The 114588-nt window shown below is 58.5% G+C and carries 109 protein-coding genes, 1 tRNA gene and 2 pseudogenes (2 of these 112 cut by a window edge); 62 read left to right on the top strand and 50 right to left on the bottom strand.

Translation table 11 applies throughout. The annotated features are described in order from the left end of the window. From potA to msub_RS22415, 10 genes and pseudogenes are all read left to right on the top strand, one after another. A protein-coding gene (gene potA, locus msub_RS17985) for a spermidine/putrescine ABC transporter ATP-binding protein PotA (RefSeq protein WP_048497517.1) crosses the window boundary here: on the top strand, positions 1 to 145 show its 3' portion. The gene continues 980 nt to the left of window position 1, outside the view; only the last 145 of its 1125 coding nucleotides appear in the window; its start codon lies off the left edge, out of view; its stop codon occupies positions 143 to 145. Continuing rightward, the gene (gene potB / locus msub_RS17990) at positions 138 to 995 is read left to right on the top strand and encodes a spermidine/putrescine ABC transporter permease PotB (RefSeq protein ID WP_048497518.1); all 858 of its coding nucleotides are present in this window, start codon (positions 138 to 140) and stop codon (positions 993 to 995) included. Before potA ends, potB begins: the two co-directional genes overlap by 8 nt. Then, positions 995 to 1765: a spermidine/putrescine ABC transporter permease PotC gene (gene potC, locus msub_RS17995; RefSeq protein ID WP_048497519.1), complete on the top strand. Its 771-nt coding sequence runs from the start codon at positions 995 to 997 to the stop codon at positions 1763 to 1765. The genes potB and potC overlap by 1 nt, the downstream gene beginning before the upstream one ends. Further along, positions 1762 to 2802: an extracellular solute-binding protein gene (locus msub_RS18000; protein ID WP_048497520.1), complete on the top strand. Its 1041-nt coding sequence runs from the start codon at positions 1762 to 1764 to the stop codon at positions 2800 to 2802. Before potC ends, msub_RS18000 begins: the two co-directional genes overlap by 4 nt. A gap of 152 nt (positions 2803 to 2954) precedes the next feature. Continuing rightward, positions 2955 to 4040, top strand: coding sequence for an extracellular solute-binding protein (locus msub_RS18005; protein WP_048497521.1), 1086 nt, complete (start codon positions 2955 to 2957; stop codon positions 4038 to 4040). Between the two features lie 5 nt (positions 4041 to 4045). Continuing rightward, the gene (locus tag msub_RS18010) at positions 4046 to 5140 is read left to right on the top strand and encodes an ABC transporter ATP-binding protein (RefSeq protein WP_048497522.1); all 1095 of its coding nucleotides are present in this window, start codon (positions 4046 to 4048) and stop codon (positions 5138 to 5140) included. After that, positions 5137 to 5997 carry an ABC transporter permease gene (locus tag msub_RS18015; protein ID WP_048497523.1) on the top strand — a complete coding sequence of 287 codons (861 nt, stop codon included), beginning with the start codon at positions 5137 to 5139 and terminating at the stop codon, positions 5995 to 5997. The genes msub_RS18010 and msub_RS18015 overlap by 4 nt, the downstream gene beginning before the upstream one ends. 4 nt (positions 5998 to 6001) lie before the next feature. Next, positions 6002 to 6853, top strand: coding sequence for an ABC transporter permease (locus tag msub_RS18020; RefSeq protein ID WP_048497524.1), 852 nt, complete (start codon positions 6002 to 6004; stop codon positions 6851 to 6853). A gap of 63 nt (positions 6854 to 6916) precedes the next feature. Beyond that, a pseudogene (locus tag msub_RS22410) lies at positions 6917 to 7228 on the top strand (antibiotic biosynthesis monooxygenase family protein); the annotation flags it as partial. Between the two features lie 33 nt (positions 7229 to 7261). Beyond that, positions 7262 to 7597: pseudogene (locus msub_RS22415) on the top strand (thiol-disulfide oxidoreductase DCC family protein); the annotation flags it as partial. A gap of 34 nt (positions 7598 to 7631) precedes the next feature. Here the strand turns inward: msub_RS22415 and msub_RS18035 are convergent. The 6 genes from msub_RS18035 to msub_RS18060 all read right to left on the bottom strand — a co-directional run bounded on the left by msub_RS18035 (position 7632) and on the right by msub_RS18060 (position 12848). After that, the gene (locus msub_RS18035) at positions 7632 to 8072 is read right to left on the bottom strand and encodes a universal stress protein (protein WP_048497525.1); all 441 of its coding nucleotides are present in this window, start codon (positions 8070 to 8072) and stop codon (positions 7632 to 7634) included. 38 nt (positions 8073 to 8110) lie between these two features. Then, complete coding sequence (locus msub_RS18040; RefSeq protein WP_048497526.1) at positions 8111 to 9394, bottom strand: TRAP transporter large permease; 1284 nt, start codon at positions 9392 to 9394, stop codon at positions 8111 to 8113. 34 nt (positions 9395 to 9428) lie between these two features. Then, on the bottom strand, positions 9429 to 10022 hold the full coding sequence (locus tag msub_RS18045; protein ID WP_048497527.1) for a TRAP transporter small permease: 594 nt from the start codon (positions 10020 to 10022) through the stop codon (positions 9429 to 9431). Positions 10023 to 10129: 107 nt separating this feature from the next. After that, positions 10130 to 11161, bottom strand: a complete 1032-nt coding sequence (locus msub_RS18050; protein ID WP_048497528.1) for a TRAP transporter substrate-binding protein — start codon at positions 11159 to 11161, stop codon at positions 10130 to 10132. 140 nt (positions 11162 to 11301) lie between these two features. Then, positions 11302 to 11838 carry an alpha/beta fold hydrolase gene (locus tag msub_RS18055; protein WP_048497529.1) on the bottom strand — a complete coding sequence of 179 codons (537 nt, stop codon included), beginning with the start codon at positions 11836 to 11838 and terminating at the stop codon, positions 11302 to 11304. Between the two features lie 20 nt (positions 11839 to 11858). After that, a complete protein-coding gene (locus msub_RS18060) occupies positions 11859 to 12848 on the bottom strand; it encodes an LLM class flavin-dependent oxidoreductase (RefSeq protein WP_048497530.1) in 990 nt (329 codons plus the stop codon). Between the two features lie 201 nt (positions 12849 to 13049). On the opposite strand from msub_RS18060, the gene msub_RS18065 reads away from it, so the two are divergent. The 4 genes from msub_RS18065 (at position 13050) to msub_RS18080 (ending at position 16969) form a co-directional block, all read left to right on the top strand. Beyond that, a complete protein-coding gene (locus msub_RS18065) occupies positions 13050 to 14453 on the top strand; it encodes an ethanolamine ammonia-lyase subunit EutB (RefSeq protein WP_048497531.1) in 1404 nt (467 codons plus the stop codon). Continuing rightward, positions 14446 to 15267, top strand: a complete 822-nt coding sequence (gene eutC / locus msub_RS18070) for an ethanolamine ammonia-lyase subunit EutC (protein ID WP_048497532.1) — start codon at positions 14446 to 14448, stop codon at positions 15265 to 15267. The genes msub_RS18065 and eutC overlap by 8 nt, the downstream gene beginning before the upstream one ends. 39 nt (positions 15268 to 15306) lie before the next feature. Then, entirely contained in the window at positions 15307 to 16062 is a 756-nt protein-coding gene (locus msub_RS18075) for a putative 4-mercaptohistidine N1-methyltransferase (protein WP_048497533.1), read from the top strand. A 166-nt stretch (positions 16063 to 16228) separates the two neighbouring features. Then, on the top strand, positions 16229 to 16969 hold the full coding sequence (locus msub_RS18080; RefSeq protein ID WP_048497534.1) for a ParA family protein: 741 nt from the start codon (positions 16229 to 16231) through the stop codon (positions 16967 to 16969). Between the two features lie 13 nt (positions 16970 to 16982). On the opposite strand, the gene nfsA is transcribed toward msub_RS18080, so the two are convergent. Continuing rightward, positions 16983 to 17720: an oxygen-insensitive NADPH nitroreductase gene (gene nfsA, locus msub_RS18085; RefSeq protein WP_048497535.1), complete on the bottom strand. Its 738-nt coding sequence runs from the start codon at positions 17718 to 17720 to the stop codon at positions 16983 to 16985. 144 nt (positions 17721 to 17864) lie between these two features. Here nfsA and msub_RS18090 point away from each other — a divergent pair, with 144 nt between their 5' ends. The 3 genes from msub_RS18090 (at position 17865) to msub_RS18100 (ending at position 19894) form a co-directional block, all read left to right on the top strand. Further along, a complete protein-coding gene (locus msub_RS18090; RefSeq protein WP_048497536.1) occupies positions 17865 to 19052 on the top strand; it encodes a GGDEF domain-containing protein in 1188 nt (395 codons plus the stop codon). A gap of 115 nt (positions 19053 to 19167) precedes the next feature. Continuing rightward, entirely contained in the window at positions 19168 to 19542 is a 375-nt protein-coding gene (locus msub_RS18095; RefSeq protein WP_227506847.1) for a hypothetical protein, read from the top strand. Between the two features lie 64 nt (positions 19543 to 19606). Beyond that, positions 19607 to 19894 (top strand): hypothetical protein, encoded by a 288-nt coding sequence (locus msub_RS18100; protein WP_048498017.1) that lies wholly within the window; start codon positions 19607 to 19609, stop codon positions 19892 to 19894. 27 nt (positions 19895 to 19921) lie between these two features. On the opposite strand, the gene msub_RS18105 is transcribed toward msub_RS18100, so the two are convergent. The 9 genes from msub_RS18105 to msub_RS18145 form a co-directional block, all read right to left on the bottom strand. Further along, entirely contained in the window at positions 19922 to 20173 is a 252-nt protein-coding gene (locus msub_RS18105; protein WP_048497537.1) for a sulfurtransferase TusA family protein, read from the bottom strand. Next, entirely contained in the window at positions 20166 to 20291 is a 126-nt protein-coding gene (locus tag msub_RS22420) for a hypothetical protein (RefSeq protein WP_048497538.1), read from the bottom strand. The genes msub_RS18105 and msub_RS22420 overlap by 8 nt, the downstream gene beginning before the upstream one ends. Next, positions 20288 to 21460, bottom strand: coding sequence for a formate dehydrogenase subunit gamma (locus msub_RS18115; RefSeq protein WP_048497539.1), 1173 nt, complete (start codon positions 21458 to 21460; stop codon positions 20288 to 20290). Before msub_RS18115 ends, msub_RS22420 begins: the two co-directional genes overlap by 4 nt. Before the next feature lie 87 nt (positions 21461 to 21547). Continuing rightward, positions 21548 to 22156: a formate dehydrogenase FDH3 subunit beta gene (gene fdh3B, locus msub_RS18120; RefSeq protein WP_048497540.1), complete on the bottom strand. Its 609-nt coding sequence runs from the start codon at positions 22154 to 22156 to the stop codon at positions 21548 to 21550. Positions 22157 to 22171: 15 nt separating this feature from the next. Next, positions 22172 to 25057 (bottom strand): molybdopterin-dependent oxidoreductase, encoded by a 2886-nt coding sequence (locus msub_RS18125; RefSeq protein ID WP_048497541.1) that lies wholly within the window; start codon positions 25055 to 25057, stop codon positions 22172 to 22174. An 88-nt stretch (positions 25058 to 25145) separates the two neighbouring features. Beyond that, the gene (locus msub_RS18130; RefSeq protein WP_048497542.1) at positions 25146 to 25337 is read right to left on the bottom strand and encodes a twin-arginine translocation signal domain-containing protein; all 192 of its coding nucleotides are present in this window, start codon (positions 25335 to 25337) and stop codon (positions 25146 to 25148) included. Positions 25338 to 25378: 41 nt separating this feature from the next. Further along, positions 25379 to 25990, bottom strand: a complete 612-nt coding sequence (locus msub_RS18135) for a TorD/DmsD family molecular chaperone (protein WP_048497543.1) — start codon at positions 25988 to 25990, stop codon at positions 25379 to 25381. 109 nt (positions 25991 to 26099) lie between these two features. Next, positions 26100 to 26747: a DUF3306 domain-containing protein gene (locus msub_RS18140; protein ID WP_048497544.1), complete on the bottom strand. Its 648-nt coding sequence runs from the start codon at positions 26745 to 26747 to the stop codon at positions 26100 to 26102. After that, positions 26747 to 27325 (bottom strand): DUF3305 domain-containing protein, encoded by a 579-nt coding sequence (locus msub_RS18145; protein WP_048497545.1) that lies wholly within the window; start codon positions 27323 to 27325, stop codon positions 26747 to 26749. The genes msub_RS18140 and msub_RS18145 overlap by 1 nt, the downstream gene beginning before the upstream one ends. A gap of 140 nt (positions 27326 to 27465) precedes the next feature. Between msub_RS18145 and msub_RS18150 the strand changes: the two genes are divergently transcribed. Genes msub_RS18150 through msub_RS18165 form a run of 4 tightly spaced genes read left to right on the top strand, consistent with a single transcriptional unit; the run spans position 27466 to position 31484 of the window. Further along, positions 27466 to 29445: a 4Fe-4S binding protein gene (locus msub_RS18150; protein ID WP_048498018.1), complete on the top strand. Its 1980-nt coding sequence runs from the start codon at positions 27466 to 27468 to the stop codon at positions 29443 to 29445. A 16-nt stretch (positions 29446 to 29461) separates the two neighbouring features. Continuing rightward, positions 29462 to 30310 (top strand): Mrp/NBP35 family ATP-binding protein, encoded by an 849-nt coding sequence (locus msub_RS18155; RefSeq protein WP_082146584.1) that lies wholly within the window; start codon positions 29462 to 29464, stop codon positions 30308 to 30310. Next, complete coding sequence (locus msub_RS18160) at positions 30307 to 31011, top strand: biotin/lipoate--protein ligase family protein (protein ID WP_048497546.1); 705 nt, start codon at positions 30307 to 30309, stop codon at positions 31009 to 31011. The genes msub_RS18155 and msub_RS18160 overlap by 4 nt, the downstream gene beginning before the upstream one ends. Then, positions 31008 to 31484, top strand: coding sequence for a DUF6505 family protein (locus msub_RS18165; protein ID WP_048497547.1), 477 nt, complete (start codon positions 31008 to 31010; stop codon positions 31482 to 31484). Before msub_RS18160 ends, msub_RS18165 begins: the two co-directional genes overlap by 4 nt. Here msub_RS18165 and msub_RS18170 read toward each other — a convergent pair whose 3' ends face one another. From msub_RS18170 to msub_RS18200, 7 genes are read right to left on the bottom strand one after another with little or no spacing between them, the layout of a single operon-like run. Then, on the bottom strand, positions 31485 to 32732 hold the full coding sequence (locus tag msub_RS18170) for a molybdopterin-binding protein (RefSeq protein WP_048497548.1): 1248 nt from the start codon (positions 32730 to 32732) through the stop codon (positions 31485 to 31487). It abuts the gene before it with no gap. Then, positions 32729 to 33235, bottom strand: a complete 507-nt coding sequence (gene mobB / locus msub_RS18175) for a molybdopterin-guanine dinucleotide biosynthesis protein B (RefSeq protein WP_048497549.1) — start codon at positions 33233 to 33235, stop codon at positions 32729 to 32731. The genes msub_RS18170 and mobB overlap by 4 nt, the downstream gene beginning before the upstream one ends. Continuing rightward, the gene (gene mobA, locus msub_RS18180; RefSeq protein WP_048497550.1) at positions 33232 to 33819 is read right to left on the bottom strand and encodes a molybdenum cofactor guanylyltransferase MobA; all 588 of its coding nucleotides are present in this window, start codon (positions 33817 to 33819) and stop codon (positions 33232 to 33234) included. Before mobA ends, mobB begins: the two co-directional genes overlap by 4 nt. Further along, the gene (locus msub_RS18185; protein ID WP_227506848.1) at positions 33812 to 34696 is read right to left on the bottom strand and encodes a formate dehydrogenase accessory sulfurtransferase FdhD; all 885 of its coding nucleotides are present in this window, start codon (positions 34694 to 34696) and stop codon (positions 33812 to 33814) included. The genes mobA and msub_RS18185 overlap by 8 nt, the downstream gene beginning before the upstream one ends. A 50-nt stretch (positions 34697 to 34746) precedes the next feature. Beyond that, positions 34747 to 35553, bottom strand: coding sequence for a substrate-binding domain-containing protein (locus msub_RS18190; RefSeq protein WP_048497551.1), 807 nt, complete (start codon positions 35551 to 35553; stop codon positions 34747 to 34749). 32 nt (positions 35554 to 35585) lie between these two features. Then, positions 35586 to 36329, bottom strand: a complete 744-nt coding sequence (locus msub_RS18195; protein ID WP_082146585.1) for an ATP-binding cassette domain-containing protein — start codon at positions 36327 to 36329, stop codon at positions 35586 to 35588. Then, complete coding sequence (locus tag msub_RS18200; protein WP_048497552.1) at positions 36326 to 37024, bottom strand: ABC transporter permease; 699 nt, start codon at positions 37022 to 37024, stop codon at positions 36326 to 36328. The genes msub_RS18195 and msub_RS18200 overlap by 4 nt, the downstream gene beginning before the upstream one ends. Positions 37025 to 37141: 117 nt before the next feature. Between msub_RS18200 and msub_RS18205 the strand changes: the two genes are divergently transcribed. From msub_RS18205 to hppD, 3 genes are all read left to right on the top strand, one after another. After that, entirely contained in the window at positions 37142 to 38026 is an 885-nt protein-coding gene (locus msub_RS18205) for a helix-turn-helix transcriptional regulator (RefSeq protein ID WP_048497553.1), read from the top strand. 34 nt (positions 38027 to 38060) lie between these two features. Continuing rightward, entirely contained in the window at positions 38061 to 39185 is a 1125-nt protein-coding gene (locus msub_RS18210) for a putative sulfate/molybdate transporter (protein ID WP_048497554.1), read from the top strand. A 357-nt stretch (positions 39186 to 39542) separates the two neighbouring features. Then, positions 39543 to 40616, top strand: a complete 1074-nt coding sequence (hppD, locus tag msub_RS18215) for a 4-hydroxyphenylpyruvate dioxygenase (protein WP_048497555.1) — start codon at positions 39543 to 39545, stop codon at positions 40614 to 40616. A gap of 82 nt (positions 40617 to 40698) precedes the next feature. Here the strand turns inward: hppD and maiA are convergent, their stop codons facing one another. From maiA to msub_RS18235, 4 genes are all read right to left on the bottom strand, one after another. Further along, a complete protein-coding gene (maiA, locus tag msub_RS18220; RefSeq protein WP_048497556.1) occupies positions 40699 to 41340 on the bottom strand; it encodes a maleylacetoacetate isomerase in 642 nt (213 codons plus the stop codon). Beyond that, on the bottom strand, positions 41337 to 42362 hold the full coding sequence (locus msub_RS18225; RefSeq protein WP_048497557.1) for a fumarylacetoacetate hydrolase family protein: 1026 nt from the start codon (positions 42360 to 42362) through the stop codon (positions 41337 to 41339). The genes maiA and msub_RS18225 overlap by 4 nt, the downstream gene beginning before the upstream one ends. Positions 42363 to 42383: 21 nt before the next feature. After that, positions 42384 to 43688: a homogentisate 1,2-dioxygenase gene (hmgA, locus tag msub_RS18230; protein WP_048497558.1), complete on the bottom strand. Its 1305-nt coding sequence runs from the start codon at positions 43686 to 43688 to the stop codon at positions 42384 to 42386. A 175-nt stretch (positions 43689 to 43863) separates the two neighbouring features. Continuing rightward, a complete protein-coding gene (locus msub_RS18235; RefSeq protein WP_048497559.1) occupies positions 43864 to 44538 on the bottom strand; it encodes an IclR family transcriptional regulator in 675 nt (224 codons plus the stop codon). A 99-nt stretch (positions 44539 to 44637) separates the two neighbouring features. Between msub_RS18235 and msub_RS18240 the strand changes: the two genes are divergently transcribed. The 4 genes from msub_RS18240 to msub_RS18255 are packed head-to-tail and all read left to right on the top strand — an operon-like array spanning position 44638 to position 49883. Further along, complete coding sequence (locus tag msub_RS18240; protein WP_197083903.1) at positions 44638 to 46977, top strand: cytochrome P450/oxidoreductase; 2340 nt, start codon at positions 44638 to 44640, stop codon at positions 46975 to 46977. A 42-nt stretch (positions 46978 to 47019) separates the two neighbouring features. Then, a complete protein-coding gene (locus msub_RS18245; protein WP_048497560.1) occupies positions 47020 to 48039 on the top strand; it encodes a TRAP transporter substrate-binding protein in 1020 nt (339 codons plus the stop codon). Positions 48040 to 48097: 58 nt separating this feature from the next. Then, entirely contained in the window at positions 48098 to 48568 is a 471-nt protein-coding gene (locus msub_RS18250; RefSeq protein ID WP_197083904.1) for a TRAP transporter small permease, read from the top strand. 13 nt (positions 48569 to 48581) lie between these two features. After that, on the top strand, positions 48582 to 49883 hold the full coding sequence (locus msub_RS18255) for a TRAP transporter large permease (protein WP_048497562.1): 1302 nt from the start codon (positions 48582 to 48584) through the stop codon (positions 49881 to 49883). Between the two features lie 133 nt (positions 49884 to 50016). Here msub_RS18255 and msub_RS18260 read toward each other — a convergent pair whose 3' ends face one another. The 9 genes from msub_RS18260 to istA all read right to left on the bottom strand — a co-directional run bounded on the left by msub_RS18260 (position 50017) and on the right by istA (position 61788). Further along, a complete protein-coding gene (locus msub_RS18260) occupies positions 50017 to 50808 on the bottom strand; it encodes a sulfite exporter TauE/SafE family protein (RefSeq protein ID WP_048497563.1) in 792 nt (263 codons plus the stop codon). Positions 50809 to 50862: 54 nt separating this feature from the next. Further along, positions 50863 to 52434, bottom strand: coding sequence for a gamma-glutamyltransferase family protein (locus msub_RS18265; RefSeq protein ID WP_048497564.1), 1572 nt, complete (start codon positions 52432 to 52434; stop codon positions 50863 to 50865). Beyond that, entirely contained in the window at positions 52431 to 53141 is a 711-nt protein-coding gene (locus tag msub_RS18270) for a GntR family transcriptional regulator (protein ID WP_048497565.1), read from the bottom strand. Before msub_RS18270 ends, msub_RS18265 begins: the two co-directional genes overlap by 4 nt. After that, complete coding sequence (locus tag msub_RS18275; RefSeq protein WP_048497566.1) at positions 53138 to 54826, bottom strand: dipeptide ABC transporter ATP-binding protein; 1689 nt, start codon at positions 54824 to 54826, stop codon at positions 53138 to 53140. Before msub_RS18275 ends, msub_RS18270 begins: the two co-directional genes overlap by 4 nt. Positions 54827 to 54836: 10 nt before the next feature. Next, entirely contained in the window at positions 54837 to 55730 is an 894-nt protein-coding gene (locus msub_RS18280) for an ABC transporter permease (protein WP_048497567.1), read from the bottom strand. A 1-nt stretch (position 55731) separates the two neighbouring features. Continuing rightward, complete coding sequence (locus msub_RS18285) at positions 55732 to 56754, bottom strand: ABC transporter permease (RefSeq protein ID WP_048497568.1); 1023 nt, start codon at positions 56752 to 56754, stop codon at positions 55732 to 55734. A gap of 21 nt (positions 56755 to 56775) precedes the next feature. Next, positions 56776 to 58389 carry an ABC transporter substrate-binding protein gene (locus msub_RS18290; protein ID WP_048497569.1) on the bottom strand — a complete coding sequence of 538 codons (1614 nt, stop codon included), beginning with the start codon at positions 58387 to 58389 and terminating at the stop codon, positions 56776 to 56778. 1090 nt (positions 58390 to 59479) lie between these two features. After that, the gene (gene istB / locus msub_RS18295; protein ID WP_048494334.1) at positions 59480 to 60235 is read right to left on the bottom strand and encodes an IS21-like element ISSpu5 family helper ATPase IstB; all 756 of its coding nucleotides are present in this window, start codon (positions 60233 to 60235) and stop codon (positions 59480 to 59482) included. Positions 60236 to 60246: 11 nt separating this feature from the next. After that, positions 60247 to 61788 carry an IS21 family transposase gene (istA, locus tag msub_RS18300; protein WP_036204651.1) on the bottom strand — a complete coding sequence of 514 codons (1542 nt, stop codon included), beginning with the start codon at positions 61786 to 61788 and terminating at the stop codon, positions 60247 to 60249. Between the two features lie 98 nt (positions 61789 to 61886). On the opposite strand from istA, the gene msub_RS21680 reads away from it, so the two are divergent. Together msub_RS21680 and msub_RS21350 are read left to right on the top strand one after the other, a co-directional pair. Continuing rightward, positions 61887 to 62504, top strand: coding sequence for a hypothetical protein (locus msub_RS21680; protein WP_156182835.1), 618 nt, complete (start codon positions 61887 to 61889; stop codon positions 62502 to 62504). A gap of 637 nt (positions 62505 to 63141) precedes the next feature. Then, positions 63142 to 63543, top strand: coding sequence for a reverse transcriptase domain-containing protein (locus msub_RS21350; RefSeq protein WP_227506849.1), 402 nt, complete (start codon positions 63142 to 63144; stop codon positions 63541 to 63543). A gap of 331 nt (positions 63544 to 63874) precedes the next feature. On the opposite strand, the gene msub_RS18315 is transcribed toward msub_RS21350, so the two are convergent. Next, positions 63875 to 65263: an aminotransferase-like domain-containing protein gene (locus msub_RS18315; protein WP_048497572.1), complete on the bottom strand. Its 1389-nt coding sequence runs from the start codon at positions 65261 to 65263 to the stop codon at positions 63875 to 63877. A gap of 270 nt (positions 65264 to 65533) precedes the next feature. Between msub_RS18315 and dctP the strand changes: the two genes are divergently transcribed. From dctP to msub_RS18335, 4 genes are all read left to right on the top strand, one after another. Beyond that, positions 65534 to 66592, top strand: a complete 1059-nt coding sequence (gene dctP, locus msub_RS18320; RefSeq protein WP_197083905.1) for a TRAP transporter substrate-binding protein DctP — start codon at positions 65534 to 65536, stop codon at positions 66590 to 66592. Between the two features lie 71 nt (positions 66593 to 66663). Beyond that, a complete protein-coding gene (locus tag msub_RS18325) occupies positions 66664 to 67176 on the top strand; it encodes a TRAP transporter small permease subunit (RefSeq protein ID WP_048497574.1) in 513 nt (170 codons plus the stop codon). Continuing rightward, complete coding sequence (locus tag msub_RS18330; RefSeq protein WP_048497575.1) at positions 67173 to 68495, top strand: TRAP transporter large permease; 1323 nt, start codon at positions 67173 to 67175, stop codon at positions 68493 to 68495. The genes msub_RS18325 and msub_RS18330 overlap by 4 nt, the downstream gene beginning before the upstream one ends. A gap of 19 nt (positions 68496 to 68514) precedes the next feature. Continuing rightward, on the top strand, positions 68515 to 69783 hold the full coding sequence (locus tag msub_RS18335; RefSeq protein WP_048497576.1) for a hydroxymethylglutaryl-CoA reductase, degradative: 1269 nt from the start codon (positions 68515 to 68517) through the stop codon (positions 69781 to 69783). A gap of 438 nt (positions 69784 to 70221) precedes the next feature. Here msub_RS18335 and msub_RS18340 read toward each other — a convergent pair whose 3' ends face one another. From msub_RS18340 to msub_RS18350, 3 genes are read right to left on the bottom strand one after another with little or no spacing between them, the layout of a single operon-like run. Then, entirely contained in the window at positions 70222 to 70560 is a 339-nt protein-coding gene (locus msub_RS18340; protein WP_048497577.1) for a hypothetical protein, read from the bottom strand. Next, complete coding sequence (locus msub_RS18345; protein ID WP_048497578.1) at positions 70560 to 71219, bottom strand: hypothetical protein; 660 nt, start codon at positions 71217 to 71219, stop codon at positions 70560 to 70562. The genes msub_RS18340 and msub_RS18345 overlap by 1 nt, the downstream gene beginning before the upstream one ends. Continuing rightward, on the bottom strand, positions 71219 to 74374 hold the full coding sequence (locus msub_RS18350; protein WP_048497579.1) for a type I restriction endonuclease subunit R: 3156 nt from the start codon (positions 74372 to 74374) through the stop codon (positions 71219 to 71221). The genes msub_RS18345 and msub_RS18350 overlap by 1 nt, the downstream gene beginning before the upstream one ends. Positions 74375 to 74593: 219 nt before the next feature. Here msub_RS18350 and msub_RS18355 point away from each other — a divergent pair, with 219 nt between their 5' ends. Together msub_RS18355 and msub_RS18360 are read left to right on the top strand one after the other, a co-directional pair. Continuing rightward, positions 74594 to 75046, top strand: a complete 453-nt coding sequence (locus tag msub_RS18355; RefSeq protein ID WP_048497580.1) for a helix-turn-helix domain-containing protein — start codon at positions 74594 to 74596, stop codon at positions 75044 to 75046. 6 nt (positions 75047 to 75052) lie between these two features. Next, the gene (locus msub_RS18360) at positions 75053 to 75619 is read left to right on the top strand and encodes a PIN domain-containing protein (RefSeq protein ID WP_048497581.1); all 567 of its coding nucleotides are present in this window, start codon (positions 75053 to 75055) and stop codon (positions 75617 to 75619) included. A 455-nt stretch (positions 75620 to 76074) separates the two neighbouring features. Here msub_RS18360 and msub_RS22600 read toward each other — a convergent pair whose 3' ends face one another. From msub_RS22600 to msub_RS18370, 3 genes are read right to left on the bottom strand one after another with little or no spacing between them, the layout of a single operon-like run. Then, positions 76075 to 76224 carry a hypothetical protein gene (locus msub_RS22600; RefSeq protein WP_227506850.1) on the bottom strand — a complete coding sequence of 50 codons (150 nt, stop codon included), beginning with the start codon at positions 76222 to 76224 and terminating at the stop codon, positions 76075 to 76077. Continuing rightward, positions 76217 to 77656 (bottom strand): restriction endonuclease subunit S, encoded by a 1440-nt coding sequence (locus msub_RS18365; protein WP_048497582.1) that lies wholly within the window; start codon positions 77654 to 77656, stop codon positions 76217 to 76219. The genes msub_RS22600 and msub_RS18365 overlap by 8 nt, the downstream gene beginning before the upstream one ends. Beyond that, on the bottom strand, positions 77646 to 79358 hold the full coding sequence (locus msub_RS18370; protein WP_048497583.1) for a class I SAM-dependent DNA methyltransferase: 1713 nt from the start codon (positions 79356 to 79358) through the stop codon (positions 77646 to 77648). The genes msub_RS18365 and msub_RS18370 overlap by 11 nt, the downstream gene beginning before the upstream one ends. 394 nt (positions 79359 to 79752) lie before the next feature. Between msub_RS18370 and msub_RS22280 the strand changes: the two genes are divergently transcribed. The 5 genes from msub_RS22280 to msub_RS21365 all read left to right on the top strand — a co-directional run bounded on the left by msub_RS22280 (position 79753) and on the right by msub_RS21365 (position 87956). Further along, positions 79753 to 80346, top strand: coding sequence for a TOTE conflict system archaeo-eukaryotic primase domain-containing protein (locus msub_RS22280; protein ID WP_227506851.1), 594 nt, complete (start codon positions 79753 to 79755; stop codon positions 80344 to 80346). Then, a complete protein-coding gene (locus msub_RS18375) occupies positions 80292 to 81350 on the top strand; it encodes a DEAD/DEAH box helicase (protein ID WP_227506852.1) in 1059 nt (352 codons plus the stop codon). The genes msub_RS22280 and msub_RS18375 overlap by 55 nt, the downstream gene beginning before the upstream one ends. Positions 81351 to 81530: 180 nt before the next feature. Next, positions 81531 to 83033, top strand: a complete 1503-nt coding sequence (locus msub_RS18380; protein ID WP_048497584.1) for a Fic family protein — start codon at positions 81531 to 81533, stop codon at positions 83031 to 83033. Between the two features lie 1331 nt (positions 83034 to 84364). Next, positions 84365 to 87238, top strand: a complete 2874-nt coding sequence (locus msub_RS18385; protein ID WP_048497585.1) for an HsdM family class I SAM-dependent methyltransferase — start codon at positions 84365 to 84367, stop codon at positions 87236 to 87238. A 1-nt stretch (position 87239) separates the two neighbouring features. Beyond that, positions 87240 to 87956 (top strand): hypothetical protein, encoded by a 717-nt coding sequence (locus tag msub_RS21365; protein WP_082146587.1) that lies wholly within the window; start codon positions 87240 to 87242, stop codon positions 87954 to 87956. A gap of 397 nt (positions 87957 to 88353) precedes the next feature. Here the strand turns inward: msub_RS21365 and msub_RS18390 are convergent. Both msub_RS18390 and msub_RS18395 read right to left on the bottom strand, forming a co-directional pair. Then, positions 88354 to 88430, bottom strand: a tRNA-Arg gene (locus msub_RS18390). A 90-nt stretch (positions 88431 to 88520) separates the two neighbouring features. Continuing rightward, entirely contained in the window at positions 88521 to 89066 is a 546-nt protein-coding gene (locus tag msub_RS18395; protein WP_048497586.1) for a YaeQ family protein, read from the bottom strand. A 75-nt stretch (positions 89067 to 89141) separates the two neighbouring features. Here msub_RS18395 and msub_RS18400 point away from each other — a divergent pair, with 75 nt between their 5' ends. The 14 genes from msub_RS18400 to msub_RS18470 all read left to right on the top strand — a co-directional run bounded on the left by msub_RS18400 (position 89142) and on the right by msub_RS18470 (position 101756). Then, positions 89142 to 89516: a CidA/LrgA family protein gene (locus tag msub_RS18400; RefSeq protein WP_048497587.1), complete on the top strand. Its 375-nt coding sequence runs from the start codon at positions 89142 to 89144 to the stop codon at positions 89514 to 89516. After that, on the top strand, positions 89509 to 90231 hold the full coding sequence (locus msub_RS18405) for an LrgB family protein (protein WP_048497588.1): 723 nt from the start codon (positions 89509 to 89511) through the stop codon (positions 90229 to 90231). Before msub_RS18400 ends, msub_RS18405 begins: the two co-directional genes overlap by 8 nt. 157 nt (positions 90232 to 90388) lie before the next feature. Continuing rightward, the gene (locus tag msub_RS18410) at positions 90389 to 90769 is read left to right on the top strand and encodes an ABC transporter substrate-binding protein (RefSeq protein WP_048497589.1); all 381 of its coding nucleotides are present in this window, start codon (positions 90389 to 90391) and stop codon (positions 90767 to 90769) included. 44 nt (positions 90770 to 90813) lie between these two features. After that, a protein-coding gene (locus tag msub_RS18420) for an IS3 family transposase (RefSeq protein ID WP_227506621.1) occupies positions 90814 to 91901 on the top strand; the annotation gives its coding sequence in 2 pieces (ribosomal slippage) (positions 90814 to 91066 and positions 91066 to 91901; 1089 coding nt in all). Between the two features lie 25 nt (positions 91902 to 91926). Then, on the top strand, positions 91927 to 93153 hold the full coding sequence (locus msub_RS18425) for an ABC transporter substrate-binding protein (protein ID WP_227506853.1): 1227 nt from the start codon (positions 91927 to 91929) through the stop codon (positions 93151 to 93153). 76 nt (positions 93154 to 93229) lie between these two features. After that, a complete protein-coding gene (locus msub_RS18430; protein WP_048497590.1) occupies positions 93230 to 94279 on the top strand; it encodes an ABC transporter permease in 1050 nt (349 codons plus the stop codon). Continuing rightward, a complete protein-coding gene (locus msub_RS18435) occupies positions 94276 to 95214 on the top strand; it encodes an ABC transporter permease (RefSeq protein ID WP_048497591.1) in 939 nt (312 codons plus the stop codon). Before msub_RS18430 ends, msub_RS18435 begins: the two co-directional genes overlap by 4 nt. Positions 95215 to 95218: 4 nt before the next feature. Further along, positions 95219 to 96217 carry an ABC transporter ATP-binding protein gene (locus tag msub_RS18440; protein WP_048497592.1) on the top strand — a complete coding sequence of 333 codons (999 nt, stop codon included), beginning with the start codon at positions 95219 to 95221 and terminating at the stop codon, positions 96215 to 96217. After that, positions 96214 to 97224, top strand: coding sequence for an ABC transporter ATP-binding protein (locus msub_RS18445; protein WP_048497593.1), 1011 nt, complete (start codon positions 96214 to 96216; stop codon positions 97222 to 97224). The genes msub_RS18440 and msub_RS18445 overlap by 4 nt, the downstream gene beginning before the upstream one ends. 74 nt (positions 97225 to 97298) lie before the next feature. Next, on the top strand, positions 97299 to 98204 hold the full coding sequence (locus tag msub_RS18450; RefSeq protein ID WP_048497594.1) for a LysR family transcriptional regulator: 906 nt from the start codon (positions 97299 to 97301) through the stop codon (positions 98202 to 98204). A gap of 1 nt (position 98205) precedes the next feature. Next, on the top strand, positions 98206 to 99492 hold the full coding sequence (gene pepQ, locus msub_RS18455) for a Xaa-Pro dipeptidase (protein WP_048497595.1): 1287 nt from the start codon (positions 98206 to 98208) through the stop codon (positions 99490 to 99492). A gap of 122 nt (positions 99493 to 99614) precedes the next feature. Further along, positions 99615 to 99821: a bacterioferritin-associated ferredoxin gene (locus msub_RS18460; protein WP_048497596.1), complete on the top strand. Its 207-nt coding sequence runs from the start codon at positions 99615 to 99617 to the stop codon at positions 99819 to 99821. Positions 99822 to 99911: 90 nt separating this feature from the next. Then, a complete protein-coding gene (bfr, locus tag msub_RS18465; RefSeq protein WP_048497597.1) occupies positions 99912 to 100388 on the top strand; it encodes a bacterioferritin in 477 nt (158 codons plus the stop codon). Positions 100389 to 100397: 9 nt separating this feature from the next. Then, complete coding sequence (locus msub_RS18470; RefSeq protein WP_048497598.1) at positions 100398 to 101756, top strand: phosphohexomutase domain-containing protein; 1359 nt, start codon at positions 100398 to 100400, stop codon at positions 101754 to 101756. A 155-nt stretch (positions 101757 to 101911) separates the two neighbouring features. On the opposite strand, the gene msub_RS18475 is transcribed toward msub_RS18470, so the two are convergent. Both msub_RS18475 and msub_RS18480 read right to left on the bottom strand, forming a co-directional pair. Further along, positions 101912 to 103033 (bottom strand): phospholipase A, encoded by a 1122-nt coding sequence (locus tag msub_RS18475; protein ID WP_048497599.1) that lies wholly within the window; start codon positions 103031 to 103033, stop codon positions 101912 to 101914. Between the two features lie 14 nt (positions 103034 to 103047). Beyond that, positions 103048 to 103383: a hypothetical protein gene (locus msub_RS18480; protein WP_048497600.1), complete on the bottom strand. Its 336-nt coding sequence runs from the start codon at positions 103381 to 103383 to the stop codon at positions 103048 to 103050. A gap of 202 nt (positions 103384 to 103585) precedes the next feature. On the opposite strand from msub_RS18480, the gene msub_RS18485 reads away from it, so the two are divergent. Then, the gene (locus tag msub_RS18485; RefSeq protein WP_048497601.1) at positions 103586 to 103999 is read left to right on the top strand and encodes a c-type cytochrome; all 414 of its coding nucleotides are present in this window, start codon (positions 103586 to 103588) and stop codon (positions 103997 to 103999) included. A 64-nt stretch (positions 104000 to 104063) separates the two neighbouring features. Here msub_RS18485 and rep read toward each other — a convergent pair whose 3' ends face one another. Continuing rightward, positions 104064 to 106082: a DNA helicase Rep gene (rep, locus tag msub_RS18490; protein ID WP_048497602.1), complete on the bottom strand. Its 2019-nt coding sequence runs from the start codon at positions 106080 to 106082 to the stop codon at positions 104064 to 104066. Positions 106083 to 106224: 142 nt separating this feature from the next. Here rep and msub_RS18495 point away from each other — a divergent pair, with 142 nt between their 5' ends. From msub_RS18495 to rmf, 4 genes are all read left to right on the top strand, one after another. Continuing rightward, positions 106225 to 107961: a putative bifunctional diguanylate cyclase/phosphodiesterase gene (locus msub_RS18495; protein ID WP_048497603.1), complete on the top strand. Its 1737-nt coding sequence runs from the start codon at positions 106225 to 106227 to the stop codon at positions 107959 to 107961. 51 nt (positions 107962 to 108012) lie between these two features. Then, positions 108013 to 110355 carry a Tex family protein gene (locus msub_RS18500; protein ID WP_048497604.1) on the top strand — a complete coding sequence of 781 codons (2343 nt, stop codon included), beginning with the start codon at positions 108013 to 108015 and terminating at the stop codon, positions 110353 to 110355. Positions 110356 to 110421: 66 nt separating this feature from the next. Continuing rightward, on the top strand, positions 110422 to 111975 hold the full coding sequence (gshA, locus tag msub_RS18505; RefSeq protein WP_048497605.1) for a glutamate--cysteine ligase: 1554 nt from the start codon (positions 110422 to 110424) through the stop codon (positions 111973 to 111975). A 121-nt stretch (positions 111976 to 112096) separates the two neighbouring features. Continuing rightward, on the top strand, positions 112097 to 112312 hold the full coding sequence (gene rmf / locus msub_RS18510; protein ID WP_048497606.1) for a ribosome modulation factor: 216 nt from the start codon (positions 112097 to 112099) through the stop codon (positions 112310 to 112312). Positions 112313 to 112332: 20 nt separating this feature from the next. Here the strand turns inward: rmf and msub_RS18515 are convergent, their stop codons facing one another. Further along, positions 112333 to 112782, bottom strand: coding sequence for a flagellar basal body-associated FliL family protein (locus msub_RS18515; RefSeq protein ID WP_048497607.1), 450 nt, complete (start codon positions 112780 to 112782; stop codon positions 112333 to 112335). A gap of 122 nt (positions 112783 to 112904) precedes the next feature. On the opposite strand from msub_RS18515, the gene msub_RS18520 reads away from it, so the two are divergent. Both msub_RS18520 and msub_RS18525 read left to right on the top strand, forming a co-directional pair. Next, positions 112905 to 113411: a disulfide bond formation protein B gene (locus msub_RS18520; protein WP_048497608.1), complete on the top strand. Its 507-nt coding sequence runs from the start codon at positions 112905 to 112907 to the stop codon at positions 113409 to 113411. 102 nt (positions 113412 to 113513) lie between these two features. Then, positions 113514 to 113993, top strand: a complete 480-nt coding sequence (locus msub_RS18525) for an Rsd/AlgQ family anti-sigma factor (RefSeq protein WP_048498024.1) — start codon at positions 113514 to 113516, stop codon at positions 113991 to 113993. Between the two features lie 100 nt (positions 113994 to 114093). Here msub_RS18525 and msub_RS18530 read toward each other — a convergent pair whose 3' ends face one another. Beyond that, positions 114094 to 114588, bottom strand: the 3' portion of a protein-coding gene (locus msub_RS18530; protein WP_048497609.1) for an FKBP-type peptidyl-prolyl cis-trans isomerase. 222 nt of this gene lie beyond the right edge of the window; only the last 495 of its 717 coding nucleotides appear in the window; the start codon falls outside the window, past its right edge; its stop codon occupies positions 114094 to 114096.

The following is a 114588-nucleotide window of genomic DNA, read 5'->3' on the forward strand; positions in this document are numbered from 1 at the left end:
TGAGTTCTTTGATGAGGATGATCCGGCGTTCGATTACCGGCTGGGCGAGCCGGTGAAAGTCAGCTGGGTCGACGGCTGGGAGTGGCTGCTCCCTGAAGAAGCAGGCCCGGCGCGGGCGGAAGAGGAACTGTCGGCCGATGCATAGTGGCATGCAGCAGCCGTTCAAGACGGCGGTTCTGGTGCTCGTCTGGGGCTGGTTGCTCTTCCTGGTTCTGGTGCCGAACCTGTTGGTGGTGGGTGCCAGCGTATTGACCCGGGATCCGGCCACCTTCCTGTCGCTGCCCCTGACTCTGGACGCCTATCGGCAGTTGCTCGACCCGCTGTACCTCGAGGTGTTCCTGCACTCGCTCTATGTGGCGGGGATGACCACGCTGGTGTGCCTGCTGATTGGCTATCCGTTTGCCTGGGCGCTGTCAAAAGTGGGCAAGCAGCGGCAACTGGTGCTGATTTTCCTGCTGATCGTGCCGTTCTGGACCAATTCCCTGGTGCGCACCTACGCGCTCAAGCTGATTCTGGCCACCAACGGGCTACTCAACAGCGCCCTGATCTCGCTCGGAGTGATTGAGGAACCGCTGCAATTACTTTACACCGAGGGTGCGGTGATCGTCGGGCTGGTGTACCTGTTGCTGCCGTTCATGATCCTGCCGCTGTATTCGGTGTTCGAGGATCTCCGGCAGGAGTTGCTGCTGGCCTCCCATGACCTGGGCGCCGGCCGGCTGTCTACCTTTGTCCACGTGATAGTCCCGCTCACACTGCCCGGTGTACTGGCCGGCGTGATGCTGGTGCTGCTGCCGGCCATGGGCCTGTTTTTCGTGCCGGATATCCTCGGCGGTTCCCGCAACCTGCTGGTGGGGAACGTTATCAAGAACCAGTTCCTTGATGCCCGCAACTGGCCCTTCGGCGCCGCCGCCAGCATCGTACTGACGGTAACCATGGCCTTCCTGATGTTTGCCCACCGGCTCAGTAAACGCCGACTGGGCGAGGAGGGAGCCTGATGACCCGCTGGTTGTCCCGGGCCTACCTGACACTGATCTACCTTCTGCTCTACGTGCCCGTCGGGGTGTTGGTGGTGTTTTCGTTCAATGAATCGCGCACCGGTTACAACTGGGGCGGGCTGGGCCTGCGTTGGTATGAGGCACTGTTCGACAGCCGGGCGATGGTCGGGGCCATGTGGAACTCCCTCTGGTTGGCACTCTCGGCGGCGACGGTGTCCACGGTAATCGGTGCGCTGACGGCCCTGGCCCTGCACCGGTATCGTTTCCGGGGCAAGAAGCTGCTCAACGGCATGCTGTTCGTGGTGATGATGTCGCCGGAGATTGTGCTGGCGATCTCCCTGCTGGCGCTGTTTTTGCTGGTGGGATTGCAACTGGGTTACGTGTCCCTGCTGCTGGCCCATGTGACCTTCTGCCTGCCCTTTGTGGTGATTACCGTGATGGCCCGGCTCAGCGGTTTTGATGAGAGCCTGCCGGAGGCGGCCCGGGATCTCGGCGCCTCCGACTTCACCATGACCCGCACCGTGCTGATTCCGGTGATCATGCCGGCGTTGCTGGCGGGCTGGCTGCTGGGGTTTACACTGTCTCTGGACGATGTGGTGGTGAGTACCTTCGTGAGCGGCCCGAGTTATGAAATTCTGCCCCTGCGTATCTATTCCATGGTACGGGTGGGTCTGAAACCCGAGGTGAATGCCCTGGGCACACTGTTGCTGGTGTTTTCACTGGTTATGCTGATGTTATCCCAATGGATCCTGATGAGGAGCAAACGATGAAGAAACTGGCACTGGCCGGCTTGCTGGCAGTGGTATTAACAGGTTGCAGTTCCGAGGAGCCGCAGGTTCTCAACCTCTACAACTGGTCGGAATACATGCCCCAGGAAGTTCTCGACCGCTTTACCGAGGAAACCGGCATTCCGGTGGTATACACCACCTACGACAGCAATGAAGCCATGTACGCCAAGCTGAAACTGTTGGACGACAGTGCCGCATACGATTTGGCGGTGCCCTCGACCTACTACGTCAGCAAGATGCGCCAGGAAGGCCTGCTGATGCCCATCGACCGCAGCAAGATCGAGGGCTTTGATAACCTGGATCCGGAGCTCACCAATCTGCCGATTGATCCCGACAACCAGTACAGTGTTCCCTACCTCTGGGGCACCACCGGCCTGGCGGTGGATACCGCGGATGTGTCGGGCGAGCCGGTAAACGCCTGGGCAGATCTCTGGGATGAGCGCTTCAAGGGCCGGGTAATGCTCACCAACGACATGCGCGAAGTCTTCCACGTGGGGCTGCGGGTGCTGGGCTATTCCGGCAACAGCACCAACCCCGAAGAAATCAAGGCCGCTTACGAGAAGCTGTCGGAGCTGATGCCGTCGGTGCGCACCTTCAACTCCGATGCGCCCCGCATGCCCTACCTGGAAGGCGAAACCGATGTCGGCATGATCTGGAACGGCGAGGCCGTAATGGGGCAGGAAGTCATGCCGAGCCTGGAATACGTCTATCCGAAGGAAGGCATTATCGCGTGGCTGGACAGCTTTGTGATTCCCAAGAACGCCAAGAACCCGGAGGCAGCGCACAAGTTCATCAGCTTTGTGCTGCAGCCCGAAATATCCGCGCTGATCAGCGAGGAAATCGGCTACGCCACGCCAAACCTCGCAGCGCGGGAGCTGTTGCCGGAGGACGTTGCCAATAACCGGGCCAGCTATCCGAACGCGACCGACATGATCAATGCCGAGTTCCAGACCGATATTGGCGATGAGGCCCTTCAGGTGTACGCCAAATACTGGGAGATGCTCAAGTCCGGCCAGTGAGCGGCACTGGGCGCCATTTGATAACGCTGAAACGGAGGCCCTGGCCTCCGTTTTCTGTTCCGGGTTTCACAAAACTGCAATACATGGTCTATAACTTTCTGGTAACAAATGGTTAGCAAACTCCTGAACTTACCACGACATAAGGAAACGTTATGGCCAGGTCCCCCTCCTCGACACGGAAGCACGCAGTGCTGTTGTCTGCGGCTCTCGCCACCAGTGTTTTTGCCAGCGCCGCCGCGGCGGAAGAATTGCGCCTGATCACTTGGGGTGGCTATGCCCCGGATGACGTGGTTGCCCAGTTCGAGAAAGAAACCGGCATCGATGTCCAGGTGACGCTCTCCAACAACGAAGACATGATTTCCAAGCTGCGGGCCACCGGCGGCGCCGGTTTTGATCTGGCGCAGCCAAGCCAGGACCGGATTGTCGGCGTCCAGCGCCAGTTCAATATCTACAAGCCGATTGATTTCAGCCGGGTGAATACCGACCAGTTGCAGCCTGCCATGGTCAAGGCAACACAGGAATCCACCGAGCTGGATGGCCAGTATTATGGTGTGCCCTCGGTGTGGGGCACCAGCGGGCTGATCGTGCACAACTCGGTGGCCGATGTGGTACAGGATTACACCGATCTGTGTGACCCGGCGGTGGCCGGAGAAGTCAGCTACCGGCTCAAGCGCCCGACCCTGATCGGTTTTGCCTTTGCCATGGGGATGGACCCGTTTGCCGCCTACGACGACAGGGACAAGTACCAGTCCATCCTGGCGAAGGTGCAAGAGAAGCTGATTGACTGCAAGGACAATGTCAAAACCTACTGGACCGGCGGCGATCAGTTGCTGGCGCTGCTGCGCACCGGTGAAGTGAAAGCCGCCATGGCCTGGGATGCCGGTGGCTGGAAACTCAATGCCGAGAACCCGGAAATCCGGTTTGTAGCGCCCGAATCCGGCGCCCTGGGCTGGATTGATACCTTCGCCATTCCCCGGCGCAGTGAAAACGAAGAGGCCGCCTACAAGTGGATCAACTTCGTGATGCAGCCGGAAATCGCCGCCAGGATCACCAACGAGTCCGGCAATTTCACCGCCTCCAAAGGCGCCGACGAGTACGTGAAGCCGGCACTGCGGGATGCCTATCGTGAAAGCTTCGATGAGGCGGCGATCAATAACATCAAGTGGTACCCGCCGGTTCCGCCGGGCCTGGAAACCCTGGAAGGTCAGGTACTGGACACGGTTCAGGCCGCGAACTGATCCCTATGGCAGTCGATTCCGACCTGTTCTGTGAGGGGCTGGTCCGCCGTTTTGGCAGCAATGCCGCAGTGGATCATATCTCCCTGGACGTGCCTGCGGGCACGTTTTTCTCCATTCTGGGCCCCTCCGGCTGCGGCAAGACCACCCTGTTGCGCTTGCTGGCCGGCTTCGACAAACCCGATGAGGGCGACATCCACATCCGGGGCCAGCGCATGAACGATGTGCCGCCCAACCGCCGCCCGGTGAACATGGTGTTCCAGCATCTAGCCCTGTTCCCCACCATGTCGGTGGGTGACAACATCGGTTACGGCCTGAAGCGCCGGAAAGTGCCGGTGGCCGAGCGACGCAAGCGCATTGCCCGGGTGCTGGAACAGGTGGGGCTGCCGGGGCTTGAATACCGTAACCCGCAGGAACTCTCCGGGGGGCAGCGCCAGCGGGTGGCCCTTGCCCGCTGCCTGGTGCTTGAGCCAACGCTCCTGCTGCTGGATGAACCCCTCGGTGCCCTGGACCTGAAACTGCGGGAGCAGATGAAAATCGAGCTCAAGCACCTCCAGAAACAGTTCGGCACCACCTTTGTGTACATTACCCACGATCAGTCCGAGGCCATGGTGATGTCGGATCAGGTTGCAGTGATGCGCGCTGGCCGGTTCGATCAGGTGGCCCCGCCGGAGGAGCTCTACCGGGAGCCAGCAACACCGTTCGTGGCCGGGTTTGTGGGCGATAACAACCGTCTGGCCGGCGAGGTGATGGCGGTCCGGGATACGCTGGCGGACATCCGGCTGGGTGACGGCTCCCTGGTTCAGGGCAGGGTGGCCTCTGGCAACCTGGAAAGCGGCCAGCGGGCGGATCTGTTCATTCGGCCCGAATCGCTGGTGCTCACCGGTGATGCTCTGAGCCCCGGGTTTTCGGCCATACAGGCCAAAGTACTGACCACCCTGTTTGATGGTGCCAACAGCCGCGTGGAAGCCGAGAATGGTGGTCAACCGGTCTTTGCCCGGCTGCCTCAGGATGGCTCGGCACCCAGGTTGGCCGCCAATGCGTCCATCCGGCTGGCCTGGGACCCTGCGCTGGCCAGGGTCTTCGGAGCGGATAAACCGTGAGGTCCTCTGCCAGCCGCCTGTCACTCTGGTTGTTACTGACGCCGTTTGTGCTGTGGATTGTCCTGCTCGTGTTATTGCCGCACCTGCAAATGCTGCGGGTGTCCTTCCAGGTGCGTGAAAGCTGGGACACCCTTACCTGGGGCCTGCAGCAATACCAGAACTTCTTTACCGAATCCTATTACTGGCGGACCTTTGTGCGCACCGGGGTCATGTCGCTGTTTACCACCTTCCTGACCCTGATTATTGCCTTCCCCATTGCCTGGTACATTGCCCGGCTTGCCCGTGGGCGGTCCAAGGGCCTTCTTTTTATGGCCTGCCTGATTCCCTTCTGGGCCAGTGAGCTGGTCCGTACCTACGGCTGGATGATTCTGCTGCGCGAGAGCGGCCTGTTCAGTTCCTGGCTACAGGCTCTGGGCTGGGTCGATGGCCCCGTGGAGATGCTGTACAACGATGTTGCGGTGATCATCGGCCTGGTCTACAACGGCCTGCTGTTCATGGTGGTGCCCCTGGTGACCACCCTGGATGGCATGGACGAAAACCTGGTGGAAGCGGGCTACGACCTGGGCGGTGGCCACGGCACCGTGCTGCGGGAGATTGTGGTGCCCTGGGCCATGCCGGGCATTGTCTCCGGCTGCATCGTGGTGTTCATGCTGACCCTGGGGAGCTACCTCACGCCGGTGCTGATGGGGGGCAAGGACAGCGCCTGGTTCACCCAGCAGATTTTCACTCAGTTCATTACCCGGTTTAACTGGGAGCAGGGCGCGGCCCTGGGCGTTTTGCTGCTGGTGCTGTCGTCGGTGATGGTCTGGCTGGGCCTGAAAGTGACCGGCCAGTCCCTGCGCAAGGTGATGGGGTGAGAGCATGATCCGTTCGGTACCCCGTTCAAAGCTGTTTGACGGCCTTTACCTCGCTTACCTGATTGCGTTTTTTATCTACCTGGCCCTGCCGCTGACGGTGACTGCTGTCTTTGCGTTCAATGATGCGCCCTTCCCGTCACTGCCCTGGAAGGGGTTTACCCTGGACTGGTATTTTGCCGATGGTACCGGGGGCCGCACGGGTCTGTTCCATGACGATGGATTGCTCAGGGCGCTCTGGGTCAGTGCCCAGATTGCCTTCTGGGTCACCCTGGTGAGCTTGGCACTGGGGTGTGTGAATGCGGTGCTGTTCGAGCGGCTGAACTTCCGGGGCAAGGAATTCCTGTATCTGCTGATGCTGCTGCCGCTGGTCATTCCCGGCGTCATTCTCGGGGTGTCCATCCTGGTGTTCTACAGTGGCATGGCCAACGATGTGTCGGCCGCCTGGGGCATCGAGCTGGACATATTCCGGCCTGGCATGACACTGGTGGTGATGGGGCAGGTAACCTTCATCACCACCCTGAGTACCCTGGTGATTGCCGCGCGATTGCGCAAGTTTGATCCGCAGCTGGAAGAAGCCGCCCTGAACCTGGGCGCCACCCCGCTGGTGGCGTGGTTTACCGTAACCCTGCCCTGGCTGCTGCCCTCTATCTTCGGGGCCGCTGCCATGGCCTTTCTGATGTCCTTTGAAAACTTCAACACCACCGTTATGCTGACCGGAAGCGATACGCCGTTGACGGTGGCATTGTTCAACCGTCTTCGGGAAGGCTCGACACCTGTGCTTAATGCGGTTGCCCTGTTGTTGATGGTCGGCTCGGCATTCCTGGCTTTGCTTGCTATGGGCCGTTCGTCCCGTTGAGGCCTCCGTTGCTTATAGGCAGGCAGGGTGACTGAACCGGACAGGCAACAACCGGGAGGTGCCATGAAATTTCTATTTGAAGTGCATATCCAGGACGGCCACACCGCCGAGGAATACGCCGACGCCTGGGTCCGGGCCAGCAAGATCATCCAGCAGGCTCCGGGCGCCCGGGGCACGGAGCTGCACCGGAAAATCGGCGATCCCGACACCCTGATTGCAATTGCGTCCTGGGAGAGCAAAGCACAGCGGGATGCCATGGAGACGCAGCACAACCCCGACGTCGCCGCCATCATTCGCAGCGCAGCACCCTTTGTCGAGATCCGGCCCATCGGTGAGTTCGACGACCCGGAATGGGTCGTGATGCCGCCCGCAAAAGAATCCGCCAGCAATATCCGCGTTTTCTATGATGGCGCCTGCCCCGGTTGCCAGCGTGACCGGCGCCAGTATGAACGCCTGGCAGGTCGTGGTTCGGATCAGGTGGAATGGGTCGATATTACCGGGAAGGATGAGGAACTGAAGGCCAAAGGGATCGACCCGAAAGCGGCGCTCCAGGAATTGCATGTGGAGGATCAGGACGGTGTTATCCACAGTGAGCTGGACGCCTATGCCCTGTTGATGTCCCGGGCGCCATTACTCAAACCGTTGGCCTGGCTGATTACCCTGCCGCTGATTCGACCACTGTTGAGCCGGCTCTATCACCGAATGGTCACAAAGCGCCTTGAGCGCACCGGCCGGATGCCCTGATCCGGCCGTCGTCCTGCGGAGGCCTCTGCAGGGGTTACACCACCAGGACCGGGCACTCGGCGTGGGAGGCCACCCGGTGGGAGACACTGCCCAGGAACATGCCGTCCTTGTCACTATGGGTGCCCTTGGTGCCCAGAACAATCAGGTCCACCCCTTTGTCCTCGGCAAATTGGACAATCACCCTGGATGGCTTGCCCGCTTTAACGAAGCCCCGGACGTGCGTGGCGCCCCGCTCCTTTGCCAGCTCCTTGGCGTGATTGACCACGCCTTTGGCGTATTCCGAAAGCACTTTATCGGGAATATCCATGCCTTCCGGGCGGCCGATCGACAGCGACGCCTCAAACAGGCTGTGATGTTTGTAAACGCAGAGCAGATAGATTTCCGCGTCGGTCAGTTTCTGCAGCTCTATGGCCTTGGTCAGGGCATCGAACGAGGTCATCGAGCCATCAACTGCCACCAGAATCCGTTTGAACATGTCGCTCTCCTATGGGTTCACCCTTCAGGGTGGTCAAATCACCTGAAGGCCAGGTCGCGCAGGAACAGGGCAATCTGCGGGAATGCCATGATCAGGCCGGCTGCGGTCAGCAGCATGACGATAAACGGTGGCGTACCGCGAACGACTTCCCAGTAGGGGCGCTTGAAGATCGCGATGGCCGTGAATATATCGCAGCCAAAGGGTGGTGTTGCCGAGCCGATGGCCACCTGGAGCGTGATCAGTACACCGACCAGCACCGGATCCAGGCCGGTGGCTTCAATCGCCGGGGCGAAGATGGGTGTCAGCACCAGAATAACCACAATCGGGTCAACAAACATGCAGGCAATAAAGAACGCCACACTGATGGCGATCATCACGCCAACCGGACCCATCTCACTGATCCCGATCGAGTCAAGAAGGCTCTGGGGAATCTGGGCGAAGGAAATGATCCAGGAGAAGCTGGTACCCACCGCCACCAGAATGAATACCACAGCGGTGATCAGGCCAGTGGATTTGGAGATCCGGTAGATATCCGGGAACTTGAGCGATTTGAAGACCACGAACTCAAGCAGGAAGGCGTAGAGCACGCAGACGGCAGCGGCTTCTGTCGGGCTGAAAATGCCGCCATAGATGCCGCCGACGATAATGACCGGGAAAAACAGCGGCCATAAGGCTTCACGCACTGCTACAGCCCTTTGTCCCCAGGTGGATTTATCCTCCGTGGGTAGCTTGTTCAGGTGGGCATAGATCAGGCAGTAAATTGAAAACATGAGCAGGATCAGCAGCCCCGGGCCAATACCTGCAATAAAGAGCTCGGCAATGGATGTCTCTGAGATGACCCCGTAAATAATGAAGCCGATACTGGGCGGTATCAGGAAGGCAATGTCGCTGGAATTGATAATCAACGCAAGGGTGAACGAGTCGGAATAACCCGCCTTGAGCAGTTTTGGCCGCAGGGGTGAACCCACAGCCACAACGGTGGCCTGGGTAGACCCGGACACCGCACCGAACAGGGTACAGGAAGCGGCTGTACTGATGGCCAGGCCGCCCTTCACATGGCCGATAAATGCCATGACCATATTGATCAGCCGGTCCGCGGATTGGCCACGGGTCATGATGTCTGCCGCCAGGATAAACATCGGAACGGCAATCAGCGATGCCGGCCGGATGCCTGCCATCATCTGCTGAATGAAGGTTCCCATCTGCCCGAAGCCATCGAACATCATTACGAAGCCGACAATGGCACCGGCAATCAAAGGCACCATCATCGGGAAGCCCAGCAACAGCAGCCCGATCATGATCACCATCATTATTGTTGCCATGATTTCCTTCCTTTAGTAATGCAGCTTCAGAGGGTCAGACCTCGGACTCAGTATCCGCATAGCCATCGGTTACACCGGTGGACAGATAGACGTCCTTGCTGGTGAGGTTCTTGATGGCCGTCAGCAAATATTGGATACCGGTGATGGCAAAACCGACCGGTGCCCAGATGTAAATCCACCAGATTTCTATTCCCAGCGCGGGCAGTATTCTGCCCCGGCTGTAGAGCGTCTCGATCCAGAAATAGGAGTGGTAGCAGAGGAAAAACATCAGCACCGAAGTGACAAGTGCAATGAAGATCATCAGCACCCTTCGTCCTTTGACCGGAATGGTGTCGTAGACAGCCGACATCCGGATGTGCCGGCCGTGGCGGGCTGCGTAGCCTATGCCGGCAAAGGTAATAAGGATAATCAGTATCCGGTTGATCTCACCGGAGAAAAACAGGCCTTCGCCGAGCACATACCGCGCAATAACGTTGATGCAGGTATTGATCGCCATGAGCATCACGCCTGCGGCCAGCAGGAAGGCTTCCAGCTTACTGATGAAGACGTCGATGGTGCCCAGGACCCCGGGCAAGCCGGACTCAAAGGTGCCGGTATCGTCGTCTAGATCCGGGGAATTGTCAGACATGGGAAGGCTCCACAGCGTTCCGCTCCCGACCGGTGGAACGGTGCCTGGCGGGGCGGGGTAAATGCAATTCCCCCGCCGGCAGAAAGCCGGCGGGGGTCGTTCTTACATTACTTGTCTTTCTGCACTTCCTTGAGGTCTTCCTGGAACTGGTTGAGCAGTTTTTCACCTGTCTCGCCAGTCATGGAAAGGAATTTCTCTTTTACCTGCGGAGCACGCGCCTGGAATGCATCAATCTGCTCCTCGGTCAGGCGGGTAACCGTGCACTCTTTGCAGTCTGCCATGATCTTGTCTAGCGCTTCCTGTGCCAGACCGTCAATGTGCTTGATGATTTTATTGAAGGCGTAGTCACCCGCTTCCATGATCATCTTCTGCTCTTCTTCTGGCAGCCCCTGATAGAAATCCAGGTTAGCCATGAGCGCGGTGGTGAACCAGCCGTGCTTGGTGAAGGTCAGGTTAGGAGACACTTCATAAAGGCCGCCGGACTGAATCCAGAAGATCGGGTTTTCCTGGCCCTGGATCATGTTGGTCTGCAGCGCACCGTAGACCTCGCCCCACGGAAGCGGTGTCGGCGTAGCGCCGAATGCTTCATAAGTCGCGGACAGGAGCGGGTTGGTCATCACCCGGATTTTCTTGTCATTGAAATCCGCTGGGCTGGTGATCGGCTCATTCGCTGTTACCACCATTTCACCTTCCGGATACATCTGGATCAGCTTGAGACCGTGATCCGCGTAGATCTTGGGGAACATCTGGTTGATGGCTTCACTTTCACGGAAGAATTCAACCACTGTATCCATGTCGGTGGGTAGCAGATACGGAATGAAAAAGATCTGTGCCGACGGAATCAGTGAGCCAGTGAAACCCGGTGACTGGTTTACAAACTGCAGGATGCCCGACAGGGTCTGCCCCATGATGTCGTCAGACTCGCCCAGTTCGCCGAAACGGTAAACCTGTACTGTGTGCTCGGAGTTCTCCTCCACGTATTCCTTGAAGTCATAGGCGAAAACGTCCTGGACATCGCCTTCATATTCTTCGTGGGCGTAACGCCAGGTATCGGCATTAACAGAGTTGGCTGCGGTCATGGCCGCGAACGCGAACGCTGAAATTCCAGCCAGTTTCTTGAACTTGCTCATGCTGCTCATCGGGTTTTCTCCGTTCGTTTTTTTACTGAAATTTATTGTTACATTATTAAAGACTGGCAAAACAACGTCGTTTTCGCAAGAAATTGGGGAAAACAATAGTCGCGACCACCGTGGTTTTGCCGATTCGCAAGTTCATGAAATCACGGTTTATTCATATCTGAAAGGCAGCTTTTGAGAAATTCGCGGAACTCACTGACGACCCGGTCGATGCTGTTTTCCAACCGGTGGCCATCGGGCAGAAGCAGAACAGGTAGCTGCTGTTTCCGGGCCAGATCAAGCACCGGCATAACCGGTACCACGTCGTCATTCCAGCCATGAATGATCTGGTTGAAGCGGGCCCGGATTACCGGGCTGGACTGGGGGTATTTGGCCATCGCCAGCGCCGGCGCCAGCAAGAAACAGCCCAGCACCGGTGACTCCGCGCTGGTCTGGGCGCACACCCAGCCACCCATGCTGGAACCGGCCAGAATGGTGTTCTCAGGGGTGGCGCCGCAGCGGTCGATCGCCTCACGCATCTGGTCCAGCCGGGTAGCCGGGTCCATCGTGCCGCGGTGGTCAATGGCGTGGGCCTGAACGCCGGGAAAGCGTTCGGCTTCGGCTTTCATGGCCTGGATCTTGGTGCTGCCCGGGCCGCTTTCCAGGCCATGGGAGAGAAAGACGTGGGTGGTGGTTGTCATCGGCTCAGTTGCTCCGGTTTTTATTGTCGGGTTTCGGCGAGGATATCCAGGGCGTGCCGACGTTTTTCAGGGTCGTAAATGTCGACGGTAAACATCAGCTCGTCCACCTCAACCGTCGACAGGAGTTGTTCCAGCTGTTGGCCGATGGTCTCGGCATCGCCCAGCAATTGCAGCGCCAGGAAATCCTTCACGCTCGCCTTCTCCCCGGCATTCCACAGGCCGTCCATGGAGGCCACCGGCGGTTTCATCCACAGGGGCTGGCCCCGGAACAGCGACAGAATGCGCTGGTAGCTGGTGGTTGCGAGGTGTCTGGCTTCCTCCAGCGAATCGGCGGGCACCGCCGGAACAGCGAGCATGGCATAGGGCTGATCCAGTTGAGCTGAGGGCTGAAAATTGTCGCGGTAGACCTTCAGCGCCTCCCGGTAGAGCCGGGGCGCGAAGTGCCCGGCAAACGCGTAGGGCAGGCCGCGCATGGCCGCGAGTTGGGCGCTGTAAAGGCTGGAACCCAGGAGCCATATGGGTAGGTTGGTGCCAGCCCCCGGAATGGCCTTGACCGGCTGGCGCGGTTGAAGAGGGCCCAGCAACGATTGCAGGCTGGCCACATCTTCCGGAAACTGCTCGGCGCCCAGGCCATCGCGCCTGAGGGCGCGTGCGGTAACCGGATCGGTACCCGGCGCACGACCAAGCCCCAGGTCAATGCGCCCCGGATACAGGCTTTCCAGGGTGCCGAACTGCTCGGCGATGACCAACGGCGGGTGGTTCGGCAGCATGACACCGCCGGAACCGACGCGGATGACGTCGGTTTTCCCCGCGATGTGCCCGATCAGGACCGAGGTGGCCGAGCTGCTGATGCCTTCCATGTTGTGGTGCTCGGCCAGCCAGAACCGTTTGAATCCGAGCTTCTCCGCCCGTTGGGCGTAGGCCACACTGTTGGCCAGTGTGGTGCCCACCGAGTCGCCTTCGCGCACGGAGGCCAGTTCCAGCAGTGAGTAATCAGGAAAGTGACGCATGGGTCTCCCGGGAAGAAAGTGGAATTTACAGCTCTGCAAACATGGCGCCCGGGGGCGCCTGTTTCAAGGTTAGCCGACCTTTGACTTGCAGATCGACCACAACCGCCGGATTCAGCGGCTTGAAGTCGTCATTGCGATTTTGCTTGAGGGCGTTTGTTCAGGCTCTAATATAGCAGTAGAGGGTTTTGCAGGGAGAGGGCAATGTATCGGTACAGTCTGGGTGACCGGCGCTGGCAGTTCGCAACGCTGGCAGAGCTGATGGCCAAAGCCACGCCGGCGCGCTCCGGTGACCGGCTGGCTGGTATCGCTGCGCACACCGCCGAGGAGCGGGTGGTGGCTCAGATGACGCTGGCGGACTTGCCCCTGAAAACCTTTCTGAACGAGGCGCTGGTGCCCTACGAGCAGGATGAAGTTACCCGGCTGATTCTGGATGATCACGACCCCGGGGCCTTTGAGCCTGTCTCCCACCTTACCGTGGGGGATTTCCGGAACTGGCTGTTGAGCGATCTGGCCACGCCCGAGATGCTGGTTCGGATCCGGCCCGGGATTACCCCGGAGATGGCGGCCGCCGTCTGCAAGATCATGCGCAATCAGGACCTGATTCTGGTGGCCGCCAAATGCCGGGTGACGACGGCATTTCGCAGCACCCTCGGTTTGCCCGGGCGACTGGCAACCCGGTTGCAGCCCAATCACCCCACTGACGATATCACCGGCATCGCCGCCAGTATTCTGGACGGCCTGCTGTACGGCAGTGGCGATGCGGTTATCGGGATCAATCCCGCCACCGACAACGTGGCGCAGAGTGTCCGGCTGCTGCAGCTGATGGATGAGGTTATCCGCAAGTACGAGATTCCGACCCAGTCCTGTGTGCTGACCCACGTGACCAATACACTGGAAGCCATCGAACAGAATGCGCCCGTGGACCTGGTGTTCCAGTCGATTGGCGGTACCGAGGCCACTAACCGCAGCTTCGGGTTTGATCTGGCAACCCTGGCCGAAGCCCGGGACGCGGCGCTGTCGCTCAAACGCGGCACCCTGGGCAACAATGTGATGTACTTCGAGACCGGCCAGGGAAGTGCGCTGTCGGCCGATGCCCATCACGGTGTTGATCAGCAGACCTGTGAAGCCCGGGCCTATGCCGTGGCAAGAAAGTTCGACCCGCTGCTGGTGAACACGGTGGTGGGTTTTATCGGGCCGGAATACCTGTTTGATGGCAGGGAAATCACCCGCGCCGGGCTGGAGGATCATTTTTGCGGCAAGCTGCTCGGGCTGCCCATGGGCTGTGATATCTGTTACACCAACCACGCCGAGGCCGACCAGGACGATATGGATAACCTGCTGACACTGCTGGGCGTGGCCGGTTGCAACTTCATCATGGGCATTCCCGGCTCTGACGACATCATGCTGAACTACCAGTCCACCTCGTTTCACGATGCCCTCTACCTGCGCCGGGTTCTGGACAAACGGCCTGCGCCGGAGTTCGAGCAGTGGCTGACAAAGATGCAGATATTCCGGGACACCGAAGGCAAGGTGCCGGCCGACGGCTTGCCGGCAGCCTTCCGGGCAAGCCTTGCCCAACTGCCAGGGGAGGCGGCCGATGAGTAAGCGCACTCCGGTTGTCACCGAGAACCCCTGGCGCCGGCTGGCGGCCTGCACCGATGCCCGGATTGGTCTGGGCCGGGCGGGTATCAGTCTGCCGACCCGGGAGCTGCTGGCATTCCAGCTGGCTCATGCCCGGGCCAGGGATGCTGTACATCTGCCGCTGGATACCGACCGGCTTATGGCTGAGCTTGCGGAACTGAACAGTCCGCTTCTGCAGCATGCGCCGGTGCATCTGGAAAGCCAGGCCGGGGACCGGATGACCTATCTCCAGCGGCCGGATCTGGGGCGCCGGCTCAGTCAGCAGGCCTGTGACCGCCTCGACGGGCTTGGGCATACCGGCGACTCACCGACTGATCTGGCCCTGGTGGTTGCCGACGGCTTGTCCTCCCATGGGGTTCAACTGCATGCCGTGCCCCTGCTGCGGGTGTTTCTGGATGCTCTGGCGGCCGGTGGCGAGAGCTGGGAACTGGCGCCCATCGTGGTTGTCTCCCGGGGCAGGGTGGCGATTGGTGATGATGTCGGCCAGCGGCTCAATGCCCGCTGCGTGGTGGTGCTGATTGGCGAGCGCCCGGGGCTGAGTTCACCGGACAGTCTCGGGGTGTATCTGACCTGGGGGCCAAAGCCCGGGCTGACCGATGTCAGCCGGAACTGTATCTCCAACATTCGACCGGCTGGCCTTTCGGCCACGGAAGCCAGTCAGCGGATGATCTACCTGCTGCGGGAGGCGCGTCGCCTGCAGGTATCCGGCGTGCCGCTGAAGGACCGGTCGCAGGAATCCGTGATCGAGCAGGGAATAGAGAACTTTCTGTTACGCTAGAGCGTAATGAGCTGATAACCCGCCGAAGGAGAGCCCAAAGTGCAGCAAAGCGCGTTTTATGAAGACGACACTACCCTGGCGCAGTACCTGGAGTTCCATTTCGGCGAGCGGTGGCATGGTGAGGCGAACTTTCCCAAGGCCCTGGCAGACGCCGCCATGGACGCCATGGACGGTCGGCCCTTGAATCGCGCCCTGGATCTGGGCTGTGCCTGCGGCCGCTCCAGCTTCGAACTTGCCCGCAAGTTCCGGCAGGTGGAGGGAATCGATTTCTCCAATGCCTTCGTGGCCAAGTGCCAGGAAATGGCCCGGGAGAAAAAGGTGCGCTATGCCCGCCCGGAAGAAGGTGACCTGGTGAGCTACCAGGAGCGAACGCTGGCCTCTCTGGGGCTGGCGGAGTTCGCGGATCGGGTGGCGTTCCACCAGGGCGATGCCTGCGACCTGAAGCCGGAATTCACCAGTTACGATCTTGTGCTGGCCGGCAACCTTATTGACCGGCTCTACCAGCCTTCGCTGTTTCTGACCACCGTGCACGAGCGGATCAACGAGCTGGGGCTGTTGGTGATTGCCTCGCCCTACACCTGGCTGGAAGAGTACACTCCGAAGGACCAGTGGGTTGGCGGATTCAAAAAAAGCGGTGAGGACTTTTCCACCTTCGACGGGCTGAACGAGATGCTTGCGCCGCATTTCCGGCTGCTCTTTGAGCCCTGGAGCCTGCCGTTTGTTATCCGCGAGACCCGGAACAAGTTCCAGCACAGCTTCTCCGAGCTGACGGTCTGGGAGAAGGTGAGTCAGTGATCAGAACGAGTTTTTGTGGTGGCCTCCGAGGCTGTCATCAAACTGTCACCCGGTAAGCGTATTCTGAGAACTCATCAGGACGACATGCATTGTGTTGTGCATCGTGTGAATGCTTTAGCCGGGGACTTCCCCGGTTTTTTTATGCCCGAAAAAAGGATGTCGCAAGATGAGGACCATTGCGTTTTACAGTCTCAAGGGGGGTGTCGGCAAAACCGCGGCGGCGGTCAATATTGCCTATCTTGCCAGCCAGGCCGGCTACTCCACCCTGCTTTGGGATCTGGACCCGCAGGGGGCATCCAGCTGGTATCTGGCGGGTGCCGGCGAGGTCAAGGGCCACAAGCTTTCCCACTTGCTCAAGGGCAAGACCCCCATCGCCGAGTTCATCCACGAAAGCGGCTACGCCAATCTGGATTTCATTCCCTCCCATACCAGTTTCCGGAATCTTGACGTAAAGCTGGACCAGGAGGACGAAGGCAACCTGATCAAGCAATGGCTGGCGCCGCTCTCGGAGGAAACCAGCCTGGTGATTCTCGATTGCCCGCCTTCATTGTCCAGATTGTCCGAACAGGTTATCAAAGCGGCGGACCAGGTGTTTGTGCCGGTGATCCCCACCTGGTTATCCCTGAACAGCTGGAAACAGTTGCAGGCGTTTGCCAGGGACAAAAAGCTGAAGCCCTCCAAGCTGCACCCGTTCTATTCCATGGCAGACCGCCGCAAGGGCCTGCATCGGGAGCTGATCAATAACCAGGATGAGATCCTGCCCAAGGGTCTGAAAACCATCATTCCCAACGCCAGTGTGGTGGAGAAGATGGGCGAGGAAGGCATCCCGGTGGAGATACTGGCGCCCGGCTCGGTGGCGGCAGACGCCTATCGCCGGTTGTGGAAGGAGATCCGGCGCCTGCTGTGAGCTTTCGCCGTTGTTATTTCATCTCGAAACCGCGCTTGTTGAGGAACTCGCGCATGTGCGGCCGCAGTTTGGTGGTGAACAGCGGCGCCAGCTCTTTTGACCAACTGGATTCCTTGTTGCCACCCGTGCGCTCCAGATAGTACCGGTGCATGGTGTCGTCAAACGCCGCTACCTGTTCTTCATCCTGCCGATCGTCGTAAAAATCCTCCTTGAGGATGCTTTTCAGTGGCAGCCGGGGTTTTACCTCCGGACTCTGATCGGGGTATCCCAGGCTCATGCCAAATACCGGGTAGACATGGGGTGGCAGCTTCAGAATCTCCGCCACCTCCGCAGGGTTGTTGCGGATGCCTCCCACGTAACACAGCCCAAGCCCTTCGGATTCCGCCGCAATGGCCACGTTCTGGGCCATCAGTGCGGCATCGACACTGGCGACAACCAGCTGCTCGGTCATGCCTCGCACCACTTCGGCGCCGGCTCGCTCGGCGGCTTCGGTGGAGCGCTTCACGTCGGCGCAGAACACCAGAAAATCGGACGCTTCGGCGACATGGGCCTGGCCGCCAGCCAGTTCCGCAATTTTCCGACGGTTCTCCGGATTGACCACGTGAATCACCGAGTAGGCCTGCACATGGTTAGACGTGGCCGCGCACTGCCCGGCACTGATCAGCTCTTCCAGCAGCTCCCGGGGAATTTTCCGGTCGGTGAATTTGCGGATGGAACGGTGGGATTTCAGAAGTTCGATAGTTGGATTCATTTGGTCTCACTGTGATTTGGTGGCTGTGGTGTCTTAATTCGTGACAATTATCATACCAAACGCTACATAGCCGACGCGCGGATTGCAGGGTTATGTTGATATGCTCAAATCAAATTTCTTGCCGGCCGGATCGCCCTGACACACATGGACCTGAACATGCACCTGCCAACGTTGCTGGTCACTTCGGTCATGATTAACCTCCTGATCGCGGGCATGCTTTGGGCGATTTACCATCTGCGGCATCGGGAGCGCTGTTTCAAACTCTGGGCCCTGGCCTGTCTCACATTCGTGCTGGGTACGGGGTTTGCTGTCGCCCGGGAGCTGTTAGCGGCCCCTGTGCTCACAATCTTTGTTGCGCACCTTATTCTGGGCATCTCGCCCCTGCTGCTCCTTGCCGGCATTCATGCGCTAATGAACCTTCCCCTGGCCGGTAATCGCCGTTCGGCACAGTTGTTATACACCGCTGGCGTTCTCTACTTGCTGGGGCTGGCCGTGGGTGCAGGCCTGGATCCCGCCTTTGCCCGATTCCTGACGGCGCTTTTCTCGGCGCTGGTGTTCAGCCTGGCTATCTACCGGCTGGGTTCGATCGAGCGCAAGCCGAGGTTGCCGATTGTCATTCTGCAAGGGCTGTTCGCGGTTCACGGCACCCTGATGATGGCCCAGGTGCTGGTTGTTATCGCCTCTGCCGCCGGGCAGTTGCAGCCGGATATAGGCCCGTTGCTGAAGCTGATCCTGATTAATCACCTGTTGTTGGTGAGCGCCACCGCTATGGCATTGCCGTTACTTGCTTTCAGCCGTGCCGAGCGGGCCCTGGTTGCACTGGCGGAGCGGGATGAACTGACCCAGCTGTTCAATCGCAGGGCATTTTACCGGGAGGGCCGTCAGGCGTTCGTCCAGGCCCGGGAAAACCGTAAACCTATTACGGTGCTGATGATCGACCTGGATCATTTCAAACAGATCAATGATCGTTGGGGGCATGCCGTGGGCGATCGGGTACTGCGTGTCGTGGCCGGGCTAATGGCGTCGGAATTGCGGGAAGACGATATCATTGGCCGGGTTGGGGGAGAGGAGTTTGCCGCGGTGCTGCGCAACGATACCGGAGAAGGAATCGGGCAGGTTACCGAGCGTCTGCTGAGCCGGATTGTTGAGGCTGGTCGAGTGATCGAAGAGGCGCCGGTGCATCTGTCCGCCAGTATTGGTGGTGTGACCCTGGTGCGGGAGTACGCCGGCTTCGAGGATATGATGGCTGCCGCCGATGCTGCGCTATACCGGGCCAAACGCAATGGCCGGAACCGGGCTGAATTTATTCCCGCTTCAGTGACTGCAGAATAGTGCCTGGAGTCTGCCGGTTAGAACCGGGCCCCTTCTTCCACCCGCACATCCAATGGTTATTCAATAACCATTGGATGTGCGGGCGCTGTTCTGTTGCTCCACCTGTCCCGCTGAATTGAACATTGCCCCAAAGCTCTTTTTCCTGCAGTACAAACGGAATAACCGGCCCTATCTTCTGATTCACCATGCCCAGAATGAAAACCCGGATGCGCTGTGCCTGCTGGTGAATATGGGCAAGGAGACGGTGCACGTGCAGTGTTTCCAGGTGGTGCTCTTCACCCGTGCCGGTGAGGAGAAACTGATGACGGTTACTGAATATCGACAGGTCAGCGCGGACGACACCAACGTGCTTCAAGTGCTTCGGCAGGGGCCCTTGCAGCCCGGTGGGTACCTGGTGTTCGGCGGAATTTTCCCTTGCGCCATGAGGGTGGGCCGGGGGGATCCGGCGCCGGTGAGGCCACATAACGTTTCCGTAATTTACCTTTGTTGATGCCGGGCGCGGGTTTGTGGAGGATGAACCGTGAAATTCAATGGATTTGAAAGCGAGGTTGATCATGTCACTTAAAGACGAACTGATCCGGAAAGCCGAAGCCCAGTTGGATGCGTGGGAGAAAGAAGCCGACGCCCTGGAAGCGGAAGCCGATGCCAAGGAGTCTGAAGCCCAGAACCAGAAAGCCAGCGCCGACATCCAGCAAAGCGCCTCCGACGCCCTCCGCTCGGTGCAGGGCAAAATCTCCGACGGCCGTAAAAAGCTGGATGAGATCAAGCAGAGCGGCGAGGACAATGTGGAGTCGGTTCGCGAGAAGTTGGCAGGCCTGGTTGGCCCGGAGGACAAACGTTAGAAACCTGGTAGGTAATGGGTTCGTCGCCTAGGCCAGGCAAATACGATACCGTATGACACCCGCGCCCTCTTCCCGAATCCATTCAATCCGGTGGCCGGTAATCTCGCAAAGCGCCTGAAGATCCCGGCGGCCGGTGGGGTCGTCGGCGAGGAACTCCACCTGCGTCCCGCTCGGCAACCCCTGAATCCGTTTCTTGAATCGTAAGATGGGAAGAGGGCACACCAGACCGACGGCGTCGATCTGGTGTACCTCCTGGGATGCCTCTGACTGATCAGTCAAGGCGTACACTCTCGGTGCTGGTCTGCTCGGCCGAGGACCAGCCGAACTGGTTGAGCACAACCGGCGCGAGAGCGGCAATGACAAGGGCCGCGACAAATGCGGAAATCATGACCTTCACGATGATTCTCCTTTGCCCTGTTTGGCTTCGACTTCAGCCACCCACAGATCGTGGTGCTGGCGGGCCCACTCCACATCAACGTTGCCATTGCCCATGGCATCGAAAGCGCCTTCCATGCCGACAGTACCGATGTAGATGTGAGCTATGATGGCCAACATCATTACAAAGGCGACAATCGAATGCCAGATGTTGGCATACTGCATCTCTTCATGGGGTGCCAGGTCGGTTGGCAAGCTCGTTCCCAGTACACTGTTGACCAGCCCAAAGGTGTCAGAAAACATCGGCAAGTGGAATGGGAACAGCAGCGACAGACCTGACAGGGATACGGAGAAGCCCAGAATCATCACGGTCCAGAACACGATCTTCTGGCCGGCGTTGAACTTCCTGGCAGAGGGATGGCTCTTGGTAAAGATGCCTCCGCCCGCCTTGAGCCATTGCCAGTCAAGCTTGTTGGGGATGTTATGGGCCACCCACATGACAAAGGTCATCACCAGCCCCAGCATAAAGGCCCAGGACACGTTGTTGTGCAGCCATTTGGAACCTGCAGCCAGAGTTGCGAAGGCATCGGGCCCCAGCACCGGGATAAGGAAACTGCGCCCCATCAGGGTTATCAGCCCGGTCAGCCCCAGCGCAATAAACGAGCCGGCCAGCAGCCAGTGGCCAAAGCGTTCGATGGCCTTGAAGCGCTCAATCGTGGTGCCCGCAGGGCCGCCCTCAATCCTGACTTTGCCACGAACCAGGTAGAACACCGCCAACAGGGCAATGATCCCCAGAAGCGCAAGACCGCCGTAGGTGATAATCGGCCCCTCGCGGAGCTTGTACCAGGGCATTCCACCGTCCTGGATCAGAACCTCTGCGGCTGGCCCCCGGACTTGCGTGGCTGGATCAATCTCGTTGTACCGTATGGCGCGCCAGGCTTCGGCATCGGAAACCCCGCCCCGGGTGCCCAGTGGCGCCGAAATTGGCGGTGCATCGGCTGGATCGCCGATGTTTTCCGACCGGAACTTCTCGTCGACTTCCAGTTGTTGCTGACGGCGCAGGATATCTTCGAGGGTTTGGGCACCTCCGGTCGCGGTGCGATCAACCGTCGGGACCTCCTGTGCCCAGGCAGGGTGAAACATTAGCGCCACCAGCAAAAAGACGGCGGCACTCAATAATTTTTTGTTCATTAGAGCACTCCAACGGAATCACCAGGAATAATTCGTTGCCTCAATGCATGCCGGGGCCCCGAAGGGCCCCGGAACACTCAGGCCAGCTTATTCGCCTTTCATCCCGTAGGCTGTGCCCCATCCCCAGGCGCCGGAACCAAAACCGCGGTTCACAATGCGCTGGCGATAGATGTCCGCCACCTCGTTGCCGTCACCGGCCAACAGGGCTTTGGTCGAGCACATCTCCGCACAGATCGGCAACTTGCCCTCCGCAATACGGTTGCGCCCGTACTTGGAGAACTCGGCTGAGGAATTGTCTTCTTCAGGGCCACCTGCACAGAAGGTGCATTTGTCCATCTTGCCTCGGGTACCAAAGTTGCCCGCCTGGGGAAACTGGGGTGCGCCGAAGGGGCAAGCGTAGAAACAATAGCCACAACCAATGCAGAGATCCTTGGAGTGCAACACGATGCCGTCTTCGGTCTGGTAGAAGCAATCCACCGGGCAAACGGCCATACAGGGCGCGTCTGAACAGTGCATGCAGGCTACCGAGATCGAGCGCTCGCCGGGCTTGCCATCTTCGATGGTTACCACGCGCCGACGGTTGATGCCCCAGGGGACTTCGTGTTCATTCTTACAGGCCGTAACGCAGGCATTACATTCGATGCAGCGTTCGGCGTCGCAAAGGAATTTTGCGCGTGCTTGTCCTTCAAGTGCCATGATCTACACCTCTCATCATGCCGGCATAATCGCACACAGGGTGGCTTTGGTCTCTTGCATCTGCGTGACCGAGTCATACCCGTATGTTTGAATTGTGTTGGTGGATTCGCCCAGAACATAGGGATCGGAGCCCTTGGGATACTTGTCCCTCAAACTCTCTCCCTGCAGGTGCCCACCAAAGTGGAATGGCATGAAGGCAACGCCTTCGCCAACGCGCTCGGTGATCATTGCCTTCACCTTGATACGCCCACCTTCGGGACCTGCTACCCAGACATCCTTGCCGTCACGAATGTTCAGATTGTGTGCATCACGAGGATTTACCTCGATGAACATTTCCTGCTGGAGCTCCGCGAGCCATGGGTTCGAACGGGTCTCGTCACCACCACCTTCGTACTCGACCAGGCGGCCGGAAGTCAGAATGATGGGGAAGTCCTTGCTGAAGTCCTTCTTCTGAATGGACTCGTACAGGGTCGGGACACGCCAGAAGGTCTTGTCTTCATAAGTCGGATAATCCTGGACCAGATCACGACGAGAGGTATACAGCGGCTCGCGGTGGAGCGGTACAGGGTCCGGGAAGTTCCAGACCACGGTACGGGCTTTGGCGTTACCAAAGGGCGCGCACTCGTGCTTGATGGCAACGCGCTGGATGCCACCGGACAGGTCTGTCTTCCAGTTGGTGGCGGCGCCGGCTACGGCATCAATGCTGGCGCGTTCCTCGGCGGTGAGATCCTTATCCCAGCCCAGGTCCATCAGCATCTGCATGGTGAACTCGGGGTAGCCGTCCTTGATCTCGGAGTTTTTCGAGTAGACGCCTTCGGCAAGCAGGTTCTCGCCGTCCCGTTCCACGCCGAAGCGGGCCCGGAAAGTAAGGCCACCCTTGGACACCGGTAGCGACATATCATACAGGACGTGGGTACCCGGATGGTTCATCTCGGGGGTGCCCCAGCATGGCCACGGCAGGCCGTAGGTATCACCATCGCAGGGGCCGCCGACTGCGCGCAGGGTGGTCCTGTCGAAGTGGTGCTGGTACTGCATGTGCTTCTTGAGGCGCTCGGGGGATTGGCCGGTATAGCCAATGGTCCACATGCCGCGGTTGAATTCGCGGGTAATGTCCTCAATCGACGGTTCGTCGCCCTCAATGGCAATGTTGCGGAACATGCGATCGGTGAAACCGAACTTGTCCGCAAACAGCTTCATGATTTCGTGGTCGACCTTCGAGTCAAACAGCGGCTCGACAACCTTTTCACGCCACTGGAGCGAGCGGTTCGATGCGGTGACTGAACCATAGGTCTCGAACTGGGTGGTCGCTGGCAGCAGGTAGGCGCCTTCCTTGCGATCATGCAGCACTGCCGATACGGTCGGGTAGGGATCCACGACGACCAGCAGGTCCAGCTTCTCCATGGCTTCCTTCATTTCCAGCATACGGGTCTGGGAGTTGGGTGCGTGGCCCCACAGAACCATGGCCCGGGTGTTGTCCGGCTGCTCGAGGTTTTCCTTGGCTTCCAGAACACCGTCGATCCAGCGGGATACGGGAATGCCCTTTTCGTTCATCATGGCTTTGGTCTTGCCATTCTTGTCCCACATGGCAAACCGGCCCTTCAGCCATTCCAGGTCTTCCTCCCAGACCCGTGCCCAGTGAGCCCAGGAGCCGGCCGCCAGGCCATAATAGCCAGGCAGGGTATCGGCCAGAACGCCCAGATCGGTGGCGCCCTGCACGTTGTCGTGACCCCGGAAGATGTTGGTACCACCACCGGCAACGCCCATGTTGCCCAACGCCAGTTGCAGTATGCAGTAGGCGCGTGTGTTGTTGTTACCGTTGGTGTGCTGGGTACCGCCCATACACCAGATGACGGTACCGGGGCGGCTGTTGACCAGAGTACGGGCGACCCGCTCCAGTTGTGCCCCTGGTGCGCCGGTTACACGCTCGACCTCGGCCGGATTCCAGCGCTTCACTTCTTTACGGATATCATCCATGCCCCACACCCGGGTGCGGATAAATTCCTTGTCTTCCCAGCCGTTCTCGAAGATGTGCCAGAGAATACCCCAGACCAGGGCAACGTCTGAACCCGGACGGAAACGAACGAACTCATCGGCATGAGCGGCAGTACGCGTGAAGCGCGGGTCGCAGACGATGAGCGGTGCGTTGTTTTCTTCCTTGGCCTTCAGGATGTGCAGCAATGAGACCGGATGGGCCTCCGCCGGGTTGCCACCAATCAGGAAGATCGCCTTGGAGTTGTGGATGTCGTTGTACGAGTTGGTCATCGCACCGTAGCCCCAGGTATTGGCTACGCCGGCAACGGTAGTCGAATGACAGATCCGGGCCTGGTGATCGACGTTGTTGGTACCCCAGTAGCCCGCGAACTTACGGAACAGGTAGGCCTGTTCATTACTGAACTTTGCGCTCCCCAGCCAGTAGACCGAGTCCGGGCCGCTCTCCTCGCGGATCTGCAACATCTTGTCGCCGATTTCGTTAATTGCCTGGTCCCACGAAATCTTCTGCCACTGGCCGTTGACCATTTTCATGGGGGACTTGAGGCGACGTTCACCGTGCGCATGCTCACGCACCGAAGCGCCCTTGGCGCAGTGCGCGCCCAGGTTGAACGGGCTGTCCCAACCCGGCTCCTGACCGATCCAGGTGCCATTCTGAACTTCCGCTTCCACCGTGCAGCCCACCGAACAGTGGGTACATACCGACTTTTTGCGGACGATTTCGCCACCTTCGGTCGAAGGAGTCGCTGCCTCAACCCGGCCAGATGTCAGCGATAAAGCTGCCATACCACCCACTGCAACCCCGGAGGCCGTTAAAAACTGACGGCGGTCCAGCGTCCTGGCAGCGAGAGATGAAAGTAAAGAGCCTGCACGGGGGCCTTTCGCAACCCCGTTGGTCTTCTTCCGTAACATGTCTCATACCTCTCTCATTATTATTCTCGTTTTACTGGAGATGTGATCATTCAAGAGCATCACGCAACCTTGAACGATTCACGCTTCCTCAAAAACGAGCCGATTCGAAATATTTACGTGTGTGTTCAGTGTCACGCAGTCCGCGGCTTTTCGGCACGTCTGATTTGACGACCTTGGCAGCGGCGTTCGGTGCAACCGCCATTGCAACGGCAGCCGGTGCTGCAGCTGCTGCCATTTGCAGGAAACGGCGACGGCTGTTTTCACGCTTCGGGTTGTCCATAGGACACCTCCCCCTGGGTTAAGGGATCGTTCAGATCCCGGTTACTGAATTGCAAAGGCGTCACCCTCCACAGCCATGAAAGCTCGCCCAAGCGAGCCCACGGGTGCGTAGAAGACGGCGCTTTGCGCTTCTTCCAAATCGGTAAAAAACAATGCCGCCCACTTTGCCAGGTGCGCGTCAAAAAAGGCTTTTTGCGAAGCCAGGTCGCTTTCGCAGGGAAATGCGCCAGTAATGATGCCGGCCATGACTTCACACAGCGTGCCGATGTGATCTTCGGGCTCTTTAACATTGCTGCGGGCTTTGATGCCCCGGGCCCTCAGGTCGGTGCGCAGTTCTGCCAGGGGTTTCTCGTTCAGAAAGCCGGTGAGGTAATAGCTGGCATAGGGTAGGAGCTCACCACGGCCAAGACCCACAAACAGGTTGTTGTACTCCCGCTCGGCATCGTAGGGGTTGGTGCGTTCAGCAAGCGTTGCCAGGTTCTTCGAGGCTGCGCCCAGAGGGGTTTCATCACCCTGAAGGGAAGCCAGCCCGGTTAACAGTTCACTTGAGGGCGGGCCGGCAAGCAGAACCCCCAGCAGTTGATAGATCTGAGCCCTGGCGCGATCTTCTTCGATGATCGAACGCGGGCACTGGATTTCCGCAGTATTGGTCAATTCGTGTTCCTTCTAATTATTATTTGCGGTCTGTCACATTATTCTAATACACCTAAAAGAATAGTGGAGCAACCGCGTTGTTATTCGCTAATAGCCGAAATGCATTCGGTTAATAGTCAAAACGCATCCTTGGCCGGAAGCGTGGCGTCTGGTCCTCATCCGGTTGATCCGGTTCACTTTCGACGTGGTGAGCCACAACGGGCTCTGCCCCGCCGGAGGCTATGTCTGTCTCAACAAACGCACCTGTTTCTGGTTTGTCGGCCACCTTCGGGGGAACAACCGACGTGGAGGGCACCTGCACCGGGCTCTCGGCACGCTCTTCGGCCAGACCTTCGGTCTGCCTGCCGAGCTTTTTGGTTTTATCAATCATGCCTTGCCCCACCTTGTACAGGGACTTTGCACCCTTGACGGTGAGGCCGGCGTCCGTGAAGTCTTCGTCGTAGTCGTTAAGGCCGTCCAGTACCGCAAGTACGGGATTGGATCTCCACAGTGCCCTCAGGGCCTTGCGGCGCAGAAGTTCAGGAATCTCTTTGCGCATAAACCCGGTGATGTCGGTGCCCAGCTCTATGCTTTCCGGATCAGGCAGGCCGTATTTTTCCAGCAGCTCCTGTTCAGGTAGCGCCTCGTTGATGGCAAGCTCCTGCTCCTCCGGTGTCGGTCCGGATTCGGTTGCTGGCAGTGGGGATTGCTCCACCTGTACCTGCTTGCCAGCTTCGGCTTTTTTACGCGCCCAGCGCTGAAGACGTGACTCGGCCATTACTGAATTCTCGGCTTTTTGATATTCCCGGGAGCGCGGAAGACGTCGCTTTCCTGACGAATGCGAGGGTCTCCCTTGGCGTCCTCGACACCGTCGACCCGAAGCTCGTCGCGACGACGTTTCTTGAACGGCTCTTCGATGTAATGCATGTCGATAAATTCTTTGATCCAGGCCGCCAGGGACTCGGGAATCGGAACCGCTTCGACGATGCTTTCACCACTGTCCAGGGCATCCAGAGCTTCATGGGCACTGGCTGTGACCGTGCTGACGACCCATCCAGAGGGGGACTGGCTCGTTATGTCTCTGTCCAGCACAATCCAGACAGAGGGTACCGCCATATTCAGGGAGACCAGATAACCCTCAACATCGGCGCGGAATAATTCCATGGTTACGGTGCCGGCGTGATAATCGACTACCTCACCGTCACGAACCAGCTCTTTCCAGAAGGCTTCCGGCGCTCCCGGAATCACCGCGACTGGCTTCCAGATATACTTCGCCCAGCGGGTCACGCCCGGCGTTCGGCGAACGACTGCGCCGACCTGTAATTCGCGTTTCCACTGATCTGTTCGACGACTCATGGCTTTTCTCTTTTGTTATAGCTTTAACCTAGCAGGGCCGAAACAATTATCCAATTGTCTAAAAGTAAATGCCTGTGGCATGCTCGAAAAGCAAAACCTATGCGTATACGTATAAAAACAACGAACGAGTCAAACTCCTGATGACGGCATACAAGACCCTACTGTTATGTAGCTGTGACAAAACACAGTCTTTCAACCCGGAGGCGCTGCGGAAAGCCGCCTCAGCCGAGCAGGTTATCGCGGTGGATCAGCTGTGCGGCAAAGAGATGAGCATTGCCGCTGAGCATCTGGGCGCCAACAATGAGGTGCTGATTGCCTGTGGCCAGCAGGCCGCCCTGTTCGAGCGCCTTGCCGAAGATGTATACGCCGAGGTTCAGCATTCCGCGCCACTCCATACTATCGATATCCGGGATCGCGCCGGCTGGAGCGCTCCTGACGCCAGGCCCGAACGGCTGCAAGCCAAGCAGGCGGCCCTGATTGCCGCCTCTCAATTGCCAGCGCCCATTGCGCCGGCAAAAACCATTCTGTCCAGCGGCGTGTGTTGCATTGTCGGGCCCACGGAGCAGGCTGTCCGCATGGCGGAACTGGTGCAGGACGAGCTCGGCGTCACCTGCATTGTTACCGATGCCGGACCCATCCAGCTGCCATCCGCTGCTTACGATGTGGCCAAGGGGCAGTTAACGGGAGCCTACGGCGCACTCGGCAATTTCAAACTGGAATTTGCCCACTTGCAAACCCTGCATCCGGCCGGGCGTGGTGAGCTGGGTTACGAAGCAGCAAAGCCCACCGCCCGCAGTGAGTGCGATGTGTTTATCGATCTTCGTGGCGGCGCCCCGGCATTTCCGAGCCATGAAAAGCGTAACGGCTACTTCTGGGCGGACCCGAAAAAGACCGGTGAGCTGGAGCGGATTGCCCTGACGGCCCGGGAGCGGGTGGGGGAATTCGAGAAAACCGTGTATTTCAGGCTGGAAGAGTCGCTCTGCGCGCACTCCCGGGCCAACAAGCCCGGCTGTACCCGCTGCCTCGATGTCTGTACCACCGAGGCCATTTTTTCCGTCGGCGACCACATCCAGATCGATTCGGATATTTGTGCCGGCTGCGGTTCCTGCGCTGCCGTCTGCCCCACCTCTGCGGTGACCATGAATGAGACTCCGTTCGAGGCGCTGACCAAGGCGGTGGAAGTGATGGCCAGGGTCTATCGTGAGCACACCCAGGAATCTCCGCGCCTGGTTTTCCATACCCTTGGTGCGGGCACTGAAGCCATTGCCAACCTCGCCCGTTATGATAATGGCCTCGCGGATGACCTGATCCCGATGGCGCTGGAGCATGTCGACCGGATTGGTCACGCTGAAATCATGGCGGCGTTCGGCGCCGGTTACGCCGAGGTTCTGATCCTGGCCGACAATGAGATAGACCGTCGGGCGGTGACTGCGGAAGTCGAGCTTGCACAGGCCATGCTCAAAGGCACCCACAACTCGCCGAGCCGGGTGCGGGTGATTTCCGCCATCCAGCTATGCGATGCCGGTGACAACGCCGGGCGCGTAAGCGACCCGGTGTTGCTGGTCGGCGGGCGCCGGGACATCACGCGGGTGACCGTTGCCGCCATGTCGGACAAGATCGAAGAGCCGATTCCGCTGCCGGTGGGCGCGCCTTACGGTGCGATCGAAATTGATTCCGATAAATGTACCCTCTGCCTGGCCTGTGTATCACTGTGCCCGACCGGTGCGCTTGGTGACAATCCGGATCGACCCGAGGTCCGGTTTACCGAAAACGCCTGTGTCCAGTGTGGCATCTGCGAGAGCACCTGCCCGGAGACGGCCATCACCCTGAAGCCCCAGCTGGATGTGTCCAAGGCGGCACTGAGCGCCCGGGCCCTTCACGGAGAAGAGCCCTTCGAATGCATCAAGTGTGGTACGCCGTTTGGCGTCGCCAGCACCATTAACCGGATCGTCGAGAAACTGGAAAACCAGCACTGGATGTACAAGAACTCTGATAACGTTCAGCTCATCAAAATGTGTGATGATTGTCGCGTCAAGGCCCAGTTCCATGGCAGTACAGCGCCCATGGCGGGTGGAGATCGACCCCGGGTCCGCACCAGTGACGACTATCTGGACAGCTAAAACAACAGGACACACCATGGTTGAGTACACCGAAGTAGGAAAGAAGCCGAACCTGATTGGCACCGATGCCCCCCGGCCTCAGGACAAGAACCCCAGGGGCGTTGATCGCATCATCGCCATCGCCTCGGGCAAGGGCGGTGTGGGCAAGTCCACCGTGTCGTCCAATCTGGCCGTTGCGATGGCCTCGAAAGGGCTCAAGGTCGGCCTGCTGGACGCCGATGTGTATGGCCCGAGCCAGCCCCGCATGCTGGGTGTTTCCGGTCGTCCGTCCAGCCCGGACGGAAATACCATCCTGCCTCTGAGGAATCACGGCGTAACGCTGATGTCCCTGGGCCTGATGGCGCCTGAGGATGAAGCAATCGTGTGGCGTGGGCCCATGCTGATGGGCGCCCTGCAGCAGATGATGAACCAGGTAGAGTGGGGCCGGCTGGATGTGCTGTTGGTGGATCTGCCACCAGGCACCGGCGATGTCCAGATGACCCTCAGCCAGAAATTCTTTGTAGCAGGCGCGGTGGTGGTTTCCACGCCCCAGGACATTGCCCTGACGGACGCGCGCAAAGGCATCGACATGTTCAAGCGAATGGACGTGCCGCTGTTCGGCCTGATTGAAAACATGGCGTCGTTTGTCTGCGACGGCTGTGGCAAGGAACATCATCCGTTCGGACACGGCGGCGCCCGGGCCGAGGCCGAAAAACTCGGCGCGCCCTTCCTGGGTGAGATCCCGCTGGACCTGGATATCCGGATTGGTTCCGACGGCGGCGTCCCGATTGTGGTGTCAAAGCCGGATAGCCCGCAGTCAAAGGCGTTCCAGCGCATTGCCGATGAAATCATTGCCTCTGACGTTTACGCCCGGGCTGTCCAATGATCGAGTCACCTCAGTTCCCGCCGCTACTCACGGGCGAAGTGGTGCCGAGGCACACGGACCCGTTCGATAAAGCGGTCAGCCGGGCCATCGCGGGCGTTGACTCAGGCACGATCTTTTACGCCGAAGCGGATGACACCCTGCGCGCGGCTCTGGTGCTGGCGCCGGAAACGCCCCTGGAGGAGGCGATTCAGGCGGTCTACGTCGTTCAGATTGGCCTGGCCGAAAGTCTGGGCGCATTGGCCCCGCCGGAAGTGCCGATACACTTTGAATGGCCCGATCGCATCAAGGTCAACGGGGCGCTGTGTGGCGCGGTTCGCTTTGCCGCCGATGTGTCCGACCCCAAGGCGCATCCCAACTGGCTGGTCATTGGTATTGAAGTGCCTTTCATTCCGATGACGGACCAGCCGGGAGAAAATCCCAACGAAACCTGTCTGTACGAGGAAGGGTGTATCGATATCACGCCCATCGCCCTGCTGGAGAGCTGGTCCAAACATACCTTGCTGTGGCTGACTTACTTCATGGACAGCGGCTTTGAACGGATCCACAACGAGTGGCGGCCGCGCTGCGACACCCTGGGTAAAGCGATTGACTATCCCCGGCGGGGCCTGTTTGTCGGTTTGGATGAAAAAGGTCGAATGCTGTTGCGTCAGGACGTGATGACTGAAACGGTGAGTTTGATCGAATTTGCGGAGCACGTATGAAACTGGCCAGAACCCTGCAGCTGGACATATCCGATGAGAACGTATTTGAAAAGCCAGCGCCCAGCGGCGAGTGGGCGATCTCCGGTGGCTTCGAGTTTTCCAACTGGACCGAAGCCGACCTGAAGGGAAAAGCCCGCCAGGCGTTCAGTAACGGCTGGTACAGTATTGAATCTGGCGGGCGTGCCAGTTTCGTGGGTGTGTGTAACATCACGGAACCGGAACTGGAGCAGGTGCGCAGGACCCTGGCGCAGACGTTTGTTGACCATTACGGCGCGCCGGATATCGATGCGGCCTACCCGGTTGCCTGTGAAGAAATCGATCAGATGCGCAACATGTGCGAGGACTTCGAGGACAACACCCTTCTGATGGTCAGCCGTACGCTGACCGAGCTGGGTGTTGAGGAAACCTACCGGTCCCGGGGGCCTCAGGATGCCTCACTGGAGGCCTTTGCGGTTCATGGCAGCGTTGACTGATTACAGTCCGAAGCTGCCATAGGGAATGAAACGGACGGCGGTTCCCGGCTCGATTTCCCGGGCGCTCTCATCCAGTTCCACCAGGCCCTCGGACCAGGCCAGGCCGGTGACCCGGCCGGAACCTTCGGAGCCGAATACCTCAACTTTCCCATCCCGAACCCGGGCCCGCAACATTTCGCTGCGTCCCGGCTTCTTGTTTTTCGTAAAGTCAGCCGGCACGAGATAAGCCTGGGGTTCGAACCATTCACCGCCAGCCAACAGCGCCATCGCCGGAGCGCCAAACCTCAGCGCGCACACCCAGGCGGCCACCGGGTTGCCCGGCAGGCCCACGACCGGCGTGCCCTGAAACATGGCGAGGGCAAGAGGCCGGCCCGGTTTGATCGCGATGCGCCAGTTGCTGATTTCCCCGTGAGCCTTCAGGGTCTTCGAGACGTGATCCTCGTCGCCGGCAGAAACCCCGCCGCTGGTCAGGATCAGGTCGCATTGTTCCGCACCGCGCTCCAGGGCTGCCTTGACGTCGTCCGCCCGGTCCAGCACATGGCCCAGGTCCACCAGCTCATAGCCGAGCTGTGTTATCAGGGCACTCAGCATCGGCCGGTTGGCATCGTAAATCTGCCAATCGGTGACCGGTGCGCCGACCGGCTTCACTTCATCACCGGTCGACAGAACACCGACGCGCAGCCGCTGATAAACATCCACGGCCCCGATTCCGACACTGGCAAGCACCGAAATCTGGGTAGGGGTCAGCCGGGTTGCCGCCGTGAGGATCCGGTCCTGTGCCTGGATGTCCTCTCCGGCCTTACGCAGATTGGCGCCGGCTTTTAACGTGCCGTTCAGGTGGAGCTGCCCGTCGATGACCTCGCAGTCCTCTTCCAGCACCACCGTATCAACGCCCGCCGGTATGACCGCCCCGGTCAGTATCCGGATAGCATGGCCCGCGGGCACACGCCCCGTGTAGGGTTCGCCGGCGGCACTGCGGCCTTCAACCAGGGGCAGGGTGCAGGGCACCTCGGTTAAAGGCCCGGCAAAGGCATAGCCGTCGACCGCTGAATTGTTGCTGGGAGGGTGGGCGCGAGGCGCATGGACATCGCTCGCCAGTATCCGCCCGTTGAGCTGAGCAAGCGGAATATTGCGATCGATACCGACTACTGGATGCAGGCGTGAACGCAACCGCTCAAGCGCCTCCTCCACCGGCGTCCAGTTCACTCCGGGGGGCAGGGCAAAACAGTCGTTACGAAGCGGTTTCATGGCGCTCGTCTTCCTGGTTGGTCAGCGTTCAGAATAAAGTCAGCGATTCCGGCTACATCGTTGATATCGAAAACCGGCCCCGAAAATTCCGCTGCATAGTCTGCGGCGACGGCAATGATGCTGGGGTCTTCCGAATACAGCGGCATGCGCGAGCTTTCCCGCCGGTGCACTTCGATTTTGGGGTGTGAATGGGTCTTGAACCCCTCGACCACGACCCAATCGCAGGGGCCTAACCGGCCGAGCAATTCATCCAGCGTCGGCTCTTTCGCACCCCGGAGCTCGTGCATGATGGCAAAACGCTGGCCGCCGGCGAGGATGACTTCCCGGGCTCCGGCATCCCGATGTTTGTAGCTGTCGGTGCCGGGCTGATCCACATCCACCATGTGGTGGGCGTGCTTGACCGAGTTGACGGTTAAACCCCGGCTGGTCATCTCACGAATCAGGGCGCTCGCCAGAGTGGTTTTTCCGCAGTTTTTCCAGCCGACAATGCCAATAACGTTCACTTGAGATTTTGCTCCGCCCAGGCCAGGTCTTCCGGCGTGTTGATGTTGAAAAAGTCGTCCTCCGCAAAAATCACCAGTGTCTCTCCCTGGGCCTGGGTCCACTGGCGAATCTTTCGAACGCCATCGTTCAGCGCGGCTCTCAGCTCGTGCCGCAAGGCAACCTGCCAACGGCCAAACGTGGGCTGTGGTATCCGGCCACGCTCCGGATCCGGCGTCGCCGCCAACACCACCGGGGTATTGTATTGCGACAGTCGTTCGACCAGGTTCCGAGGGAACGACGGAGTGTCGGCAGCGACACTGATCAGCCACTCATGCCCCTGCTCGGCGGCCCAGTCCATGCCCGCGAGTATACCGGCCAGCGGGCCGGGAAAATCTCCGACAGAATCTGCCACCACGGGCAAACCAAGGTCATCAAAGCGGCTCGGATCGCCATTGGCGTTCAGCACCACGGCGTCAACTTGCGGCGTGATCCGGGCGATAACCCGTTCAATCAGTGACTGGTCGCCCAGCATCAATCGCCCTTTATCGCCTCCGCCCATGCGGCTTGCCTGGCCACCCGCCAGAATGACAGCGCACTCAGTCATGCTCGGCCCCTTTTCGCCGCATTTTCCTGTCTTCATCGGGCACCTGCGACAGGTCCTGGTCAAACACCAGTCGGTGCTGGCCGCTGAGGCAGGTGAATTTCTTGCCTCGCATCCGCCCGATCAGTGTTAACCCGACCTGCTGGGCAATATCGACACCCCAGGCGGTAAAGCCCGACCGGCTGATCAGGGTCGGGATCCCCATGAGGGACGTTTTGATCACCATTTCAGAGGTCAGTCGCCCCGTGGTGTAAAGAACCTTATCGGCCGCCGGGATGGCATTCAAGTGCATCCAGCCTGCAATCTTGTCGACTGCGTTGTGGCGCCCGACATCTTCCATGTAGGCCAGGATTTCGCGGCCCTGGCACAGGGCAGTACCATGAATGGCGCCGGTTTCCATGTACAGGCTGGGCGTGTGGTTGATCTGGTAGGACAGGTCGTAAAAGGTGCTGGTGTGGACCGGCGTATCCGGCAGCGACAGACCTTCCAGCCCCGCCATCATGTCACCAAATACGGTGCCCACGGCGCAGCCGGAGGTCCGGGTTTTCTTCTCCAGCTTGGCCTCGACATCGGTAACACCGGCGGTACGGACCACCGCGACTTCCAGTTCTTCATCGTAATCGATTCTGGTGACCTCGTCGGTCGGCTTCAGCATGCCCTGGTTCAGGAGAAAGCCGAGTGCCAGATACTCCGGGTGGTCCCCGATGGTCATGGCCGTCACGATCTCCTGGCTGTTCAGGTAGATGGTCAGGGGGCGCTCTTCAATCACGCTGATCGATTTCGGCTGGCCGGTTTCATCAATGCCCTCGACTGTGCGAGACAGGCGGGGGTCCTTGGGGTCGGGAAGCAGGGGGTCGATCGCCATTGTTGTTACCGCCATTTCAGGGACGCCGGAGAATTCAATAGTTACGGAGATCGGAAGAGATTAGCCTATTTACCATTCGGGAAAAACAGCTGTTGTCCATCAACCTTGAAGTCGGCAATTGCCTGTTGGCCATCCTTGGAAATCAGCCAGTTGTGCCATTGCCTGGCCAGATCATGTTTGAGGTCGGGATGTTTCTCTTCAGAGAGCAACAGGCTGCCGTACTGATTGAACATGGCCTTGTCGCCGGAATAGAGCAGTTCCAGGTTCTGAGGATTTTTAAAGGCCACCCAGGTGGCGCGATCCGACATTACGTAGGCATCCATGGCCGCCGCGGTGTTGAGCGTAGCGCCCATGCCGCTGCCCAGTTCCCGGTACCAGTCGCCGCTGGGTTCAATGCCGGCGCTTTTCCAGAGGCGCAGCTCGGCACGATTGGTGCCGCTATCATCGCCCCGCGAGGCGAATGGCGCTTCTGCCTTGGCAATCGCCGCGAAAGCTTCTGCGGCGCTGTCTGCCTCACTGATGTTGGCGGGGTCATCGGCAGGGCCAATCAGTACGAAGTCGTTGTACATCACATCGGCCCGCTCGCTGGCGTAGCCGTTTTCGACAAAGCGCTTTTCGCCGGCGGTGTCGTGCACCAGCAGGCTGTCGGCATCGCCGCGGCGGGCGATTTCAAAAGCCTGGCCGGTGCCCACGGCCACTACCCGAACGTCAATGCCGGTGTCTGCTTTGAACTTGGGCAGGATAGAATCGAACAGTCCCGAGTTTTCCGTGGAGGTTGTCGAAGCCAGGGTTATGTAGTCCTCAGCGTGAGCGCTGAAGGCCAGGCCGAGGCTGGTTACGCCCGCAAGTAACAGGTTGAGCGTCTTATTCATATTGTTTTCTCCTGTTGCAGATGAGAGTCGGACTATTCGACCAGTTCTCCAGTAATAAACGCCTGCGCCTCTGGCGAGACGGGCGCGTCAAAAAACACGTCAGCAGGGGTATGTTCGCGGACCTTTCCCCCGGATAAAAAAAGCACATCGCCGGCCAGACGCCTGGCCTGATGGATATCGTGGGTGGTCATTACGATGCGCGTTCCGCGCTGATGAAACTCCCGCACCGCAGCCTCCACGGCTTTAATGGCCGCCGGGTCGAGCGCGGAGGTCGGTTCATCCAGAAACAGCACCTGCGGAGACAGCACCCAGGCGCGCGCCAGGGCCAGGCGCTGTTGCTGGCCACCGGACAGTACGCGAGCAGGCGTTTTGGCGCAGGCGGTCAGGCCAAAGCGCTCGAGCGAATCAAACGCGAGCTTCGCACGTTTCCGGCGCGGGACGTTATTCACCGCCAGTGCGTGGATGAGATTGGCCACGGCCGAGCGGCGCAAAAGCACCGGCTGCTGGAATACCATCGCCTGGCGGGGTTTCTGGTCGCTTGACCAGGTTACCCGTCCCTCCGTAGGGAAGAGCAAACCATGGGCCAGCCGGAGCAGCAGGCTTTTGCCTGCCCCGTTAGGCCCCATCACCAGCGTGGGGCCGATGCCATCCAGAGTGAATGAGCAAGGTCCCAGCAGTAACCGCTCCTCGTGGCTGTAGGCCACGCCATCAAAACCCAGCGCCGGTGGCGAAAGAAGGGCGGACGAGGCGAGTAGCGGCGCATTCATCGAAGTCATCCTGTTCGCCTCCTGCTAAATTCGCCCACCAGGTACGCGCCGGCGTTAATCAGCATTACCAGCGTCAGTAGCACAATGCCAAGCCCCAGAGCCAGGGGCAGGTTGCCCTTGCCGGTTTCCAGTACGATGGAGGTTGTCATTACCCGTGTGACACCCGCAATATTGCCGCCCACCATCATCACAGCGCCCACTTCGGCACTGGCACGGCCAAAGCCGGCAAGCAGAACGGTTAACAGGGCAAATCGCGCGTCCCACAACAAGGTGGGCATCATGCGCGCCCGTGACATGCCCAGTGAGACGAACTGATCCCGGTATTCATCCAGCATTTCTTCGACTTTCTGACGCGAGAGTGCGGCCAGAATTGGAAGCACCAGTACCACCTGTGCGATGACCATGGCACCCGGCGTGAACAGCAGCCCCCATTCACCCAGTGGGCCGGCACGAGAGAGCAGTAAATACACCACGAGCCCGGCCACCACCGGGGGCAGACCCATCAGCGCATTAAGTAACACAATCACTCCGCCGCGTCCGCGGAAGCGCCAGAGCGCCACGGCAGCGCCAAGTGGAAATCCCAGCACCGCTGCGATCAGGACCGCGAAAAGCGAAACCTGAAGCGAAAGCGCCACGATCTGATAGAGCGGGGCGTCGAAATTCAAAAGTAGCGACAGCGCAACATAAAACGCATTATTTTCCACAGCTGCGTCTCCTTGATATTGAGCATCGTGGCGTTTATAGCTACGCTTTGCACCGTCTTCTGAAAAATATGCAGTAAAAAACAGTTCTGTGCTTTACCCCCTCTGCTGGAGAGACTGATGCCCCTTCCCGCTTACCTCACCACAGCCGAAGCTGCCGAGTATCTGCGCCTGAAAGAGCGCAAGGTGTACGATCTGGTTAGCCAGGGGGTTATTCCCTGCGTTCGGGTAACGGGAAAGCTGTTGTTTCCGCGCCAGCGTATAGACCTGTGGTTGATGAACCATCTGGAGGGTGACGATGCCGTCAGCGCCCCGATACCGCCGGTTCTGGCCGGCAGCCAGGATCCGCTGTTGGAGTGGGCGGTGAAGGAGAGCAGTGCCGAGCTGGCTTTGCTGTGTCAGGGAAGCGGCGATGGCGTTCAGAGGCTGGTGGACGGACGCGCGATGCTCGCCGGCATGCACATCTGGCATGCCGAAATTCAGCGTTACAATGATCCGGCCACCCTGGGATTGAACGGGATGCGCGATCTGGTGCTGATTCGGTGGGCAAAACGCCAGCAGGGTCTTTTATTGGCAGCCGATAATCCCCGAGGGCTTACCCGACTGGAAGATATCGCAAGATCCGGCATACGTGTCGCGCATCGCCAGCCTGATGCCGGAGTCAGCCATTTGTTGCAGAGTCTGCTGGCTCGCCACCGTATTGACGCCACGCAACTCGCCTGGGCCGCCCACCCGTCACTCAGCGAGGACGATCTCGCGTTGGCCATTCGCCAGGGCGAAGCGGATGTGGGCGTGGGAATTGAAGCCGCAGCGCGGCGTCAGGGCCTGGCTTTTATTCCTTTGCAGCAGGAATATTTTGATCTGGCCATGCGCCGGCGTCATTACTTTGAGCCGGCCATCCAGCGGCTGCTGGCGTTTGCCGGCAGCGAGCGATTTGTCCAGCGTGCCCAGGCGCTCGGCGGTTATGACATCAGTGATCTGGGCAAAGTCATCTATAATGCTTGAACAGCGCCAATAACAAAAAACAGGCGGATTAGTCATGTTTTCAGTACAAAGCAACCTGGTGAGGGATGCCAGTGGAGCGCTGGGTGACCTTGGCACCCTGATCCCGCTGGGTCTCGGTGCTATTGGGCTGGCCGGCCTGGCCCCGATACCGGTACTGGTGGGGTTTGCCGTCTTCTACATAGCAACGGGGCTGTATTACCGCCTGCCGGTTCCGGTCCAGCCCATGAAAGCGGTTGCTGCGTTGTTGCTGACCACACAGTTGAGCTCCCAGAGTCTGGTCGCCGGTGGCGTGCTGATCGGGGCGATTCTTCTCGTTCTGGGGCTGACGGGGTGGATTAACGGGGCGGCCCGTCTCATACCTAGATCGGTGTTAAGTGGCCTTCAGTTGGGACTGGGGATGATGCTGGCCTATATGAGCTTCGGTCTGATGGCCACCTCATTGCCCCTGGGAATTGTCACGTTGGCGATAGTGGGGATTACCCTGAAGCTTTGTCCGAACTGGCCGGTGGCGCTAATCGGGCTGATCGGCGCTGTTGTACTGGGTACGTTGCTGGGCGCGCCGGGCCTCATGCTTCCCCTGGCCGATCCAGTTGCATTTACATTGCCTGAGTTGCCGGGCATCGGCGATTGGCAGCAAGCGGTGCCCACGCTGGTTTTACCCCAGCTGGCTCTGACATTAACCAACGCCATCGTGCTGACGACACTGGTGGTTGGTGATTACTTCGGCGAGCAATCCCATCGCGTCACGCCCGCCCGGTTGTCGGTATCCACTGGCCTGGCCAATCTCTTTCTGGTTCCCCTCGGCGCCTTGCCCATGTGTCATGGAGCGGGCGGTGTGGCCGCGCACCACCGGTTCGGTGCGCGCACTGGCCTGGCTCCCGTGTTGCTGGGAACGGGCTTGCTCATGATTGCGATAATACCGGGCGGGCTTTCAGTTATTGCGGCCATTCCGATGGCGGGTCTCGGAGCCCTGTTGTTCGTAGCGGCCGCCGAGCTTGGGTTGTCCCGGCGTCTTTGGGCAGCCAAACCGTCGTGTTGGCCTGTCATCGGGATAACTGCACTGGTGACGGTCTGGGTAGATCCGTTCTTCGGGCTGCTGGCCGGGGTGGCGTCAGAAACGTTTCGGGCGGCCTGGCTGCGTGGACAAGAGGTTGCCTAGCGCAGACCGTCAAGATCCTGAAAGAGGTTTAAGGTAGTCGGCTGGTCAAGGGGATGTGTCGGGAGTTCATTGAATTCCAGGCTGGAAAGGCCTGGATGAAGAAATTGAACTGTTACTTTGCCCGCATATCTACTAACTTGGAGATAACGTAATTCAGACAAGATTTTCGCAAGTTATGGAATATCTCCATTGCCAGGAAAAGAGCAGGAAGGGAAAAGCTACGGCTACGGTAACTCCAGCGATTCCCAAGCTAATCATGGGTAGTCACTTGGCCCGCAGTATACGAGGAGTATCTTGCGCGCCGCCTCCCAGCTATTAAGGCATAGCAAAAATATCTAATATTTTGGAGGTATTACAGTGACTGATCTTTTAAAAAATCCCATGGGTCTTGATGGCTTCGAGTTCGTTGAGTTTGCCTCACCAATCCCGGGTGTGCTTGAGCCGATTTTTGAGTCAATGGGCTTCGTTAAAGTCGCCCGGCACCGTTCTAAAGATGTGCTTCTTTATCGCCAGAACGGCATCAACATTATTATCAATCGAGAGACGACTGGGCCGGTGCCTTATTTTGCCAAAGAACATGGCCCTTGTGCATGTGGCATGGCGTTTCGTGTCCGGGATGCTCACCAAGCCTTTGATCGGGCTCTTGAACTCGGAGCCGAGCCTATTGAAATTCCAACTGGCCCTATGGAATTGCGTTTACCCGCAATTAAAGGAATTGGGGGAGCGCCGCTTTATCTTATCGATCGCTACGGTGACAAGGGGTCAATTTACGATATCGACTTCGAATATCTGGTCGACGATCGATACCCTGAAGGTGCCGGGCTGAAGCTTATCGATCACCTGACGCATAATGTGTATCGCGGAAGAATGAATCACTGGGCCGAGTTCTACGAACGCCTCTTCAACTTCCGGGAGATGCGGTTTTTCGACATCAAGGGCGAGTATACCGGGCTTACCTCGAAGGCAATGACAGCCCCCGACGGTATGATTCGTATTCCGTTGAATGAGGAGTCATCCAGAGGGGCGGGGCAGATCGAAGAGTTCCTGTTGGAATTCAAAGGTGAAGGAATACAGCATGTGGCATTCCTCAGCGACGACCTGATTGCCACCTGGGATAAGTTGAAGTCCCTGGGGGTACCGTTCATGGATCCGCCGCCGGATACCTATTACGAGATGCTTGATGAGCGTCTGCCGAATCATGGCGAGCCGGTCGAAGAGCTTAAGGCCCGGGGCCTGTTGTTGGACGGTACAACGGATGGCAACAAACGTTTATTGGTACAAATTTTCTCTAAAGCACAGTTAGGCCCGGTGTTTTTTGAGTTTATCCAGCGCAAAGGGGATGACGGTTTCGGCGAGGGGAATTTCAAAGCGCTCTTTGAGTCAATCGAGAAAGACCAGATCCGTCGTGGAGTGCTTGAAACAGGCGGGTAATCTCTGGTCAAACTCGCCCTCGGCAAGGTAGAGGCGGGTCGAAAATCCGGCGCTCGGCAGGTTCGCCCTGGTCCCGCGCGCCTCAGCCGGCATCCGGTTGTTCTGCCGGATGGGCGCGAGCGAAGGATGGCAGTTCGTTACAGGCGGCGTGGATGCGCCGGATGGTGGGATACGACTCAAGATCGCATCCGAAGCGCTCCGCGTTGTAAACCTGTGGCACCAGGCAGGCGTCCGCCAGCCCCGGCTGGTCGCCATGACAATAGCGGCCGGTGCGTGGGTCACCGGCGAGCATTGCCTCCAGCGCCTCGAAGCCCTCGGCGATCCAGTGGCGATACCAGCCGAGCTTGGTTTCCTCGTCGATACCCATTTCTCCGGTCAGATACTTGAGCACCCGCAGGTTGTTGAGCGGATGAATCTCGATCGCCAGCAGGCCCACGAGGGCACGGACCCGGGCGCGGTCGGCGGCGTTCGCCGGCAGCAGCGACGGCTCGGGGTAACGCTCTTCCAGGTATTCGCAGATCGCCAGCGACTGGGTTAGCCGTTCGCCCTCGTCAGTCTCTAGGGCAGGCACCAGACCCTGTGGGTTCAATTGCCGGTAGGGTCCTCCCCGGTGCTCGCCCCGGAGCAGGTTCACTGGCTGCTGTCGGTAGTCCAGCTCCTTGAGATTGAGCGCGATCCGCACCCGGTAGGAGGTCGACGAGCGGTAGTAGCCGTAAAGTTTCATGACGCCCCCTCGTAGCGCACCACCTCCTGGTCGATGGCGCCGAAGATGCTCTTGCCCTCGCCATCGAACATCTCGATGCGCACCCGATCGCCAAAACGCATGAACGGGCTCTTGATCTCGCCGTGGAGGATCTTTTCCACCATGCGTATCTCCGCCAGGCAGCTGTAGCCGACTCCGCCGTCGGCCACCGGTCTGCCCGGGCCGCCCTCGATGTCCGGGTTAGACACCGTGCCCGAGCCTACGATGGCCCCGGCCCCGAGGTAGCGGGTCCTGGCAGCATGGGCGACCAGCTCCGGGAAGCTGAAGATCATGTCCGGTCCGGCCTGGGGCTCACCGAACTTCTCACCGTTCAAATGTACCGTCAGCGGCAGATGCACGCGCCCTTCCTGCCAGGCGTCGCCCAGCTCGTCCGGGGTAACGGCAATAGGCGAGAAGCTGGAGGCCGGCTTGGACTGAAAGAAGCCGAAGCCCTTGGCCAGCTCGCCCGGGATCAGGCCACGCAGGCTGACGTCGTTAACCAGCATCAGCAGTTTGATGTGCCCGGCGGCCTGCTCGGGGCTCACGCCCATGGGCACGTCATCGGTGACTACGGCAATCTCGCCTTCGAAATCGATGCCCCAGTCCTCACTGCCGGCTTCCACCGGGTCGTAGGGCCCGATGAAACGATCGGAGGCGCCCTGGTACATGAGTGGGTCGGTCCAGAAGGTTTCTGGCATCTCCGCACCGCGGGCCTGGCGCACCAGCTGCACGTGATTGAGATAGGCGGAGCCGTCGGCCCACTGGTAGGCCCGGGGCAGCGGCGAGTGCAGGGCTTTGAGGTCCAATTCGAAGGCTCCCTCCACTTTGCCCTCGCTGAGAGCGTGGTAGACCTCCTCGAGGCGCGGCGCGAGGGTGTCCCAATCTTCGATGGCAGCCTGCAAGGTGGGGGCGATCTGCGGCACTCTGACAGCACGGGCGTGGTCCCGGGAGACCACGATCAACTGCCCGTCGCGGGTATCGGTCTTGAGTGTTGCAAGTTTCATAGCCGGAATCCTTTGTGTCGTTTAGCGCGCGTCTGGCTTGAAGTGTGAGTGTAGCCCATGCCAAACATCCACGTAGTCACGCTGGCGGAAACCGGCGGACAGCGCCGAGGGGGTAGGGTTGAATACGTAGCGGCTCTCGAACATGAAGGCTAGCGTATTCCCCTGATATTGCGGCACGAGCTCCTCGGAGGAAGCCTTGTCGAAGGTATTTGCGTCGGGCCCGTGGGGCGACATGCAATTGTGCAGGCTGGAGCCCCCGGGCACGAAGCCTTCGGCCTTGGCATCGTAAGTGCCGTGGATCAAACCCATGTACTCGCTCATGATGTTGCGGTGGAAGTAGGGCGGTCGGAAGGTGTGCTCGGCCACCATCCAGCGCGGAGGAAAAATAACGAAGTCGATATTGGCCATGCCTGCGGTGTCCGAGGGCGAGGTCAGGACGGTGAAGATCGACGGGTCCGGGTGGTCGAAGCTCACCGTGTTGATGGTGTTGAACCGTGCCAGATCGTATTTGTAGGGCGCGTAGTTGCCGTGCCACGCAACCACGTCCAGCGGCGAGTGATCAAGCTCGGCCGCCCAGAGCTTGCCGCCAAACTTGGCGATGAGCTCGAACTCGCCTTGAGTGTCTTCGTAGTAGGCCGTGGGAGTGAGAAAGTCGCGCGGGTTGGCCAAGCCATTGGCGCCGATTGGACCCAGCCCGGGCAGTTCGAAGGGGCTGGCGTAGTTCTCGCAGACATAGCCGCGGGCGGCGTCGGTGCCGGCGGCGCGGCGAACCTGGAACTTGAGGCCGCGCGGCAGCACGGCGACCTCGCCCGGGGCGACCTTGAGCAGACCCTGTTCGGTGCGCAGCACCAGTGTGCCCAGTTGGGGCACCACCAGCAGTTCGCCGTCGGCGTCGTAGAAGAAACTCCCGGTCATGTCGGCGTTGAGCGTGTAGAGGTGAATCCCGCAGCCGATCTGGGTGCCGGCGTCACCGTTGGTGGCCATGGTGAACAGGCCGTCGATGAAGTTGGTGGCCGCCTGCGGCATCGGCAGCGGATCCCAGCGCATCTGGTTCGGGTCTGCCGCTACCTCGGATTCCGGCGCCGTGGATAACTGCCCGACCTCAAGCGGACGGTAGGCCGACTGCGCGGCCGAGGGGCGGATGCGGTATAGCCAACTGCGCAGGTTATGGCTGCGCGGCGCGGTAAAGGCGCTGCCACTGAACTGCTCGGCATAGAGGCCAAAGGGGCAGCGCTGGGGCGCGTTCTGCCCCTCTGGTAGCGCCCCGGGAAGGGCCTCGGTGGCGAATTGATTACGAAAACCGCTTTGGTACTCAAAATCGCTCATGACTCATCCCCAGGGTACCCACCGAGCGCCTACCTGCCTCGGATTTTGGTTGTCTGTAACAACTTGGTTTTTCAGATAAGCACAGCCTTACGGGGATTTCAACAACCCTCGCCTCCTGTCGCCGGATCTGGATCGCAAGCGCCATGGCGCCTCACCGCATCACACCGCATCCGCTTCAGTCCATTCGTTTTACCAGTCGTCGCGCGCAGTCAACGGTTGCCGCAGTGGCGGCCTCCACATCCAGATCCTGCAGCGCTACCACACCAACGCAGCCTTCGAAGCGGAAGTGGCTGTCAACGGGATACACCAGTGGCGCGGCTACTCCGACGGCCCCGGCCTGAAGCTGCCCCCGGGTGACGCTATAGCCATCGCGCCGGGCCTGGCGCAAAGCGTCGGAATCCTCGGAACGCTCCGGTCGCAGGGCGGCTATGGCGATGCCCGCTGCGCCCCGCTCCAGCGGATGCCGGCTGCCCACGCGGTAGGACACGCGCAGTAACAGAGTTTCGGGTTCCGCAACCTCGACGGCGACGCACTCATCCCCGTGCCCGACGCACAGGAACGCCGTTGCCCGGGTGCGCTCGGCCAGCTCCTGCAGCAAGGGGCGGGCCATGGCCCGCAGCTGCGGTTCGACCCGTGATGCCAGCGCTACTACCCCGCCCCCAAGGCAGATCCTGCCATCGCGGCTCCGGGTCACCAACCCATGGCCCTCCAAGGTGGAGACCAACCGATAGACGATCGCCCGGTGCACGTCCATGGCCTCAGCCAGCTCGGCTATCGCCAGGCCGTTTTCCTTTTGAGCCACCAATTCCAGGGCGGTCAGCCCCCGGGACAAGGTCTGCAAGGAACTCATGCGATGTATATCCCCTCAGTGTTTGACGAACCCCTAAACCGGTTCTAATCTCAAATAATGCACGAGGTGTGCGTTATTTGTAAATGATGGGGGGAGGCGGTGACAAGCCAGAGCGAGGACAAGCAGCAGAGCCATCCCGCCATGGGGTGCCCCGTCACCGGAACCGCCGTTGAGGGCTGCCCGGTCTCGCACCAGGCGGCGGAGTTTGACCCCTTTGGCAGCGACTATCAGCTGGATCCGGCGGAGGCGTTGCGCTGGTCACGGAATCAGGCGCCGGTATTTTATAGTCCCAAGCTCGATTACTGGGTGATTAGCCGCTACAACGACATCAAGGCGGTGTTCCGCGATAACATCACCTTCTCCCCCGCCATAGCCCTGGAGAAAATCACACCGGTGTCCCAGGAGGCGCAGGACGTGCTGCGCGGCTACGACTACGCGATGAACCGCACCCTGGTGAACGAGGATGAACCCCAGCACACCGAGCGGCGCCGGGTCCTGATGGAGCACTTCACGCCGGAAAATCTGGAAGGGCACAAGCCGATGGTGCGGCGTCTGACCCGGGAGGCCCTGGACCGGATCATCGACCAGGGTGATGCGGACCTGGTCAATGAAATGCTCTGGGAGATCCCCCTGACGGTGGCTCTTCACTTTCTGGGTGTGCCGGAGGAGGACATGGACAAGCTGCGCGAGTACTCCATCGCGCACACAGTGAATACCTGGGGCCGGCCCTCCAAAGACGAACAGATCAAGGTGGCCCATGCCGTGGGCAACTTCTGGCAGTACGCCGGCAAGGTGCTGGAGAAGATGCGGGCCAGCCCGGACGGCCCGGGCTGGATGCGCTACGCCATTCGCCAGCAGGCGAGCTACCCGGAGGTCGTCACCGACAGCTACCTGCACTCGATGATGATGGCCATCATCGTCGCCGCCCACGAGACCACCGCACACGCCTCGGCCAATATGTTCCGCCGACTGCTGGAGCAGCGTGAGTTGTGGGAAGAGGTCTGTCGCAAGCCACGGCTGATACCCAATGCCGTCGAGGAATGCCTGCGCCATACCGGATCCGTCGTCGCCTGGCGGCGCATCACCACCCGCCCGGCCACCATTGGCGATGTGCAGCTTCCGGAGGGCGCGCGGCTTCTGATGGTCACTGCCTCTGGCAACCACGACGAGCGCCACTTCGAGAACCCCGACGAGCTGGATCTCTACCGCGACAATGCGGTGGATCACCTGACCTTCGGTTATGGCAGTCATCAATGCATGGGCAAGAACATCGCCCGGATGGAAATGCGGATCTTCCTCGAGGAGTTCACGCGCCGGCTGCCCCACATGGAGCTGGTGCCGCGTCAGCAGTTCACCTACCTGCCCAACACGTCTTTCCGCGGCCCGGACCACCTCTGGGTCCACTGGGATCCGGCAAGCAATCCCGAGCGGCGCTCGGACCAGGTCCGGGAGCCGCGCATGGACTTCGACATCGGCGCGCCGTCGGTCAAGGACCTGGCCCGCACTGTGCGCCTGGCGGACAAGCGCGTGCTGGCGAAGGACATCGTCGGCCTGAGCCTGGAAGATCCCCACGGGCGGCCCTTGCCGAACTGGACGCCCGGAGCCCACGTCGAACTGCTACTGGACGAGATGGGGCGGCACTATTCCCTATGCGGCGATCCGGAACATCCCGAGCGACTGGAGCTCGCGGTCTTGCGCGAGCCGGCGAGCCGCGGAGGCTCGATCTACGTCCACGAGCGTTTGCAGGTGGGCGACGAGGTTGGCCTCCGCGGCCCCAAGAACCACTTTCGCCTGGACGAGCGAGCCGAGGAATATGTCCTCATCGCCGGCGGTATCGGCATTACCCCTATTATTGCCATGGCAGATCGACTCAAGCGCCTGGGCAAGCCGTATACACTGCACTACGCTGGACGCTCGCGTCGGACCATGGCATTCCTGGATCGACTGGCGGCGGAGCATGGGGATTGTCTGCATCTTTACCCCAGTGACGAAGGTGCAAGGCTGCAGATTGATGCCGCCATTGGCGAGCCGACCGAGGGACGCCAGATATACGCCTGTGGCCCGGACCGGCTGCTTGAGGCGCTGGAGCTGGCCACAGACGGCTGGCCCGCCGGTATGCTGCACGTAGAACACTTCGGCGCGGCAGGCGCCCTGCTGGATCCGAGCAAGGAAGAAGCCTTCGAGGTGGTTCTGGAAGACAGCGGCCTTACCGTGCAGGTGGCACCGGATCAGACCTTGCTGGAGGCTCTGCGCGCAGCAGGTATCGATGTGGCGAGCGACTGCGAGGAAGGTCTGTGCGGCACCTGTGAGGTGACGGTGACCTCGGGTGAGGACATCGACCATCGCGATCGGGTGCTCAGTCGGGAGGAGCGCGGCGAGGGCAACCGCATGATGGCATGTTGCTCGCGGGCGAGGGGCAAGATTAGCCTCGCTCTATAAAACAAAACCAAAAACCAAGATAGCCAACGAGGAGAGTAGCCAATGTTCCAACGAAGCTTGATGGCCGGGGTTGCCCTGGCCGCGATGACGGCGCTGCCGGCCGCCGCCGAGCCGAAGATCACCCTGAAACTGAGCCACTTCCTGCCGCCGGTGCACGGCATTCACACCGATTTCATCAAGCCCTGGGCCGAGGACCTGAAGCAGTGCACTGACGGTCAGGTGGAGGTGCAGATCTACCCCGGCGGCACGCAGATGGGCGGGGTCGCCAACCAGCAGGAGCAGGTGTTGGCTGGCGTCGTCGATATCGCCCACGGCCTGACCGGTATCCCGCGCGGGCGCTTCCCACGCACCTCAATCATCGACATCCCTTTCCTGGTCGCGGATGCCGGCGTCGCCAGCCGCACCCTCTGGAAGCTCTATCCGGAGTACCTGAAGCCAGAATACCGGGGCCTGAAGGTGCTGGCGCTGCATGCCCACAATGGTGGCGTGATCCATACCCGCGATACCAAGGTCACCTCCATGGAGGATCTGGAAGGCCTGCGCATCCGAACCCCCAGTCCGGCCGTTTCCATGATGCTTGAAGAACTCGGTGCCGAGCCGGTGGGCATGCCCCCCGGACAGGTCTACGAGAGCCTGCAGAAGGGCGTGATCGATGGCACCGTGTTCCCCTGGGACCCGGTGAAATCCTTCCGGCTCGACGAAGTGCTGGACTACCATCTGGACGGTGGCGTCTACACGGTCTCCTTCTTCTTCGTGATGAATCAGCGCAAGTATGACTCGCTGCCCAAGGGTGTCCGCGGCTGCATCGACAGCCTCTCCGGCGACGCGCTGGTGGCCAGGTTCGGCGACTGGTGGGATAAGTGGGACCAGGCTGGCCTGGACGCCGTCAAGGCTAAGGGTAACGAGATTACCGAGCTGAGTGACGAGGAGCGTGCTCGCTGGCGCGAGGAACTGCAGCCCATGATCAACCGTTACCTCGAATCGCTGAAGGCCCAGGGCGTCGAGAATCCTCAGGAGATATACGACGCGGCTCAGAAGTATGTCTCTGAGTTCTCCAACTAAACCAAACGGTACCGGGGTCGACGACCAGGGCCACCGCCCGGGAATCTGGTCCCGAGCGGTGGCCCTGGTCTTTCGTGCGACGGCCCTGTTCGGTGTCGCCTGTCTGTTGGGGGCCGCTGTGGTCACAGTGGTGGATATCGGGCTGCGATTCTTCGACACAGCTATCCCCGGCGTGGTGGATATCGTCCAGTTGCTGATCCTGGCAACCGGGTTCGCAGCCATCCCCTTCGCCTTCCACCGCGACGCCCATGTGAGCGTTGACCTGCTCAGCCAGTTCCTTCCCCGGCGCATCCAGTCACTACTTGCAGCCCTTGCCTCGCTGGGCGGGGTAGTTCTGATGGGCCTGATCCTTTATTACGGCTGGGAGGCGGCGAAGATGCAGATGATGTTCGGTGACGTCTCGCAGAACATTCGCATCCCCATGATCTGGTACTGGGTCCCGCTGCTGGTCGGCTCCGCGTTGTCGGTGCTCGCCGCGGTGCTGGGGACGTTGCAAGCCATCGCCGGTCTGTTCAGATCTTCTTCTTGATGGAGCGCGCTATATGACGCCCCCCGTGATCGGCCTTCTGGGCTTTGTTGTCACCGTGGTCCTGATTTTCTTTCGGGTGCCGGTTGCGGTAGCGATGTCTCTGACCGGTATTGGCGGCTTCACCCTGCTGAATAGCTGGAGCGGCACTGCGTTCGTGCTCGGAGCGGCACCCTTCGGAGCGGTATTTCCCTACAATCTGTCGGTGGTCCCGCTGTTCATCCTTATGGGGATTTTCGCCGCACAGGCTGGGCTATCCCGCAGCCTTTATGATGCCGTCAACGCCTTTACTGGCCATTTGCGGGGCGGACTTGCCATGGCCACCATCGGTGCCTGCGCCCTGTTCGGGGCCATATGTGGATCATCCCTTGCCACCAGCGCCACCATGTGTGGCGTGGCGCTGCCGGAGATGCGGCGACACGGCTACGACGATCGCCTGGCGACGGCGTCCATCGCTGCCGGCGGGACGCTGGGCGTGCTGATTCCTCCTTCGATCATCCTGGTAATCTACGGGCTGCTGACGGGTACCTCCATAGGCCAACTGTTCATTGCCGCCCTTATCCCCGGCGTGCTCGCAATGCTGCTGTACATGGCGGCCGCCTGGTTATGGGTGCGGCTGAAGCCGGAACTCGGGCCGCCAGCCGAACGTCACAGCTGGCGCGAGCGTCTGACGGTACTGGGCCGGGTGTGGACCGTGCTGGGCCTTTTCCTGCTGGTTATTGGCGGAATGTATCTGGGCTGGTTCTCACCAACCGAAGCGGCGGCCGTAGGCGCCCTGGGTGCTTTTCTTATCGCTCTGCTCTCGGGTTCCCTGACCCGCTCGACTTTCCTCGCCAGCGTCTGGCAGGCTGCCGAGGTCACTGGCATGATCTTTTTGATACTGATCGGCGCGGCACTGTTCAACTACTTCATTGAGACCTCGAACCTGCCGTTCTATCTGGTGGACCTGATCGAAGGGGCAGGACTGACGCCGGTCATGACCCTGCTCCTCATCATCGCCTTCTATCTACTGCTGGGCTGCGTCATGGATGCCCTGTCCATGGTCTTGCTGACCATCCCGTTCATCTTTCCCATCGTCGCGAACCTGGGCTTCGATCCCGTCTGGTTCGGTATCGTGGTTGTCACCGTCGCCGAAATCGGCTTGATCACGCCGCCGGTAGGCATGAACCTGTTCGTGATCCAGGGCGCGGCTGGCGACGTTCGACAGTCAACCATCTTCCGTGGCATCGTGCCGTTCCTGATGGCGGACATGGTGCGCATCGCCCTGCTGCTGTTGTTCCCGGCATTGGTGCTCTGGCTTCCGGGCAAAATGTTCTGAGCGGTCGTGGCGCGTGGTGGCTGCAAATCCAGGGGTAAATCGGATGAGGGCAGATTGGTAGCCATGTGCCCTGTTGTTGTAGTGAACGAACGATAGCAATTCCCTGGGATTAGCTGGCGGGCCAGCACAAGTTTTACAACGCCGTTAACAGCATCCGTCCTGCGACAATCAGCAGTAAGCCTCCGAAGCAGCGCTTGAGCGTGGCCGCAGGGATTCGGTGGCTTAGGGCCACGCCTATCGGCGCCATCAGTACTGTAAAAAAGGCAATCAGGCCGACTGCGGGAAGGTAAACGTAACCAAGAGTCCAGGGCATAAACTCCACGCCCCAGCCGGAAATAATGTATCCAGCGGTGCCCACCAATGCCAGGGGAAAGCCCAGGGTGCTAGAGGTAGCCACGGCCCGCTGCATGGGGACGTTAAAGAACACCATCAGCGGCACCATGACGTTTCCGCCGCCGATACCTGCAAGCCCGGACAGTACGCCGCTGAACAGGCCGAGCCCGGTGGTGCCGGCTTTGCCCGGCATGGTCCGGGCCGGGTCCGGTACCCAGCGGCTGAGCATGATCAGCGAGATCACCAGCAGGAAGACCGCGATACCGATCTCCAGCACGGCGGCGGGTAAGCGGGCGGCGATGAACCCGCTAAGGAAACTGCCCACCACCACAGTAGGGGCCCACAGTCTGAAGATGTTCCAGTCCACGGCTTTGCGCTTGATCTGGGCCCGGGCGGCCGATACCGAGGTGAAGATGATGGTGCACAGGGAAGTCGCCACGGCGGTGATAACGATGAACTCTGACGGGAAGTCCTGGGCCGACAGGATCAGCACCAAAGCGGGTACGATGACCACACCGCCGCCAATACCCAGCATGCCAGCCAATATGCCGGCGACGATACCCAGGGCGGAGCAGGCGATGATCATGTCCATGGTGATTCCTTGTTTATGGTGATTTGAAAGTGTCGATTGATTGAAGCGGTTCTGTTACTGCCCGAGCGCGGTGCCCTCGCCCCGCGGGTCGTGCATGGCTTCCCGCCGGCCACCAGGGTATACCGCAATGGCACCGGCCAGACCGGTAAAGGGACTGAGTTCGGGGATCCATTCGATATCATGGCCCCGGTGCGCCAGGGACTCGCCGACGGCCGGCCCGATGTTCTTTTCCAGCTTCAGATTTTCACTGCTACCGAAGAAGCTGCGCCCCTGCAGGAATCGTGGGGCCTGCAGCGCCCGGTCGATGGGCTGGTGAAAGTCCACCAGCTGGGTGGCCAGCACCATCTGGGTCTGGGGTTGGCCATCACCGCCCTGGGTGCCGAAGTAGAACTGGCGACCATCGTCCCCGAGCCAGGCCGACGGGTTCAGGGTATGGGCCGGTCGCCTGCCGGGGGCCCAGCCGTTTGCATGGGCGAAATCCTCGTTGAAACCGGCGGCCCGGTTGAGCCAGAGGATGCCGGTATCGCCCACCATGCAACCGGAGCCGAAGTCGTGGAACAGGCTCTGCATCAGGCAGGCGGTGCGGCCCTGGTTGTCCGTCGCGGCGAGCCACACGGTGTCGGCTGGCCTGCCTTGTTCGTGCCAGGGCAAGGCAATGTCGGGGTCGATAGCGGCGTAATCGGCCGCTGCCCGGGCATGGCTGAGCAGGCGTCGGGTATCCAGCGTGCCGCCGGCTGGATCACACAGTTGTCGGTTGCGTTGTTTGAGCTGGGCCTTGATGGCCTCCACCAGGTAGTGAAAGTAATCGGCACTGCCGTTTCCCAGCGCTGCCAGGTCGACAAAGCTGAGGGCATGCAAGGCACTCAGAGTATACAGTCCCTGGCTCGGTGGCGGGAAGTTGTACAGGGTGCCGTTGCGGTAGCGGATGCTCAGGGGCTCGCTGTGCCAGGCCTGTGTCCTGGTCAGGTCGTCCCGGGTCAGGCCGTTACCCAGGCGGTGGAATCCCTCCGCCAGGGCCGTTGCCAGTTCGCCTTCGTAGAAGTCCACCATGCCGACCCGGGCCAGATGTTCCAGTGTAGTGGTCAGCTGTGGGCGGGTGACCCGGGTGCCCTCGGCGAGCAGTTCGCCCTGGGCATTACAACACAGGGCGGTGAGGTCCGGCAGGTCGCGGATCAGGTCCCGACGCTGTTGCTGCCAGAACGCTTGATTAGCCGACACTCCATAGCCGTCCCGCGCGAAGGCAATGGCCGGCGCCAGCAGGTCCGGCCAGGTCAGGGAAGAACCCCAGCGGTGAGTGCTCCAGTCGTGAGCCATGGACCAGCCCCGCAGGGCACCAGCAGTGGTGGCTGCCGAGGCGGGCCCGCGCATGGCGATGGCACCGGCATCGGGCAGTCGATGGCCCGCCTGGCCAAGGCCCATCAGGGTATCCACCCGCCGTCCGTCGCCAAGCAGCCACAGGGCATCACCGCCAAAGCCGGTCATGTGCGGGTAGACCACGGATAGCACGGCACCGGCGGCCATGGCCGCATCGATGGCGGTGCCCCCCGCCCGCAGAATATCCATGCCAGCCTCGGTGGCCCTGGCATCCGGTGTGCAGATTACGCCAGCGATGGACTCAGCTTTCATGCAGTGGTCTCTCCCTGGTGCCTCGGCAGAGGCTGGTGCTCCGCCACAAACTCCGCCGACATGGCGCTTACGGTCTGCACGTGCAGTCGCATCAGGCGGGCGACACCGTCGGCGTCACCAGCGTGGATCGCTCGGACAATGGCGTCGTGCTCTTCCCATGACCTGCTGACCCGGTTACTCATGCGGAACTGGGCCCGGCGGAACGGCGCCAGGCGGATGCGAGTGGCTTCCGCCAGCTGCTGCAACTGGCTGGACTGGGCGCCCTCGAAGATCAGGTCGTGGAATTCATTGTTATAGCGGGCATAGTCGTCGGCACTGCCGTCCCGGACCAGGTGCACGGAGTCCTGGTGCAGCTGAAGCAGAGCGTCCCGCTGGCGACTTTTCATGCGCAGGGCTGCCAGACGTGCCAAAGCGGCTTCCAGTTCCGCCATCGCCTCGTAAAGGTCGTTCAATGCCCCGGAGGACAGGGTGGCGACGATCACGCCCCAGTTGGGGCGATGGGTGACGAGTCCCATCGCCGCCAGATGGCCGAAGGTCTCCCGGACGGGCGTGCGGGAGACGCCGAAACGTTCTGCCACGGCCTGGGCGTCCAGCTTGGTGCCCGGGGTCAGCCGGCCGCTGACAATGTCGTCCGCGAGGGTCTGGACAATACTGTCCACCACAGTGCCCTTGCCGGCACGCTCAGGGTGCGGGGGAAGCCGGGTCATGCGGTACTTCCCCTGCCCATAAGGTCGGTCTCCGGCGGATGCGGAATGGCCGCCAGCAGGGTGCGGGTATAGTCGGTGGCCGGGGCATCCAGTAGCTGGCCGGCATCACCTTCCTCCACTACCGCACCATTCTGCATCACCATGATGCGGTCACACAGCAGACGGACCACGTTCAGGTCATGGCTGATGAAAAGGTAGCTCATGCCCAGGCGGTGTTTCAGGTCCTCCAGCAGGTTGAGCACGACGGCCTGCACCGAGACATCCAGTGCCGCCGTGGGCTCATCCAGAATCAGCAGTTTCGGTTCGAGGGCGATGGCCCGGGCGATGCCTACCCGCGCTTTCTGGCCACCGGAGAGCTGGTGAGGAAAGCGGTCCAGCAGGTGCACCGGCAGACCCACCAGGCCGGCCAGTTCGATGACCCGTTGCTCGCGGTCCTGGCGGCCCAGCTCCGGGGTCAGCCGGTGGATCGGGTCACCAATGGATTGGGCCGCGCTCCAGCGGGGGTTGAGGCTGTCGGTCGGGTCCTGGAACACCATCTGCAGCTTGCCACGAAGGGGATGGGACGCGAATTTCGAGGCCGGCACCGGGGCAATATCCTCACCCAGGAACTCGATCTTGCCACCGCTGGTGTCCAGCAATCGCATGATCATGGAAGAGGTGGTTGATTTGCCGCAGCCGCTCTCACCCACCAGCCCCAGACTCTCGCCCTCGCGGATCTGGAACGACAGGTCCTGAACCGCCAGGTGGCTACTCTCGTCGCCGGGCTTGCCGAACTGCTTTCGCAGGTTACTGACGGTCAGTATCGGTTCCCCCAGGCTCCGGGATTCCGGCAGGCGAATGGCCTTTGAACGGGCTTCCGGTGTCAGCAGGTCACGGATCTGTGAGTCGTTGTGGGGGGTGGCCTGCAGCAACAGCCGGGTATAGCGTTCGCGGGGATGGTGGAACAGCTCGGCGGCCCCGTTGGCCTCGATGATCTTGCCCTTTTCCATCACCACCAGCCGGTCACAGTAGGCCGCCGCCAGACCCAGATCGTGGGTAATGAGCACGGTGGACATGTTGTATTCCCGGGTAAGTTCGACGATCAGGTCCATGACCGCCTTCTGGGTGGTGACATCCAGGCCGGTGGTGGGCTCGTCGGCGATCAGCAGCCGGGGCCGGCAGGCCAGGGCAATGGCGATTACCACCCGCTGGCACATGCCGCCGGACAGCTCGAAGGGATAGGCGTTGTAGCGCTGCTCCGCATCACGGATCTTCACCGCCTCAAGCATCCCGATGGCCTTTTCCCGGGCATTGCCCCGGGTGGCCTGACTGTGCTGCATCAGCACGTCCGCCACTTGCTGGCCGATGCGTCGGATCGGGTTCAACGCGGCGCGGGGATTCTGGAAGATCATCGAGATCTCGCGACCGCGAATATCCCGCATATCCTTTTCCCGGGCCTTGTGCAGGGGTATACCACCGTAGGTGATCCTGCCGCCTGCGATATGGCCGGCGCGGTCGAGAATGCGCATCACCGCATAGGAGGTGACCGACTTGCCGGAACCGGATTCGCCCACGATGCCCAGAGTCTCGCCCTTGCCCACGGCCAGGGAGATATCATCGATGGCCCGCACCGTGCCCTTGCGGGTCGCGAAGTCCACGCTCAGTCGCTGGATATCCAGCAGCGGTACGCTGGAAGGTTCGTTCATCTCGGGCTCCTCAGGTGCGGCGCTGGGGATCCACCAGATCCCGCAGGCCATCGCCGATCAGGTTGAAGGTGAATACCGCCAGCATCAGCGCCATCCCCGGGAAGATCACCAGCCACCATTCGCCGGAAATAATGAAGTTAGCGCCCTCGGCCACCATAATGCCCCACTCCGGCGCCGGCGGCTGAACCCCCAGACCGATGAACGAAAGACCGGCGGCGTTGAGGATGGCCCAGCCCATGTTGAGGGAAATCTGCACCATCATCGGCGGCAGGGTGTTGGGAAAAATGTGACCGAACAGCACCCGCAACTCGGAGTTTCCGGACAGCCGCGCGGCCTGCACGAAACCGGCGTTGCGGCGTATGCTGACCTCCGCCCGGGCCATGCGTGCATAAAAGGGCAGGTTGATGATGGCGGTGGCGTAGACGATGTTCTCCACAGTATTACCGGCGGCAGCGACGATACCCATGGCCAGCACGAACAGGGGGAAGGCCATGATGGTATCCACAAAACGACCGGTGATGCGGTCGGTCCAGCCGCCGAAGTAGCCGGCGAAGCAGCCCAGGATGGAGCCCAGCACAAAGGAGATGGCCACCGCCGAGACCGAGATCAGCAGATCCAGCCGGGTGGCTACTACGACCCGTGAGAACACATCACGCCCGAGCTGGTCTGTACCAAACCAGTGGGCAGAGTTGGGTGCCTGTAGCGCTGGCCCCACCCCTGTATTAAGGGGGTCGTAGGGCACCAGGTAGGGGCCGAACAGGGCCATGCCCACGAACAGACCGAACAACCCGAACGCCAGACCGGTAACCGGATTTTCTGACGCCACGTGTCGCAGATGCTGCCAGTAGCTGGTGCGGGGCGGCCCCTGAAGTTTCGGGGAGGCCGGGGTACTCATACTGGTCATGTCAGGCCTCCTCGCCCACTCGGGGATCGATCAGGGTGTAGATCACATCGATCAACAGGTTCAGCGCCACGAACAGCAGGGCCATGGAGAGCACGAAGCCCTGAACTGCCGCGTAGTCCGACACCACCAGCGCTTCCACCGCAAACGAGCCGATGCCCGGCCAGGCGAACACCTTTTCCACCAGTACGTTGGCGCCGAGCACGAAGGAGAACACCATGCCCAGGGTGGTCACCACGGGCAGCAGGGCATTGCGGAAGGCGTAGGTGATCAGCACCCGGCGTCCACTCAGGCCCGCGGCCCGGGCAGTGCGTACGAAGTCACTGCCCAGGGTCTGCAGCATGGAGGCCCGGGTCATTCGGGCAATGGGGGCCAGGGTAAACAGCGCCAGGGTGATCAGCGGCAGCGCCAACTGTGCCAGGGCGGCACCCAGCACTTCCCATTCACCGGCGATAATGGCGTCGATGGTCAGGAACCCGGTCACCGACTCCGGCGGCAGGTGCATCATGTCCAGTCGGCCCATGGGCGCCGGCGCCCAGCCCAGCAGGTAGTAGAACACGTACATCAGCGCCAGGCCGGTGAAGAAGGTTGGCAGGGAGACCCCCGCCGTAACCAAAAACCTGCAGATGTGGTCAACCCAGGTGTTGGGCCGGGTGGCCGCCAGCACACCCAGTGGCACAGCGATCAAGAAGGACAGCAGCAACGCACCCAGAGTCAGCTCCAGGGAGGCCGGCAGCCGGCTGGCCAGCTCCGACATTACCGGCTGGCCGGTGGATATCGCCATGCCGAGGTCGCCCTGCACCAGATCACCGACGTAGGTGACGAACTGCATCGGCAGGGGTTTGTCGAGGCCCAGGGTTTTGCGCACTTCCTCGATGGATTCCGCATCCGCCATGGGCCCGGCAAAGTAAGCCGCCGGGTCTCCGGGCAGGGCCCGGGTCAGCAGGAAGCACACCACCAGGATGCCGAACACCGTCGGCACCGCCTGCAACAGGCGAAGCGCCACTTTACGCAGCTTATCCAGCATGGGGGGCACGTTGCTCGCTCCTCAGGCCGGTTCGAGGGCACGGATGTCCATCTGACGATGGAACCAGTATTCGTAACCTTCCACGCTTTCGTTGAAGGCAACGTTCAGGGTCGGCTGCCAGAGGGGAATGCGGGGAATGTCCTCGAACGCCAGCTCGATCATGCGTTTTACATTGGGGGCGTAATCGGGATGGTCCATGGCCATGTCCAGCGTGTCATCCACCAGCCGGGCCATTTCCGGATTGTCGTAGTTGTAGGAGTTGAACAGGTTGCCCTTGATGTAGGCCCAGTAGAAGTAATAGTCCGGAGTGTTCAGCCAGCCGCCGAAGTTCTCCAGGTGCAGGGGCAGTTTCTTGTCCACCAGCGCCACCGTACGCCAGTTGGCACCGGGGATTTTCTCAATGGTGGCCCTGATGCCAATGTCCGCCAGCCCCTGCTGGATCAATAGTGCCGCCGGCTCCGCCCAGTCAGCGTGGGACAGGTTGAACGACAGCGGCACGTCGAAGCCATTCTCGTACCCGGCCTCTGCCATCAGCGCTTTGGCTTTCTCGATGTTCAGGTCGTAGGGTGACTTCTGCGGCCAGTTAATCTTGTCGACGGTGTCGGTTCCGCCCCACATGGGCATGCCCTGTTCATAGGCGGCCTGCTCGAAGATTTTCTGATAGGGAATGGACCAGGCCACCGCCTGGCGCACACGCTTGTCCTTGAAGGGTTCGAAGTCGAGGTTGGTGCACAGAGAATAGATACAGTTCTCGATAGGCGTGCTGACTACCTTTACCCCGGGCTTGCTGGCCAGCTCCTTGGCATCCTTGTTGGGGATGTTGTGAGAGGCGCTGACGCTGCCCCGCTCGATCAGGGCCCGGCGGGTGGACTGCGCCGGCACTTCACGGACGATGACCCGCTGGTAGCCCGGAATCTCGCCGCCAACCCACTTGTCATTGCGCTCATAGACCAGCTGCTGGCCGGCGTCCCAGCGGGCCACTTTATAGGCTCCGGAGCCCGCCGGGTTGCGGTGCAGGTACTCGGTGGCCCAGGGGTCATCGTCAGTGGCGTTGGCTTTGGCTACCTCGGAATTGATGATAATGGGGATGGGCGTGGCCAGATCCGGCAGCGCCAGCTTGGACGGAAACGGCAGCGTGATGCGGAAAGTGCGGTCATCCACTACCTCGAACTGCTCCGGCGAGGACAATCGACCCGCTTTCATCTGTACGGTGGGGAAGCCGCCGAGAGACACGGCCCGGTCCAGGGACCATTTGACGTCGTGGGCCGTCACCGGTTTGCCGTCCCAGAAGGTGGCGTCTTCATGGATCCTGAAGGTCATGACGGTGCCGTCGTCACTGATCTCCCAGGACTCGGCCAGTTCCGGCTGCACATTGTCATAGTCATAGCTCAGGGAACCATCCGGCATCTGCTTGGTGCCGAAGGACACCAGCCGGTCATAGCAGTTGATGGCGACCTGATAGCTGGACCGGTTGGTACCGCTGCGGTGGATATCCAGACTGTTGATGGTACCGCCAATCACCACCACGGCGGTTTCCTGGCTGGCGGCCGACGCCGGCAGGATCTTGAACAGCGGCAGGACGCTGGCACCGACGGAAAGTGAAGTGGCGCCCTTGAGGAAGTCTCGACGATTCATTTTGCATGCTCCTGAATGATAAAACCTGCCAGGGTGTATGCAATCGCTAAGCCAATGCCGAAAACGACATGCCATAATTCAGGATTAGTATTTTAGATCAATAAATTAGAATCCAAGGCTGGATTCGAATTCAGTCATTGTCGGTACGACAGTCAAGAGTATGTAGTGCTTGCATGCACTGACAGGGGGCAGGCGTGCTCCATGGGCAGGCCTGGCGTGTCTGGGGTTTGCGCTTGAGGGGTAAGATGGAGGCAGGCAACTCTTCAAATCATCGCGCCTCAGTTGGCTCGCCGTGCTCCGGTGCTGGAGGCAGATATATGAGTTTGCTGGCCCCCGCTGGCACCCGCCTGCACAAAGCGTCCGGCCATTTCCGGCGGGAGTACTTGCCGGTCCAGAGAACTTGTTCATGACGGTCAACGCCATGAACATGAAAAACTGATTTTGCAATGTCGACGCCAACTCGGGCAATGGTCATCTGGAATTCTCCTCATCCTCACGATGGTGGTTTGCCTCACTCATCATTATGGCGTGTTGACGCCGGAGTTAGGCGAGGAGGAGTCCACCCCATTGTTTACGAAGGTTCGCTTTGAGATCGCTACTCATGGGTCACAGCTAAACAAAAGCGAACATTGCGCCGGAGGGTTCTCAGATGGCCTCGGGTGAGTTTGCTTGTCCTACGCAGATTAACGAAAAAAGTCGAAAAACTTCGTCGATTTTCACTACCTGGGCTTACAAGTCTATGAAAGTTATGAAATAGTGGGTTTCATAAGATGCGGGATAAGCGAACAGGTCGTCCGCGCAAAAATGGACATTTTGCCTTTATGCTCTACTGGCTGGTGGTAGTCCGTATTTTAAGCTTCTGAAATGAACGATAAAAAAGATGGGTGACACTCTGGTTGGTGCGGATAAGCATTTGGGGGATAGGTGTCATTTGTCGTTGAATCAGCTGTTATGTTTCTGAAAGGAGGTAGTCTTTGGCCTCGACTTGCGTAAACCGCTGAAGGTTGCCACCCATTCCACGTGAAGCCTGCCACCCGGACCGGAGCAAGGCTGCCACCCATCGGAGCGTAGCGACGCGGGGTTTCTCTTCTTACTCCGAAGTCTCGGTGGTCGTCAACTTTGCCTGTTGTTTTCGCATGGACTCGCCCCGCAGATTGATCTTGTAGGCGTTGTGAACGAGCCGGTCCAGAATGGCGTCTGCCAGAGTGGCGTCACCGATTACGCCATGCCATTCCTCGATGGGTAATTGGCTAGTGGCGATGGTGGAGCGCCGGCCATGTCGGTCTTCCAGCACCTCCAGCAAGTCTCTCCGGTTCTCCGCGCTCAGTTTCATCAGCCCCCAGTCATCCAGGATCAACACGTCGACCTTGGCCAGATTCGTCAGGAGTTTTGAGTATTGGCCGTCGCCCTTGGCAATGGTCAGCTCCCGCATCAGTCGGGTCAGGCGCACGTACTGTGCGGTGTAGCCTTCCCGGCAGGCCTTGTGTGCCAGGGCGCAGGCCAGCCAGGTTTTGCCAACCCCGGTGGGACCGGTGATGAGCACGTTCAGGTGCTCTTTTACCCATTGGCAGCCCGCCAGTGATTGCACCAGCCCTTTATCCAGGCCCCGTGAGTGCCGGTAATCGATGTCTTCGAGGATGGCCGTGTGCCGCAGCCGGGCCCGGCGCAACCGGCTGGTCATGCGCCGGTTATCTCGCTCGGTCATTTCCCGGTCCACGAGTAGCCCGAGGCGCTCCTCGAAGCTCAGATCGGTGATGTCGGGGGTGGCCGACTGATCCGCCAGGGCGGCAGCCATGCCGGTTAGCTTGAGAGCGTGGAGCTTGTCCAGAGTCGGATGTTTCAACATGTCAGGTTCCTTCAGTGGTAGTAGGCGGGGCCGCGGATGTTGTCGTGGGTGTCGGGTAAGGCCAGTTCCTGTTGTTCTTCCAAGGGCTGCTGGTCCAGGCGATGTTTGAGGATGGATTCAATGCTCTTGTAGCGGCAGCTTCCCAGCATCAGGGCGCGCTGGCAGGCGGCCTCCAGCCGCGACTCGCCGTAGCTCTGCCCCAACCGGAGAATGCCGAGGCACGAACGGTAAGCCTGCTGTGGGTGTTTGCGGGCACCCAGTGCGGTGCGGATAAGCTTCTCCGTCGCCGGTCCGGTCTTGGCTGCCCAGGCGATCAGCCGTTCCGGCGACCACTCGCCGGCGTGGCGATGGGATTCGGGCATGTGCGCGGCGATGGTGGTGTGCCGTCCCTTCTGGTCGGAGCGCCGGTGGCTGGCGATCCGGTTGCCCCGGTAAAAGCATTCGATGGTGTTGTGAGTGATGCGAACCTCCACCTCTTTCTTGATCAGGGTGTAGGGCACCGAGTAGTAATGCCCGTCGATGGCCACGTGGTAGTCGATGTGGACCCGGGCTTTTTTCCACTCCGCGTAGACATACGGCTCTGCGGGCAATGGCTGTAGAACCGGTTTATCCAGCTGCTCGAAGTGGTCGCGCCGGCAGCCGGGCAACTTGCGGAAGGGGCGGGTGTTCAGCCTCTCCAGCAGCTCACGGATGGTGGCGTTGAGTTGCCCCAGAGAGAAGTGCTGGTGATGGCGCAACGCCGCCAGGATCCAGCGCTCGACGATCAACACACCCCCTTCCACCTTGGCCTTGTCGCGGGGCTTGCGGGCACGCGTGGGAACGATGGCGATCCCATAATGGGCAGCCATATCCTGGTAAGTTGGATTGAGGTCCGGTTCGTACCGGTGGGCCTTGGTGACCCCCGATTTCAAATTGTCCGGGACCACTAATTCCGGCACTCCGTTCAGGTACTGGAAGGCCCGGGTGTGAGAGCCGATCCAGTCCGGCAATGTCTGGCTCCAGGTGGCTTCGGCGTAGGTGTAATTGGATGCGCCCATCACCGCGACAAAGACTTGCGCCTCATGGATCTCTCCGGTGGTGCGGTCAATGACGGGCACGGTCTGACCAGCGTAGTCCACGAACAGCTTCTCACCGGCCCGATGGTCCTGGCGCATCACCAGGTCCAGCTTGCCCCGCCAGGTCCGGTAGTGCTCGCAGAACCAGCTGTACTGATAACCGTCCGGGTTGGCTTGCCGGTACTCCTGCCACAGCAGGAACAGGGTGACATTCTTGCCCGTGAGTTCGTCGCGGATGTGTTGCCAGTCGGGTATGCCTCTGGCCTGTGCCGGGAGATCCGGTGGTGGCGGGAACAGCAGCTGCTCCAGATGGGCCTCGTCCAGATCCGCTGGCAACGGCCAGCTCAGACCGGCCTCAACCGTGCGGCGCAGGTATTCGCTCACGGTGGGGCGGCTGACGCCACAGGCCGCCGCAATCTGGCGGTTGCTCAGCCCTCGCTCCCACTTGAGGCGAAGAACTTCTTTGATCTTACGCATGGATAACCTCTTCGCTGGCATCTGGCCCATCTCCGGATGAAAAGGGTCAGAGTACCGTTAAGTTATCCCGCGCCGGACGATTTTGATGGAGCTTCAGGCAGCCTGCCGGGGTGGCAGCTTTGCCGTGGAATCAGTGGCAGCTTTCGCGTGGAATGGGTGGCAGGCTTGGTCTGGAATCAGTGGCAACCTTGGTCTGGAATACGCACTCGACTTGGCTAGACATCGTTGATACCGCAGTAAAGATTGGGCTAGGCGCTGCGATCAGCGGCATCGCAACGTACACCGTCACGCGGTACAAGCATGTTTCAGATAAAAGTCTTGAGGCGACTCAAAGAAAGCGGGATGCCTTAAGCCAAGTTGCTGAAGAAGTTGAGGAGTTCTCCCATATTTCTCTCAATTATTGGGCGCGGATTCTCGATTGGACTCGGAAACGTGCGAATGGGAAGTCACCGAATGAAACACAAGAGCAAGAGCTTCGCCTCGTTCGCACAGAGCTATTCAATTCTTATAAGGTGCTAGCCAGCGCTGAATCAAAGCTTTTGCTCATGGGTGAGCGGGAGGCTCAGGATTTAGTCCGGAAATATGGTGAAGAATTGACCAAGTTTTATTCGAAAGCATTCGTTGGTGATCACGGGATGTCGGTAGATGAAATTCAAGGGTGGCGCGAGGTAATCCTTTCAGGTCGTATCAAAGTGTTTAATGAGTTGAGCCGCGTGTTCAAGAGTTTGGAAACATAACCAAACCAGTCACGGCGACGCCTTTTTCGTTGCGGCTTTGCCTCCACTACAAAGGCGCGCGTGCTGAGCGGCGTGTGTGCCGGGCATGGCTCAGAACTAGGGAGCGGAGCGCCGCCCGGGTGAAAGTCCTCCTGCCAGGTGTTCGCAGAGCCGAAGGCTAGGAGAAGGGCAATGGCGTCATCGCGAGGTGGGGTCTCCGGGGCGCCGGCCGGAAGTAAGCCCAATCCAAAGCGGCGGGGCGACGAACAGGAACCCGATACGAGGTGTGGTACATCCGGGGCGAGCGGGCACGTGACCGCGAAGCCCTCCTTCTGCGACCGGGATGTGCTTTATAAATCGGGCGTTCACGCCGTGAAAGCTCTGTGCCTTACCCCGGGAGGTCTGCCATGTGTGGACGGACCCACTGAGAGACGAGCGATCGCCTCTGATCGCGTGGCAGAAATCAGCCGAGGGCATAGTAGGTTCGCCCGTGAACCGAAGGCCCGAACAGAGACAGGAGTCGAGTGTCCGTGCAGGGAAACGGGATGGCATCCGCAAAGCAGCTTGCGCTGCCCCTGGAGTCCCCAGGGGATGAACCCGTTGCTGGAAACCGGAAAGACTCGCACTCCGTCAACCCTCACCGTGGATGGCGCGTGTATTGAGCAGGGACAACCTCAATCGCGCCCTGAAACAGGTTCGACGTAACAAGGGAGCGCCGGGCATCGACGGCATGACCGTGGATGGATTGACGGATTATCTGCGTCAACACTGGCCGGAGATCCGGCAGCAGTTGCTCCAGCAGACCTACCGACCCAAACCGGTCCGGCGGGTCACCATTCCCAAAGCCAACGGCGATTCCCGCCCTCTGGGCATCCCGACGGTGCTGGACCGCTTTATCCAGCAAGCAATCGCTCAGGTTATCCAGCAGGATTGGGAACCCCGCTTTCACCCACATAGCTACGGTTTTCGCCCGGGACGCTCTGCGCATCAAGCCGTCCGATACGGACAGCGCTGCGCCCGGGAAGGTCGCACTTTGTGTATTCATCATATTTTTCATTGATGCGAGGGTGCGTATACGGACGAACGTGAACGACCATTCTGGCATGCAAAACATGTATTCGCCAACGACTGGTTCCGGTGGGGCACACAAGTAATTAAGTTCAGTGGTTGGGACCGGCAGGTCAATCAAAAGACCTCTTCTGCAGAGGCCTCATGCTATTCGCGTGGAGTAAGCAAGATTAGCTAGTCAGGAATCTAGTCAGAACCAGTCCTTCCAAAACTTCTGCTTCTTTCGCCTTGCCGTTCTATTCGGACGTCAGGTCGTTAATATCGCAGGTTCCAACAGCTCAGCCCAACACATGGCGGAAAGTGGGAGCCTTAAAATTTCGCTTTCAGCGATTTGACCTAACCACTTCCTTCCGAAGGAATTCCAAAAGACGAGAATCACGGGCGTGGGCGATGTTGATGCGTAAGGCGTGGCTGGCATCACCATCCGTTAAAGTAAACAGGTGACCGGGGGCCAAGAAGATGCCTTGACCGGAGGCCTTGTGAGTAAGCTCCATTATGTTCACGTTATCGGGTAGCGGGCACCAAACATAATATCCTCCGGTGGGTGGATGGATCTGATTCAAGCCGATACCCCCCAAAGCCGTCACTGCCTCGGCTCCGGCCTTGGCAACCCTGTCCCGGAGGCGACTCATATGGCGCCGGTAACGGCCCTTTATGATCATCTCGTGAATCATGCCTTCTATCGCAGTGGACCCATTCACCACCGTTAACATTTTAATATCAGTCAGGGAATGTATAAGTTTTCTGCTGGCGGCGATGTAACCGCAACGGAGGCTGGCGGATAGAGTCTTGGAAAAGGTGCCGACATAAATTACGCGATTCAGCGCGTCCAGTGATGCTAGATGGGGTGTGGAACGAGGCAGGATGTCTCCGAAGGGGTCGTCTTCAATAATGGTTAAATCGTATTTTTCGGCAATCCGCAAGACGGCATGCATGTTCTGCAGAGACATCGAGGTACCGGTCGGATTATGTGCCATGGGTTGCACGAATAACAGCCTCGGTCGGTATGTCTGGATGGCTTGCTCCAGCTTTTCAATATCGAGGCCGTCTGGACCTCGGGGAACGCCTATGGTGCGAGCGCGTTGGAGTCTCAGTTTTCCAAACATCGGGTAATAGCCAGGCGTTTCAACGAGGACGGGGTCGTGTGCTTCAACATAATGCCGAATAATCAGGTCAAAGGCATGGTTGGCGCCAAACGTCATCAGGACCTGGTCCGGATGTGCGCTGATTGCGCGGTCCAGCAGTACGCGCGATATATCTTCCCGTAATTCCATTAAACCTTGGGGATTTCCATACTCAAATGCATCGCCCTCATTCCCTACTCCCATTCGCTTGAACTGACGGCGGATATCCGCATTTTCCATCCAACTGGCTGGCAGGCGTCCATCTCCGGCTCTCACTTCGTAATTCTGGTTCAACTGCTCCCTGAGCAGGGATATCAGGTCAACTGCTTCGGTGAAGTGCTCGGGTTTGATGTCTGGATGAGCTGGTCGGGCAACTTCAACATAGAAACCTGAGCCCCGCCGTGGCCGAACATAACCAGTGGCTACCAAGCGATCGTAAGCATCGATGATCGTGTTCTTCGAAACTCTGAAGGTATCAGCTGAACTGCGAATGGAAGGTAGTCGAGAGCCTGCGGCCAGGTCTCCCTGCTCAATCTGGCTGACTATTCTGTCAGCAATCTGTTGGGCTTTAGCTGGCTGTTGAGTCATGGCTCTTCCCAAATTGTACTTGTATTTATGTGGGTACAGTGTATGGGTCAATTACATAAATTGTACCTTGTTCAATCCATAACACTGTCCTAAGTTTGACCTAGGCTCTGAGCAAAAGTCCAGATGCCTGAAATTCTTTAGGGGAAGTCCGAATGCAGCAACTGCGCCTCACGGTACCCGGCTTTCCTGAGCAGCAATGACGTCTAATAACAAACTGTGGCGCATTGGTTTTTATTGCCGAACCTATAGTCACTCACAATGGAGAACGTTATGAAGTCAAAAACGAATAATAATCGCCGTGGTTTTCTAAAATCGATTGCCGCCGCCGTTATGGTGACGGCATCCGTTGCTTCCCCCTCGTTTGCCATCGCTGAGGAAATGCCTGAAGTTAACTGGCGTATGCAGGCGCTGTGGGATGCAGGAACCACGCCCTACGAGTACGAGAAGAAGTTCGTTGAACGAGTTGCCGAACTTACCGATGGTAAGTTCCAAATTCGATTGTTTGCCGGCGGACAGCTTGCGCCGTCAGCACAGGCATTCGAAGCTGTCCGCGGCGGCGCCTTCCAGATGATGAAGACCTTCGACGGGTATGAGGCGGGCTCCATCCCTGCGTTTGCCTTCACTAGTACCATTCCGTTTGGTTTCCCAGAGCCAGATCAGTATGAGGCCTGGTTCTATGAAAAGGGTGGGCTTGAGCTTGCTCGAGAAGCCTATGCCAAGGCTGGACTTTTCTACATCGCTCCAACCGTTTACGGTCAAGAACCCATTCACGCGAAGTTTCCATTGAATTCCTTGGATGATCTCGAGGGCAAAAAGGGTCGATTCGTTGGTCTGGCTAGTACCGTCATGGCTGAGTTTGGTGTTGCCACTACCGGACTGCCGACCGCCGAGGTATATCAGGCTCTTGAAAAGGGGGTAATTGACCTTGCCGACCGCGGGGACTTGACTGCAAATCTGGAAGCGGGTCTTGGAGAGGTTGCGGGCTATGTGATTGTGCCCGGGTTCCATCAGCCCACCACGGCTACGAGCTACGTAGCAAACCAAGGTGCCTACGACCAATTGCCGGACTCTTATAAGGCAGCCCTTGAAGTGGCAGCTCGGGAAGTATCGTCCTCCCTGCGGCAGCATATCCTGGCTCAGGATGCCGTGGCTCTGAAAAAGTTCAAAGAGCAAGGAGTGGAGGTAATTCAGTTGGATGACAGCATTATCGCGGAAGGCCGTCCCACAGCTATGAAGGCCTGGGAAAAGGCCGCTGGCGAGGATGAACTGGCCAACCAGATTCTCGAAAGCCAGATTGCCTTCATGAAAGATCTTGGCCTCATGGACTGATATCCAGTCACTTTCCGTATGACCGCAGCTCGCGCTTTTTGGCCGGGCTGCACTTCTCCAGAGGTTTACCTATGGCTGTACTTGTTGGCTATTGCCGGTTCATCACGGCGATTAACCGCTGGATAGCCGGTGCGGTCTCCATTCTTGTCTTTGTAATGGTGGCAGTCATCAGTTATGAAGTCGTCGCCCGTTACTTTTTTGATGCTCCTACCGTCTGGGCAATGGAGTTGGCGACCCTACTGTTTGGTCCCTACTTTTTGCTAGCCGGCCCCTATCTGTTACATACCGCTGGGCATGTGAATGTTGACATTCTCCATAGCCGGCTGTCAGGGAAGACTGCATCCATCCTGGACTGTTTTACCCACAGCCTGATCGTGCTGGTTTCCGCTGTCTTTATCTACTACAGCATGCCGGTAGCAATGAATGCGTACAACAGTGGCGAAACATCGTTTACAGCCTGGGACCCCGCCATTTGGCCGGTGAAGGCCTTAATTCCAATGGCGTTTTTTCTGTTTCTTTTGCAGGCTTTGGCTGAAGCTATCCTGGCAGTCCGCCGCGGGCTTGGCGGGGAGGCCTCAGCATGAGTTCCACAATAGTTCTGTCGATGATGTTTGTTGGCCTGTTGGTGCTTTTGCTAAGTGGTATGCCGCTGGCCTTTGTACTGTCTTCATTGGCGATTTTGTTTACGATCACGCTCTGGGGTGTGGACGCTTTGGTGCTGACAGTGCTTCAGACCTTTGACGCCATGACTTCCGATATCCTATTGGCAATACCGCTGTATGTGCTAATGGCCAGTGTGTTGCAGCGATCCGGCATTATCGAGTCATTGTATCGGGCCATGGAACTTTGGTTCCGGCGCCTGCCCGGCGGGCTAGCTGTTGGTACGATCGCCATTTGCACGGTGATGGCTGCCATGACTGGTATTGTTGGTGCGGCAGTTGCTGCCATGGGGATTCTGGCCCTGCCGTCCATGCTACAGCGCGGTTACGACCAGCGCCTGGCTCTTGGTACCATCTGTGCGGGCGGTACGCTCGGCATTCTGATTCCGCCTTCCATAATCACCATTGTATATGCGGCTACGGCTCAGATTTCCGTGGGCAAAATGTTTGCCGCCGGGATCGTTCCCGGTCTTGTTTTGGCTGGGCTGTATATTGCTTACATTGTCTTGAGGGCAATTGCCCAACCAGATAAGGCGCCGAGAAACACTGAGGATGATATCAACCTGCGCGAAATGTTTGTTTCGCTGAAGTCGCTGATTCTCCCAACGCTTATTGTCTTGTCTGTGTTAGGTAGCATCTATGCGGGTATCGCGACCCCCACGGAGGCGGCCGCGGTCGGTGTGGTGGGCGCATTGATTTCCGCCGCTTTCCAGCATGAACTGAACTTCGGCAATCTGAAAGCTGCAGCACTGGACACTTTGAGGGTGACCACCATGATCATGTGGATCACTATCGGTGCCAAGATCTTCGTATCGATTTTCACGGGTACTGGAGGGGCCGACTCGCTGCTGCAGTTCATCCAGGATCTGGAAGTGAACCGCTGGCTGATCCTGTTGGCAATGATGTTGGTGTTGGTATTCCTCGGGCTGTTCCTGGATGAGATTGGCATCATTCTGCTGTGTGTGCCGGTATTTCTGCCGGTCATCAACGCTTTGGATTTCGATCCGCTGTGGTTCGGTGTGTTATTCCTGATTACAGCTCAGATGGCATACATCACACCGCCCTTTGGCTACACCCTCTTCTATATCAAGGGCGTGTTGCCCGATGGTATCGGTATGGAAACCGTTTATCGCGCCATCGTGCCATTTCTGATTCTTCAGCTCATTGCCCTGACGTTGTTCATTCTATTCCCCGATATTGTGACCTGGCTGCCAGAGCAGATAGCCCAGCCATCACATTCTTGAGCACAGGAGATCACCGATCATGACAACCAAGACCTCTCGAATTCCGGGGCTTCACAATCTGTCTCCCAAGGAGCGCCTGCAAAAGGTTGTGGAAGCCGCAGGACTGAACGAACAGGTTCTAACCCATTTGGGTAATACCGGTAATTTGGATCCGGCTACTGCGGATTCGATGATAGAAAATGTTATTGGCACCCTGAATGTTCCTCTTGGGATTGCGACCAATTTGGTCATTGACGGTGAAGAAGTGTTGGTGCCTATGGCCACGGAAGAGTCTTCCGTTGTCGCCGCAGTCTGTAACGCGGCTCGCCAGTGCCGAGGTACTGGCGGTTTTACTACGGCCATGTCTGGTTCACTGATGATTGCCCAAGTGCAGCTAGTGGGCATTAGCAATCCGGAATTTGCGCGTCTGCAGATCCTGGAACATAAGTCAGATATTAAAAGGGTCTGTGATGAAACAGACCCGGTGCTGCTCAAGCATGGTGGTGGTTTCAGGGATATTGAGGTCCGTATCCTTGAGGGCCAAACCGGCCCAATGGTTGTGACGCATCTGATTGTCGACACTCGCGATGCCATGGGGGCCAATGCTGTTAACTCTATGGCGGAGGCGGTGGCGCCGCACATTGAAGAATGGACCGGTGGGCGTACCTACTTGCGTATTCTGTCCAACCTTGCTGATCGAAGGCTGGCGCGGGCACGGGCAACTTGGACACTAGAGGATATTGGCGGAGCGGAGGTTCGTGATGGAATCCTGTCGGCTTACGACTTTGCCCATACCGATTCGTATCGTGCAGCGACCCATAATAAAGGGATTATGAACGGGGTCAGTGCTGTGGTTCTGGCGACCGGCAACGACACGCGGGCAGTTGAGGCAGGGGCGCATGCCTTTGCGGCGCGTTCGGGACAGTATGATTCGTTGACCCGCTGGGAGGTTGATGCTGATGGAAATCTGAGCGGTTCTATAGAAATGCCGCTGGCGGTTGGACTCATTGGCGGGGCTACTCGCTCTCACCCCACAGCGCGTATTGCTCTCGATATTATGGGTATTGAGACCGCTGACCGTCTGGCCCGCATTATTGCCGCGGTCGGATTGGCTCAAAATTTTGCCGCCCTCAAGGCACTTGCGACTACCGGTATCCAAAAGGGGCACATGGCCTTGCATGCAAAAAATATTGCGGTAGCGGTTGGTGCTACTGGGGAGGAAGTCGATAAGATTGCGAAGGAATTAGTGTCATTGGGGAAGGTCCGGATGGACGTTGCCGAGGAAATTCTCAAGGCACTTCGGGAGTAAGCGTTATTTGGCGAGGTTAATCTGAAACCGGCCAAGATTACGCAGAGAAAGTGAGGCTTAGAGAGGGCGGCTTGAAGGGTATTCCTTTGCCCCCCATCCGGCTTGATGAGGTTGGATTGAGAGGTCATGGGCCTATTGGCCTTTTAGATCAAGTTGTGGTTCCTGCCTACCTGTTCGTTTTGTTGAACAGTTAATGGGAAAATATTGAGCTGAGATCAGGTCATTGAGCGAAATCCCCAACCTGGACTTACCCCGGTGCAGTAGACACTCCTAGCCTATGGTTGGAGTGCCGCTTGAGGCTGTCGCTCAACATGGCGATGTTGAAAGCGATGAGAAGGAAAAGAATGGGCTCACCTGATGACCTCAGCCTTCAATAAATTTGAATCCCTGTGCCTCAAAACAGATTGGGTTAAACCTGCGCTTAGAAATGGGTGAATTTCAACTATTTCGCATGGCCTCAACGTCAACCCTCGGCAGCCACTCGATAGATAAGTCTCCATCTTCCACATGAACAACACCCTGGCTCGCGTTCGGCTGGCCGTGTCGCGTTCGATAGATGAGCGAGGTGTCCAGCAGTTCCATCATGTGCAGCTTGAAGTCTGAGCCTTTGATTGCCTCGTAGTCCTCGTCGTTATTCAGCTGCCAGGTTGCCAGATCCAGTCGATTCTCCTCGAGGTTTCCGAAGAACAATATCCGCCCGCTAATTTTGGTGCGCCCCAGGTGCTGTTGGGCCAGCTGGTCGAGGCGGGTTTGGTCAAAGGTGTTGTCGTATGTCATCAGGCTGCTCCCGTGGCGTTCCAGTGGCTGGAGATGTGATTGATGAATCGTTGCTTACTGCTTATACCGTCCTGTTTCCGGTTCCACCAGGGACAAGCGGGGTGGTGAAAGCCTGAAGAGCTCTGGCTAAGTTGCTTGCCAACGGATCGCTTGGCTTTGGTTGAAACGAAAACGATGTGGTCGGGCTGTAGGGCATCAATCACTTGGTTGATGGTCTCAACCGCCACTTCAACGTCCTGTTTCTTCTGCTTTATCGTGTCCCCGGTTTTCGCTGGCCGTTGGAAGGCATTCATAAAGGCTACCTGTCGGAAAACACTGTCGTTGGCCGGCAAGCCTGCCTTGAGCAAAGCCGATTCGATGTTTCGGTAGATGGCGTGGCCCTTAGCCGTCCAGCCTTTCAGTGGTTTGTTCAGAATCCGTCTGGTGCGCATCCACTTCTGTTCTTCTAACGTCAGAACGTCCTCATGCCCCATGTACCAGCTCGCTGGATCCTTATGTACGGTACTTACTGGAGGCAGATAGTGACTCTCAGCAATCAAAAGAATCGTTGGGCCATTGCGCCCGTAGTCTGAGCCAACAAAGGGCTTGAGCAGCGGATAGCGTTGGTAGATCTCGATCTTGTCCAGCTGGTCGTCGAACGCCTCGGTGTAGTAGTTCATTACGCCGTCCAGTGGTTAGACAGGGCTTCCGCCTGCTCCATAATCAGCTCAATAGCAGCCGGCGCCTTATCCGGCGGATACTTGTACCGCTGCAACGTCCGCCGCACCAGAATCCGCAGCTTGGCCCGCACGCTCTCCCGCACCTGCCAGTCTACGGTGGTGGATTTACGCAATTTGTCAGTGATCTCCACGGCGATCTTCTTCAGAATCTCGTCGCCTAGCTCCCGCACCGCGCTCTCGTTGCTGGCCAGGGCGTCGTAGAAGGCCACTTCATCCGGGTTCAGGCCGAGGGCTGCGTCTCGCTCCATTTCGGCCTGGAACTGCTTGGCCATGGCGATCAGCTCTTCGATCACCTGTGCCGTTTCAATGCCCCGGTTGTTGTATTTCCGCAGCGTCTCTTGCAGGCGGTCGGCGTACTTCTTCTCCTGTACCACGTTGTTCCGGGTCTTGGCCTTGATGTCGTCCTTGAGCAGCTTCTCCAGCAGTTCAACGGCGAAGTTCTTGTAGGGCATTTGCCGCACGTCCTCCAGGAACTCGTCTGAGAGCAGCCCGATGTTGGGCTTGTCCAGACCGCACAAGGCGAATACATCCGTAACACCGCCACCAATCAGGGCGTTGTCCAGGATCTGCTTCAGCGCGGTGTTCTTCTCTTCCTCGGTGAGCTTCTTGTCTACGCTGGTGAACTTGGTGATGGCCGTTTTCACCTGCGACAGGAACGCCACCTCCTTTTGCAGTGTCTGGGCTTCGTCCAGGGTGGCGCACAGAGAAAAGGCCTTATTCATGGCTAGCACGGTATCCAGGAAGCGTTTCTTGCCGTCTTCCAGGCTGAGCACGTAGTTGGCGGTGGGCACCAGATACTTGTGGGGCTCGGTCTCGAATCCGCTGTAGCTGAATCCCTTACCTTTGGGGCCAGGCGCAAACATGCCGTGGATGATGTCCAGCTTCTCCAGCAGGATGGCGTACGCTTCTTCGGCGCTGTGGGTGGGGGAACCCTTGCCCTTGGCGTCGGTGTAGGTTTTCAGGGCCTGCTTGAGCTCGTTGGCGATGCCGATGTAATCCACCACCAGCCCGCCGGGCTTGTCTTTGAACACGCGGTTTACGCGAGCTATGGCCTGCATCAGGTTGTGGCCCTTCATGGGCTTGTCCACGTACATGGTGTGGCAACAGGGCGCATCGAAGCCCGTCAGCCACATATCCCGCACGATCACCAGCTTGAGCGGATCGTTGATGTCTTTGAAGCGCTTCTCGAACCGTTTCTTGGTCTGCTTGTTGTGGATGTGCGGTTGCAGCAGGGCCCGGTCAGAGGCGGAGCCGGTCATCACAACCTTGATGGTGCCTTTTTCCGGATCATCGTCGTGCCACTCCGGGCGCAGGGCGACAATCTCGTTATACAGGTGAACCGCAATCTCCCGGCTCATGGCGACAATCATGGCCTTGCCATCGATGGTACTGGAGCGGGTTTCAAAGTGATTCACCAGATCTTCCGCTACCTGCTTCAGGCGCGGCCCAGCACCGACCAGCTTCTCCAGCCGGCTCCACTCGCCCTTGGTTTTCTCACGGCTGCCAACGTCTTCATCATCTTCAACTACTTCGTCCACCTGATCGGACAGCTTCTCGATCTGCTCGCGGTTGATGTCCAGCTTGGCCAGGCGGGACTCGTAGAAGATTGGCACGGTTGCGCCGTCGTCTACCGCATCCTGGATGTCGTAGATGGACACGTAATCGCCGAACACGGCCCGTGTATCTTTGTCTTCACTTTCGATGGGCGTGCCCGTAAAGCCGATGAAAGAGGCATTGGGCAACGCATCGCGCATGTGGCGGGCGTAGCCGAATTTGTAGGTGCCGTCTTTCTTGAGCGTGGCTTTCAGGCCGTATTGGCTGCGGTGGGCCTCATCGGAGATCACCACAATGTTGTGGCGGTCGTTCAGAACCGGGTGGCCGGATTCGTCATTCAGCAGGGCGAACTTCTGAACCGTAGTGAAGATGATGCCGCCGGATTCCCGCTCAGACAGCAGGCGGCGCAGGGTATCCCGATCGTCGGCTTGCACGGGCTCCTGCTTCAATAATTCCCGGGCCGCGCTGAAGGTGGCGAACAGCTGGCCGTCCAGATCGTTACGGTCGGTGACAACTATCAGAGTGGGGTTGTTCATCTCCGGCTGTTGCAGCAGTTTGCCGGCATAACAGCACATGGAAATGCTCTTGCCAGAGCCCTGGGTGTGCCACACCACCCCGGCTTTCTTGCTGCCGGGTAGAACCTCGTCGCCGTAGGTGGCGCGCTTTTCTTGTGAGTCTTTCCGATCCAGTTGCTTGGCAGCAATCACCGTGGCCTTCACTGCTTCGCGCACCGCGTGGAACTGGTGGTAGCCGGCGATTTTCTTGATCAGCTTGTCGGAATCGGTCTCGAAGATCACGAAGTAGCGGATGTAATCCAGGAACAGCTCCCGGTCGAAGAAACCGCGCACCATGGTTTCCAGCTGCCACTCCAGCAGGGGCTTGTCGTCCTCATGTTTGATGGTGCGCCAGGGCATGTAGCGTTCCTGGCTGGCGGTGAGGGAGCCTACCCGGGCCAGATAGCCGTCGCTGATGATGGCCGCTTGGTTGTAGGCAAACAGATCGGAGCATTCGTCTTTGTAGGTCTGGATCTGGTTGTAGGCATCCCAGATGTTCACGTTCTCGGCGCCGGGGCTTTTCAGCTCCAGCACCGCCAGGGGCAGGCCGTTGATAAAGCAGATCACATCCGGCCGGCGCAGTTGCTTGGAGCCTTCCAGGGTGAACTGGTTGATGGCCCGGAACCGGTTGGCGGTCAGGTCGCCGAATTCCACCAGAAAAGCCTGATCGTGAACCACCTTGTCGTCGCGTTTGTACTCAACCGGCACACCGTCCAGTAGCAGGCGGTGAAAGGCCCGGTTACTGATCACCACATCCAGGCTTTCTGGTTTGCGGACGACGGCCACGGCTTGCTCAATAGCGTTTTGGGGCAGGTGAGGGTTGATGCGGCGAATGGCTGCCTCAAGATCCGCCAGCAACAATACCTGCCGGTAGTCGGCCCGTTCCGGGGTGTCACCATCTGGAGCAAGGTCTGGTCCATGGGCGATCTCCCAACCTCCTTCGGCGAACCATTCCAGGCATTGTTGTTCTAGCTGATCCTCAGTCACTCCGTACTTCCTTACTTAACCGGATATATTCAAAATGTGCTGCCCAAGAAAACACATTTAATTTCAATAGACTTGATCAGAGTATGGTCGATAGCTCGCTAAACAGCCACAGTCCGTATGCTCTTAGAACAAAATCGTCTATTTCGTTTGTTTCGTTTGTTTCGTTTAAGAAACATAATAGGGGCCGAGTGTTTGTTGTTTATTTTAAGGGGGCATACGATGTCTGCTCAGAAAATTGTTCATTTGCCGACGGCGGCCGAGGTGGAACAGGCCAAGCTCTCCAGCCGCACCTTGTCCAAGTACGCTGATGTGGATCGCGTGCAGCTCTCTCTGCGTGGCAGCAACGGCGAAGCTGACGAGTTGGTGCTTCCCGGGCATGTGCTGCAGATTCTGCTGGACGTGTTGGCGGAAGTGTCCCAGGGCAATGCTATCAGCCTGATCCCCTATCATCAGGAAATAAGTACACAGGATGCGGCCAATCTTTTGAACGTCAGCCGCCCCTTCTTGGTCCGGCTGCTGGAGTCCGGTGATATACCTTTCCGGAAGGTGGGTGCGCATCGGCGGGTTAAGCTGCAGGATGTGTTGAGCTACAAGGAACAGATAGACCGCCAACGGCACGCCACACTGGATGAATTGGCCGAACTGTCACAGAACGAGGGAATGGGGTACTGACAGGCAATGAGCAAATTCACCGTCGTCTACGATGCCTGCGTGCTGTATCCCGCACCCTTGAGAGATGCGCTGATGCGGCTGGCATTGACGGACCTGTTCAAGGCGCACTGGACAGATCACATCCACGACGAGTGGATCAACGCGCTGTTGAGGGCAAAGAAACATTCGCCGGAAAGCTTGTCGCGGGCAAGGGAGCTGATGGATCTTCACGTGCGCGATGCAAAAGTGTACGGCTACGAGCCGCTGATTGGAGGGCTAAGCCTGCCGGACCCGGACGATCGCCACGTGCTGGCTGCCGCCATCCGTTGCAACGCCAACGCCATTGTTACCTTCAACCTGAAAGATTTTCCTGAGGCATCGCTTCGCCAGTACGATATCGAAGTGATTCATCCGGACGACTTTATTTTGTATCAGATCGATATGGCGCCAACGCTGTGTTGTCGAGCTTTTCAGGCCCAGCGTTCAGCGCTGAAAAATCCGCCACTCAGTGTCGATACCTTTCTGGCAACGCTGCAAAAACAGCAGTTACCCCAAACCGTCTCGAAGCTTCGGGAGTTTGCGGATTTTCTCTAGTCATGGGTTCCGGAATGGAACCTGTGCCCTTTCGGATCTTCAGCGACAGAAAAGCGGCTTGTCCTCGGCTGGAAGCCTGATAAGGGTCCAGTCGCGAGTGGCGCAACTACCGAGAAATCCTCGGTGGTTGCCGATTTCGAATCTCAGCGTTTGGTCGCTGTCCGAACATTACGGAAATACCGAAGAGTTCCCGCTCCTTACATTTCGGCAGTATGTGCAAAATTTGCAACAACTGAACTCCTAAGGATTCCTTAGCAGCTCACCGCTTGTTTGATTCGGCAATATGCACTTTCTGCATACTGCTTGCTCCCGGCACTCAGCCTTTCGCTGTCATCGAGCGTGGTTTCGATAATGATCAGTTCACCGTCCTTGTCGATGGACAGAAGATCCAGTTGCTCGCGATCCAGGTCTCGCAGCGTTGAAAAGTTCGAAGCCGTCGAATTCCTTCTGGATGATCAGCAGTTCCTCGCATCACCCCGGGTCAAGGCCTGGGGATAGTTCTCCAGCCATTTCTGCAGGTGCTTGCGCTCGGTGAAGCCGAGGTCGTTGAAGCGTTTTACTTCCAGTGGGTTGATGCGGTTCGAGGTTGGATCGATCTTAAACATTCGCGGGCCCCGCTAGCTGATCGTCAGTAGCCAAGACTGAGAGTTCACCGGAGAGGAGCTTGGGGAGCAACATGTCGCGCAGCACTGAAAGGGTCGATGATTCCAGCTTATGCACTGCAGCCTGGTCGAAAAAAGATCGCACGGTTTTGTGAAAGTAAGCTATCAGGCGCTCATTTGGGACAATACAGGGTAAATTAATTACAACTTCAGGGCGCACCGCCGGGTATGCCCCGCCATCCGCTAAATGGGCTAAGTGGTTGATTGTCGCGTCTGACGTCGCGGTGATGTAGACGAACTCAGCTAACTCCGCCTGCTTTGGGGACAAAACAGCAAATCCCGTGCTGCCTGTTAACGTCTTTTGGGGGCGCTTGATGAATGCGAATGAGCGATTGCCAGGGCGAACTGTGCCGACGATAGTGTCGCCGTTAGAAAGTATGCGTCTTGCTCGGCTCGGTGTGTCGTCGGAGAGGTAGGTTGTGGTGCTCTCGATTACACCGTTCTTCGTATTTGCCAGGTCTACATACCGGATTTCTGAGGGTATTGTCCGCTTTGTCCAGGATTGCTGATTAAGGTTAGCAACGTCAGCAAGGGTGCCGACAGTCCACCCATCGGGAATCTCCCCCAACTCACTATCCTGCATAGCCGACGGAAACAGTTCGGCGGTAGCACGGAGCTCGGCATATTGCTCGGGCTGTTCGGCGTGGAGGCGGGTTAGCTCCTCTTCGCCTTTGTCGGAAATGGCCTGCATGGCGGCGAACAGGGCGCCTTCCTCGCTGCCGCCGGCTTCCAGTGCGGCGATCTTGGCTTTAGCCGGCTCGAAATCGACAAACCAGCTTTTGAAGATGGCCTGGGCTATTTGTTCGAGGGTTTGGTTAGTTTTAGTGTTTGATTTGATCTTTTCATTGACGCTAAAGAGTGTATCGCCAATGATAGCCTGCTCATCAAGAGGAGGAGCGAGAACCATCAGTTTTAAGACTTCCGTTTGGCGCAACCCTGGCACAGAGGAGCCTGTCGCCCTACTGCGTATCTCCTGCTGAAACGCTTCAGAAGTCATATACGCATAAAGGTATCGTGGATTCAGAATTTCCGGGTTTGCTCGGATGCAAAAAATTCTTTGTCCGAGGACAACTGGATAGTCCTCATCCCAGTACAAACACTCTCCTAGGGTCGCGCCCTCTGATACCAATAAACAGTCGCCTTTGCGAACATCCTCCTTCATCCATTTTTTATAGATATCGTGCGATACGAACCGAATGGACTCTTTGGCGACAAGTTTCCCGCCACTTACATTTTTGGCTGATATCGTAGGTACACCACTATCGACCCAATCGGAACCAAGTTTTCGGGGCGTCTTTCCCCTATGGTCGATAATGAGATCAATGCACTCACCCAGTGGCCTCAAGGTCCAATTCGAAGCAGAGTCAAAGCTCATATCCTATCCTCCTAAGATTCCGCTTGATCTCAGCTTCCAACCGATCACTCTCTGCAAACTGCTCCCGCAACTGCCCGGTCAACCGCGCCATCTTCTCGGCAAACGGCTCGCCATTGTCTTCCTGTTCCTGAGCACCCACAAAGCGCCCCGGTGTCAGCACAAAGTCATGTTTCTTGATCTCGTCCAGCCTGACGGATTTGCAGAACCCCGCGACATCCTCGTAGCCTTCGCCGCGTTGCCAGGCATGAAAGGTGTCGGCGATCTTGGCAATGTCCTCGTTGGTGAAGTCCCGCAGTACCCGATCCCGCATGAAGCCCAGGTTACGGGCGTCGATGAACAGAAACTCTTCCCGGCGGTCGCGCTTTTTCTCGTTGCGCACCATGCCGTTGGCTTTGTCCCGGGTCAGGAACCAGATGCAGGCGGGGATCTGGGTATTGGTGAACAGCTGGCCGGGCAGGGCGACCATGCATTCCACCAGGTCTTCTTCCACCAGGCGTTTGCGGATTTCGCCTTCGTTGTTGGTGTTGGAGCTCATGGAGCCGTTGGCCAGCAGCAGGGCCATGCTGCCGGTGGGCGCCAGGTGGTGGAGCATGTGCTGCATCCAGCCAAAGTTGGCGTTACCTTTGGGCGGGGTGCCGTACTTCCAGCGCACGTCCTCGGCCAGGGATTCGCTCCACCAGTCTTTGATGTTGAACGGCGGGTTGGCCATCACGAAGTCGGCGCGCAGGTCCGGGTGCTGGTCGTCCAGGAAGGTGTCGGCGTTTTTTTTGCCGAAGTTGAAGTCGATGCCCCGGATAGCCATGTTCATAGCGGCCAGGCGCCAGGTGGTGGGGTTGGACTCCTGGCCGTACACGGAGATGTGCTTCTTCTGCTCGCTGGCGTCGTAGTGCTGTTCGCTGGCATGTTCCTCGATAAACTTGTCGCTGGAGACAAAGAACCCGCCGGAGCCCATGGCCGGGTCGTACACACGGCCGGAGTATGGTTGCAGCATTTCGACAATCAAGGTCACGATGCTCTTGGGGGTGTAATACTGGCCCCCCTGCTTGCCTTCTGCGAGGGCGAACTGGCCCAGGAAATATTCGTACACATGGCCGAGGATGTCTTTGCTGTGCAGGCTCAGTTTCTCGCCCTCGAACACCGGCCGGGTGAAAGAGGTGTCCGAGAAGGTGTTGATCAGGCCCAGCAGCTTGTCGTTGTCCAACTGGTACTGGCTGATGCGGTTGAGGATGCCCTTGAGCTTGGCGTTGCTCTTCTCGATTTCTTCCAGGGCGTTGTCGATCAGCCAGGACACGGAGCGCAGCTTTACGTCGTTACCGGCATCGTCCTGCCAGAGCACGGTGCCCACGGACAGCACGGCCTTTTCTTTCAGGGTGCTCCAGCGGGCGGGCTTGGGCACCCAGAACACGTTGGCTTCCCGGTAGTAATCTAATACTTCCAGCTCTTCCAGCAGGGTTTGCTGGTAGTCCTCGTCGCCGTCGTAGTCTTCCGGCGGCAGGTAGTAAATGTCGTCGTTCTCATCCTTGAACCGTTCCAGCAACTCTTCCTGGCGCTCCTCGAAGGCATCGGAGACGTACTTCAGGAAGATCAGGCCCAGCACCACGTGCTTGTAGTTGGCGGCATCCAGGTTGGCCCGGAGCTTGTCGGCGGCTTTCCAGAGTTTGTCGTCCAGGGCTTTGAGGAATTGCTGTTCCGTGTTGTTCATTGCTCGGTTGTTCCCTATGAGAGGTTACTGCTATCTGTCTCTGATAAAGCGTAAAGGCACGGAGCGACAAGGTGTGTCGGTTCGTGCCTTTGATTGTTTCGGAGAGTGGCAGGCAATGCCGGGGGTGTATTGCGTGCTAACCACTCGATATAAGGTTGTTTTACGTTAGTTGATGGGGTTAGGCAAGGAAGGGGATTGGAGAGAGGATTGTAGTAGTTCAAGGATTCCGGACACCAATGTGTGTTGGTAATATTGCCGCCATAAGCGAGGTGTCTGAAGATCATAGAGTGACGATTTATTACGCCGTAGTCCAAGCAAAAAGCGGGTATCATTCTGGATAGCCCGAAGCCAGGATCGCCGGCATACTGTTTTTGAACTGGCTGAGTTCATTGGGTTGGAGGCACGTATCTGTATAGAAGATGAGCTCGCTGCCATTGCACAAAAGTTATCTGAGCTTGAGAGGGAAAAGGCTGCGCTTCTTTCCCGGAGGAACGAGCTTCACGCCTCTGCACAGGGATCCTCACCAACGCAGCTGACACCCAAGCAAAAGGCCGAACTGTTCCGGAATCTCTTTCGCGGCAGACAAGATGTCTATGCGGTCCGCTGGCAGGGATCCGGCGGCCGTTCCGGCTATGCTGTCGCCTGTGAGAATGAGTGGGTTCCGGGCATTTGTCAGAAACCCCGGATTAAATGCGGGGAGTGCCCGCACAAAAAGTTCAAGCCTCTGGATTTCAGCGCGGTGTATGACCACCTGTCCGGCAAGCATGTGGCTGGGTTATATCCGTTGTTGTGGGACAGTTCCTGTTATCTTCTGGCCGTAGATTTTGATAAGGAAGACTGGCGGGCAGACGTTCGTGCGCTGGCTCAGGCTTGTCGTGATGAAGGCATCCCTTATCTTGTAGAAATCTCCCGGTCTGGTGCGGGTGCCCACCTATGGGTCTTCTTTTCGGAATCCTTCATGCTCCGACCGCTTTCGGTAAAACCGTAACCGCCATTGGCATTGTGACCAAGCGGCAGGTCAACACGCTGATTCTCACTCACAGCCGTCAGTTACTGGATCAATGGAAGGAGCGCCTGGAAACTTTCATTGAGGGCGCATCCGTGGGCGTGATTGGCGGAGGCAGAAAGAGACCGACCGGGCATATCGACGTTGCCACCTATCAGAGCCTGATCAACAAGAAAGACAATACCGTCTCAAACCTTGTCCGGGAATATGGCCAGATTATCATCGATGAATGTCACCATATCTCAGCCCCCCGTTATGAGATGCTACTTAACGAAGTCAGCGCTCGATATGTCCTCGGCCTTACCGCAACGCCGGACCGTCAGGATGGTCACCAAAAAATTATGTTTATGGTTGCTGGCCCCATTCGTCACAAAGTAAAAGCTGAACACGGGTCCAGGTTTGTCCAACGTGTCATCGTTCGGGAGCGTCACGAAACGCCACCTGCGGATATTTGCCAGAATGGTGAGCGGCCCCACATAGCATCAGTTTACCGTTGGCTTGCCGAGAGTAATGCCCGGAATAAGGACATTGTTCATGATGTTGTACGCTGCGTTCAAAACCAGGCCAACTGTCTTCTGCTGACCGAGCGACGGGAGCATGCTGAGACGCTGGCAACACTGCTGAATGCTGAATCCATATCATCGGTTGTGTTGCGTGGTGGGATGCGCGTTAGAGAACGTCGGTTGGCGGAAGCGCAGTTACATGAAGCTCAGGTTATCGTTGCAACTGGTAAATACATCGGAGAAGGCTTTGACTTGCCACGGTTGGATACCCTGTTTTTAGCTCTGCCCATCGCATGGAAGGGAACTCTGTCGCAGTATGCTGGCAGGATCCACCGGGAGGTCGATGGCAAGCAGGAGGTTGCTGTCTATGACTACCTGGACTCTGGCCTGCCAATGCTTGAGCGCATGTTCAGAAAACGTGAGAAAGGCTACAAGGCTATGGGATATCGGTTTGTCTCTTCTGGGCAAGAACAATTGCTGTAGGTTCCAATCCTCACGATTGGAATTCAGAATTTTCGAGGGTGGGGGTATAGATCTATCTTCCTGTATGAATTATTTTGACTGCCAGTGTGTATTTATAGAAAAATCTCCAAACATATAAAAAATTGCCTCGACAGTAGAATCGTAAGCTTGCGATAACTGGAAAGGCTTGGAGAAATTGGTATGACAGCTGTTGGCTATGCCCGGCTCGCACAACACACGGAGATCAAGGCCAGGAGGCCAGCAATCGTTGCAGAAGTGCGCCCGGTGAGCCGGCTGGACACGGCCCCAGGCATTATTATGGTGCCCTCCCGGATGGCACCCGACAAGGACGATGTGTACGGGCATATCATGTTCGCGCTGAAGCATGAGGGGATCAACCTGCAAATACTCTCACAGGCTTTGCCTCTGGTCCCAGAATCTTTATTGCGAGAAGAGTTCGATAACTCCCCAAACAGCCAATACCTGCGTAGAGCTTGCTTCCTGTGGGAGCACTTCACAGGTGAAACCATCCATCGCCGACAGCAGAAGCTGACTCAGAACTACACCAGGCTCTTTAATCCAAAACTCTATTTTACAGGATCAGAGAGGCGCGACGAGCGTTGGCGAGTTACTTTCAATGGCATAGGTTCGATGGCCTATTGCGCCACCGTTCGCCGTACTCCGTTATTGGAAGCCCAACTGGCCAAGGATTTGCTGCGCAAGGCTGCGAAGTTCACTGAGTCACTGCCCCGGGATATTCTCAATCGCACCCTGTCCTGGGCCTACCTGAGCGAAACGCAAGACTCCTTTGCCATCGAGAAGGAAGCTGTGAATGCTGACAAATCGCGACGATTTGTAGAGGTGTTAAAGCAAGCCCACGAGGGAATTGTGATCAATGAGGATTCCCTGACGGACCTGCAAAACATCGCAATCGACAATCCATTCATCAAGGCAACGAGTTACCGGAACGAACAGAACTATCTGGGCACCGCCCAAACCGGGCCATTAGGGGTAACCTACATCCCACCGGACCACGTGCTGGCCCGTGAGCTCATGGATGAGCTTTGCAACCTCGCGAATGATCCGCCTGAAGACGTGGACCCGATTATCCTTGGTGCTGTTGTCTCATTCGGTTTTGTGTTTATTCACCCGTTCATGGATGGAAACGGTCGTCTCTCCCGGTTCCTTTTTCATCAGTTGCTCTGCAAAACAGGGGGTTTGGTGAATGGCCTGGTTCTGCCCGTTTCCACAGTGATGCATCAGAACGAAAGTGACTACCTTGATGCGTTGAAATCGTTCTCTGAGGGTACTGCCCAGTTCTGGAATATTGAGTGGATGGGTGATGTTGAGCTTGATTTTGACTTCCGGGGTCATAGCGCGATCTATCGCTATTGGGATGCGACCCAGTGCTGCGAATTTATGGCTTTGTGTGCCGAGACGGCAATTGAGAAGCACCTGAAAGAGGAAACCGTTTTTCTTAACCGGTATGACCAGATCTATCGGACCATCAACGAACGTTTTGATGTTGTCTCGAAGGACTTGGGCAATTTGGTCATGATGTGCATGCAGCACCATGGGCGATTGTCGAATCACCGGAGAAAGCAATACCAGTATCGGGTGCCGGAGGAGGTGTTTGATGCTCTGGAAAAAGCTTATCGAGATGTTATTGACGAAGTGACGACAGTAGCCGACCCGGCGCCTTAGTTGCTTTGTTTTATCAGGTTGCCGAGGACCCGCACGCCACCCGAGCCCGATTTGTCGCCGAGATGGAAAAACTGGCGGAACCGAGAGCGAAGGTTGTTGACCTGGGTGCACCGAGACGGGTCCTTGAACATAAGAATATGTTTGAGCACCCAAGCGCGGTTCTTGGAGACCCTGAAGAACAAGGCGGGAGGCGATGATGGCTAGGATGCTACCAAAGTTCGAAGATCATAAAGGTGAAGCGGCCCAAGCCGATCTGGAGAAGCACCAGAGTTTCAGTGGTGGCCGCAGTGCGTGAAATTCGCCAGCGCTTTGTTGGTATCACGCAGGAGTACTACGCTCGGCTGTTTGGTCTGTCGAAGACCACCCTTATGAATATAGAGTGTGTAGTGGTTCAGTGTGACGGCCCCCGGGTCCTCCTCGAATCTGTAAAGAGGGTGGTAGAGCCACTGGGTACCAGTTGTCCTTGGTGCCGATTAAGGATCTTTAGAGAAGTCCGTAGTGACCACTTTTGAAGATTCGAAACTAAACAGAAGCGAACATTCGCGCCTCGGAAATCTCGACCTGAGGCTCCATAGCGGAATAGGCCAAGATATCAACGTCTAAGCACGCAATTGAAGAGAGCTCCTTTCTACTTCAGGTAAGTCGCCTTCAATGCTGTATCATCATTTACCAAATTGATAGGAACACCATTTTCGACCTGGCTCATGCTTTACTCCCGCAGCACTCGGTCACACCCGCTTCCATCCACAGAACCACCGTCTGTGCTGGAGGCAGCCTCATTGGGATCATTGTCTGCATCGGATTTGCCACTTTCATCCGAGTCAGAGATACTCCTCGCAAATCGCTCGCCAATTGACTGGGGCAGTCTCTGGTGTTGCGCGACTTCTTTGGTCCGAGGAGTGAGAAGTATTTCCAACAACGGACGCAGTCACACTGCTCTACCGGCGGCAGCGCCAAACCCAAGACTGGGTTATCAATTGCTTATAAGCATTTTAGTACGCTGGCTGCTCATCCAACATCAGAACAGAAGACGACATTAGAGGCAGAAAGCCAGATTCATGCCTCTATGCGTTGCAATAAATCCAGAAATCTGTAATTTCTCCGACCAGACTGCGCCTCGGCGTTCGAGAACGGGGTACTATCAATGTCTAGCTCAAAAAGTTGTGTCGAGGGTAAACACGTGTCTGTGGAAGCCGCAAAGGGAGCTTCCCTCAGTTTGAGGTGCCTCCAGAATTTAAGAAGAAGTTCAAAGGATTTGCTGTCGCTCAGGGCATTAGCATGACCGACCCGTTAAAAGAAGGTCTCGAGCTATCTAAAGAGAAGCTGAATAAATGACTGCTGGAACCTCCTATACCAGTAATGAGAAAGCCGACTGGCTGTTCTCGATCGGTGAAGGGTCGTCGCTACCAATAGTAGATGGACTAGTGTCCGTTAGCGGCTACACAGCCACTGGGCGCCCTCCCGAAGAAGTCGCAATCATGGAAAAGGCCCGCTCTTACGGGGCGCACGCTGTTTTTTTCGAAGCCGAGCGGCACGGGCGCTCAGCTGTAGCGCAGGCATTCATATTCAATGTAGATGACGAACCCGACGACGCCCGCTTTGCCGAGTTGCACAAACGTTTATGGAGCTGGGGCGGGGTTCCCCTAATCTACCGTACCGGCTCAGGCCTAGTTCAACTCTTTCGTTGCGCTCATAAACCGGACTTTGTAGGCGCAGATGGCATTCCAATTTGCTCCCCCATTAAAACGCTCTCGCTAGGCGCTAAAATTGCAGCACAAGATATTTGGTGGGACGCAGCCCGAATCCGGAACGGAGCTATTTGGGACGATCCACACGCTTGTAAGCTTATGCTATCGGCCCAAAAGGCGGCACATCGAACTCTGGCTGCCAGTGTAGCTGAGCTTGAAAAGCGGCTTTCTGAGAGTCAGCTCTTGCCGTCACGACTACGGCGAAGGTTGCTGATTCTCTCGCTTCTTATTGCCTACCTTGAAGAACGCTCCGTACTTTTACCAACCGACTTCGAGTCTGCGCGGAAAGGCGCCAAGCGCTTTTTTGAAGTGCTCGGTGATGGTGAGGCGCTGACAAAGCTCCTCGGAAATCTCGAAGATCGGTTTAATGGTAGAGTTTTCAGGCTCACCGACCTCGAGAGTTCCACCTTAAAAGAAAGTGCTGATTTAGCCGAATACGCCAAACTCGTTGAAGGCAACCAAGATAGTACCGGTCAGCTCAGTCTCTGGCGCTTGTATTCTTTCCGGGATTTGCCTGTCGAGTTGATCAGTAATATCTATCAAATTTTTGTGAAGAATACGTCTAGCTCAGTCTATACGCCACCCGCGCTGGTTCGACTCGTATTAGAGGAAGCCCTGAGCTGGGAAAAGCTCGACAGGCTCGTTGAGCATGGAGGAATCGTTCTCGACCCTGCTTGTGGTTCCGGAGTTTTCCTAGTAGAGGCATACAAACGGCTTGTCTTACATTGGCGATGGCGCAACGATTGGGCCGAACCGCACGTGGAGGATCTACAGAGACTTCTTAGACACGTTCACGGAATCGATCTCGAAGAGGGGGCAGTAGAATTGGCTGCCTTCAGTCTTTGTCTTAGTCTTTGCGATGCGTTACAACCCGAAGAAATTAGATCAAGTGTACGGTTATTTCCGCAATTGGCAGGTGAAACACTTCACCACGGCTGCTTTTTCGAAGCGAAGTCAAGCGGCTTAATTCAAGCATCAGTATCCGTCATTATTGGCAATCCCCCCTTTGAGTCGTCGCTCACAACTGAGGGTGCGCAAAGGAGCTATGACGACTACTCCCGCACCTATGGCACGTTAGCAGACAAACAGCTGGCCTACCTATTTCTTCATGAAGCAATGGAAATGCTAATGCCCGGTGGTACAGTCGCGATGATTGAGCCTGCTGGATTTTTGTACAATCAAAATGCTATCGGCTTTCGTCGAACATTCTTTAATCGTTGGTGCGTTCGCGAGGTGCTCGATTTTGTATCAATTCGAGGCCTCTTCAAAAAAGGGGGAGCCGATACCAAGGTTATTGTAGTAATAGCAGAAGCTAAGAAACCTTTGCCCCGGAGCCGAATGCTGCATGCCGTATTCCGCCGTAATGGAAGGGCGAATGCCGAGCAGGGTTTCGATATTGACTATTACGACCTCCATTGGCTCCGCAATAGGGACGCCGAGTGTGCGACCGACGTCTGGCGTGCAAATCTGCTTGGGGGTGGGCGAGCTCGGAGGTTTATAGAACGACTGAGGAGCTATCCCACCATAAAAGATTATGCTTCCAGAAGAGGCTGGAATTTTGGTGAAGGTTATTTAGGAGGAAAGAAGAATGCCTCCTCAGACGTACAACATCTCGTCGGCCAACCACTTCTACCTACCCAAGCGCTCGGTGAAGGTGGGATAGACCGATCTTTAATAGAAATCGTGCCTGATGCTCCTATTAAAGATCCGAAATCAGCGGAGCGATTTTTAGCCCCATTATTGCTAATTAAAGAGAACCAAAACCTCTACTGTGACATTTGGTCTGAGGGCTATTTAACGTATAAAAATGAAATAGTTGGATTTTCTGCCCCAGGTGATTTTGAGAAACTTGAAGCTCTAGCAAGCTGGATTCGATCAGAATCCAAAATTCTCAAGGCTTACGTGGCTGGAATAAGCTCACGCCTATTTACTCAGCGCGCCACTTCCATATTCAACGCCGACATATTCTCTCTTCCTTATCCTCAACAAGAAGAAGGTCTCGACGTAAGTGTAAATGAGCGAGTCATAGCTGAAGACATAGTAGATTATCAACGCGACTTTATAAGGCTCGGCAGCGACGCCCCCGTGATGCAAGTAGTTCCCCCGGAAGCTCTTACAGATTTTGATGCGATCTTCACTCGTCAAATAAACAATGTTTACGAGAGCACACACCTTCGCGTTCTTCAAGCACAACACTGGCCGGGAGCAATATGCAAAGCTTTTGTTTTTGGCGATGGGGAAGTCGACTGGTCGTGTTCTAGTGAGCTTCAAGACCGACTTGATACCCTGTTGGTCGAGCGACGCGGCTCTGGCCTGACTGTCACGCGCATCGCACGTGTATATGACAAAAATTTTCTGTTTTTGCTCAAGCCCGATCGACATCGATTTTGGACGCGCTCGATTGCGCTTCGAGATGCAGATGACGTTTTGGCGGACCTCCGAGGACAAGGTTTTTAGGATGCTTGCAGACGAAAATTCACAGCCAACATATGTAGGCACACTTGAGACCACTGTATTTCGCTCTGGAGAGTGGTTGTGTGAACTAATCAAATTTATAAGTAGGGTGTTGCCCAATTGGAGAGATGACCCCAATAGGCAAATGAAAACGAGCGAGACCGCGTTGACAGCACAACTTTGCGCTCGCCTTAACAGCGCCAGCAATCACACCCCAGGCTGGGACTTTCTTCAATTTAGACGGGAAGAGCCAGACGAAATTGAAAGTAGTCGATCAATTGACCTCGTCGCCGCACCGAATTGCTCAAGACTTAATGTGGATGGAATAAATTACACAGAATACAAAACGCTTTTGCCTATTGAATGCAAACGCCTCCCTACTCCATCTGGAAAGGATCGTGATGAGCGGGAGTATCTATATAGCCAGTTCAAAACGACTGGCGGAGTCCAACGCTTCAAAGCAGGTCACCATGCCGCGTCTCACGAGCGTGCAGCAATGATCGCCTACGTGCAGGATGAAAGCATTCCATATTGGGTGAATAAAATCGAGACATGGATTTCCGGTTTAGAGAGCGGTAACGTTGATGGCTGGTCAGCATCAGACCACCTTGAATTCGGAAGTCATGATACTGTTTCAAACATAGCTACGCTTTTCTCAAATCACTCTCGGAGCAAAGATTTAAACCCAATTGATATTGATCATCTTTGGATAGAAATGTGACTGTTAGGAAGTATACTAATTTCACGCTTTATCTAGCGCACTAAACATCTCGTATTATGCCCGCGGCTACAAGTTCTTTAGACACTACCGAGCCTCTTTTGGATTTACCCCGCAACGTGTGGCCGCCCTTAGCCTAAAATCGGAGGCCATTTCATCGGCCTGAATCGCCCGGCCTGAATGTCCGCTTTGCGACCAAAGCTGACAACGCTCAGTAAACCTTTGTGCTTTGATAGCTAAGAGCGGTTGGGCCACAAAGACAGTGAGGCGGAAACCGTGCAAAGGTCAACATAATAATTGATTATGCTTGAGTCTAAATTGACTGGGCACTGCCAGGGCACCATTTGGGCACAGACATAAAAAAAAGGACCTGCGTTTCCACGCAAGTCCCTGATAAATATGGCGCGCCCGAGAGGATTCGAACCTCTGACCTCTGCCTCCGGAGGGCAGCGCTCTATCCAGCTGAGCTACGGGCGCATTCAAAATTGCGAGTACTCGGCAATTTCGAGTGCGCAATCTTACGTGCGAAGCGGGTCGGTGTCCAGCCCCTGACGGCAACTCCCGTTATCAGTTCTCAGGCAGAATCTGCTCAGGGGTAATTGAAACCAGGTTGTTATCGTTGCTGAATGTCACCTCGCCGTCCTGGATGGTTATCTGGTAGCTCATGGACCGGCCGGCTAGCCCGGCCAGCGCCTCGGTGCTTTCGCCGGGCAGGTGGATGATGGTGAGGTTGTCGAAACGCTCCAGCTTGCCATGGTGTTTGTCCCACCACACGGGGAATGCCCGGTCGCCGTAGGTATACAGGATCACTTTCGTGGCGCGATTGCAGGCTTTCCGCAGTCGGTCCTCCTCGGGCAAGCCCAGCTCAATCCACAGTTCGATCGCTCCGGTCAGGTCTTTCTGCCATAGCTCCGGTTCGTCGTCGTTGCTCAGGCCCTTGGTGAATTCCAGGGTATCGCTGGCATTCAGGGCAAAGGCGAGCAGCCGGATCATCACGCGCAGGTCGGTTTCCGACGGGTGCTGGGCGATGGTCAGGTGATGGTCGGCATAATAGTGTCGGTCCATATCGGCGATGTTGAGTATCGCCTTCAGGATGGTTGCTTTGAGCGCCATGGGCTTCCTGCATTGGTATAGAGATGTCTCTTTGAGCTAGTGTAATGCAATTCTTCACAGCCGGAGCGTGAATGCATGCCGATGTTGCGCGGTTTTCTGGTACTGGTACTGTTTTTTATCCTTGGCGAGTCGGTGCGGGTGCTGTTTGCCCTGCCGGTCAGTGGTGGTGTGCTGGGGATGCTTTTTATCACCTTCACGTTGATGGCGAAGGGCAGTGTGAGTGAGTCCCTGGCCTCGGCCAGCCAGGGGTTGGTGTCGGTGCTGGTGCTGCTGATCATGCCGGGCGTCGTGGGCGTCTTCTTCACGGCGGATCAGTTCGCCGGCCAGTGGCTGGCGGTGGCGGCGGCTTTGCTGGTCGGCACATTTCTGAGTGTTCTCACCACCCTGCTCTTGATGAAGCTGGTGACCGGCAGAACAGAGAGCACCGGCGGAGAGCGCGATCATGGCTGAATTCCTTACCCGGCTCCAGGCGTTGCCGGATACCCTCGGTGCCACGCCAGTTCTCGCCATTGGCTTGACGCTGGGCGCCTTCTTCGCTGGCAACTGGCTGTTTGCCCGCATGGGCCGGCCGGTCTGGCTGCCGCCCGTGGTGCTGGCGGCCTGTCTGCTGTCCGGGGTGATTGCGGTTCTGGCGGTGGACTACCAGAGCTATCACCAGGGTGCAGGCTGGCTCACGGTATTGCTGGGCCCGGCCACCGTCGCCCTTGGGATTCCCCTGTACCAGCAGATGCACCATATCCGTGCCATGTGGCGCCCCATTCTGGTGACGCTGCCCATCGCCGCCACCCTCGCGGCGGTGTATGCAGTAGTGATTGGCTGGGCGCTGGGGGCCACGCCGGAGGTGCTGGCGTCATTGGCGCCCAAGTCTGTCACTGCGCCAATTGCCATCGGGATTACCGAGCAATTGGGTGGCTCTGTGCCTCTGATGATGGGTGGCCTGCTGATTACCGGGGTGGTGGCAACCCTCTTCGTTGACCTGCTCGCCCGCCTGTTACCCGTAAACGATGAACGCATCCTGGGCTTTGCCCTGGGCCTTAACGGCCATGCTATCGGCACCGCCCGCGCCTTTGAAATCAGTCACGCCGCCGGCGCGTTTGCCTCTCTCGGTATGAGCCTCACCGGCGTGTTTACCGCCCTGATCCTGCCCCTGGTGTTCCGCATCTGACTGGCGCCCCACAACAGGTCATTCATCTGGCGTATAGCCCCATGTCGCAATTTCGATTGCCCTAGGTGTTTTCCGAGACTAGCTTGTTGGCCAGGCATTCGGCGTCTTTCTGCGCCGATGTTCCGTGAAAATTCCTAAAACAGCGACGGAAAACGCAATGAAAAAACTGATTGCAGCATTTGTCGGTTCCATGGTTCTGGCGGCGGCTCCGCTGGCACTGTCTGCCGAGGCGACCAAGGAACTGAAAATGGCGTACGACGCCGACCCCGTGACCCTCGATATCCATGAGCAGCTCTCAGGTGGCACTCTGCAGCTGTCCCACATGGCCTTTGACCCGCTGCTGCGCTGGACCAAGGACCTGGGCTTCGAGCCTCGCCTGGCCAAAAGCTGGGAGCGGATCGATGACAAAACCATGCGCTTCAAGCTGCGTGAAGGGGTGGAGTTCCACTCCGGGAACGAGCTGACTGCCAAGGATGTGAAGTTCACCTTCGATCGGCTAAAGCAGAGCCAGGGTAATCCCCCCGAAAAACAGCGGTGATCAAAAGTAGAATTTTCCGTAAGCTACACGCAGGGAGATTCTGCATGAAGAAGTCACGTTTTTCCGACAGCCAGATCCTGTCGATACTCAAGCAAGCCGAGAACGGCGTACCGGTTCCGGAGCTTTGCCGTGAGCACGGCATGAGCAGTGCCAGCTTTTATAAATGGCGCGCCAAGTTTGGCGGCATGGATGCATCGATGATGGCCCGCCTGAAAGAGCTGGAGGATGAAAACCGCCGGCTCAAGAAGATGTATGCCGAGGAGCGGCTGAAGGCTGACATTCTCAAGGAAGCCATCGAAAAAAAGTGGTGAAGCCGTCTCGTCGCCGTGAGATGGCGCAGAAAGCCGTTGATGAAAAGCGTGTCAGCATTCGTCTGGCCTGCTGGATGTTCAGCATCAGTGAGACCTGCTACCGCTATCATCCCAAACTGAGCAGCGAGAACGCTGAGATCGCGGACTGGCTGGTGCGGCTGACCCACAATCAGCGGAACTGGGGCTTTGGTCTGTGCTTCCTGCATCTGCGCAATGTGAAAGGCTTTACCTGGAACCACAAACGGGTCTATCGGATTTACCGGGAGCTGGAACTGAATCTGCGCATCAAGCCCAAGAAGCGTCTGGTTCGTGAAAAGCCGGAACCGTTGGCTGTGCCGGAAATGATCAACGACAGTTGGTCGATGGACTTCATGCACGACCAGCTCAACGACGGACGCAGTTACCGGCTGTTGAATGTGATCGATGACTTTAACCGCGAGGGGCTTGGCATCGAAGTGGACTTCTCGCTTCCGGCAGAACGGGTTATCCGATCACTGGAGCAGATCATTGAATGGCGGGGTAAACCGCGCTCTATCCGTTGTGACAACGGGCCTGAGTACATCAGCGGCAAGCTGTCAGCCTGGGCCGAAAAACGAGAGATCAAGCTGGCGTTTATTCAGCCTGGCAAACCCCAGCAGAATGCTTATATCGAACGCTACAACCGAACGGTCCGTTACGATTGGCTGGCACAGTATCTGTTCGACAGCACCGAAGAAGTCCAGGATTATGCCACCCGCTGGCTCTGGCACTACAATCACGAACGCCCCAATATGGGACTCGGAGGAATTACTCCTCAACAAAAATTGGCCATGATGGCCTGAGGTCTACTTTTGAACCCCGTTAAAAATGGGGGGATTACCCCAGGACTTCAAGGCCATCTTCCAGCCCTTCAGCGAGCTGAAGATCATTGACGATTACACGTTCGATTTGGTCACCAAAGAGCCCTATCCGCTGCTGCTCAATACCGCCACCTACATCTTCCCGATGGACAGCGAGTTCTACAGCGGCAAGACCGAGGACGGCAAGGACAAGAGCGCCATCGTCAAGCACGGCAACTCTTTTGCCTCTGAGCATCTGTCCGGTACCGGCCCCTATACTGTGACCGAGCGCCAGCAGGGTGTCCGGGTGGAATTCGAGCGCTTTGATGACTACTGGGATACCGAGTCCCCGGGCAACGTCGGCAAGATTACGCTGACGCCGATCAAGGAAAATGCCACCCGGGTCTCGGCGTTGCTGTCCGGTGGCGTGGACTTTATCGCCCCGGTGCCGCCGACCGATCTTGAACGCATCAAGCAGGATCCGAACACCAGCCTGGTGACCATGAGCGGCACCCGCATCATCCTGCTGCACATGAACCAGGAGCGTGTCGAAGCCTTCAAGAACCCGAAGGTTCGTCAGGCTATCGCCTATGCGATCAACCAGGAGGGCATCGCGGCCAAGATCATGAAGGGCTTTGCAACTCCGGCGGCGCAGATGTCACCGCGGGGCTATCAGGGCCACAATCCAGAGCTCAAGCCGCGTTATGATGTCGAGAAGGCGCAGCAGCTGATGAAGGAAGCCGGTTACGAGGATGGCTTCACCATCACCATGATGGCGCCGAACAACCGCTACGTGAACGACGACAAGATCGCTCAGGCGGTGGCCGCCATGCTGGCGCGCATCAACATCAAGGTGGATCTGAAAACCCTGCCGAAGGCCCAGTACTGGCCGGAGTATGATAACCGCTCTGCGGACATGATGATGATTGGCTGGCACGCCGACACCGAGGATTCGGCCAACTTCTTCGAGTTCCTGACCTTCTGTCCGAACGCCGAGACCGGTGCCGGCCAGTACAACGCGGGTATGTACTGTAACCCCGAGATTGACGCCCTGGTGAACAAGGCCAGTGTCGAGACCGATCTGGACAAACGGTCCGCCATGCTCAAGGAAGTGGAGCGGCGCCTGTACGACGATGCGGCCTTCATTCCCCTGCACTGGCAGGACCTGGCCTGGGCCTCGAAGAAGAACGTTAAGATCGAGCCGGTGCTCAACGTCATGAACTTCCCGTACCTGGGTGATCTGGTTGTCGAGTAATCGTCCGTAACCGCGGGCCGGCTCCGGGTGATCCGTAGCCGGCCTTTTGTTTGCAAGCTTTACCCGGAAAATTTCCATGCTAGCGTTTTTGGTTCAGCGGATATCCCAGGCGGTTCTGGTCATGTTCGTGATCAGCGTGATCGCGTTCGCCATCCAGGATGGCCTGGGGGATCCGCTTCAGCAGATGGTGGGCATGTCGGTGTCCGAACAGGAGCGGGAGGCCCTGCGCGAGGAGCTGGGGCTGGATGATCCGTTCCTGGTGCAGTACCTGCGGTTTGCCGGCAATGCCCTGCAGGGGGATCTTGGTACCTCCTATTTCTATGGCGAACCCACCATGGCGGTCATCCTCGACCACCTGCCAGCGACCCTGGAACTGGTGATCGGAGCCAGCCTGATCATCATAGTGTTTTCGGTACCTATCGGCGTGTATGCGGCGATCCGGCCCCAGGCCTGGCTGGCCAAGTTTTTCATGGGCATCAGTACCGTGGGCATTTCCATTCCGGTGTTCCTGACCGCGATTGTGCTGATCCAGCTATTCTCCATCGGGGTGACGGTGCAATGGTTTCCGTCCGATACGGCCTGGGGGCAATGGCTGAACGACTTCTTCTCCACCGAAGGCGGGCTGCCATCGTACGGCCGCGGTGACAACCTGACCCACCTGTTCGGTACCTGGAGATCCGGCTTTTTCAGCGAAAGCGGCCTGATGCACCTCGTTCTGCCATCAATTTCGCTGGCGTCAATCATGTTGCCGCTGTTTATCCGGCTGATTCGCGCCGAGATGATGGAAGTGCTGCAGAGCGACTACATCCGCTATGCCCGGGCCAAGGGACTGAGTGCCGGCCGAATCAACTTTCTGCACGCCCTGAAGAACACCATGTTGCCGGTAATTACGGTCGGCGGTGTGCAGATCGGCATCATGGTGGCCTACACCATTCTCACGGAAACAGTGTTCCAGTGGCCGGGTGTCGGGCTGATGTTCCTCGAGGCGATTACCCGCAGCGACATTCCGCTGATCGTGGCCTACCTGATGGTGGTCGGCCTGATCTTTGTGATCACCAACACCGTGGTGGATCTGATCTACGGCCTGGTGAATCCCACCGTAAAACTGACAGGTAAGAAAGCATGACAACGGCAACGGCAACGGTTTCCCGCTGGGACCGCTTCCGCGAGTCCTTCCTCTGGTACAGCTTCAAGCGCGACAAGGTGGCGATTGCCAGTTTCGTGGTGCTGGTGCTGATGGTGCTGGCGGCGGTGTTTGCGCCTTTGCTGGCGCCCACCGACCCCTACGATCTGGCGCAGATCAATATCATGAATTCCGAGCTGCCGCCGGTCGGCCTCAGCGGCGCTGACCCGGCTTTCCCTCTGGGCACCGACGCCCAGGGCCGGGACATGCTCTCCACCATTCTCTACGGCACCCGGGTGTCGCTCCTGATCGGCTTTGGTGCCGTTCTGCTGCAATCGGTGCTGGGCATCCTGTTCGGCCTGCTGGCCGGGTACCTGGGCGGCAAGGTGGATTCGGTGCTCATGCGCATCGCCGACGTGCAACTGTCGTTCTCCACCCTGATGGTGGCCATCATCGTGGGCGCCGTCTTCAAGGCCAGCTTTGGCAACCTGATGTTCGGCGAGATTGCCATCTACATGCTCATCTTCATTATCGGCGTGGCGGAATGGCCACAGATTGCCCGCACCGTGCGCGCCTCGGTGCTGGCGGAAAAGAAAAAAGAGTATGTGGATGCCGCCAAGGTGATGGGCTTCGGTACGCCCCGGATCATGTTCCGGCACATTCTGCCCAACACCCTGTCGCCAATTTTCGTGATCGCCACGGTGCAGATTGCCAACGCCATCATCTCCGAGGCTGCGTTGTCGTTCCTGGGCCTGGGCATGCCGGAAACCCAGCCGTCGCTGGGCTCGCTGATCAAATCCGGTTTTGACTATATCCAGAGCGGTTCCTGGTGGATCACTCTGCTGCCGGGCCTGGTGCTGGTGGTGCTGGTGCTGGTCATCAACCTGTTGGGTGACTGGTTGCGGGATGTAATGAACCCACGGCTGTACAAGGGGTAACACCATGGCACTGTTGGAAGTAAGAGATCTTGATGTGCGTTTTGCGGTGCGTGGCGGCGACCTTACGGCGCTTCGGGGCATCAGCTTCAGCCTCGATAAAGGCGAACGCCTGGGCCTGGTGGGCGAATCCGGCGCCGGTAAATCCGTGGCGGCGTTTTCCATCCTCAATCTGATCGCCAAACCCGGCTATATCGCCGGCGGCCAGATCCTGTTCGAAGGCCGTGACCTGGCGGCCATGAGTGAGCGGGAGCTGCGCAGGATCCGGGGCAACCGCATCGCCATGATTTTCCAGGATCCGATGATGACCCTGAATCCGGTGCTGACCATTGGTACCCAGATGGTGGAAGCTATTCAGGCGCACCGGAATACCGGCAAGAAAGAGGCGAGAGCGATTGCCCTGGACCGGCTGCAGAAAGTCCAGATTCCGTCTCCGGAAAAGCGCCTGGACCAGTACCCCCATGAATTGTCCGGTGGTATGCGTCAGCGGGTGATCATTGCCATCGCGCTACTGCTGGACCCCGAAATCATCATTGCCGATGAGCCGACAACCGCCCTGGACGTAACCATTCAGGCGGAGATCATGGATTTGCTGCTGGATCTGTGCGAGCAGGAGAACGTGGCGCTGATGCTGATCACCCATGATCTGGGCGTGGTCTCCCAGGTCACCCAGCGTATGCTGGTGATGTATTCCGGCCGTATCATCGAGCAGGGGCCGACCCGGGAAATCATCAACGATGCCCAGCACCCCTACACCCAGGGATTGATCAATGCGTTGCCCCAACTGGGCGAGCCGGGGGCAAGGCTGTTCCAGATTCCCGGTTCCATGCCGTCCCTGAAGAACGTCCCCACGGGTTGCCCGTTCCACCCCCGTTGCAACTTTGCCACCGAGCAGTGCCGGCACTCGATGCCGGACTATGTGCATTCGGGCAATGTGGAGGTGGCCTGTTACGAAGTCGCCAACCTGATTGAGCAGGAGAAACGCATGCAGGAGGCCGAATCATGACCTCCCCTTTGGTAAGTATCCGCGGTCTTGAGAAACGCTTTGACCTCTCCGGCAGTCTGTTGGAACAGATCAGCTTCGAGGGTGGCCGTTTTCGCCGCAAACAGGAATCGGTGCACGCGATTAACGGTGTTGATCTGGAAGTGCAGAAGGGTGAGGCGCTGTGTGTGGTGGGCGAATCCGGCTGCGGCAAGTCCACCGTCGCCCGCACCGTGATGGGGCTGATCTCCCCGAGCGCCGGCGAAATCCACTACGACGGCCAGCGCATCGACAACCTGGAGCGCAAGGCATCTCTGCCGTACCGGCGCAAGATGCAGATGATCTTCCAGAACCCCTATGCCTCCCTGAACCCGCGCATGACCATCCAGCAGACCCTGGAGGAGCCGATCCGCTTCCACCATCCGGACTGGTCGCCGGCCCAGGTGCGGGACAAGATTCACGAAGTGATGCATTCGGTGGGCATTGATCCGGACTGGGGCAGCCGGTTCGGCCACGAGTTCTCCGGTGGTCAGCGCCAGCGGATTGCCATTGCCCGGGCACTGGCGGTGGACCCGGAATTCATTGTGGCCGATGAGCCGATTTCAGCCCTGGATGTGTCCATCCAGGCCCAGGTACTGAACCTGCTGATGGACGCCCAGGAAAGCCGGGGCCTGACCTACCTGTTCATCACCCATGATCTGGCGGTGGTGGAGCATTTCGGTACCCGGGTGGCGGTGATGTATCTGGGCCGGGTGTGTGAGCTGGCGGACACCAGGACTTTGTTTGCGACGCCCCGGCATCCTTACACCCAGGCGTTGCTGTCGGCGATTCCGAAGCTTGAGGATGACCGGCCCAACCACATTCGCCTGAAAGGCGAGGTGCCCACGCCGGTGAACCTGCCTTCCGGCTGTGTGTTCCACGGCCGCTGCCCCTACGCCAACGAGCGTTGCCGGCAGGAAGTGCCCGGGCTGATCACCACTGATGGTGGTAATCAGGTGGCTTGCCATGCGGTGGAGGAGGGGCGGTTGTAACGGAGGCGCGACCATAGGCTATGATGCCTTCAGTTAAACGCTCTGCCCTATAACCCGCACCCTCAGGGGATTCCATGGAAGTACGCTGGCTGGAAGATTTTCTGGCGCTTGCCCGCACGCGCCATTTCTCACGTGCTGCCGAATTGCAGCATGTGAGCCAGCCGACGTTCAGTCGCCGCATCAAGCTGCTCGAAGAAGCCATGGGCACGACCCTGATCAATCGCCAGACCCTGCCCTTGACGTTGACCCCGGCGGGGGAGCTGTTTCTGGAGCTGTGTGGGCGGATTACCCGGGACGTTCGGGACACCCGGGAGCGCATTACGGCTCTGGAAGCCCAGGCGTCGGCGCGGATCAGTGTCGGCTCGACCCAGGGGCTGTTTTCCCACTTCTACCAGGGGTGGGCCACCGACGCCGGTATTGCCGAGCGCCTGCAGCTCAACCTGAAAGCCACCAGTTGGGTCGGCGAACAGTTCCTGGATGCTCTGGAAGGCGGTGAATGCGACCTGGTGCTGTGTTACTGGCATCCGGACCTGCCCTGGGGCGCCCGGCTGACGGCCGAGAGCTTTGAGTGGCTGGTGCTGGCCCGGGAAGCCCTGGTGCCGGTCAGTGTTGCCGACGAGAGCGGCCAGCCACGGTTCCCGCTGCCGGGCAGCCCGGAGCAGCCGGCGCCGCTGATTGCCTATCATAACCGGGGCTTTCTGCAGTCCGCGATCGAAGGCCACCTGGCGCGGCAGAGGCTGAGCGCCAACCTGCTGCCCCTGAACGAGAATACCCAGTCGGCCAGCGTCAAGGCACTGGTCAAGCAGGGCTTTGGCATGGGCTGGCTGCCGCAGCGGATGACCGAAAAGAGCGAACAGTTCGGCAGTCTGGTGCGGGCGGGAGACGAGCGTTGGGACGTGCCCCTGGAAATTCGCCTGATCCGCCTGCGGGATGCCCGTTCGGAAGACTTGATCACCCTCTGGAACCAACTGGAAAACTGATATGCCCAATGATGCCCTGCTGTCACTGCAACTGGATCACCTCAAGGAACTCCAGGCCCGGTACGAGTCCGCTATGGCGGAGCAGGGGTTCGACGGCCTGCTGATCGCCTCCGGTGCGGCGCCCTACCGCCATGGTGACGATCAGGCCTGGCATTTCCAGGGCTATGGTCCGTTCCTGCACTGGACCGGGCTGGCCGGCCGGGAACATTGCTGGCTGTGGCTCCGGCCCGGTCATAAGCCGGTGTTGTGGCTGTTCCAGCCAGCGGATTTCTGGCACGCCAACCAACCGTTGCCGGAAGAACCCTGGCAGACCGTTATCGAGGTTCGCAGCCGTCAGTCGCCCGAGGCGCCGGTGCTCGATGATCCGGGCCGTCTGGCGGTAATCGGTGACCCCACAATGCTCGAAGGCGTACCCGGGGATATTAATCCGCAGCACCTGCTTGAAGCCCTGGATGAAACCCGGGTGCGCAAAACCGCCTATGAAATCGAATGCCTGGCCCGTGCCAATACCCTAGCGCTGGCCGGGCACCGGGCTGCCCGGGACGCCTTTGTCGCGGGTGAGAGCGAATTCGGCATCAGTCTCGCCTATCAGCAGGCCACCGGCCAGCGGGAAGCGGATGCCCCCTATCACAGCATCATCTGCCTGAATGACCACGCCGGCACACTGCACTACCAGTACTACGATACCCGGCCCCCGGGGCATTCCCGCAGCCTGCTGATCGACGCCGGGGTCCGGTTCCGGGGCTATTGCTCCGACATCACCCGCACCACCGCAGGCCCGGGTGAATCCCGCTTTGCCGCCCTGGTCCTCGGTCTTGAGCGGCTTCAGTTACGGCTGTGTGGCATGGTGGCACCCGGAGTGGACTACATTGATATCCACCGCAAGGCGCACCAGGGCATTGCGGCGTTGCTGTCCGCCACCGGCCTGGTAACCGGCCTGGAGGATCAGGACATGGTGGAGCAGGGCATTACCCGGGTCTTTTTCCCCCACGGCATTGGCCACTTCCTCGGGGTTCAGGTCCACGATGTCGCCGGCAAGCCGACGCCGCCGCCGGACGATGCGCCCTTCCTGCGCCTGACCCGCCGGCTTGAACCCGGCATGGTGGTCACCATCGAGCCCGGGCTTTATTTCATCCCATCGTTGCTGGACCCCCTGCTGGAAGGGGCGCTTGGGCGTCACCTGAATTCGGATCTGATTGGCAAGCTGCGCGGCTGCGGGGGCATCCGTATCGAGGACAACGTGCTGGTCACCGAGAGCGGGAGCCGCAACCTGACCCGGGATTCATAGGCCCGGAAGCTCTCGGGCCCGGGAGCGATTTATTGCGCAAAATTAAGCCAGAAGGCTTGCATTTCTGGATGCTAATGACAATACTTATCACTAACCTTTATTGTCATAGGTGAGTCACGACCATGTATGTATGCCTTTGCCACGGCGTAACCGACCGGGAAATTCGCGAAGCGGCCGATAACGGCGTTTCTTCCATGCGCCAGCTTGGCAAGGAACTGGGCGTTGGTACCCAGTGTGGCCGTTGCGCCTGCACCGCCCGGGAAATCCTGCGCGAGAGCCGTTCCCCGGATTATCTGGCACTGGCCAGCATGCTCGCCCAGCCCGCCTGACGACATTTCCTGCTCCGCCATATTTTTCTCCTGCGCCATAAGGGGCTATCCTAAAAGGCTGATCCACCCAGCCATCAGGGGAGCCCTGCAATGAAAGGCGACAAGAAAGTCATCCAGTATCTCAACAAGGTCCTCGCCAACGAGCTGACCGCCATCAACCAGTATTTTCTCCATTCCCGCATGTACAAGGACTGGGGCATCAGCAAGCTGGCCGCCAAGGAATACGAAGAATCCATCGACGAAATGAAGCACGCCGATCAGTTGATCGAGCGGATCCTGTTTCTCGAAGGATTGCCGAACCTCCAGGACCTCAACAAACTGTTGATCGGTGAGAACGTCGAGGAAATGATCTCCTGCGATCTCAAATTGGAGCAGATCGCCCATACTGACCTGAAAGAAGCCATCGCCTACTGCGAGGAAGTTCAGGATTACACCAGCCGCCAGCTGTTCCGCAGCATCCTGGACAGTGAAGAAGAGCACATCGACTGGCTGGAAACCCAACTGGAGATGATTTCCCAGATGGGCATCCAGAACTACATTCAACTGCAGTCATCCGCCGCGGAGTAACACCAGACAATGGACCTGTCCTGCTTTAAAGCCTACGATCTGCGCGGACGAGTGCCGGATCAGCTCAACCCTATCCTGGCCGAGAAAATCGGCCGGGCCTACGTGGAAGTGACCGGCGCGAAAAAAGTGATCGTCGGCTACGACATCCGCCTCTCCAGCCCGGACATTGCCGAAGCCCTGAGCTCCGGCCTGATGGCAGCCGGGGCGGATGTCTTTGATATTGGCCTGTGTGGCACCGAGCAGGTGTACTTCGCCACCAGCCACTACAAGATGGACGGTGGCATCATGGTCACCGCCAGCCACAACCCCAAAGACCACAACGGCATGAAAATGGTCGGCCCCGAATCCCGGCCCATCAGCTCCGATAACGGTCTGAACGACATCCGTGACCGGGTGCTGGAGCCCTTTGCCGATGCGCCCGAGCAGGGCCGCTATGAGGCCCTGGAAGTGATGAGCGCCTATATCGACCACCTGCTGGGTTACGTCGATGCCGGTTCCCTCAGCCCGCTGACTATTGTCTGCAATGCCGGTAACGGCGGCGCTGGCCTGGTCATCGACGAACTCGAGCAGCACCTGCCCTTCGAATTCGTGAAAGTGCACCACCAGCCCGATGGCCACTTCCCGAACGGCGTGCCCAACCCGATCCTCCCCGAAAACCGCGCCGCCACTGCCGATGCCGTGATCGAGCAGGGCGCCGCCATGGGCATCGCCTGGGACGGCGACTACGACCGCTGTTTCTTCTTCGACGAAAACGGCCGGTTCATCGAAGGCTACTACATCGTCGGATTACTGGCCGACCAGTTCCTGCGCAAGACCGGCGGCGGTAAAGTCATCCACGACCCGCGCCTCACCTGGAACACCCTGGATCTGGTCAAGGCCGCGGGCGGCGAAGCCATCGAAAGCAAAACCGGCCACGCCTTCATCAAACAGCGCATGCGCGACGAAGACGCCGTTTACGGCGGCGAAATGAGCGCCCACCATTACTTCCGCGACTTCGCCTACTGCGACAGCGGCATGATCCCCTGGCTACTGATCGCCGAACGCCTGTGCCAGTCCGGCGAGCCGTTCTCATCCCTCATCGACGCCCGGATCGAAGCCTACCCGGCCAGCGGCGAAATCAACCGCACCATCGATGATCCCCCCAAGGTCATCGCCGCGATTGAAGCCAAATACAGCGTCGGCGCCAAAAACGTCAGCCACGTGGATGGCGTGAGCATCGAATTCGACAACTGGCGCTTCAACCTCCGGATGTCCAACACCGAACCGGTTGTGCGGCTGAATGTGGAGTCGCGGGCGGATATTCCGTTGATGGAAGAGAAGACGAAAGAGTTGTTAGCGGAAATGGATAGGCTGAACCAGGAAGGTTGACGCCGGAATTTGGGGCCGATCGGTGCGGCTCCTTCTCCTGAAACTGTGCGAGGCCATGGATGGCTGAGCTCAAGCGTCACATGGACGTGCCGCAAGGAGCGTGTTTCAGGAGAAGGAGCCGTGCCGATTGGTCTCGCACGAACGATTTTATTGGATCAGAGCCAGTCGTTCAGCATAATCCCGATACCGAACCGCTGAATCCGGTGGTTATAATCAATCAGACTCTCCCCGTACCCGTTGTAGTACTGAACGAACCCCTTGACTGTATCCCCCATGGGAAAGCTGTAGCCGAACTCCACCGATGTGCGGTTATTGTCCGACTGCAGATTATTCATCAGCCGCAATGAAAACGTCCGGTCCTCCGTCAGCTTGTAGACAGCGCGATAGTTGGCGTAGCCCAGGTAGTCCTCAATATCGGCATTGTCATTCGTGCTGCCCTCCGGAATCCGGTACCAGGGCTCCACCATGAACAGCCAGCGCCCGTAACTGTAGGCGGCTGTGCCGACAATCCGGTTCCAGCTCCGGGAGCGGGGCTCCGACTGACCGTTGGACTGGTGATTGAACCCGATGGTCACGCCGTTCAGCGTCCCCGGGCCGACATCCAAGTCCGTCCGGTAACGCAGGAAAATCTCCGGCTCGTAGTTGGTCTCCCGGAAGGGCGCGGAGTCGTCCTGGTTGTAGACCTGCCAGAAGGACTGCTGGGTATACCCGAACCATAAGGTCGTGCGGTCATCCAGCCAGCCGGTGAGCAAAGGCACCTTGAAGCTGATCTGATACTTCGCCTCCAGGTTCCGCAGTTGGTAGTCGTAGCCCGTGGTGCCCAGCCTTGGGCTGCTGGGCGTTGAGTTGGGGGTGTCCATCCAGGTGACGGGCAGAATGTAGATTGGCCGATAGCCGACAAAACTGCCGGAAAATGAAAAAACCGCTTCTTCTGCGGCCATATAGCGGTCCAGCAACTCATTCATGACGCCGCTGTCCGGGTCCTCATCATTGAGTGCATTGCCGGCAATCTGGTTCAGGGTTTCGTCATCCGGTGCCAGTCGCTCTGCCTTCCTCTGGACTTGCTCCTCCACCACTTCAGGGGCCTGTTCCTGCTGTTTCTCAGGCTCGAAAATGCTGTCGTAGCAGGCCAGGCGCTGGATGCCGTCTTCGATCAGGGCGCATTTGTCAGGCGAATCAATCGGAGTATCCAGGGTGGATTCTGCCTGCACGGGGGAGACCAGGGCACCGATCAGAATCAACGGCGGGGAAGCATATAGGGTACGAACGGATGTCATGAACAGGAAATCTCCTAGCTGGCGGTCAGGCTGAACCAGGTATTGGCTATGCCATAGACCCAGACGCCGATCAGAGTCACCGCCAGAAGTGAAAAAATGATCTTGTGGCGAGACCGGTTGCTGCTGTTGGCGGATGACACCCAGCGCAGGTACATCAGGCCGATGAAACTCAGGAAAACGCCCAGACTGGAAAGAGCGGGTATGAGCAGCCAGGCGGGACTGATGGGCTCGTTGCCAGTCTGGCTGGAGAACCAGCCCATGGAAGCCAGTAAAATCCCCAGTGCGGTAAATTCGGTAATCAGCAGGGTTTTGCGCATCGGGTGAGGCGAAGTGGGTTCCGTATTGGTCATGCAAACAGGTCCTGAAGGGTTAAACACCGGCGAACACCATGGTAACCGGAATGTGCGCGAAACGCCCTCCGACTTACGAAATCGCAATTAAAATGGTTGAAATCAATTTATGATTTTGCGGTTTGGTTTTTTTGCCAGGGCTCAGTCGCTATAATGCGGCGACTAACGATTATAACGCTCAAATGCGAGGTGCATTGTGAAGATGAAGAGAGTCCTGGTTGCTGTACTGGTCGTTTTCGGCCTGACCACCGGCGCCGTCATGGCGAGTGTTGAGGAAGAAATTCGTGCTCGGATCGAGCCGGTTGGCGAAGTATGTCTTGAAGGCGATCAATGCGGTACTGCAGCGGCTCCCACCCAGACCGCAAGCGCGGGCCCGCGCTCCGGCGAGGAGGTGTTCAATGCCGTGTGTACGGCGTGTCACTCCACCGGTGCTGCCGGCGCGCCCATGGTGGGTGACACAGCAGCCTGGGCTCCGCGTATCGACAAAGGCATGGAAACCCTGATCAGCCACGCCATCAACGGCTTCAATGCCATGCCGGCGAAAGGTGGTTGCGCCAGCTGTCCGGATGAGGAAATCAAGGCCGCGGTTGAGTACATGGTCGGGAAAAGCAAGTAATCTGGCGGTTTTGCCATTAACGTTGAAAGCCCCGGTTACGGGGCTTTTTGCGTTCACCGGCCGGTTAAAGGCCCAGATCGCCCAGCAGGGCGCTCAGCGTTGCCTTGCCTTTCTTCTGGTTGGCTTCCACATCAAGGTCGCCCAGGCCTTCCCACTTCAAGTCGTCCTCAGGTAATTCATCCAGGAACCGGCTGGGGATGGTTTCCAGCTTTTCACCATATTGTTTGCGGGCTGCCGCGTAGGTCAGGGTCAGCGTTTCCCGGGCCCGGGTAATGCCCACGTACATCAGCCGTCGTTCTTCCTCGACGTTGCCCTCCTCGATGCTGCTGCGGTGGGGCAGGATTTCTTCTTCCAGGCCCATGATGAAGACGTGGGGAAACTCGAGGCCCTTGGACGCGTGCAGGGTTAACAACTGAACCTTGTCGCTGTCGTCCTCTTCCTCCCGTTGCTCCATCATATCCCGGAGAATCAGCTTGGTGATGGCGTCTTCAATACCCAGCTCGTCTGCGGTGCCCTTGCCGTCATCCAGCATGCGCTGAACCGATTCCACCAGGTACCAGATGTTCTCCATCCGCCGCTCGGCCTGCTTGGGCGTGCCCGAGTGCTGGTGCAGCCATTCCTCGTATTCGATGTCAGTAAATAGCTGTTTGATCACCGGGATGGGGTTCTCGCTGTGCAGCCGCTCGCAGGTGGCATCCACCCAGCGGGCAAAACGGCGCAAGCGGTCGAGTCCCTTCTCGGTCACATGGGTTTCGGCACCCATGTCGCCAAGCGCCCGGAACAGGCTGACGTTCCGGGAACGGGCGTAGTGGCTCAACTGCTCCAGGGTGCGGGGGCCGATTTCCCGCCGGGGCACGTTCACCACGCGAAGAAAGGCCGCGTCATCGTCAGGGTTGATCAGCAGGCGCAGGTAGGACATGGCATCCTTGATCTCGTTCTTGGAGAAGAACGACTGGCCCCCGGAGATGCGGTAGGGAATCTGGTAACTCTGGAGTTTCATCTCCAGCAGGCGTGCCTGGTGGTTACCCCGGTATAGCACGGCAAAATCCCGGAAATTCAGGCCCTTTTTCAGCTTCTGGTCAAGAATCTCGGTGGCAACCCGCTCGGTTTCCGCATCCTCGTTGCGGCACCGGACAATCCGGATTTCCTCGCCGACGGTGTGGTCACTCCACAGGGCTTTTTCAAACACGTGGGGGTTGTTGGCAATCACCGTGTTGGCGCTGCGCAGGATCCGGACCGTGGAACGGTAGTTCTGCTCCAGTTTGACGATTTTCAGGCTGGGAAAGTCTTCCTTGAGCTGCTCCAGGTTTTCCGGGCGGGCACCGCGCCAGGCGTAGATTGACTGATCGTCATCGCCGACGACCGTGAAAGCCGCCCTTTCAGCCACCAGCAGCTTGACCAGTTCGTACTGGCACACGTTGGTGTCCTGGTACTCGTCAACCAGCATGTAGCGGATCTTCCGGCGCCATTTTGCCAGCACCTCCGGGTTGGACCGGAAGAGCTGAACCGGCAGAAGAATCAGGTCGTCGAAATCGACGGCGTTGTAGGCCTTCAGGTATTCGTTGTACTTCTGGTAAATGATGGCGATGCGCTGTTCCCGTTCATCGGCTGCCTTGCTCAGCGCCTCCGCCGGCCCGCGCATGGCGTTTTTCCACGACGAGATGGTCATCTGGACATCATTGAGCTCATCGCCGGCCTCGGCACTGGCTTCCCGGAGCATCAGATCCTGCAGCAGGGCCTTGGCATCCTCGGCATCGAATATCGAAAATCCGGGGTGGTAGCCGAGATGAGTCTGCTCTTCCCGGATCATATTGAGGCCAAGGTTATGAAAAGTAGATACAATCAGGCCACGGGTGAGTTTACGGTCAACGATCCGGCCAACCCGCTCCTTCATTTCCCGGGCCGCCTTGTTGGTGAAGGTTACCGCCGCAATGTGGCGGCCGGGAATGCCCAGTTGCTCGATCAGGTAGGCAATCTTGCGGGTAATCACACTGGTCTTGCCACTGCCGGCGCCGGCCAGGACCAGCAGGGGGCCGTCGGCATAGCGGACTGCTTCGCGTTGTCGGGGGTTGAGCTTGTTCACAAATAGACTGCCAGGGTGGAACGGAATGGGGGAAACGGACGTTATGTATTCTACACCAGCCGGAGTTTCTGTACCTTGACGATCTGTCGACTATGATTGATAGAACGGACTCGGTTGTTCACGCATAAATGGATTCTGCTCGATGACACTGCCACTGGAAACCATGAGGCCCGGCCAGTTACGCCTGTTGGTTCTGACACCGGAATATGCCGATTTTCTCTGGCTCAATGCACTTCTGGCCGGTGACGTCGAGATAAGCGCCGACGCCACCTGGTGCCCGGACCTGGTGGATTGCGACGATCTTATCCGTAATGCCAGTTTTGATGTCATCATCTGGGACTGCGTGTTTCACGGCGGGTCCGAAGCTTCCTTCCTGCAGTACCTGGCGGTTGCCACCAGCGAAAAGCCGGTGCTTGCCCTCAGCGCCGAAGCTCCGGAGCAACGGGCACCGGAGCTGCTGGCGGCCGGTGCTGCCGATTACCTCTGCCGCCAGAGCCTGGACCACTGGAATTTCCGCCGGGCCGTAAAGTGCCTCTGGTATCGGGAGCAGTTGTCCGAGTCGGCCCATGGCCAGCTCGGTCGCGAGGTCGCCACCGGATTCATCAACCGGGATCTGTTCTTTGATCGTCTCCAGCAGGCGCTGCTTCGGGCCGAGCGAGCCGGGCACCGGCTGGCGCTGCTGCATCTCAATATTGACGATTTCCGCAGCATTAACGAATCCTTCGGCTACCAGAAGAGCGATCAACTGATGATGAAGCTGGCGGAACGGATCCGGCATTCCCTCAGGCGGGTCGATTCACTGATGCGGATCGGTGGTGACGAACTGGCCATTATCGTTGAGAAGGTGGAAGACTCCCTCGATATAACCCAGATCATCCGCAAGGTGGTCAGCGCCCTGGATGAGCCGGTGACCATTGATGGCCATAGCGTGGTGGTCAATGCCAGCCTCGGCGTGGCCACCTATCCGGAGGCCGGCGACAGCACGGAAAATCTGCTGCGCCGGGCCAACCGCGCCATGTTCGAGGCCAAGCGGGATCCGGGCACCAGTTACCGGTTCTACGACCGGCAACTGCATATCTCTGCCGGCTACCAGTTGCGGCTTGAGGCCGACCTGCGCAACGCCCTGCGCGGCAAGGAACTGGAACTCTACTACCAGCCGCGGATTGACCTGGCCACCGAGGAGGTCCGGGGCGTTGAATGCCTGTTACGCTGGAATCATCCGGAGCGGGGGTTGGTGGGGCCGGACGAGTTCATTCCCGTCGCGGAGCGCAGCGGCCTGATCGTGCCCATCGGCTATTGGGTCATTGAACAGGCCTGCAAGCGCCTGCAGGAGTCCGCGGAACTCGGGTTCCCGGGACTGGTGTTCGCGGTGAACCTGTCGTTCCGGCAGTTTCACGACCGCAAGATGACCGAGACCATTTTCCGGATCATTTTCAACGCCAATGTCGATACCAGCCTGCTGGAGCTGGAACTGACGGAAAGCGCCATGATGCACGATCCTGAGTATGCCCAGCGCTGCCTGCGCGAGCTGAACCAGCTAGGCATCAGTTTTGCCCTGGACGATTTCGGCACCGGCTTTTCCTCGCTGAGCAACCTGCAGCACCTGCCCATCTCGCTGGTGAAGATCGACAAGTCTTTTGTGCAGGAGCTGGGCAAGTCGGCGGATGCCGAGCATATTATCCGGGCCATTATCAGCCTGGCCCACAGTCTGCAGATCAGTGTGGTTGCTGAAGGCGTGGAAACCGAGGGTCAACTGGAGTTCCTGCGCCAGCAGCATTGCGACGAAATCCAGGGCTATTATTACGCCCGCCCCATGCCCTGGGCCGATCTTGTGCAATTCCTGAACAAGCGCGGTCAGGCCGCTTGCCTGCAGCAGTAAGCCGCTGTACCTTTGCTGCTTTATTGGCAAAGCATCAAAAACAGAGGTTGCATGAACAGTATCTCCAGGCGCATCGCCGACGAGCTCGGGGTCCGCGAGCAACAGGTTAATGCCACCGTCGCCCTGCTGGATGAGGGCGCGACCGTTCCGTTTATCGCACGCTACCGGAAGGAGGTAACCGGCTCGCTGGACGACAGCCAGTTGCGCAATCTGGAAGAGCGTCTGCGCTATCTGCGGGAACTGGAAGACCGTCGCGGCACCATCCTCAAGAGCATCGAGGAACAGGGCAAGCTGACCGATGAGTTGAAGGCGAGCATCAACGACGCAGACACCAAGAACCGCCTGGAAGATCTCTACCTGCCTTACAAGCCCAAGCGCCGGACCAAGGCCCAGATTGCCCGGGAAGCCGGCCTGGAGCCCCTGGCGGATGCCCTGTATGACGACCCGACCCTGGATCCGGAAAGCACCGCCCAGGGTTACCTCAACGCGGAAGCCGGCGTTGAAGACGCCAAGGCGGCGCTGGATGGCGCCCGCTACATCCTGATGGAGCGTTTTGCCGAAGACGCTGAACTGCTGGGCAGTCTGCGGGACTTCATCTGGCAGGACGGCCAGTTGAAGGTGACCGTGGTGGAGGGCAAGGAAACCGAAGGGGCCAAGTTCCGCGATTACTTCGATCATATCGAGCCCCTGAAAAAAGTGCCGTCCCATCGCGCCCTGGCCATCCTGCGCGGTCGCAACGAGGGCATTCTGGCCTACTCCATCGTGGTCGGTGGCGCCGATGACGATCGCCGCGCCCCTCATCCGGCGGAGCAGCGCATTGCCGCGCGCTGGAACATCCGGGATAACGGCCGGGCGGCCGACAAGTGGTTGTCGGAGGTGGTGCGCTGGACCTGGCGGGTCAAGCTCTCCACCCAGATTGAAACCGACCTGATGGCCCAGGTTCGTGAAGCCGCCGAGCTGGAGGCGATCAATGTTTTCGCCGCCAACCTCAAGGACCTTCTGCTGCTGGCGCCAGCCGGCCCGCGCCCGACCCTGGGGCTGGATCCCGGGCTGCGCACCGGCGTGAAGGTTGCCGTAATCGACGGCACCGGCCAGGTCGCAGGGCACGGCGCCATATATCCCCATGCGCCCAAGAACCAGTGGGACCGCTCCATTGAGCAACTGGCGGCCTGGTGCCGGGAGTACAGGATTGAGCTGGTGGCCATCGGCAACGGCACGGCCTCCCGGGAAACCGAGAAACTGGTGGCGGACCTGAGCAAGCGGTATCCGGAGCTCAAGCTGGCCCGGATCGTGGTCAGTGAGTCCGGCGCGTCGGTCTACTCGGCGTCCGAATTTGCCTCCAAAGAGCTGCCGGATCTGGATGTCACCATTCGCGGCGCCGTCTCCATCGCCCGCCGCCTGCAGGACCCGCTGGCGGAACTGGTGAAGATCGAACCGAAATCCATCGGGGTGGGGCAGTACCAGCACGATGTCTCCCAGGTGCAGTTGTCTCGCAGCCTGGATGCGGTGGTGGAAGACTGTGTCAACGGCGTGGGGGTGGATCTGAACACCGCCTCGGCACCTCTGCTTTCGCGGGTGTCCGGTCTGAACCAGACGATCGCTCAGAACATCATTGAATTCCGCAACCAGAACGGCATGTTCCGCAATCGCAAGCAACTGCTCAAGGTCACCCGTCTCGGAGACAGGACTTTCGAGCAGGCGGCCGGCTTCCTGAGGATTGCCGGTGGCGAGAATCCGCTGGACCGGTCGTCCGTGCACCCGGAAGCCTACGGCGTAGTGGAGGCCATTGCCGAGCGAAACCATCGCAAGGTTGAGGACATCATCGGGGATTCCGCCTTTTTACGTGGTCTGAATCCTCAGGATTACGTAACAGAACAGTTCGGTTTGCCGACCATCAAGGACATTATCGCCGAGCTGGAGAAACCGGGCCGGGACCCGCGGCCGGAATTCCGGTTTGCCAGTTTCGAGGAGGGTGTTGAAACCCTCAACGACCTGAAACCGGGCATGGTGCTGGAAGGTTCGGTGACCAACGTGACCAATTTCGGGGCGTTTGTGGATATTGGCGTCCATCAGGACGGCCTGGTGCATATTTCTGCGCTGTCCCATACCTTTGTCAAGGACCCGCGGGAAGTGGTCAAGGCCGGCGACATCGTCAAGGTGAAGGTGCTGGATGTGGACATTCCGCGAAAGCGGATCGCCCTCAGCATGCGCATGGACGATCAGCCCGGCGAGAAGAATGACGGCAAGCCCATGGCTGGAAACCGCGCCGGTGCCAGCCAGAAATCAGGTAACAGGAACAGCCGTAGCTCCGGTTCCGGCGAGAAATCCGGGCAGGGCGCCATGGCCGGTGCGCTGGCCCAGGCACTGGCCTCGGCCCGCAAGGACAGCCGCTAACCGATTTTCAATCTTTTTACCGGTGGGCCCCACACAAGAGGGGGCCGGCCGCAGCAGGAGTCAACCATGGCTGAATCCCGCCATTCCGTATTTCGTCAGTTCGCTGCCAGCGACTGGGATGGTTTTCTGAAGGGTGTCGAGAAAGAGGGGCTGCGGGTGGACCGCAACGGCTTCATTGCCCAGACCCCTCACCCGGAGGCCCTGGGATCGGCGCTGGCCCATCCGCGAATCACCACCGATTATTCCGAAGCCCTGCTGGAGCTGATTACCCCGGTGTTTAACAGCACCGGAGGCATGCTCAAGTCCCTTCGGGATATCCACACCTTTGTGCAGCAGAACCTCGGCGACGAGGTGTTCTGGGCGGCCAGCATGCCCTGTGAACTGGACGGCGATGCCAGCATTCCCATTGCCGAATACGGCAGCTCCAATATCGGCCGGCTCAAGCACGTTTATCGGCAGGGCCTGGCAGTTCGCTATGGCCGCATGATGCAGAGTATTGCCGGCGCTCACTACAACCTGTCCCTCCCGGACAGCTTCTGGCAGAAGTGGCAGGCGTTGCTGGGTAATGAGCAAAGCCTGAAGGACTTCAAATCGGACCAGTATTTCTGGCTGATCCGCAATTTCCGGCGCCGGAGCTGGCTGCTGATGCTGCTGTTTGGAGCCTCTCCGGCGCTGGATGCCAGCTTTGTTGCCGGTGTCAGCCACGATCTGAGCCGCTTCGATGAGCGCAGTTGGTACGGTGAATGGGCGACCTCGCTGCGTATGGGGGATCTGGGTTACCACAACAATGCCCAGGCCTCCCTGAATATCTGTTTCAACGAACTCATTACCTACACCCAGACCCTGGATCGGGCCATCCATACTGCCTGGCCTGCCTATGAGGCTATTGGCACCCGCCGGGGCGATGAATTCATCCAGATCAATACCAGCGTCCTGCAGATCGAAAACGAGTATTACAGTGCCGTGCGGCCCAAGCGAACCACCGAACGGGAAGAAAAGCCCATTCAGGCGCTGGAGGCGCGGGGCGTGGAATACATCGAGGTCCGGTGCCTGGACCTGGACCCTTTCTCTCCGGTTGGCGTGAACGAAGCCCAGATCGACTTCCTGGATCTGTTCCTGCTGGACTGCCTGCTGTCAGATTCGCCGCGCATCGGTGATGCCGAGTGTGAGCGGCTGGATGATAACTACAAGGACGTGGTGGCTCGCGGGCGGCACCGCGAGCTGAGCCTCTGTCGCGGCGGGCAGCGCACGCCGGTTTCCCAGGCGGCGACCGGGTTACTGGAGCAACTGGAGCCGCTTGCCGAGCTGCTGGATGGCTGGCAGGGCGGCGAAACCTACCGCAAGGCCCTTGCGGCCCAGCGCGAGGTGCTCTCGGGCGAATGGTCGGTGCCGTCGGCCCGGGTGCTGGAGGCCATGCGCGCCTCTGGCATGGGGCACCGGGAATGGGGCATGGACATGGCGCGCCAGCACCAGCAGACCCTGAGGCAGGAAGGTCTCAATGCCGAGGTTCTCGGAGCCTTCGAGACCATGACCTCAGATTCCCTGGCCATGCAGCAACAAATGGAACGTGCCGATACCCTGCCGTTTGGTGAGTTTCTGGAGCACTATCTGCACTCCTGACGCCCGGGTCCGGAACCCCGTTCTGGGGGTTGGCGGACCTGACGCACAGAAATTGAACAAAGATTTGTCACCCTCCGGTCCGGCTGTTAATTTTTGTAACATCAGGATCGGAGGAGCCGATATGGCAAGGGACATCAAGCTTGGCTGGGATGTGGAAGCACTGAACAAGGCGTATCGCCAGGGTCACATGGCGGCCTCGATGGGTATGGACAAAACCCGCTGCCCCTACCGGGGTGAGGTGGTTATCGCTGCCTGGGAAGCCGGGTGGGACGACGCGGCCCAGGGCAGCCGGGACAGCCGGGGCGAGGGCGACGACCTGTTCTCACTGATCGCCTGACCCCAAGGCCCTGTCTCGATCTATTTCTGCACCACGAATTCTGTAAACAGTACGCCGGCGATGGCTTCGCCGGTTTGCTGTTCTTCAAGCACCGCGTTTATCCGCCGTTTAGCTTCCTCTCGCAGTGCCTGCTGACCTTCCATGGACGTCAGGCGGTCGACATCCGTCTGCTCGCCGAACAGCATCACCAGTTCATGGCGCAGCCTTGGCATATGTGCTTCCAGGGCCGGCCTGGTGCCCGGGTTGCTTGCCCTCAGAGTGACCGCAGCCTTGAGGTAGGTCGGGCTGCCGTCGGGCTTGCCCACATGGGTCACGAACGCCGGGTCCATGCTGATGTAATCGGTGAATCCACTCTCTTCCGCAGCCGCCTCCTCCTTCGGAGGTTCCTCAGTCTGGGAAAGCGCCGGCAGGGAGACCAGTGAAAGCAGCAGGAAAATCAGTGGGAAAACAGGTTTACGCTGGTGTGTCATAGGCTTGAAGTTGATCGTGGTTTAGGGTTTAGTGACGAGTCGAAGGCGATATCGCCGATAGCACCGAGAATAGCAGGCCCGGTGCGAGGTTGCAGTTTCAATTCACAAGTTGAGGTGTTCATTTGACCAGCAGATGGATTTTCGGGCTGATTTTCGTGGTATGTGCCGCACTTCTGGGTGTCGCATTTTATATGGAGCACGTCATGGGGCTGGAGCCCTGCCCGCTTTGCTGGCTGCAGCGGTTCGGATTCATGGGCGCCGGGCTGGTCAGCCTGCTGGCCCTGTTGCAGGGCCCCACGGGATTCGGGATCCGGATTTATGGCTTTCTGCTGGCACTGACCGCCGGCGCCGGCCTGAGCGTGGCGGGCCGGCAGTTGTGGCTGCAGAGCTTGCCGGCGGACCAGGTGCCAGCCTGCGGACCGTCAGTCGACTATATGCTGGAGGTGTTGCCCTGGTTTGACGTGCTCTCTACCGCCCTGAGGGGAACCGGGGACTGTGCCAAAGTGGTGTGGCGGTTCATGGGCCTGAGCATTCCCGGCTGGACGGCAGTGTTCTTCACCGTGCTGGTGGTTATCGGCCTGGTGCTGTTGTTTCGCCAGCCAAAGTCGCGGTCGTGGATTGGCAACTGAAACGGTTGCGAGGAACCGCAGGCATGGGGTAACTTGAGCCAGACCCAGTACCAATCAGAACCGAAGCAGAAGCAGCGGATTACCAAGCGGAGAACAGGCGTCATGTTGGAAAATTGCCGAAATGCCAGGGAGCGTTGGGGTGGCGTCAGCGAACTGATTGATCGCTGGCTCAAGGAACGTCAGGAGCTTCTGGTGCATTATTGCGATCTGTCCGGGGAGAGTGATTTCTCACAGACAGAGGCGCTGAGAGAAAAGTTTGTGCGTCTGTGCGAGGTGCTTGTGGATTATGTTTCTACCGGGCATTTCGAGATTTACGAGCAACTGGCCAGTGAGGCCAGCGAGTTCAATGATGGTGGTACGGAGCTGGCCTCCAGAGTATATCCCCGGATTCAGCAGACCACAGAAATCGCGCTCAATTTCAATGACCGGCTGGATGGCCGGGAGTTATCGGAACAGGATATCAAAGAGCTGTTTGGCGAACTGTCGAAGCTTGGCGAAACCCTCGAGAGCCGGTTCGAGATGGAAGATTTCCTGATTGAGCATCTGCACAATGCCCACGCCAGTAAGGTGGCGTCGGTCTGAGCGAGCTCTGAAATAAAAAAAGCCCCAGTCAGGTGATCGCCGGCCGGGGCTTTTTTTTGGCCGCAGCATGGGTGGCGCTGCGGCCGTTTGGTTCGGTCGCTTACTTCTCGGATTCCGGGTTGATATCCAGAAGCTCGACGTCGAACACCAGGGTCTCGTTCGGACCGATCGCACGGTTACCGCCCGGACCATAGGCCAGCTCGGCCGGAATAAAGAGCTTGTAGCGGGCGCCTTCGCTCATCAGCTGCAGGCCCTCGGTCCAGCCCGGGATGACCTGGTTCAGGGCAAAGGTGACCGGCTCGCCACGCTCGCGGGAGCTGTCGAAGACTTCGCCGGACAGGAGTTCGCCGGTGTAGTGCACCTTAACCGTATCAGTGGCCTCTGGCTTCTCGCCCTCGCCCTTTTCCAGGACTTCATACTGCAGGCCGGATTCGGTGGTCTTTACACCTTCCCGCTTGGCATTTTCCGCCAGGAATTCCTTGCCGGCTTCAAGGTTCTTGTTCGCCAGTTCTTCGGTCTTTTTGGCTTCTTCTTCCTGAAGCTTCTGCTGGTAGGCCATCAGGGCCTGCTTGATTTCCTCGCGGCTCATGCGCTT

The sequence above is a fragment of the Marinobacter subterrani genome (assembly GCF_001045555.1).
Lineage (GTDB): Bacteria > Pseudomonadota > Gammaproteobacteria > Pseudomonadales > Oleiphilaceae > Marinobacter > Marinobacter subterrani.

Bases quoted from the DNA above. Each gene is read 5' to 3' on its own strand.
- potB (WP_048497518.1), top strand. From the start codon at position 138: ATGCATAGTGGCATGCAGCAGCCGTTCAAGACGGCGGTTCTGGTGCTC.
- potC (WP_048497519.1), top strand. From the start codon at position 995: ATGACCCGCTGGTTGTCCCGGGCCTACCTGACACTGATCTACCTTCTG.
- msub_RS18000 (WP_048497520.1), top strand. From the start codon at position 1,762: ATGAAGAAACTGGCACTGGCCGGCTTGCTGGCAGTGGTATTAACAGGT.
- msub_RS18005 (WP_048497521.1), top strand. From the start codon at position 2,955: ATGGCCAGGTCCCCCTCCTCGACACGGAAGCACGCAGTGCTGTTGTCT.
- msub_RS18010 (WP_048497522.1), top strand. From the start codon at position 4,046: ATGGCAGTCGATTCCGACCTGTTCTGTGAGGGGCTGGTCCGCCGTTTT.
- msub_RS18020 (WP_048497524.1), top strand. From the start codon at position 6,002: ATGATCCGTTCGGTACCCCGTTCAAAGCTGTTTGACGGCCTTTACCTC.
- msub_RS18035 (WP_048497525.1), bottom strand. From the start codon at position 8,072: ATGTTCAAACGGATTCTGGTGGCAGTTGATGGCTCGATGACCTCGTTC.
- msub_RS18040 (WP_048497526.1), bottom strand. From the start codon at position 9,394: ATGGCAACAATAATGATGGTGATCATGATCGGGCTGCTGTTGCTGGGC.
- msub_RS18045 (WP_048497527.1), bottom strand. From the start codon at position 10,022: ATGTCTGACAATTCCCCGGATCTAGACGACGATACCGGCACCTTTGAG.
- msub_RS18050 (WP_048497528.1), bottom strand. From the start codon at position 11,161: ATGAGCAGCATGAGCAAGTTCAAGAAACTGGCTGGAATTTCAGCGTTC.
- msub_RS18055 (WP_048497529.1), bottom strand. From the start codon at position 11,838: ATGACAACCACCACCCACGTCTTTCTCTCCCATGGCCTGGAAAGCGGC.
- msub_RS18060 (WP_048497530.1), bottom strand. From the start codon at position 12,848: ATGCGTCACTTTCCTGATTACTCACTGCTGGAACTGGCCTCCGTGCGC.
- msub_RS18065 (WP_048497531.1), top strand. From the start codon at position 13,050: ATGTATCGGTACAGTCTGGGTGACCGGCGCTGGCAGTTCGCAACGCTG.
- eutC (WP_048497532.1), top strand. From the start codon at position 14,446: ATGAGTAAGCGCACTCCGGTTGTCACCGAGAACCCCTGGCGCCGGCTG.
- msub_RS18080 (WP_048497534.1), top strand. From the start codon at position 16,229: ATGAGGACCATTGCGTTTTACAGTCTCAAGGGGGGTGTCGGCAAAACC.
- nfsA (WP_048497535.1), bottom strand. From the start codon at position 17,720: ATGAATCCAACTATCGAACTTCTGAAATCCCACCGTTCCATCCGCAAA.
- msub_RS18090 (WP_048497536.1), top strand. From the start codon at position 17,865: ATGGACCTGAACATGCACCTGCCAACGTTGCTGGTCACTTCGGTCATG.
- msub_RS18100 (WP_048498017.1), top strand. From the start codon at position 19,607: ATGTCACTTAAAGACGAACTGATCCGGAAAGCCGAAGCCCAGTTGGAT.
- msub_RS18115 (WP_048497539.1), bottom strand. From the start codon at position 21,460: ATGAACAAAAAATTATTGAGTGCCGCCGTCTTTTTGCTGGTGGCGCTA.
- fdh3B (WP_048497540.1), bottom strand. From the start codon at position 22,156: ATGGCACTTGAAGGACAAGCACGCGCAAAATTCCTTTGCGACGCCGAA.
- msub_RS18125 (WP_048497541.1), bottom strand. From the start codon at position 25,057: ATGTTACGGAAGAAGACCAACGGGGTTGCGAAAGGCCCCCGTGCAGGC.
- msub_RS18130 (WP_048497542.1), bottom strand. From the start codon at position 25,337: ATGGACAACCCGAAGCGTGAAAACAGCCGTCGCCGTTTCCTGCAAATG.
- msub_RS18140 (WP_048497544.1), bottom strand. From the start codon at position 26,747: ATGGCCGAGTCACGTCTTCAGCGCTGGGCGCGTAAAAAAGCCGAAGCT.
- msub_RS18145 (WP_048497545.1), bottom strand. From the start codon at position 27,325: ATGAGTCGTCGAACAGATCAGTGGAAACGCGAATTACAGGTCGGCGCA.
- msub_RS18150 (WP_048498018.1), top strand. From the start codon at position 27,466: ATGACGGCATACAAGACCCTACTGTTATGTAGCTGTGACAAAACACAG.
- msub_RS18155 (WP_082146584.1), top strand. From the start codon at position 29,462: ATGGTTGAGTACACCGAAGTAGGAAAGAAGCCGAACCTGATTGGCACC.
- msub_RS18160 (WP_048497546.1), top strand. From the start codon at position 30,307: ATGATCGAGTCACCTCAGTTCCCGCCGCTACTCACGGGCGAAGTGGTG.
- msub_RS18165 (WP_048497547.1), top strand. From the start codon at position 31,008: ATGAAACTGGCCAGAACCCTGCAGCTGGACATATCCGATGAGAACGTA.
- msub_RS18170 (WP_048497548.1), bottom strand. From the start codon at position 32,732: ATGAAACCGCTTCGTAACGACTGTTTTGCCCTGCCCCCCGGAGTGAAC.
- mobA (WP_048497550.1), bottom strand. From the start codon at position 33,819: ATGACTGAGTGCGCTGTCATTCTGGCGGGTGGCCAGGCAAGCCGCATG.
- msub_RS18185 (WP_227506848.1), bottom strand. From the start codon at position 34,696: ATGGCGGTAACAACAATGGCGATCGACCCCCTGCTTCCCGACCCCAAG.
- msub_RS18190 (WP_048497551.1), bottom strand. From the start codon at position 35,553: ATGAATAAGACGCTCAACCTGTTACTTGCGGGCGTAACCAGCCTCGGC.
- msub_RS18195 (WP_082146585.1), bottom strand. From the start codon at position 36,329: ATGACTTCGATGAATGCGCCGCTACTCGCCTCGTCCGCCCTTCTTTCG.
- msub_RS18205 (WP_048497553.1), top strand. From the start codon at position 37,142: ATGCCCCTTCCCGCTTACCTCACCACAGCCGAAGCTGCCGAGTATCTG.
- msub_RS18210 (WP_048497554.1), top strand. From the start codon at position 38,061: ATGTTTTCAGTACAAAGCAACCTGGTGAGGGATGCCAGTGGAGCGCTG.
- maiA (WP_048497556.1), bottom strand. From the start codon at position 41,340: ATGAAACTTTACGGCTACTACCGCTCGTCGACCTCCTACCGGGTGCGG.
- msub_RS18225 (WP_048497557.1), bottom strand. From the start codon at position 42,362: ATGAAACTTGCAACACTCAAGACCGATACCCGCGACGGGCAGTTGATC.
- hmgA (WP_048497558.1), bottom strand. From the start codon at position 43,688: ATGAGCGATTTTGAGTACCAAAGCGGTTTTCGTAATCAATTCGCCACC.
- msub_RS18235 (WP_048497559.1), bottom strand. From the start codon at position 44,538: ATGAGTTCCTTGCAGACCTTGTCCCGGGGGCTGACCGCCCTGGAATTG.
- msub_RS18245 (WP_048497560.1), top strand. From the start codon at position 47,020: ATGTTCCAACGAAGCTTGATGGCCGGGGTTGCCCTGGCCGCGATGACG.
- msub_RS18255 (WP_048497562.1), top strand. From the start codon at position 48,582: ATGACGCCCCCCGTGATCGGCCTTCTGGGCTTTGTTGTCACCGTGGTC.
- msub_RS18260 (WP_048497563.1), bottom strand. From the start codon at position 50,808: ATGGACATGATCATCGCCTGCTCCGCCCTGGGTATCGTCGCCGGCATA.
- msub_RS18265 (WP_048497564.1), bottom strand. From the start codon at position 52,434: ATGAAAGCTGAGTCCATCGCTGGCGTAATCTGCACACCGGATGCCAGG.
- msub_RS18270 (WP_048497565.1), bottom strand. From the start codon at position 53,141: ATGACCCGGCTTCCCCCGCACCCTGAGCGTGCCGGCAAGGGCACTGTG.
- msub_RS18275 (WP_048497566.1), bottom strand. From the start codon at position 54,826: ATGAACGAACCTTCCAGCGTACCGCTGCTGGATATCCAGCGACTGAGC.
- msub_RS18280 (WP_048497567.1), bottom strand. From the start codon at position 55,730: ATGACCAGTATGAGTACCCCGGCCTCCCCGAAACTTCAGGGGCCGCCC.
- msub_RS18285 (WP_048497568.1), bottom strand. From the start codon at position 56,754: ATGCTGGATAAGCTGCGTAAAGTGGCGCTTCGCCTGTTGCAGGCGGTG.
- msub_RS18290 (WP_048497569.1), bottom strand. From the start codon at position 58,389: ATGAATCGTCGAGACTTCCTCAAGGGCGCCACTTCACTTTCCGTCGGT.
- istB (WP_048494334.1), bottom strand. From the start codon at position 60,235: ATGTTGAAACATCCGACTCTGGACAAGCTCCACGCTCTCAAGCTAACC.
- istA (WP_036204651.1), bottom strand. From the start codon at position 61,788: ATGCCAGCGAAGAGGTTATCCATGCGTAAGATCAAAGAAGTTCTTCGC.
- msub_RS18315 (WP_048497572.1), bottom strand. From the start codon at position 65,263: ATGACTCAACAGCCAGCTAAAGCCCAACAGATTGCTGACAGAATAGTC.
- dctP (WP_197083905.1), top strand. From the start codon at position 65,534: ATGAAGTCAAAAACGAATAATAATCGCCGTGGTTTTCTAAAATCGATT.
- msub_RS18325 (WP_048497574.1), top strand. From the start codon at position 66,664: ATGGCTGTACTTGTTGGCTATTGCCGGTTCATCACGGCGATTAACCGC.
- msub_RS18330 (WP_048497575.1), top strand. From the start codon at position 67,173: ATGAGTTCCACAATAGTTCTGTCGATGATGTTTGTTGGCCTGTTGGTG.
- msub_RS18335 (WP_048497576.1), top strand. From the start codon at position 68,515: ATGACAACCAAGACCTCTCGAATTCCGGGGCTTCACAATCTGTCTCCC.
- msub_RS18340 (WP_048497577.1), bottom strand. From the start codon at position 70,560: ATGACATACGACAACACCTTTGACCAAACCCGCCTCGACCAGCTGGCC.
- msub_RS18345 (WP_048497578.1), bottom strand. From the start codon at position 71,219: ATGAACTACTACACCGAGGCGTTCGACGACCAGCTGGACAAGATCGAG.
- msub_RS18355 (WP_048497580.1), top strand. From the start codon at position 74,594: ATGTCTGCTCAGAAAATTGTTCATTTGCCGACGGCGGCCGAGGTGGAA.
- msub_RS18360 (WP_048497581.1), top strand. From the start codon at position 75,053: ATGAGCAAATTCACCGTCGTCTACGATGCCTGCGTGCTGTATCCCGCA.
- msub_RS22600 (WP_227506850.1), bottom strand. From the start codon at position 76,224: ATGTTTAAGATCGATCCAACCTCGAACCGCATCAACCCACTGGAAGTA.
- msub_RS18365 (WP_048497582.1), bottom strand. From the start codon at position 77,656: ATGAGCTTTGACTCTGCTTCGAATTGGACCTTGAGGCCACTGGGTGAG.
- msub_RS18370 (WP_048497583.1), bottom strand. From the start codon at position 79,358: ATGAACAACACGGAACAGCAATTCCTCAAAGCCCTGGACGACAAACTC.
- msub_RS18375 (WP_227506852.1), top strand. From the start codon at position 80,292: ATGGGTCTTCTTTTCGGAATCCTTCATGCTCCGACCGCTTTCGGTAAA.
- msub_RS18380 (WP_048497584.1), top strand. From the start codon at position 81,531: ATGACAGCTGTTGGCTATGCCCGGCTCGCACAACACACGGAGATCAAG.
- msub_RS18385 (WP_048497585.1), top strand. From the start codon at position 84,365: ATGACTGCTGGAACCTCCTATACCAGTAATGAGAAAGCCGACTGGCTG.
- msub_RS21365 (WP_082146587.1), top strand. From the start codon at position 87,240: ATGCTTGCAGACGAAAATTCACAGCCAACATATGTAGGCACACTTGAG.
- msub_RS18395 (WP_048497586.1), bottom strand. From the start codon at position 89,066: ATGGCGCTCAAAGCAACCATCCTGAAGGCGATACTCAACATCGCCGAT.
- msub_RS18400 (WP_048497587.1), top strand. From the start codon at position 89,142: ATGCCGATGTTGCGCGGTTTTCTGGTACTGGTACTGTTTTTTATCCTT.
- msub_RS18405 (WP_048497588.1), top strand. From the start codon at position 89,509: ATGGCTGAATTCCTTACCCGGCTCCAGGCGTTGCCGGATACCCTCGGT.
- msub_RS18410 (WP_048497589.1), top strand. From the start codon at position 90,389: ATGAAAAAACTGATTGCAGCATTTGTCGGTTCCATGGTTCTGGCGGCG.
- msub_RS18425 (WP_227506853.1), top strand. From the start codon at position 91,927: ATGGGGGGATTACCCCAGGACTTCAAGGCCATCTTCCAGCCCTTCAGC.
- msub_RS18430 (WP_048497590.1), top strand. From the start codon at position 93,230: ATGCTAGCGTTTTTGGTTCAGCGGATATCCCAGGCGGTTCTGGTCATG.
- msub_RS18435 (WP_048497591.1), top strand. From the start codon at position 94,276: ATGACAACGGCAACGGCAACGGTTTCCCGCTGGGACCGCTTCCGCGAG.
- msub_RS18440 (WP_048497592.1), top strand. From the start codon at position 95,219: ATGGCACTGTTGGAAGTAAGAGATCTTGATGTGCGTTTTGCGGTGCGT.
- msub_RS18445 (WP_048497593.1), top strand. From the start codon at position 96,214: ATGACCTCCCCTTTGGTAAGTATCCGCGGTCTTGAGAAACGCTTTGAC.
- msub_RS18450 (WP_048497594.1), top strand. From the start codon at position 97,299: ATGGAAGTACGCTGGCTGGAAGATTTTCTGGCGCTTGCCCGCACGCGC.
- pepQ (WP_048497595.1), top strand. From the start codon at position 98,206: ATGCCCAATGATGCCCTGCTGTCACTGCAACTGGATCACCTCAAGGAA.
- msub_RS18460 (WP_048497596.1), top strand. From the start codon at position 99,615: ATGTATGTATGCCTTTGCCACGGCGTAACCGACCGGGAAATTCGCGAA.
- bfr (WP_048497597.1), top strand. From the start codon at position 99,912: ATGAAAGGCGACAAGAAAGTCATCCAGTATCTCAACAAGGTCCTCGCC.
- msub_RS18470 (WP_048497598.1), top strand. From the start codon at position 100,398: ATGGACCTGTCCTGCTTTAAAGCCTACGATCTGCGCGGACGAGTGCCG.
- msub_RS18475 (WP_048497599.1), bottom strand. From the start codon at position 103,033: ATGACATCCGTTCGTACCCTATATGCTTCCCCGCCGTTGATTCTGATC.
- msub_RS18480 (WP_048497600.1), bottom strand. From the start codon at position 103,383: ATGACCAATACGGAACCCACTTCGCCTCACCCGATGCGCAAAACCCTG.
- msub_RS18485 (WP_048497601.1), top strand. From the start codon at position 103,586: ATGAAGAGAGTCCTGGTTGCTGTACTGGTCGTTTTCGGCCTGACCACC.
- msub_RS18495 (WP_048497603.1), top strand. From the start codon at position 106,225: ATGACACTGCCACTGGAAACCATGAGGCCCGGCCAGTTACGCCTGTTG.
- msub_RS18500 (WP_048497604.1), top strand. From the start codon at position 108,013: ATGAACAGTATCTCCAGGCGCATCGCCGACGAGCTCGGGGTCCGCGAG.
- gshA (WP_048497605.1), top strand. From the start codon at position 110,422: ATGGCTGAATCCCGCCATTCCGTATTTCGTCAGTTCGCTGCCAGCGAC.
- rmf (WP_048497606.1), top strand. From the start codon at position 112,097: ATGGCAAGGGACATCAAGCTTGGCTGGGATGTGGAAGCACTGAACAAG.
- msub_RS18515 (WP_048497607.1), bottom strand. From the start codon at position 112,782: ATGACACACCAGCGTAAACCTGTTTTCCCACTGATTTTCCTGCTGCTT.
- msub_RS18525 (WP_048498024.1), top strand. From the start codon at position 113,514: ATGTTGGAAAATTGCCGAAATGCCAGGGAGCGTTGGGGTGGCGTCAGC.